111 protein-coding genes and 2 tRNA genes (1 of these 113 running past the window's edge) are annotated in these 115,343 nt (G+C 36.5%); 64 read left to right on the forward strand and 49 right to left on the reverse strand.

Translation table 11 applies throughout. The features are described 5' to 3' along the window. The 8 genes from ABJH90_RS00035 to ABJH90_RS00070 all read left to right on the forward strand — a co-directional run. On the forward strand, nucleotides 1-2,266 hold a 2,266-nt coding region (locus tag ABJH90_RS00035; protein WP_348338020.1), incomplete at its 5' end, for a hypothetical protein. Nucleotides 2,267-2,291: 25 nt separating this feature from the next. Beyond that, nucleotides 2,292-4,304 (forward strand): gliding motility-associated C-terminal domain-containing protein, encoded by a 2,013-nt coding sequence (locus tag ABJH90_RS00040; protein ID WP_348139391.1) that lies wholly within the window; start codon nucleotides 2,292-2,294, stop codon nucleotides 4,302-4,304. A gap of 4 nt (nucleotides 4,305-4,308) precedes the next feature. Beyond that, the gene (locus tag ABJH90_RS00045; RefSeq protein ID WP_348139393.1) at nucleotides 4,309-5,277 is read left to right on the forward strand and encodes a type IX secretion system membrane protein PorP/SprF; all 969 of its coding nucleotides are present in this window, start codon (nucleotides 4,309-4,311) and stop codon (nucleotides 5,275-5,277) included. An 85-nt stretch (nucleotides 5,278-5,362) separates the two neighbouring features. Next, the gene (gene idi, locus ABJH90_RS00050; protein WP_348139395.1) at nucleotides 5,363-5,905 is read left to right on the forward strand and encodes an isopentenyl-diphosphate Delta-isomerase; all 543 of its coding nucleotides are present in this window, start codon (nucleotides 5,363-5,365) and stop codon (nucleotides 5,903-5,905) included. After that, nucleotides 5,902-6,309, forward strand: a complete 408-nt coding sequence (locus ABJH90_RS00055) for a 6-carboxytetrahydropterin synthase (RefSeq protein WP_348139397.1) — start codon at nucleotides 5,902-5,904, stop codon at nucleotides 6,307-6,309. Before idi ends, ABJH90_RS00055 begins: the two co-directional genes overlap by 4 nt. A gap of 3 nt (nucleotides 6,310-6,312) precedes the next feature. Further along, nucleotides 6,313-6,774, forward strand: a complete 462-nt coding sequence (locus ABJH90_RS00060; protein ID WP_348139400.1) for a peroxiredoxin — start codon at nucleotides 6,313-6,315, stop codon at nucleotides 6,772-6,774. Then, entirely contained in the window at nucleotides 6,771-7,739 is a 969-nt protein-coding gene (locus tag ABJH90_RS00065) for a type I phosphomannose isomerase catalytic subunit (protein WP_348139402.1), read from the forward strand. The genes ABJH90_RS00060 and ABJH90_RS00065 overlap by 4 nt, the downstream gene beginning before the upstream one ends. Nucleotides 7,740-7,771: 32 nt before the next feature. After that, a complete protein-coding gene (locus ABJH90_RS00070) occupies nucleotides 7,772-8,041 on the forward strand; it encodes a hypothetical protein (protein WP_348139404.1) in 270 nt (89 codons plus the stop codon). Nucleotides 8,042-8,057: 16 nt separating this feature from the next. On the opposite strand, the gene ABJH90_RS00075 is transcribed toward ABJH90_RS00070, so the two are convergent. The 6 genes from ABJH90_RS00075 to ABJH90_RS00100 form a co-directional block, all read right to left on the reverse strand. After that, nucleotides 8,058-8,765 carry a DUF4369 domain-containing protein gene (locus ABJH90_RS00075; protein WP_348139406.1) on the reverse strand — a complete coding sequence of 236 codons (708 nt, stop codon included), beginning with the start codon at nucleotides 8,763-8,765 and terminating at the stop codon, nucleotides 8,058-8,060. Between the two features lie 45 nt (nucleotides 8,766-8,810). Continuing rightward, a complete protein-coding gene (locus ABJH90_RS00080) occupies nucleotides 8,811-10,073 on the reverse strand; it encodes a DUF819 family protein (protein ID WP_348139408.1) in 1,263 nt (420 codons plus the stop codon). A 73-nt stretch (nucleotides 10,074-10,146) separates the two neighbouring features. Continuing rightward, entirely contained in the window at nucleotides 10,147-12,378 is a 2,232-nt protein-coding gene (locus ABJH90_RS00085; protein WP_348139410.1) for a DUF5916 domain-containing protein, read from the reverse strand. 278 nt (nucleotides 12,379-12,656) lie between these two features. Then, nucleotides 12,657-14,900, reverse strand: a complete 2,244-nt coding sequence (locus ABJH90_RS00090; protein ID WP_348139412.1) for a transglycosylase domain-containing protein — start codon at nucleotides 14,898-14,900, stop codon at nucleotides 12,657-12,659. A 546-nt stretch (nucleotides 14,901-15,446) separates the two neighbouring features. After that, the gene (locus ABJH90_RS00095; RefSeq protein WP_348139711.1) at nucleotides 15,447-16,022 is read right to left on the reverse strand and encodes an alpha-ketoglutarate-dependent dioxygenase AlkB; all 576 of its coding nucleotides are present in this window, start codon (nucleotides 16,020-16,022) and stop codon (nucleotides 15,447-15,449) included. 23 nt (nucleotides 16,023-16,045) lie between these two features. Beyond that, nucleotides 16,046-16,918, reverse strand: a complete 873-nt coding sequence (locus ABJH90_RS00100; RefSeq protein WP_348139414.1) for an AraC family transcriptional regulator — start codon at nucleotides 16,916-16,918, stop codon at nucleotides 16,046-16,048. A gap of 217 nt (nucleotides 16,919-17,135) precedes the next feature. Here ABJH90_RS00100 and ABJH90_RS00105 point away from each other — a divergent pair, with 217 nt between their 5' ends. After that, complete coding sequence (locus ABJH90_RS00105) at nucleotides 17,136-17,720, forward strand: hypothetical protein (RefSeq protein ID WP_348139416.1); 585 nt, start codon at nucleotides 17,136-17,138, stop codon at nucleotides 17,718-17,720. A gap of 49 nt (nucleotides 17,721-17,769) precedes the next feature. Here the strand turns inward: ABJH90_RS00105 and ABJH90_RS00110 are convergent, their stop codons facing one another. The 4 genes from ABJH90_RS00110 to ABJH90_RS00125 all read right to left on the reverse strand — a co-directional run bounded on the left by ABJH90_RS00110 (nucleotide 17,770) and on the right by ABJH90_RS00125 (nucleotide 20,769). Then, nucleotides 17,770-18,402: an MOSC domain-containing protein gene (locus tag ABJH90_RS00110; RefSeq protein ID WP_348139418.1), complete on the reverse strand. Its 633-nt coding sequence runs from the start codon at nucleotides 18,400-18,402 to the stop codon at nucleotides 17,770-17,772. A gap of 119 nt (nucleotides 18,403-18,521) precedes the next feature. Further along, entirely contained in the window at nucleotides 18,522-18,908 is a 387-nt protein-coding gene (locus ABJH90_RS00115) for a hypothetical protein (RefSeq protein WP_348139420.1), read from the reverse strand. 287 nt (nucleotides 18,909-19,195) lie between these two features. Then, complete coding sequence (locus ABJH90_RS00120) at nucleotides 19,196-20,287, reverse strand: helix-turn-helix transcriptional regulator (RefSeq protein WP_348139422.1); 1,092 nt, start codon at nucleotides 20,285-20,287, stop codon at nucleotides 19,196-19,198. A 131-nt stretch (nucleotides 20,288-20,418) separates the two neighbouring features. Then, complete coding sequence (locus tag ABJH90_RS00125) at nucleotides 20,419-20,769, reverse strand: DUF6249 domain-containing protein (RefSeq protein ID WP_348139424.1); 351 nt, start codon at nucleotides 20,767-20,769, stop codon at nucleotides 20,419-20,421. 135 nt (nucleotides 20,770-20,904) lie between these two features. On the opposite strand from ABJH90_RS00125, the gene ABJH90_RS00130 reads away from it, so the two are divergent. Both ABJH90_RS00130 and ABJH90_RS00135 read left to right on the forward strand, forming a co-directional pair. Next, entirely contained in the window at nucleotides 20,905-21,489 is a 585-nt protein-coding gene (locus ABJH90_RS00130; protein ID WP_348139426.1) for a sigma-70 family RNA polymerase sigma factor, read from the forward strand. After that, nucleotides 21,476-21,895 carry a hypothetical protein gene (locus tag ABJH90_RS00135; RefSeq protein ID WP_348139429.1) on the forward strand — a complete coding sequence of 140 codons (420 nt, stop codon included), beginning with the start codon at nucleotides 21,476-21,478 and terminating at the stop codon, nucleotides 21,893-21,895. The genes ABJH90_RS00130 and ABJH90_RS00135 overlap by 14 nt, the downstream gene beginning before the upstream one ends. Nucleotides 21,896-22,081: 186 nt before the next feature. Here ABJH90_RS00135 and htpG read toward each other — a convergent pair whose 3' ends face one another. Then, nucleotides 22,082-23,971 carry a molecular chaperone HtpG gene (htpG, locus tag ABJH90_RS00140; RefSeq protein ID WP_348139431.1) on the reverse strand — a complete coding sequence of 630 codons (1,890 nt, stop codon included), beginning with the start codon at nucleotides 23,969-23,971 and terminating at the stop codon, nucleotides 22,082-22,084. Nucleotides 23,972-24,638: 667 nt separating this feature from the next. On the opposite strand from htpG, the gene ABJH90_RS00145 reads away from it, so the two are divergent. Then, nucleotides 24,639-25,646: a beta-ketoacyl-ACP synthase III gene (locus tag ABJH90_RS00145; RefSeq protein ID WP_348139433.1), complete on the forward strand. Its 1,008-nt coding sequence runs from the start codon at nucleotides 24,639-24,641 to the stop codon at nucleotides 25,644-25,646. 19 nt (nucleotides 25,647-25,665) lie between these two features. Continuing rightward, complete coding sequence (locus ABJH90_RS00150) at nucleotides 25,666-26,217, forward strand: pyridoxamine 5'-phosphate oxidase family protein (protein ID WP_348139435.1); 552 nt, start codon at nucleotides 25,666-25,668, stop codon at nucleotides 26,215-26,217. Between the two features lie 94 nt (nucleotides 26,218-26,311). On the opposite strand, the gene ABJH90_RS00155 is transcribed toward ABJH90_RS00150, so the two are convergent. Next, nucleotides 26,312-28,762 (reverse strand): TonB-dependent receptor, encoded by a 2,451-nt coding sequence (locus tag ABJH90_RS00155; protein WP_348139437.1) that lies wholly within the window; start codon nucleotides 28,760-28,762, stop codon nucleotides 26,312-26,314. 388 nt (nucleotides 28,763-29,150) lie between these two features. Here ABJH90_RS00155 and ABJH90_RS00160 point away from each other — a divergent pair, with 388 nt between their 5' ends. After that, nucleotides 29,151-29,510: a CoA-binding protein gene (locus ABJH90_RS00160; RefSeq protein ID WP_348139440.1), complete on the forward strand. Its 360-nt coding sequence runs from the start codon at nucleotides 29,151-29,153 to the stop codon at nucleotides 29,508-29,510. Here ABJH90_RS00160 and ABJH90_RS00165 read toward each other — a convergent pair. Further along, nucleotides 29,507-30,970 (reverse strand): sodium:solute symporter, encoded by a 1,464-nt coding sequence (locus ABJH90_RS00165; RefSeq protein WP_348139442.1) that lies wholly within the window; start codon nucleotides 30,968-30,970, stop codon nucleotides 29,507-29,509. The genes ABJH90_RS00160 and ABJH90_RS00165 overlap by 4 nt on opposite strands. A gap of 58 nt (nucleotides 30,971-31,028) precedes the next feature. On the opposite strand from ABJH90_RS00165, the gene recR reads away from it, so the two are divergent. The 13 genes from recR to ABJH90_RS00230 all read left to right on the forward strand — a co-directional run bounded on the left by recR (nucleotide 31,029) and on the right by ABJH90_RS00230 (nucleotide 41,648). Continuing rightward, a complete protein-coding gene (recR, locus tag ABJH90_RS00170) occupies nucleotides 31,029-31,649 on the forward strand; it encodes a recombination mediator RecR (RefSeq protein ID WP_348139444.1) in 621 nt (206 codons plus the stop codon). 89 nt (nucleotides 31,650-31,738) lie between these two features. Beyond that, nucleotides 31,739-33,094, forward strand: coding sequence for a dihydrolipoamide acetyltransferase family protein (locus ABJH90_RS00175; RefSeq protein WP_348139446.1), 1,356 nt, complete (start codon nucleotides 31,739-31,741; stop codon nucleotides 33,092-33,094). 181 nt (nucleotides 33,095-33,275) lie between these two features. Continuing rightward, a complete protein-coding gene (locus ABJH90_RS00180) occupies nucleotides 33,276-34,052 on the forward strand; it encodes an exonuclease domain-containing protein (protein WP_348139448.1) in 777 nt (258 codons plus the stop codon). Nucleotides 34,053-34,071: 19 nt separating this feature from the next. Then, nucleotides 34,072-34,683 carry a fumarylacetoacetate hydrolase family protein gene (locus ABJH90_RS00185; protein ID WP_348139450.1) on the forward strand — a complete coding sequence of 204 codons (612 nt, stop codon included), beginning with the start codon at nucleotides 34,072-34,074 and terminating at the stop codon, nucleotides 34,681-34,683. Next, complete coding sequence (locus ABJH90_RS00190; RefSeq protein ID WP_348139452.1) at nucleotides 34,684-35,022, forward strand: Hpt domain-containing protein; 339 nt, start codon at nucleotides 34,684-34,686, stop codon at nucleotides 35,020-35,022. Beyond that, the gene (locus tag ABJH90_RS00195) at nucleotides 35,022-36,269 is read left to right on the forward strand and encodes a competence/damage-inducible protein A (RefSeq protein ID WP_348139454.1); all 1,248 of its coding nucleotides are present in this window, start codon (nucleotides 35,022-35,024) and stop codon (nucleotides 36,267-36,269) included. The genes ABJH90_RS00190 and ABJH90_RS00195 overlap by 1 nt, the downstream gene beginning before the upstream one ends. Before the next feature lie 73 nt (nucleotides 36,270-36,342). Beyond that, nucleotides 36,343-36,579 carry a 50S ribosomal protein L28 gene (rpmB, locus tag ABJH90_RS00200; RefSeq protein WP_019670388.1) on the forward strand — a complete coding sequence of 79 codons (237 nt, stop codon included), beginning with the start codon at nucleotides 36,343-36,345 and terminating at the stop codon, nucleotides 36,577-36,579. A gap of 21 nt (nucleotides 36,580-36,600) precedes the next feature. Then, nucleotides 36,601-36,783, forward strand: coding sequence for a 50S ribosomal protein L33 (rpmG, locus tag ABJH90_RS00205; protein WP_297704838.1), 183 nt, complete (start codon nucleotides 36,601-36,603; stop codon nucleotides 36,781-36,783). Between the two features lie 6 nt (nucleotides 36,784-36,789). Beyond that, entirely contained in the window at nucleotides 36,790-36,942 is a 153-nt protein-coding gene (locus ABJH90_RS00210) for a DUF4295 domain-containing protein (protein WP_299163915.1), read from the forward strand. 90 nt (nucleotides 36,943-37,032) lie between these two features. Further along, nucleotides 37,033-37,995, forward strand: coding sequence for a signal recognition particle-docking protein FtsY (ftsY, locus tag ABJH90_RS00215; protein WP_348139458.1), 963 nt, complete (start codon nucleotides 37,033-37,035; stop codon nucleotides 37,993-37,995). Next, complete coding sequence (locus ABJH90_RS00220; protein WP_348139460.1) at nucleotides 37,992-38,855, forward strand: DUF2911 domain-containing protein; 864 nt, start codon at nucleotides 37,992-37,994, stop codon at nucleotides 38,853-38,855. The genes ftsY and ABJH90_RS00220 overlap by 4 nt, the downstream gene beginning before the upstream one ends. Then, on the forward strand, nucleotides 38,852-40,513 hold the full coding sequence (locus tag ABJH90_RS00225; protein ID WP_348139463.1) for an amidase family protein: 1,662 nt from the start codon (nucleotides 38,852-38,854) through the stop codon (nucleotides 40,511-40,513). The genes ABJH90_RS00220 and ABJH90_RS00225 overlap by 4 nt, the downstream gene beginning before the upstream one ends. A gap of 91 nt (nucleotides 40,514-40,604) precedes the next feature. Next, nucleotides 40,605-41,648, forward strand: coding sequence for a DUF481 domain-containing protein (locus ABJH90_RS00230; RefSeq protein WP_348139465.1), 1,044 nt, complete (start codon nucleotides 40,605-40,607; stop codon nucleotides 41,646-41,648). A 44-nt stretch (nucleotides 41,649-41,692) separates the two neighbouring features. Here ABJH90_RS00230 and ABJH90_RS00235 read toward each other — a convergent pair whose 3' ends face one another. Then, entirely contained in the window at nucleotides 41,693-42,808 is a 1,116-nt protein-coding gene (locus tag ABJH90_RS00235) for a serine hydrolase (RefSeq protein ID WP_348139467.1), read from the reverse strand. A gap of 124 nt (nucleotides 42,809-42,932) precedes the next feature. Here ABJH90_RS00235 and rimO point away from each other — a divergent pair, with 124 nt between their 5' ends. After that, nucleotides 42,933-44,240 (forward strand): 30S ribosomal protein S12 methylthiotransferase RimO, encoded by a 1,308-nt coding sequence (rimO, locus tag ABJH90_RS00240; RefSeq protein ID WP_348139469.1) that lies wholly within the window; start codon nucleotides 42,933-42,935, stop codon nucleotides 44,238-44,240. A 31-nt stretch (nucleotides 44,241-44,271) separates the two neighbouring features. Here rimO and ABJH90_RS00245 read toward each other — a convergent pair whose 3' ends face one another. From ABJH90_RS00245 to ABJH90_RS00255, 3 genes are read right to left on the reverse strand one after another with little or no spacing between them, the layout of a single operon-like run. Then, nucleotides 44,272-45,408 (reverse strand): serine hydrolase, encoded by a 1,137-nt coding sequence (locus ABJH90_RS00245; protein ID WP_348139471.1) that lies wholly within the window; start codon nucleotides 45,406-45,408, stop codon nucleotides 44,272-44,274. 21 nt (nucleotides 45,409-45,429) lie between these two features. Then, on the reverse strand, nucleotides 45,430-45,669 hold the full coding sequence (locus tag ABJH90_RS00250) for a hypothetical protein (protein ID WP_348139473.1): 240 nt from the start codon (nucleotides 45,667-45,669) through the stop codon (nucleotides 45,430-45,432). 16 nt (nucleotides 45,670-45,685) lie between these two features. Beyond that, a complete protein-coding gene (locus tag ABJH90_RS00255) occupies nucleotides 45,686-46,138 on the reverse strand; it encodes an SRPBCC family protein (protein ID WP_348139476.1) in 453 nt (150 codons plus the stop codon). 116 nt (nucleotides 46,139-46,254) lie between these two features. Here ABJH90_RS00255 and ABJH90_RS00260 point away from each other — a divergent pair, with 116 nt between their 5' ends. The 7 genes from ABJH90_RS00260 to ABJH90_RS00290 all read left to right on the forward strand — a co-directional run bounded on the left by ABJH90_RS00260 (nucleotide 46,255) and on the right by ABJH90_RS00290 (nucleotide 53,884). Beyond that, nucleotides 46,255-47,148: a peptidyl-prolyl cis-trans isomerase gene (locus ABJH90_RS00260; RefSeq protein WP_348139478.1), complete on the forward strand. Its 894-nt coding sequence runs from the start codon at nucleotides 46,255-46,257 to the stop codon at nucleotides 47,146-47,148. Beyond that, nucleotides 47,099-48,583, forward strand: coding sequence for a peptidylprolyl isomerase (locus ABJH90_RS00265; protein ID WP_348139480.1), 1,485 nt, complete (start codon nucleotides 47,099-47,101; stop codon nucleotides 48,581-48,583). Before ABJH90_RS00260 ends, ABJH90_RS00265 begins: the two co-directional genes overlap by 50 nt. 4 nt (nucleotides 48,584-48,587) lie before the next feature. Beyond that, a complete protein-coding gene (locus ABJH90_RS00270) occupies nucleotides 48,588-49,541 on the forward strand; it encodes a MoxR family ATPase (RefSeq protein ID WP_348139483.1) in 954 nt (317 codons plus the stop codon). A 20-nt stretch (nucleotides 49,542-49,561) separates the two neighbouring features. Continuing rightward, complete coding sequence (locus tag ABJH90_RS00275; RefSeq protein ID WP_348139486.1) at nucleotides 49,562-50,317, forward strand: class I SAM-dependent methyltransferase; 756 nt, start codon at nucleotides 49,562-49,564, stop codon at nucleotides 50,315-50,317. A 108-nt stretch (nucleotides 50,318-50,425) separates the two neighbouring features. Further along, nucleotides 50,426-52,693, forward strand: coding sequence for an aconitate hydratase (locus ABJH90_RS00280; protein WP_348139488.1), 2,268 nt, complete (start codon nucleotides 50,426-50,428; stop codon nucleotides 52,691-52,693). A gap of 73 nt (nucleotides 52,694-52,766) precedes the next feature. Further along, nucleotides 52,767-53,324 carry a TlpA disulfide reductase family protein gene (locus ABJH90_RS00285; protein ID WP_348139490.1) on the forward strand — a complete coding sequence of 186 codons (558 nt, stop codon included), beginning with the start codon at nucleotides 52,767-52,769 and terminating at the stop codon, nucleotides 53,322-53,324. A gap of 2 nt (nucleotides 53,325-53,326) precedes the next feature. After that, nucleotides 53,327-53,884 carry a TlpA disulfide reductase family protein gene (locus ABJH90_RS00290; protein ID WP_348139493.1) on the forward strand — a complete coding sequence of 186 codons (558 nt, stop codon included), beginning with the start codon at nucleotides 53,327-53,329 and terminating at the stop codon, nucleotides 53,882-53,884. A gap of 59 nt (nucleotides 53,885-53,943) precedes the next feature. Here the strand turns inward: ABJH90_RS00290 and ABJH90_RS00295 are convergent, their stop codons facing one another. From ABJH90_RS00295 to ABJH90_RS00310, 4 genes are read right to left on the reverse strand one after another with little or no spacing between them, the layout of a single operon-like run. Beyond that, complete coding sequence (locus ABJH90_RS00295; RefSeq protein WP_348139495.1) at nucleotides 53,944-54,393, reverse strand: beta-carotene hydroxylase; 450 nt, start codon at nucleotides 54,391-54,393, stop codon at nucleotides 53,944-53,946. A gap of 1 nt (nucleotide 54,394) precedes the next feature. After that, nucleotides 54,395-55,234, reverse strand: coding sequence for a phytoene/squalene synthase family protein (locus tag ABJH90_RS00300; RefSeq protein ID WP_348139498.1), 840 nt, complete (start codon nucleotides 55,232-55,234; stop codon nucleotides 54,395-54,397). Between the two features lie 10 nt (nucleotides 55,235-55,244). Further along, the gene (crtI, locus tag ABJH90_RS00305; protein WP_348139500.1) at nucleotides 55,245-56,711 is read right to left on the reverse strand and encodes a phytoene desaturase family protein; all 1,467 of its coding nucleotides are present in this window, start codon (nucleotides 56,709-56,711) and stop codon (nucleotides 55,245-55,247) included. 39 nt (nucleotides 56,712-56,750) lie between these two features. Next, on the reverse strand, nucleotides 56,751-57,647 hold the full coding sequence (locus tag ABJH90_RS00310; protein ID WP_348139502.1) for a MerR family transcriptional regulator: 897 nt from the start codon (nucleotides 57,645-57,647) through the stop codon (nucleotides 56,751-56,753). 175 nt (nucleotides 57,648-57,822) lie between these two features. Between ABJH90_RS00310 and ABJH90_RS00315 the strand changes: the two genes are divergently transcribed. Both ABJH90_RS00315 and ABJH90_RS00320 read left to right on the forward strand, forming a co-directional pair. After that, entirely contained in the window at nucleotides 57,823-59,178 is a 1,356-nt protein-coding gene (locus ABJH90_RS00315; protein WP_348139504.1) for a Gfo/Idh/MocA family oxidoreductase, read from the forward strand. 11 nt (nucleotides 59,179-59,189) lie between these two features. Continuing rightward, nucleotides 59,190-59,906, forward strand: a complete 717-nt coding sequence (locus tag ABJH90_RS00320; RefSeq protein WP_348139506.1) for a DUF1080 domain-containing protein — start codon at nucleotides 59,190-59,192, stop codon at nucleotides 59,904-59,906. 58 nt (nucleotides 59,907-59,964) lie between these two features. Here the strand turns inward: ABJH90_RS00320 and ABJH90_RS00325 are convergent. Together ABJH90_RS00325 and ABJH90_RS00330 are read right to left on the reverse strand one after the other, a co-directional pair. After that, nucleotides 59,965-60,048 (reverse strand) — tRNA-Leu (locus ABJH90_RS00325). Between the two features lie 133 nt (nucleotides 60,049-60,181). After that, nucleotides 60,182-60,631: a hypothetical protein gene (locus tag ABJH90_RS00330; protein WP_348139508.1), complete on the reverse strand. Its 450-nt coding sequence runs from the start codon at nucleotides 60,629-60,631 to the stop codon at nucleotides 60,182-60,184. A gap of 145 nt (nucleotides 60,632-60,776) precedes the next feature. On the opposite strand from ABJH90_RS00330, the gene ABJH90_RS00335 reads away from it, so the two are divergent. After that, complete coding sequence (locus ABJH90_RS00335) at nucleotides 60,777-61,610, forward strand: universal stress protein (RefSeq protein WP_348139510.1); 834 nt, start codon at nucleotides 60,777-60,779, stop codon at nucleotides 61,608-61,610. Between the two features lie 23 nt (nucleotides 61,611-61,633). Here the strand turns inward: ABJH90_RS00335 and ABJH90_RS00340 are convergent, their stop codons facing one another. From ABJH90_RS00340 to ABJH90_RS00355, 4 genes are read right to left on the reverse strand one after another with little or no spacing between them, the layout of a single operon-like run. Further along, nucleotides 61,634-62,308 (reverse strand): ABC transporter ATP-binding protein, encoded by a 675-nt coding sequence (locus tag ABJH90_RS00340; RefSeq protein ID WP_348139512.1) that lies wholly within the window; start codon nucleotides 62,306-62,308, stop codon nucleotides 61,634-61,636. A gap of 9 nt (nucleotides 62,309-62,317) precedes the next feature. Beyond that, complete coding sequence (locus ABJH90_RS00345; RefSeq protein ID WP_348139514.1) at nucleotides 62,318-63,580, reverse strand: FtsX-like permease family protein; 1,263 nt, start codon at nucleotides 63,578-63,580, stop codon at nucleotides 62,318-62,320. Beyond that, nucleotides 63,577-64,680, reverse strand: a complete 1,104-nt coding sequence (locus ABJH90_RS00350) for an efflux RND transporter periplasmic adaptor subunit (RefSeq protein WP_348139517.1) — start codon at nucleotides 64,678-64,680, stop codon at nucleotides 63,577-63,579. The genes ABJH90_RS00345 and ABJH90_RS00350 overlap by 4 nt, the downstream gene beginning before the upstream one ends. Before the next feature lie 44 nt (nucleotides 64,681-64,724). Then, nucleotides 64,725-65,429 carry a LytTR family DNA-binding domain-containing protein gene (locus tag ABJH90_RS00355; RefSeq protein ID WP_348139519.1) on the reverse strand — a complete coding sequence of 235 codons (705 nt, stop codon included), beginning with the start codon at nucleotides 65,427-65,429 and terminating at the stop codon, nucleotides 64,725-64,727. A 383-nt stretch (nucleotides 65,430-65,812) separates the two neighbouring features. On the opposite strand from ABJH90_RS00355, the gene ABJH90_RS00360 reads away from it, so the two are divergent. From ABJH90_RS00360 to ABJH90_RS00385, 6 genes are all read left to right on the forward strand, one after another. Further along, nucleotides 65,813-66,250, forward strand: coding sequence for a doxx family protein (locus tag ABJH90_RS00360; protein ID WP_348139521.1), 438 nt, complete (start codon nucleotides 65,813-65,815; stop codon nucleotides 66,248-66,250). Between the two features lie 158 nt (nucleotides 66,251-66,408). Further along, nucleotides 66,409-66,708 carry an HPF/RaiA family ribosome-associated protein gene (locus ABJH90_RS00365; RefSeq protein WP_348139524.1) on the forward strand — a complete coding sequence of 100 codons (300 nt, stop codon included), beginning with the start codon at nucleotides 66,409-66,411 and terminating at the stop codon, nucleotides 66,706-66,708. A gap of 24 nt (nucleotides 66,709-66,732) precedes the next feature. Continuing rightward, complete coding sequence (locus ABJH90_RS00370) at nucleotides 66,733-67,569, forward strand: universal stress protein (protein ID WP_348139526.1); 837 nt, start codon at nucleotides 66,733-66,735, stop codon at nucleotides 67,567-67,569. Between the two features lie 48 nt (nucleotides 67,570-67,617). After that, a complete protein-coding gene (locus ABJH90_RS00375) occupies nucleotides 67,618-69,513 on the forward strand; it encodes a PAS domain S-box protein (RefSeq protein WP_348139529.1) in 1,896 nt (631 codons plus the stop codon). 56 nt (nucleotides 69,514-69,569) lie between these two features. Beyond that, nucleotides 69,570-70,625, forward strand: coding sequence for a response regulator (locus ABJH90_RS00380; RefSeq protein WP_348139713.1), 1,056 nt, complete (start codon nucleotides 69,570-69,572; stop codon nucleotides 70,623-70,625). 93 nt (nucleotides 70,626-70,718) lie between these two features. Then, on the forward strand, nucleotides 70,719-71,558 hold the full coding sequence (locus ABJH90_RS00385; RefSeq protein ID WP_348139532.1) for a universal stress protein: 840 nt from the start codon (nucleotides 70,719-70,721) through the stop codon (nucleotides 71,556-71,558). An 88-nt stretch (nucleotides 71,559-71,646) separates the two neighbouring features. Here ABJH90_RS00385 and trxA read toward each other — a convergent pair whose 3' ends face one another. Then, entirely contained in the window at nucleotides 71,647-71,946 is a 300-nt protein-coding gene (trxA, locus tag ABJH90_RS00390; protein WP_348139534.1) for a thioredoxin, read from the reverse strand. A 119-nt stretch (nucleotides 71,947-72,065) separates the two neighbouring features. Between trxA and ABJH90_RS00395 the strand changes: the two genes are divergently transcribed. From ABJH90_RS00395 to ABJH90_RS00455, 13 genes are all read left to right on the forward strand, one after another. Beyond that, nucleotides 72,066-72,911 (forward strand): universal stress protein, encoded by an 846-nt coding sequence (locus tag ABJH90_RS00395; RefSeq protein WP_348139536.1) that lies wholly within the window; start codon nucleotides 72,066-72,068, stop codon nucleotides 72,909-72,911. Between the two features lie 18 nt (nucleotides 72,912-72,929). After that, nucleotides 72,930-73,763 (forward strand): universal stress protein, encoded by an 834-nt coding sequence (locus ABJH90_RS00400; RefSeq protein WP_348139538.1) that lies wholly within the window; start codon nucleotides 72,930-72,932, stop codon nucleotides 73,761-73,763. 18 nt (nucleotides 73,764-73,781) lie between these two features. Then, nucleotides 73,782-74,630 carry a universal stress protein gene (locus tag ABJH90_RS00405; protein ID WP_348139540.1) on the forward strand — a complete coding sequence of 283 codons (849 nt, stop codon included), beginning with the start codon at nucleotides 73,782-73,784 and terminating at the stop codon, nucleotides 74,628-74,630. Between the two features lie 96 nt (nucleotides 74,631-74,726). Then, a complete protein-coding gene (locus ABJH90_RS00410; RefSeq protein WP_348139542.1) occupies nucleotides 74,727-75,143 on the forward strand; it encodes a hypothetical protein in 417 nt (138 codons plus the stop codon). 43 nt (nucleotides 75,144-75,186) lie between these two features. Then, nucleotides 75,187-76,029 carry an ATP cone domain-containing protein gene (locus tag ABJH90_RS00415; protein WP_348139545.1) on the forward strand — a complete coding sequence of 281 codons (843 nt, stop codon included), beginning with the start codon at nucleotides 75,187-75,189 and terminating at the stop codon, nucleotides 76,027-76,029. 18 nt (nucleotides 76,030-76,047) lie between these two features. Next, nucleotides 76,048-77,412, forward strand: a complete 1,365-nt coding sequence (locus ABJH90_RS00420; protein WP_348139547.1) for an MBL fold metallo-hydrolase — start codon at nucleotides 76,048-76,050, stop codon at nucleotides 77,410-77,412. A 69-nt stretch (nucleotides 77,413-77,481) separates the two neighbouring features. Next, nucleotides 77,482-77,901 (forward strand): hypothetical protein, encoded by a 420-nt coding sequence (locus tag ABJH90_RS00425; RefSeq protein WP_348139549.1) that lies wholly within the window; start codon nucleotides 77,482-77,484, stop codon nucleotides 77,899-77,901. A 173-nt stretch (nucleotides 77,902-78,074) separates the two neighbouring features. Beyond that, nucleotides 78,075-78,518 (forward strand): hypothetical protein, encoded by a 444-nt coding sequence (locus ABJH90_RS00430; protein WP_348139551.1) that lies wholly within the window; start codon nucleotides 78,075-78,077, stop codon nucleotides 78,516-78,518. A 9-nt stretch (nucleotides 78,519-78,527) separates the two neighbouring features. Further along, nucleotides 78,528-79,187 carry a hypothetical protein gene (locus tag ABJH90_RS00435; RefSeq protein ID WP_348139553.1) on the forward strand — a complete coding sequence of 220 codons (660 nt, stop codon included), beginning with the start codon at nucleotides 78,528-78,530 and terminating at the stop codon, nucleotides 79,185-79,187. A gap of 197 nt (nucleotides 79,188-79,384) precedes the next feature. After that, entirely contained in the window at nucleotides 79,385-81,595 is a 2,211-nt protein-coding gene (locus tag ABJH90_RS00440) for an alpha-glucuronidase family glycosyl hydrolase (protein ID WP_348139555.1), read from the forward strand. A 127-nt stretch (nucleotides 81,596-81,722) separates the two neighbouring features. Next, nucleotides 81,723-82,832 (forward strand): glycoside hydrolase family 43 protein, encoded by a 1,110-nt coding sequence (locus ABJH90_RS00445; RefSeq protein ID WP_348139557.1) that lies wholly within the window; start codon nucleotides 81,723-81,725, stop codon nucleotides 82,830-82,832. Nucleotides 82,833-82,934: 102 nt separating this feature from the next. Further along, nucleotides 82,935-84,494 carry an alpha-L-arabinofuranosidase C-terminal domain-containing protein gene (locus tag ABJH90_RS00450; RefSeq protein WP_348139559.1) on the forward strand — a complete coding sequence of 520 codons (1,560 nt, stop codon included), beginning with the start codon at nucleotides 82,935-82,937 and terminating at the stop codon, nucleotides 84,492-84,494. 108 nt (nucleotides 84,495-84,602) lie between these two features. Beyond that, the gene (locus tag ABJH90_RS00455) at nucleotides 84,603-86,111 is read left to right on the forward strand and encodes a biopolymer transporter TolR (RefSeq protein WP_348139561.1); all 1,509 of its coding nucleotides are present in this window, start codon (nucleotides 84,603-84,605) and stop codon (nucleotides 86,109-86,111) included. A 69-nt stretch (nucleotides 86,112-86,180) separates the two neighbouring features. Here the strand turns inward: ABJH90_RS00455 and ABJH90_RS00460 are convergent, their stop codons facing one another. From ABJH90_RS00460 to ABJH90_RS00480, 5 genes are all read right to left on the reverse strand, one after another. After that, nucleotides 86,181-86,678, reverse strand: coding sequence for a heme-binding domain-containing protein (locus ABJH90_RS00460; RefSeq protein ID WP_348139564.1), 498 nt, complete (start codon nucleotides 86,676-86,678; stop codon nucleotides 86,181-86,183). A gap of 78 nt (nucleotides 86,679-86,756) precedes the next feature. Next, nucleotides 86,757-89,069 carry a glycoside hydrolase family 3 N-terminal domain-containing protein gene (locus tag ABJH90_RS00465; protein WP_348139566.1) on the reverse strand — a complete coding sequence of 771 codons (2,313 nt, stop codon included), beginning with the start codon at nucleotides 89,067-89,069 and terminating at the stop codon, nucleotides 86,757-86,759. 25 nt (nucleotides 89,070-89,094) lie between these two features. After that, on the reverse strand, nucleotides 89,095-90,717 hold the full coding sequence (locus ABJH90_RS00470) for a carboxylesterase family protein (protein ID WP_348139568.1): 1,623 nt from the start codon (nucleotides 90,715-90,717) through the stop codon (nucleotides 89,095-89,097). 33 nt (nucleotides 90,718-90,750) lie between these two features. After that, nucleotides 90,751-91,629 carry a sugar phosphate isomerase/epimerase gene (locus ABJH90_RS00475; protein WP_348139570.1) on the reverse strand — a complete coding sequence of 293 codons (879 nt, stop codon included), beginning with the start codon at nucleotides 91,627-91,629 and terminating at the stop codon, nucleotides 90,751-90,753. 45 nt (nucleotides 91,630-91,674) lie between these two features. Next, nucleotides 91,675-92,391 (reverse strand): NUDIX domain-containing protein, encoded by a 717-nt coding sequence (locus ABJH90_RS00480; protein WP_348139573.1) that lies wholly within the window; start codon nucleotides 92,389-92,391, stop codon nucleotides 91,675-91,677. Nucleotides 92,392-92,487: 96 nt separating this feature from the next. On the opposite strand from ABJH90_RS00480, the gene ABJH90_RS00485 reads away from it, so the two are divergent. Further along, nucleotides 92,488-94,119 (forward strand): carboxylesterase family protein, encoded by a 1,632-nt coding sequence (locus ABJH90_RS00485; protein WP_348139575.1) that lies wholly within the window; start codon nucleotides 92,488-92,490, stop codon nucleotides 94,117-94,119. A gap of 124 nt (nucleotides 94,120-94,243) precedes the next feature. Here ABJH90_RS00485 and ABJH90_RS00490 read toward each other — a convergent pair whose 3' ends face one another. From ABJH90_RS00490 to ABJH90_RS00500, 3 genes are read right to left on the reverse strand one after another with little or no spacing between them, the layout of a single operon-like run. Further along, nucleotides 94,244-95,128 (reverse strand): dienelactone hydrolase family protein, encoded by an 885-nt coding sequence (locus ABJH90_RS00490; RefSeq protein WP_348139577.1) that lies wholly within the window; start codon nucleotides 95,126-95,128, stop codon nucleotides 94,244-94,246. A 14-nt stretch (nucleotides 95,129-95,142) separates the two neighbouring features. Further along, nucleotides 95,143-95,847 (reverse strand): LytTR family DNA-binding domain-containing protein, encoded by a 705-nt coding sequence (locus ABJH90_RS00495; protein WP_348139579.1) that lies wholly within the window; start codon nucleotides 95,845-95,847, stop codon nucleotides 95,143-95,145. Further along, nucleotides 95,844-96,866, reverse strand: a complete 1,023-nt coding sequence (locus tag ABJH90_RS00500) for a histidine kinase (protein WP_348139581.1) — start codon at nucleotides 96,864-96,866, stop codon at nucleotides 95,844-95,846. The genes ABJH90_RS00495 and ABJH90_RS00500 overlap by 4 nt, the downstream gene beginning before the upstream one ends. Nucleotides 96,867-97,101: 235 nt before the next feature. Here ABJH90_RS00500 and ABJH90_RS00505 point away from each other — a divergent pair, with 235 nt between their 5' ends. After that, the gene (locus tag ABJH90_RS00505) at nucleotides 97,102-97,611 is read left to right on the forward strand and encodes a PepSY-associated TM helix domain-containing protein (RefSeq protein ID WP_348139583.1); all 510 of its coding nucleotides are present in this window, start codon (nucleotides 97,102-97,104) and stop codon (nucleotides 97,609-97,611) included. Between the two features lie 199 nt (nucleotides 97,612-97,810). Further along, on the forward strand, nucleotides 97,811-98,476 hold the full coding sequence (locus ABJH90_RS00510) for a class I SAM-dependent methyltransferase (protein WP_348139585.1): 666 nt from the start codon (nucleotides 97,811-97,813) through the stop codon (nucleotides 98,474-98,476). A gap of 374 nt (nucleotides 98,477-98,850) precedes the next feature. Here ABJH90_RS00510 and ABJH90_RS00515 read toward each other — a convergent pair whose 3' ends face one another. The 6 genes from ABJH90_RS00515 to ABJH90_RS00540 all read right to left on the reverse strand — a co-directional run bounded on the left by ABJH90_RS00515 (nucleotide 98,851) and on the right by ABJH90_RS00540 (nucleotide 105,933). Next, the gene (locus ABJH90_RS00515) at nucleotides 98,851-102,822 is read right to left on the reverse strand and encodes an AsmA-like C-terminal region-containing protein (RefSeq protein ID WP_348139587.1); all 3,972 of its coding nucleotides are present in this window, start codon (nucleotides 102,820-102,822) and stop codon (nucleotides 98,851-98,853) included. A gap of 284 nt (nucleotides 102,823-103,106) precedes the next feature. Next, the gene (locus tag ABJH90_RS00520) at nucleotides 103,107-103,379 is read right to left on the reverse strand and encodes a hypothetical protein (RefSeq protein WP_348139589.1); all 273 of its coding nucleotides are present in this window, start codon (nucleotides 103,377-103,379) and stop codon (nucleotides 103,107-103,109) included. A 52-nt stretch (nucleotides 103,380-103,431) separates the two neighbouring features. Further along, nucleotides 103,432-103,854 (reverse strand): PH domain-containing protein, encoded by a 423-nt coding sequence (locus ABJH90_RS00525; RefSeq protein WP_348139591.1) that lies wholly within the window; start codon nucleotides 103,852-103,854, stop codon nucleotides 103,432-103,434. 94 nt (nucleotides 103,855-103,948) lie between these two features. Beyond that, nucleotides 103,949-104,089 carry an adenylate/guanylate cyclase domain-containing protein gene (locus ABJH90_RS00530; RefSeq protein ID WP_348139714.1) on the reverse strand — a complete coding sequence of 47 codons (141 nt, stop codon included), beginning with the start codon at nucleotides 104,087-104,089 and terminating at the stop codon, nucleotides 103,949-103,951. 86 nt (nucleotides 104,090-104,175) lie between these two features. Then, nucleotides 104,176-105,615 carry a hypothetical protein gene (locus ABJH90_RS00535; RefSeq protein ID WP_348139593.1) on the reverse strand — a complete coding sequence of 480 codons (1,440 nt, stop codon included), beginning with the start codon at nucleotides 105,613-105,615 and terminating at the stop codon, nucleotides 104,176-104,178. 99 nt (nucleotides 105,616-105,714) lie between these two features. Next, a complete protein-coding gene (locus ABJH90_RS00540) occupies nucleotides 105,715-105,933 on the reverse strand; it encodes a hypothetical protein (RefSeq protein WP_348338023.1) in 219 nt (72 codons plus the stop codon). 1,250 nt (nucleotides 105,934-107,183) lie between these two features. Between ABJH90_RS00540 and ABJH90_RS00545 the strand changes: the two genes are divergently transcribed. Continuing rightward, nucleotides 107,184-107,843, forward strand: a complete 660-nt coding sequence (locus ABJH90_RS00545) for a TonB-dependent receptor plug domain-containing protein (protein WP_348139597.1) — start codon at nucleotides 107,184-107,186, stop codon at nucleotides 107,841-107,843. Nucleotides 107,844-107,897: 54 nt separating this feature from the next. Further along, nucleotides 107,898-109,493, forward strand: coding sequence for a carboxypeptidase-like regulatory domain-containing protein (locus ABJH90_RS00550; RefSeq protein WP_348139599.1), 1,596 nt, complete (start codon nucleotides 107,898-107,900; stop codon nucleotides 109,491-109,493). Nucleotides 109,494-110,044: 551 nt separating this feature from the next. Here ABJH90_RS00550 and ABJH90_RS00555 read toward each other — a convergent pair. Beyond that, nucleotides 110,045-110,117, reverse strand: a tRNA-Lys gene (locus ABJH90_RS00555). Between the two features lie 154 nt (nucleotides 110,118-110,271). Here ABJH90_RS00555 and ABJH90_RS00560 point away from each other — a divergent pair. Next, nucleotides 110,272-110,787, forward strand: a complete 516-nt coding sequence (locus tag ABJH90_RS00560) for a shikimate kinase (protein WP_348139601.1) — start codon at nucleotides 110,272-110,274, stop codon at nucleotides 110,785-110,787. Here ABJH90_RS00560 and ABJH90_RS00565 read toward each other — a convergent pair. Genes ABJH90_RS00565 through ABJH90_RS00575 form a run of 3 tightly spaced genes read right to left on the reverse strand, consistent with a single transcriptional unit; the run spans nucleotide 110,776 to nucleotide 112,228 of the window. Continuing rightward, nucleotides 110,776-111,276: a phosphoribosyltransferase family protein gene (locus ABJH90_RS00565; RefSeq protein WP_348139603.1), complete on the reverse strand. Its 501-nt coding sequence runs from the start codon at nucleotides 111,274-111,276 to the stop codon at nucleotides 110,776-110,778. The two genes, ABJH90_RS00560 and ABJH90_RS00565, sit on opposite strands and share 12 nt — an antisense overlap. A 12-nt stretch (nucleotides 111,277-111,288) precedes the next feature. Then, entirely contained in the window at nucleotides 111,289-111,870 is a 582-nt protein-coding gene (locus ABJH90_RS00570; RefSeq protein ID WP_348139606.1) for a methyltransferase domain-containing protein, read from the reverse strand. After that, the gene (locus ABJH90_RS00575; protein ID WP_348139608.1) at nucleotides 111,857-112,228 is read right to left on the reverse strand and encodes a S4 domain-containing protein; all 372 of its coding nucleotides are present in this window, start codon (nucleotides 112,226-112,228) and stop codon (nucleotides 111,857-111,859) included. The genes ABJH90_RS00570 and ABJH90_RS00575 overlap by 14 nt, the downstream gene beginning before the upstream one ends. 78 nt (nucleotides 112,229-112,306) lie before the next feature. Here ABJH90_RS00575 and ABJH90_RS00580 point away from each other — a divergent pair, with 78 nt between their 5' ends. Then, nucleotides 112,307-113,257 carry a hypothetical protein gene (locus ABJH90_RS00580; protein WP_348139610.1) on the forward strand — a complete coding sequence of 317 codons (951 nt, stop codon included), beginning with the start codon at nucleotides 112,307-112,309 and terminating at the stop codon, nucleotides 113,255-113,257. 69 nt (nucleotides 113,258-113,326) lie between these two features. On the opposite strand, the gene ABJH90_RS00585 is transcribed toward ABJH90_RS00580, so the two are convergent. The 3 genes in view from ABJH90_RS00585 to ABJH90_RS00595 are tightly spaced (at most 51 nt apart) and all read right to left on the reverse strand, a layout consistent with a single transcriptional unit that may run on beyond the window. Then, nucleotides 113,327-113,914 carry a porin family protein gene (locus ABJH90_RS00585; RefSeq protein ID WP_348139613.1) on the reverse strand — a complete coding sequence of 196 codons (588 nt, stop codon included), beginning with the start codon at nucleotides 113,912-113,914 and terminating at the stop codon, nucleotides 113,327-113,329. A 51-nt stretch (nucleotides 113,915-113,965) separates the two neighbouring features. Continuing rightward, a complete protein-coding gene (locus ABJH90_RS00590) occupies nucleotides 113,966-114,922 on the reverse strand; it encodes a transketolase C-terminal domain-containing protein (RefSeq protein ID WP_348139615.1) in 957 nt (318 codons plus the stop codon). A 24-nt stretch (nucleotides 114,923-114,946) separates the two neighbouring features. Then, nucleotides 114,947-115,343 carry the final stretch of a transketolase gene (locus tag ABJH90_RS00595; RefSeq protein WP_348139617.1) on the reverse strand. It continues 449 nt past the right edge of the window, so the window shows 397 of its 846 coding nt (coding positions 450-846); the start codon falls outside the window, past its right edge; the stop codon is at nucleotides 114,947-114,949.

Raw genomic sequence — 115,343 nt, forward strand, 5'->3', positions numbered from 1 at the left:
CAATAATGTTATCACCACCCTGGTAGACAACGGGGATGGCAGTTTTACCTATACTTCAGAGGATGGTACAATTACCACCTTTACAGAAACCCTGAGCGGGTTAGTAGATAATGGTAACGGTACTTTTACCTATACGAACGAAGATGGGATAGCTACTACCTTTGATGCGAAGATCGCAACAGTAGTAGACAACCTTGATGGAACGTATACCATTACAGACGACTTTGGCACTTCGGTGACCATCGATACCAATAATGTTATCACCACCCTGGTAGACAACGGGGATGGCAGTTTTACCTATACCTCAGAGGATGGTACAATTACCACCTTTACAGAAACCCTGAGCGGGTTAGTAGATAATGGTAACGGTACTTTTACCTATACGAATGAAGATGGGATAGCTACTATCTTTGATGCAAAGATCGCCACGGTTGTAGACAATCTTGATGGAACGTACACAATTACAGACGACTTTGGCACTTCGGTGACCATCGATACCAATAATGTTATCACCACCCTGGTAGACAACGGGGATGGCAGCTTTACCTACACTTCGGAGGATGGTACGATTACCACTTTTACAGAAACCATGAGCGGGTTGGTAGATAATGGTAATGGCACCTATACTTATACTAATGAAGATGGGGCTACCCAGACAATTGATACCAATGCCGGAAGTAACCCCTATGATAATACAGCTTCAAGCTTAACAGCCACAGACGTACAGGCAGCTATTGACGAGTTGTCTGCTGGCAGTAGTGACGATCAAAATCTTACCGGAGCTACTCTCGATGGGGCTAACCAATTGCAAATAGATATTGAGAATGGAAGTTCTACAACGGTAGATCTTTCTTCACTTGCTGAGACAGTTGTGGCTGGAACAGGTGCAATTACAGTTACTGATGATGGTAATGGTAATTATACTGTAAATTCAACAGATTCCGACGAGGACTTGACAAATGAGCTTACTTTAATTGGAACAGGAGCACCTGCTGTTGTCCCAAGTAATAGTGGAGTTACCTATGTAGATGATGTAGCCGGACAATTATATGTTTATGACGGTGCAGCATGGCAAGCAGTTGGAGGCAGCTCCAGCCCGGATTTGGATGGTGATCCTACTAACGAACAGAATACAGTTTTTGCCGTAAATGGAGGAAACCTGGAGATCACCGATAGTGGTGGTACCTTATCCGTACCCCTTGCGAGTTTAGGCACAGACGATCAGAATATCGACGTATTAACGCTCAATGGAGCAACCAACATATTAACGGTAGGTATTGAGAATGGTAGTGACCTTACGGTTGACTTATCAGGATTGGTAGCTGACGGCTCAGAAACAATTGTCACTGGTGCAGGGATCAATGTGGTAACCGGCACAGGAACCACGGCAGATCCTTATGTGATCACAGCCACCGAAGTAGATGGTAGTGTAACCAATGAGGTGAACACAGTCTTTGCTGTAAACGCAGGGAACCTGGAGATTACCGATAGCGATGGTACCTTATCAGTACCCCTTGCATCACTTGGTACAGACGATCAGAATATCGACGTATTAACGCTCAATGGAGCGACCAACATATTAACGGTAGGTATTGAGAATGGTAGTGACCTTACGGTTGACTTATCAGGATTGGTAGCTGATGGCTCAGAAACGGTAGTCACCGGCGCAGGGATCAATGTGGTAACCGGCACAGGGACCACGGCAGATCCTTATGTGATCACCGCTACGGAAGTAGATGGTAGTGTAACCAATGAGGTGAACACGGTCTTTGCTGTAAACGCAGGCAATCTTGATATTACCGATAGTAATGGAACATTGTCTGTCCCTCTTACAAGTTTAGGCACGGATGACCAAACGGCTTCGGAAGTAAATTCTGATGTACCTGTAGATGTGGATGGCGACGGAAATACGGAAGCAACAGTAGAGGATGTAATACAGGATATAGCACCCATTACCTCTAAAGCTGCCAGGATATTCTATCCGCCTTCAATAGCGGTGGATGCTTCTACAAATGGAGTAGGATATACGGAAGACCTTTACGCACAGTATATAGCCCAGTTTGGAACGCCAACTGTAGCAAGTGCTGGTGCACCTGCGGCAGTTCCCACTTATGCAGCAGCAGATTTATATTATTATGTAACCTATGCGGATCCTGCAGTTTTTGCTAACATGAGCATTAATGCCAGTGGAGTCCTGACGTACGATATTATAGGACAACCCACAAGTTACAATTCTTTAATAAACGTTGTATTTGTTGTTAAATAATAAGACATAAAAGCTCACAATAGGTTTGAAGACTAATAACAGATATCATCTTCTAGTCCTCAGTATTGTTTTTACATTACTGGGGATTAGTGCATCCAATGCCCAATTTTTGCTTCAGGCACCTAACAGCGGAGATGAAAGTAATTATAGATGGTATGAAGCTTCAGATACTTCAACAGTTTTAAGTACAGATTTCTTTTATGAGACCAGTACACCAGGGGTTTACTTTGCCACTTATGATGGTACTTTGTGTGGTTCAAATGCCACAGGATACTTTATATTAACAGATTGTACAGCTCCTGATAACCAGGTTACTCTGGACATTACCGCAAATGTCAGTGGCAGTGCCACTGTAAGCTGGAACCCTGCTGTTGCGGGTAATCAGTTACAACCGGTTGTTACATCAACAACTTCGGTGGTTCGTTATGTAGCTACAATAAATAAAGCCGGTAATTCAATTGATCTCCCTGGTTTCACAGTGGTTTGTCTGCAGCAAGCAGCCACTTTGGTAGATGATCTTATTACGCTCGATGAAGATACTTCCATCGTGGTCCCAATTTATGTCAATGATAGCGATCTACCTACAATAGGAACTTTGACAGCTACGAATCCTGCTAATGGTTCTGTTAGTATTAATAATAACGGGACTCCGAATGATCCAACAGATGATATTGTTACATATACACCAGATCCGGATTATAATGGGCCCGATTCATTCGATTACACGGTCTGCAATACCACTGGAGATTGCAGTACAGCAACAGTTACGGTAGATGTGTTGCCTATAGTAGACACATTGCCTGATTCTATTGCCACAATAGAAGATATTGCCGTTGATATAGATATATTAGCTAATGACAACGATATTCCTACAATAGGTACTCTCACCAATACAAATCCGTCTGATGGCACAGCCGTAATCAATAATAACGGTACTCCGGGAGATCCTTCTGATGATAATATTACATATACTCCAAGTCCAGGTTTTATAGGAACAGATTCATTTACTTATACCCTATGTGATAGTTTATCGAACTGCAGTACTGCTACAGTCACTATTCTGGTAAACCCAATTGGTGTGGACCTTGATACAGACAATGATGGTATAGTTGACAGTTTTGAAGATTTAAATTTAGACGGTGATAATGACCCTTCAACAAATCCAACAGATACAGATAGTGACGGTATAGCAGATTATCTGGATATAGATAGTGATGATGACGGTATTCCGGATAATGTAGAAGCGCAATCAACTGCCGATTATACAGCTCCGAGTGGGATAGATGCCAATAATAATGGTCTCGATGATGTATATGAGAATGGCGGTGGATTAGGAATTCTTCCTGTGGATACAGATGGTGATAGTCTCCCGGATTATGTTGATACCGATAGTGATGATGACAATGTTCCAGATAATATTGAGGGGCATGATATGGATAATGATGGCATTCCAGATTATGTCTTTATAGGATCTGATAAGGATAATGATGGTCTTGATGACGGTTATGAAGGTTATACAGCTATTGATGACGATGTAAACGACGAAATTGATGACCCTTTTGATATGTTGCCAAATACAGATAGTGATTCCGAATCTGATTACAGGGATACAGATGATGACGATGACCTTATACTTACTGCAATGGAGGATACCAATGGGGACGGAGATTTTACCAATGATGATATGGATGCAGACGGTATACCAGATTATTTAGAACCTAATGCAAGTGAAGAGGACATTGAGGTATTCAACGTAGTAACTCCCAATGGAGACGGAGTTCATGATGTTTTAAGCATTAGAGGGCTTGAAGATTTCCCAAATAATACCATTCGAATTTATAATAGATGGGGTGTACAAGTTTATACGACCAATGCCTATAATACCCAGGGTAATGTCTTTGACGGTACATCTCAGGGTAGAGCAACTGTAGACGTAGACAATAAACTACCAGTAGGTACATATTTCTATATCCTTGATTATGTAAATGATGATGATATACAGAAATCGTTATCAGGATACATATACATAAATAGATAAACCAATGCTAAAATTGACACATAAAATTTATTTGCAAAGAAGCCTGACAACATTGTCTTTTCTTCTGGTTGTTCTATTGACGGAAATTCTTTATGCTCAGCAGGATGCACAGTATACTCAATATATGTACAATACGGTGAGTGTTAATCCGGCATATGCCGGTTCCAGGGGCCATATGAGCATAGCAGCATTATATCGGTCTCAATGGGTAGGTTTGGATGGAGCACCAACAACGCAAACTTTCAATATGCATACACCTTTGGGCTATAGGGGTGTTGGTCTTGGATTATCGATTGTAAACGACCAAATAGGACCTACCTCAGAAACATTTTTTGATCTGGACTTTTCGTACAGCATACAACTGGCTAAGGAATCGCGATTAAGTTTTGGGTTAAAGGCAAGTGCAAGTTTATTAGATATCAGGTTTTCTGAGTTAAACCAGGATGTAACAAACCCCGGCGGACCGGACCCAACATTACAGGAGGATATTACCAATAGGTTTACACCCAATATAGGAGGTGGAGTCTATTACCATACAGATAGGTTTTATGTTGGATTATCCGTTCCCAGAATTTTGGAAACCTCTCATTTTGATGAGAGCTCTCTTTCAACGGCAAAGGAGCAAATGAATTTTTATCTCATTACAGGTTATGTTTTTGACATGAGTGCATTTTGGAAGTTTAAACCTGCGCTGTTGCTCAAAGCAGTACAAGGTGCGCCTTTGGGGCTGGATTTATCGGCAAATTTTATGTACAATGATAAACTCATCATGGGGCTCGCTTACAGGTGGGATGCTGCGTTTAGTGCACTTATAGGATTTCAGTTGTCCCCTTCATTTTTAATAGGCGTAGCGTATGACAGGGAAATTACTGAATTGGGACAGGCCACTTTTAATAATGGTTCCTTCGAAATAATTTTGAGATATGAATTTATTAAAGTCAAAGGAAACTTAAAGTCTCCACGCTTCTTCTAGAATTATCTCATATATAGTTCACTCACTTAATCAACTTTTGTCACTCTTAACCCGGAATATTGCGTAAAGATGCTACTTTTGCAAGATGGGAAATAAAAAAGAGGAAAATGTTGTTCTCGTAAATCAATTAGACGAAGAGATTGGTTTAATGCCTAAAATGGAGGCTCATGAAAAGGCCGTACTTCATAGAGCTTTTTCGGTTTTTATTATGAATAAAAACGGTGAGACTATGTTACAGCAAAGGGCTCAGCATAAATATCATTCTCCTTCATTGTGGACAAATACCTGTTGTAGTCATCAACGTCAGGGCGAGACCAATTTAGAAGCAGGTAAAAGGAGACTGCAGGAAGAAATGGGTTTTAAAACAGATTTAAAGGAACTTTTCTGGTTTATTTATAAAGCACCTTTTGACAATGGTTTAACCGAACATGAGCTTGACCACGTAATGATTGGATATTATGATGACCTACCTGTTATAAATAAAGACGAAGTGGCAGATTGGAAATGGATGAGTCCCGCAAAAATTAAAAAAGATATTATGGATAACCCCCAAACATACACGGTGTGGTTCAAAATAATATTTGAAAAGTTTTACGATCATCTTGTTCAAAACTATGAGACAATATGAAAGTAAAAGTTAGCCGTAAGGCGCATTTTAATGCTGCCCACCGCTTATACCGTAAAGATTGGGATGATAATAAAAATAATGCAGTTTTTGGTAAATGTAATAATCCCAATTATCATGGACATAACTATGAATTAGTAGTTAGTGTGACAGGAGAAATTGATCCGGAGACCGGTTTTGTCATAGATATGAAAATTCTGAAAGATTTGATAAAGTCTGAGGTAGAAGATGCCTTGGACCATAAGAATTTAAATGTTGAAGTTCCGGAGTTTAGGACATTAAATCCAACTGCAGAGAATATAGTCATTTTTATCTACAATAAATTACGTCCCCATATAGAATCAAACAATGAGCTGGAAGTTATTCTTTTTGAAACAGCTCGTAATTTTGTCACCTACAATGGCTAAATCATGGGCCTGAAAGTTGGGCAGGTAATACCGGAATTTGCGCTACCCGATCAGGATGGCAAGTTATTCAACAGCAAAGAGATAGTAGGCAAAAAACCATTTGTGATTTTCTTTTATCCAAAGGATTACACCCCTGGTTGCACTATAGAAGTATGTTCTTTCAGAGACAATTATGAGGAGTTCACCGAACTTGGGGCACTAGTCATTGGCATCAGTACCGATTCTGAGAATACACATCGTAAATTTGCATCAAAATATCGCTTACCATTCAAACTTTTGGCCGATAAACATAAGAAAGTACGTGCTTTGTTTAAAGTAGAGAGTAAGTTGTTTAATTTACTTCCGGGCAGAGAAACTTATGTTGTAAGCAAGGAAGGAGTGATATTGATGGTATTTAATAGTCTAAATGCCTCGCAGCATATGAAAAAGGCCTTAAATGCGCTTAAGAAATTGAAATCGAAATGAACTTATATCCATTTAAATTTTACCCTATACTTAAAGAACGACTTTGGGGAGGCACAAACCTGGGAACCTTATTAGGTAAAGAATTGGAAAGTGATCTCATAGGAGAAAGCTGGGAATTATCTGGAGTAGCCGGAGATGTATCAATTGTTGCCAATGGTTCTTTTAAAGGAACTACACTGACGGATTTGATTAATAAATTTCCTGAAGAGATACTTGGAAAAAGTGTTTTGGAACGATTTGGAAAAGAATTCCCAATCCTTATTAAATTCATTGATGCCCAAAAAGATCTTTCCATTCAGTTGCATCCTGATGATGAACTTGCAAGAAAACGTCATAATTCTTTTGGCAAAACCGAAATGTGGTATATAATGGATGCCGAAAATGATGCGGAGTTAATAATTGGGTTTAAAGAAGATATTTCTAAGGAAACATATATAGAAAGCCTGAAGAATGATACCTTAACAGACCTATTAAATTATGAAAATGTAAGTGAAGGTGATGCTTATTTTATAAATGCAGGCAAAATTCACGCCATAGGCGCAGGGATATTAATAGCAGAAATACAGCAAACATCTGACCAAACCTATAGGGTGTACGATTATAATAGAAAGGATGCTCAGGGAAATCTAAGGGAATTACATACAGAATTGTCGGTTGACGCTATTAGTTATGACAGGCAAGACGACTTTAAAGTTATCTATGGTAAGGAAACAAACGTTTCTAACCCAATGGTAAATTGTCCCTATTTTAAAACCAACTTTATCAGTTTAAATAAAAATATCCAATTCGATGTTTCCAATCAGGATTCTTTTACTATATACATGTGTATTGACGGCGAAGTTTTAATAGAGAACGAATTTGGATCAATCTTGATTAAAAAAGGCGAAACAGTTTTAGTATCGGCTATTACCAGCCATGTACTTTTGAGTGCTGAACAAGCCAAACTTCTGGAAATTACTATTTGAAAAAGTGTACTTTTACACAAAATTATTGAGCAATGGCAAATATTAGAGAATTAAAAAAAGATATAAATTACGTATTAGGAGATATTATTGAAGCAGTTTATATTGTTGAGGCTTCCAATGATAAACCAGGTTCTAAAGAAGGGTCAGAGATTATTGATGGTGCGATTGCTACTTTTGATGATTTAATTACAAAAGTAAATGCAAAAGGTGTGGACAATAAAAAGCAACACCTAAAAAACGTACGCAAAGAACTGGAAGAAAAAGCCAGAGGGCTAGTAGATAAACTTAATAAATTACCCTAGGTCTATACCACTTGTATTATTGATTCTTTTTCTCTTCAAGATATTCTTGAAGAGCCCTCCCGTATTTACCATTGGCTACTTCCGGACTTAATGAATTATTAATAGAATCCAGGTAAATAACATTTGCATCCGGCACTTCTTTTAAGGCTATATAAGGAGCAATATGATATTCTTTGTTATTAAGAGCAAAATTTAGAGCAAAGAGGTAACCCCTTTTGATATTCATGTCACTAGCTTTTTGAATGGAATCCTGAGTTAGAGAATCTTTAGGGGTCTCGGGGTCATAAACTGCCCTGATAATTTCCAGATTTTTAGTGTTAAAACGGGACATGACTTTCCCGTATTCTTCAAGTTTTTTCTGGTTTTCAGAACCTTCAATTTTGGCCTTGGTATCGAATGTGTTCCAATTGGTGTTAATAGTTATTGTACCGGGTTCGCCAAAAAAAGTAATCCTGTCATTTATATCATTATTGTCCTTTTTATCGAGGTATAAATAAAAAATCTCCGGACTTTCCAGCTCAGTTTTAAACAGGAAATTCCCATCACCAGCAACTTTAAGTGAATCTATTACAACGAGAGAAGTGTCCGGTATATGTTGAAGATAAAGAGTGCCTTTTTTTAATCCTTTTACCTTACCGGTAACTGTCATGGTATTTTCGGTATCCTTAGTTCCGCAAGATCCTAATATGGCACAGCTTAGTACAATAATTATTACGCTCCTCATAGTATTTTATTTCTGTCGCAAATATCATTAAAGTTTATTGGAAATTTAAACTTTTGATGCAATTTCCATAAGTAGGCCACATATATAAGCACCGGCGGTCCCAACTACATAACCCAGGACAGCGAGTAGAATGCCTACAGAGGTAAGCGATGGATGAAACTCTGCGGCCACGATTGGTGCAGATGCCGCTCCACCTACATTTGCCTGACTTCCCACGGCCAGGAAAAAGTAAGGAGCTCTGATAATTTTAGCCACAAGTATTAATAATCCTGCATGAATGGAAATCCAGATTAGACCTACTGCAATTAAACCTGGTTTGTCCAAAAAACTTCCTAAATCCATTTTCATTCCAATGGTAGCCACAAGAATATAGATAAATAACCCTCCTATTTTACTTGCTCCGGCTCCTTCGTAACTTTTGGCCTTTGTGAAGGACAGGATTATACCAATGGTCGTAGCAAAAACAACCATCCATAAAAATTCTGAACCCAGGGAAGAAAGGGCTTTTTGCTTATTCCGGATAACTTCAAAATTTTCCTGTAAGAATTCTGAAAAATGGAAGCCACTAAAATGAGCAATACCAACTGCTGTAAACGCCAAACTCAACATAATTATATAGTCGTGAAGTGTTGTAACCCGGGTTATTTTTGCAGTATATTCAGAAACTTTTGTTTTAAGGGTTTCAATGGAAGAAGTATCAGCTTTTAACCACTTATCAATTTTATCAGACTTCCCAATACCCAGAAGAATTATGGCCATCCAAATATTAGCTACAACAATATCTATCAAGACCATATCACCAAACTTTTTGGGGTTATAAGCAAAAACTTCAAGCATTGCAGCCTGGTTTGCCCCGCCACCAATCCAGCTTCCCGCAATTGTCGATAAGCCCCTCCATACCGCATCAAAATCATTTCCGCCCACCGTTTCGGGGGAAAAAGTGGAAACTATTAAAATAGCTATGGGACCTCCTATGATAATACCGGCAGTTCCTGTTAAGAACATAATAAGCGCTTTGGAACCAAGGTTCACTATAGCTTTAAGATCTATACTTAATGTCATTAGGACCAATGCCGCTGGAAGTAAATACCTGCTGGCAATATAATACAGCTTTGAATTTTCTTCAGAGATGAGTCCCGAACTGGTTAAAATTGCAGGTAGCATATAACACATTAGAAGTGTCGGAACTATGGCATAGAATTTTTTCCAAAATCCGGTTTTAATAGAAGAGGTGTAAAATACGAATCCAAGACAGAGACATAACAATCCAAAAATTACGGTATCCTCAGTTATTGGTAAATGGTTCATGGAAGATTATTTAATGGTGAAAAGCCTTCAAATATAATGAAATTAGATGGGGCTATTTACTATAAAAATGAGCCTAAATATTCAACCAATAAGTTATTTTTAGATTAATAGATCTTGTCTTTGGAGCAAAACCATCCACAAAATAATTATCATTATAAACAAGAAAAAGATCAGAAAGGGGAGCAAAACGCCATTGTAATCTGGAATTAATACCAAAATTGTCTCGCTGATTACTATATTGAATTAAGGTTGACCAAAAAACTGATTTGCTAAAGGTGACTTCAATCTTTGGACTTATCAGCCAAATGTCTGCACTGGGGTAGGGGTCTGGCAATTCAATTTTATCGTACCTCATTATCATGGAGAGAAATACTTTAGGTTGGAAACGAAAAGTCATTCCGCCTTGAACAGTAAAGCGGTTTCCATTAAAAAATCGGCCAATAGAAGGTTCAAGAGAATAGGAGAAAATTTTTCTACGATCAGAGTTGAACTCAGCTTTAACACTGTTGTAATAATATCCCTGATTCCCTGGTAATGGTATCCCACCATCGGTATCCGTTGGGTCGAATTCATCGATTAAAAAAGTAAACTTATGGGAGAATTCTGCACTGAATCTGGATTGGTCTTTAAATCTTGCTTCCCACTGACCTCTTAAGTCATAGTCGGTATTTTTTAAATCCATGCTAGGACTCCAAAGGGCTATGGGCAAGAACTGGAAGGCATGATTTTGGATAAAACTATTTTTGGGCCAGAAAACTCGTTCGAATTGAGCAAAGCTTTTAAGAATATCGGTACGGCGAACAAATCCCAAATCTGATCTGAAATCTTCGCCCACATAAACTAATTTACCAGAAATATTATAATTTCTGGAATTGTATTCCAGGCGTGCACCCGTGGCTAAATCTTTTCCGTTACTCTCTGGTTGAAATGACTTTTGAAAAAAGAACTTCCCATTCCACAGATTATCCCTTGAAATTAAATTGTAATCCAGCCCCAGGACCCGATTGTATTTATCCTCTGGTAAGAGAAAATCGTAATCTTTAATAGATTGCCTGTTTATAAAGAAGACACCAATATTTGACCTTGCAAAAACCTTCTGCTGTAAAGCCAGCATCATATTGTTATTAGATGGAATTTCATTCTCTTCATCTGAAGCAGTTTGAAGATTAAGAAAACCCAAACGTAAGTCTTTTGTTAATTTTCCACTTAATCGGACACCACCTATAATCTTATTTTCAATGGTATTATCTGCAGTATCCTTTGCAATACCTATCCTTCTTGAAAAAAAGGGGTTAGCATCTCTTGAATCACCAAAACTACCAAACAGATCATTATTATCTATAAAGAACTGCCTTTTTTCGGGAAGAGAAACTTCAAAACGTGTGAGATTTGTAACCTGGTCATCTACTTCAACCTGAGAAAAATCCGGGTTTACTGTAATATCGAGATTCATACTATTGCCAATAGAAACTTTTGCATCTCCTCCAACCGATAACTTATTAGTAGTATTGTCTTCTTCAAAATCCTTAAGAATACTACTGTTTACATAGGGTATGAGAGCTAGTGGGGTTTTGGACTTACCAAGGGGTTTTTCAAAAACCATATCCCCCATAAATGTCAAACCTGCCATGCTTTGATTTTGTGGAATATTCATCCAGGTACTGGTTTCGTTAGATTGACTGTCGAACCGGTAACTGTTAAACCTCCATTTTGTTTCTCCTTCTTTAAACTTAAATGAAGTGAGTGGAATAACCATTTCAGCCGTGTACCAGGAATGATAAATCTTTGAATCTCCTTTCCACTTTACATCCCAGGTTGTTGTGAAATTCCTGAAGTCTTGGCCTCCCCCTGAAACAAGGCCCTCTCTCCGCACCCCATAAGGGTTGATACCAAATAAAAAGGCGTTTGTAGCATCACTAAATGTGTCAAAAAGCAAGGTGATGTTATCGCTGTTTCCGGCCCGATAATCTCTTTTCAACGATTGAATGGCATAATCCTTGCCCAAGGCATATACCGTAATTCCTATATAAAGGTTATTATCGTCATATAACATTTTAATATCAGTCTGCTGTCTGGCCTGAATGGAATCCAGAGGAAAATATTCCCAAAAATTATTGGCACTATTGGCTGTTTCCCAAATAGGTTCATCCAAAACCCCATCGGGGACAATAATCTTATTAACATGTTTAACAATAAACGATTTGGTTTTATTCTGACCGTAGTAAATAGAGGATTTAATATTACTCTGTCCGTAAAATACTATAGAAGTAAAAAATAAGGCTAAAAAAGTAAGTGTTTTTACCATTTATATGGATCAGACATTAAAGGAAGTCTAGACAAATTTTAAAATCGTTTTTAATAAAAACCAGATACAAATATCCTCCGTTTTTATTTAGGGAACAATGCCTTTTCTGCAAACGACCGGAGTTTTATTGTGAACGACATATTCCCAAGTATTTAATTGAACTATTTTTGGATAACTGACAAACTTTTTAAGTGTTATAAAAGTGTAAAATTAAGGCAATATTCTTTAAAATTTTATTAAACTACAAATTACCATGATCTACAGGTGTGATGTTAACTTTACTGCTTGAATTTTTTAGTTTTCTTCTTTTTGGGATTTTTAAAAAGTCTTTTAAAGAAGCCGTCCCGTTTTACAGGTTCGCATTCAAGCATGGAAAGTACCGCAGCATCAGGTTTAATAAACCTGGCCCGGGTTATGTAATTATAGGACGCATCTCTATTTAATTTTTGCATCCAAATCGCAAAAATAGGCAATGCTGCACTGGCACCCTGCCCAAGTGATGTGTTCTTAAAACCTATTTCATGATTATCCAAACCTACCCAGGTTACATGAACTAATTTAGGGGTAAGTGCTACAAACCACGCATCTTTATTATTCTGTGTTGTTCCGGTTTTACCAGCAATATCATTTTTTAATCCATAGATATTTCTTATTCTGCTTCCCGTTCCTTCATTAATCGTGGCTTTCATAAATTCGAGCATAATCTGCCGGTTTTCTTCACTATAAGCCTGAACTTTTGAAATAGTTGGAGTAAAAGTATCAAGTATGGAATCTTTGTTGTTATTTATGCTACTTATCAATATGGGTTCAACTGGTTTCCCATGATTTACATAACTGGCATACGCTCCTGCCAATTCTTCAACACCAATTTCCCCTGTACCGAGAGCTATAGAGGGTAATTTTGGTAAATCTTCTGTAATACCCATTTTTATAGCCTGATCCAGGACATTCTCTATACCTGTTCTTTCCAAAACTTTTACCGCCACAGTATTCACAGAATTACTCAATGCCTGTTTCATAGAATAATTCATAAAGGTTTCTTCTTTATTCCCAGAATTTGAAGGAGACCAACCCTCTAAATTTTTATAGGCTACTTCTTCTGCGGAAAAATAGGTGCAGGGTTCAATTCCGGTTTCCAATGCTGCCGTATAAACTATTGGTTTAAATGTAGACCCCACCTGTCTTCTGCTCTGAGAAATATGATCATATTTAAAAACTTTATAATCAATTCCACCTATCCAGGTTTTAACAGCGCCAGTACCCGGATCTATTGAGATAGAACCGGTATTTAGAAATTTCATATAATGCTTAACGCTGTCAATTGAACTTTTTTCGAGTTCTTTTTCCCCTTCCCATGAAGTAAGCGTCATTATTTTCTTCTGTCCTAAGGTATCCAGGGCTTGTTCCTCATTCAACCCCTGTTTAATTAGATTTTTATAGGCTATTGATTTCTTAACCGTTTTAAGAATTAATTCTTTATTTGTGAGCCAGGGGGCAGAATTACCATAACTTTTCTCAAAACTTTTTTGAAGTGATTTCATATGAGTCTTCATAGCTTCTTCTGCTAAAATCTGCATTTTATAATTCAGAGTAGTATAAATTTTGAGCCCCGAAGTATAAATATTATAGGAATTTCCATGTTCATTTTGTTTTTTACACCAATTGAGAACTTGTTTTCGTACTTCTTCCCTGAAATATGGAGCCAATCCATGATTATGATCATAATCTCTATAATTAATAATTAACGGCAGAGCTTTTAAACTATCATTTTCTCCTGCTTTGACAGAGCCTCGGTCTGCCATTGAATTCAGCACCAGATTTCTTCGTTGAATACTATTTTTAGGGAAAACTCTCGGATTATAAGTGTAGGTAGCTTTTAACATTCCTATCAGAACTGCAGCTTCTTCAATCTTTAGTTTGTTGGAGCCTTTGCTAAAAAATTTTAAGGAGGCACTTTCTATGCCAAAAGTATTATCACCAAAAGAAACTGTGTTTAAATAGTGCATTAACAACTCTTCCTTGCTATAAATTTCTTCAAGTCTCGAGGCAACTATCATTTCTTTAATTTTATCAACGGTCAAATAAAATTTTCCCGTTCTTGATCTGGGATATAGATTTTTGGCCAACTGCTGACTAATGGTACTGCCCCCGCCAGAGGCCTTATTTTGCAATAAAACTGTTTTTACAGCAACTCTTAACAAGCTTTTGTAGTCTACTCCGGAATGCTCATAAAATCGCTCATCTTCAACAGCTATAAGGGCATTTATTAATTGTTTTGGGATGTTATGGTACGATATAGGTTGTCTATCAGTCAGGTAATATTTTCCAATTAGCACACTATCTGCGGTATATATTTCTGAAGCTTGTGGGTGTTGATATTCTGCCAATGATTTCTTGTCGGGAACTTTTCCCCAGACACCAAAATAAACACTTAGCACAAATATTGTGGCTATAGTGATAAGCAGGGCAATAACTATCAGAGTATACCTAAGAAGTGGAGGTTTTATCCTTTTAAAAATCACTTTTATTTATTTATTGGTGCAAGATGAAATTAATTAATTAAAATATTACATGCCTTAACAATACATTAATGCCCTAATTTTTAATTTTGAAGAAAATTTGGGAATGAGAAGTCTTGTTTTATTGTGTCTTTTGAGCGTCCATTTAGCAATGGGTAATTCTAATTTCTGATCCAAAACGGGGCACAGGGTAATTGGTAATGTGGTTCAGGAACATTTGAACAGATAAACGAAACGGGCTGTTTCAAAATTACTGAACGGACAAAGTCTGGCAGCAGTTGCTAATTATGCTGACAAAATTAAGTCGGATAGGACCTTTAAAAATTTCTTGACATTTTTTAGTTAAGTAATTTAAAATTAGACCATTAAAAGTGTTTTTTACCTAATAAACAAGGAACTTAGCGATATCTTATATTTCTCCTTTGTTTTATACGTTAACTTATTAAGGTTGTGTATGTGGAAATTAGCATAGTCTACCAAAGTGTTAAAGATAGTATTCAACTCTGCAAAAAACGGTATAAGAAAATCGACTAATAATAGTCGATTTTTTTATGGGATAACTCTAAAGGTCAGGTTAATTCTTTCCCCAATTGGCTTCGTTGTTTTGGCGATTTGATGTTGCCAAAAATGTTGCGTTGAACCCCTCATTAAAAGAAGACTCCCATGCTCAAGAAGAATTTTATATTTTAAATCCTTTAATTTTTTGTGTTTTAGATGGAAATAACGCTCCTGGCCCAGAGATAATGAAGCTATTACCGGATTCTTCCCTAATTCCTTTTCATCATCTGAATGCCAGCCATTACTGTCTTTCCCATCTCTATAAAAATTTAAAAGACAACTTGTAAAATTGGCAGGAGTTAACACGGATATTTTCGCCTTAAGGTCTGATAATGTCTCACTAAATGGTAGTGGTTGCATAGTAATACCAGAATAGGAATAAGATCGATTATTAGTTCCATACAGTGCCGTTAACCTGGGCTGAGCATATAATTTACCGTAAACTCTTATTTCATCCTGACGCCATGAAACTGAAGATTTAAGCAGTTCGAAATAAGTATTGGCATTTTCACAATTCAGAAAATTGGAGAAATAAGTGATATCACTATCGGGTAGTTGTAATTTCAGTTGTTTCAAAACTTTGTTATCTATTATTGAACCACCTTTTTTAACCTGTTTCGGTATTCAGAAGGGTTTTGGCCTGTAAATGCCTTAAAAGATTTATTAAAGTGTGAAAAATTATTAAAACCACTTTCAAAACAAATGTCTGTTATGCTCATGGGCTGTTCAGCAAGTAATTTTGACGCGTGGACCAGACGATATTCATTCACAAATTGAATAAAAGTTTTGTTGGTTATCTTTTTGAAATATCTGCAAAAAGAAGGTACTGTCATACCGGCCCTATCTGCAATTTCTGAAAGGGTTACTTCTTCTTTGAAATTATTTCTCACATGATTAAAAACGATATTTATTCGGTCGTTATCCTCTATATCTGTTTTAAATGAGAAGCCTTCTGCATTCAACACTTTAAAATCCTGAGAATTTCCCAGATCATTCAATATGGACAAAATGGATAACAACTGTTCAAAATCTGATTCATTTTCAAGATTTTCCAGTTTTTCGCCAACAATATTTTTGGTTTCACCACTAAAAGCAACACCTCCCCTCGCAATTTCAAACAAAGTCTGGGTTTGTTTCATTTCTGGAATATTGAAAAAAGAATTACCCAAAAAGTCCACTTTCATTTGTATAACAATTTCACTTTTATTCCCCGTAAATTTATCCGTAAATCCACAATGAGGTAAATTACTTCCAATTAAGATTAAGTCGCCATCGGTATAACATGAAATATGACTTCCAATCTGTCGTTTGCCTGCTCCTCCGTTAACATAAACTAATTCTATTTCAGGATGATAGTGCCACAAATTGTCTTTGTTATTCTTTGTGGAATCAAATTTTTGATACGTATATGAATGCCCAAAATTGGGTTCAATAGCTTCAAAAGCCGGTTTATACTTTTTCATTTTTTTTTGATGATTGATGATGTAAAATTACTCAACACTGTATTAGTCTATAGTTACGAAATTACCAATTATATGTGCAATATTAACCTATAAATTAAAAAGCTGTTAACAATCGGTTAAAATAGGATATAAATTAGAAAACTTGGTTGTATTTCCTGAAATGCTTTGGTGGTAGGTTTGTCCTGTAAATTATTCATTAACTCTAAAACGAAATGTTATGAAAACAAATTTGAAATTCACCGCAATGATCGCCTTTATGTTTGCTACAGTAGTGGGCTTGGCAAAAGAACCTAAACTAAGTTTGTTGACGGAAGGTCAATCTAAAAGCTTAATTGTAGAATTAGATTCAGAAAACAGCAAGACCCTTCTCAAGATAATTGATGAAAATCAGAACATCATATTTTCAGAGAAAATTTCGGCATCAACCTATACCAAAAAGTTTGACCTGAATGAACTAGAGAATGGTTCTTACTATATCAGACTAGACGATTCTTTAAGGACGCTCATTTATCCAATAAGTGTTGAAAACAAGGAGGTGAAAATTCTAAAGAGAATTGAAAATACCAAGCCGGTATTTAGAAAAAAGGGTTCGATGCTCTTTCTTAACTTACTTAACCTGGATGGTACAGATGTAAAAATTAAAGTTTTGGACGGCAATAACCGTACATTATTTAGTGAAGTAATTGAGAACGAAAGCATTGTAACAAAGGCTTTTAATTTTGAAACCGCCCATGAAGATCGCTATACGGTAGTGGTAAAGGATGGTGAAAATACCTACTATGAAAATATTGTAGTTAACTAGTATGTTGTTTAGTTAAGTTTTAAAAAGGGGCCTATTAGGCCCCTTTTTTTTACAAATATTTTTTTAGACGTTCTCTTTTATATTCAGGGAGTGCAAGATTTTCTATCGCCAGCTTCAAGATTTTTTCATCTTTTTCCTTCGCATATAGTAATTGAAAGAATTGATGTACAGTTAATAAATTATCAGAAGGTTCAATTAGGGTAACTTTATCTCCTGATGAAACCTGGCCTTCTTCAAGTATTTTCACATAAGTGCCCGGGAATCCATACTCTATAAACTCTTTCAAAATCAGCTGAGTACCAAACCGAATTCCTAATTTAAAACAAGGTTCCCTGGGTTGTGATATTTGCACCAAAGCGGTACCAATTTTGTATATATCACCTATTCTGAGTTGTGTTTCATCCATATCACTCACACTGAGGTTTTCTCCAAACATTCCCCAATTCCAGTCTAAATTCGGATATCGGTTTTTCCAATAAGGATAATGCTTGGCAGAAAAGAGATAGCAAGCCTTATACACACCTCCGTGTACTTTTCGGTCTGCAATGGAATCATTCACTACTTTTTCTGTTTCTAAAACCAATGGAGAACTAGTTGGGTGTTTAAAGATACCTGTATTAAGCTCTTTTCCATTCCAATTAATTTTGGTTAAATTCCCAATATTAGTAGATAATACCTGCATACTTTAAAGATATCAAGCCTTTGTATTAAATACAAATCAAAGAGTTTGATTTCTAAACAGGAATCCAGAATTTAGACAAAACAAAGAGCTAGTAAGAAACTAGTGAAATTGAAGAAGGGTTAAGATTTTAGTTTAAGTTCAAACACCATGAATTTTAAATCCTCAAGACTAATATTTTCAATATCTATAATAATTTCTCCGTGCTTTTTTACACTATAATGGAAAACATCACCTAGTTTGAATTGTCCAAAATTTATCTTTCCATCGCCTTGATGAAAAATCCCACAACCTTCGGTTAGAAAAGTATAACTAAAGTCATTGGTAATTTTCCGAAAAGGAAGCCTTTCCTTTGGTTTTAAAGTAATATCCCATAATCTGAATTCGTCATTTTCGTATATAGGAGACTGGCCCAATGTTTCAACGAATTGTTCAGATCTCAATTCGTTCAATCTGGTGATTTCCCAACTTTCAAAATTTCCTTCAGGGCTTAATTCTATTAAATTCATGAACACTTTTTTTAATTTGGGTAACATTGATAAATCAAAAAAATAGGGCCATATATATGGCCCTAAGGGGAACTATTCAGATTCAACTTTCATAAACTACTTCCCATATATGGGATTCATTAAACATGTAACACATTAGTCAAATCGAATGCAAATATTATCAAAAGGATTGTTTTGAGCTTATGAATTCAATCTTAAGAAGTTTTAATTTCAGAATTAAATACTCAAAAAGGGTTGAATTCCATTAAATAGAATAAGAAGTGTGCTTTAAACTGCTCTTTATTGTTCTAGTTTTCTAAAACCTCAGTATGATAATTCATCGGCGTGGTACCGGTAGCTTTTTTAAATGCTGTGTAAAATGAAGCCTTGCTATGAAAACCCACTTCACGACTCAGCCCTTCTATACTTAAATTAGTAAGAATATCAGTTTTAAGTAGTTCCTGAGCCTTCTTTATCCTGAACTCATTAATGTATGTATTGAAGTTCTTATTGTAATGTTTATTGATTGCTATAGATACATCTCTGGGATGAACTTTAAGAGCCGTTGAAATATCTACTACGGTCAGATCCTGTTTTGTATAAACAGCGGAATCCCTAACATATTGGTCTATTCGGTTAATAAGTTCAAGAACTTTCTCTTTTGGATCCTCTGTATCCAAAGAAGGCTCTTTTACTGGTAGATCTGCCCGATGAGCAACGGAAATCACATTATATTGAATAATTCCACTGATAGCAATAGTAAAAACAAGAATTAGGTTGGAACAGGCTATGAGCAATTCGAATACAGGGGCGACCTCAACGAATAATGTCCCGATATGCACGGCAATAAGTACAAAACAAAAAGCTATAAAAAACCTGGTCCATTGTAGTTGTTTGTTTTTGACTGAGGCGAACTGATTTTTTACTTCTTCAGTGTGATTATTAAGATATTTGTTTATTCGGACAATAATGAATAAAGAATACATAAGGCCAAGCGCGAATAATATTTCGAAAAGATATGTCCCGCGTAAGTATTCTTTTGCTCCTTCAGGAAGTAAAAATAAAAGAAACAGAAAAAGTATAGAAATCACTCCTGGATACAATATCCGGTAAGTTACTCTCTCATGGGCAAAGATGGAGATCTTTTGCACGTACAGAAAAAAGATGGGAAAAATGATCCATGAAAAGCTAATGGGAAGAAGGAGTAATCCAGGATGATTTTCAAGGATTTTAAAATCCTCTAAGATAACGGGCAAAAATTCAATGGCAAATCCTATAAGAAATAAACCCAAAAAGAACGTCGACTTATTCTTCTTACTAATAAAAATAAGTATTACCCCTAAAATTAATCCTTGAAAAACCCCTAAGGCATGGACTAAGGAAATAACATCACCATCCATTTAGCAACCATTTTGAACTATTAAAGTTCTATAAAGTATGGCTTTAAAACAAATTATGCAGCAGACAAATAAAAAACCATTGTAAATATTTACAATGGTTTTGGTTCTCTTAATGTGGACAATCTTGGTTATTACTCTTTCTCTAATTTTTTTGTCAGGGTAAAACCGGCAAAAAGACCAAGACCCGCCATTATTAAAATAGTTCCAGGATAAGCTACATCCCCATCCATTCCCATTGCGTTTGTAAGTATGGAGGCTATAAATATGGCCAATCCAACCCCAACTAGCAATAAGGATAGATTAAGAATTAATACTTTCCAGAAAGGGGCAGTATGCTCCCTTTTTCCTTTTACAAATATGCTGGCATCAGCACCTTTTTCAATTAATGCTAGTCGCTCCTTATTTCGCGTCGAAAAATATAAATAAAAAACGCCAAAAATTGCTCCGAATACGAGTGCAACTATAATAATTTCTCCTCCCATGATATTTAGTTTTTAATGGATTAAACAATTTGTTCATAGGGTATGACGAACAAATTTCAAAGATGGTTACAGGAAATGAGTTTTTTTTATTATTTTATGTAACCAGGACGTTATTATATGCGTCTGATATAACAAATGAGCCAAAAACCGGATGAGGACCTTATTGATAAGGTTATAAAAGGGGAAAATAATGCCTATGCTATATTGGTAGATAGGTATAAGCATATGGTATACACTCTGGCATTAAAAATTGTAAAAAATAGGGAGGATGCAGAGGAAGTAGCTCAGGATTCTTTTATAAAAGCATATAATGCATTAAATGATTTTAAGGGTGAATCTAAATTTTCTACATGGTTGTATAAGATTGCATATTATAGGAGTTTAGACTATTTGAAAAAGAATAAAAGACAAGTTGAGACAACCGCAATAGATATTTCTGAAGAATATAATATAGCATCAATGGATGATGCCTTAGATAGGATGGAAGTAAAGGAGCGAGCAGAAATAATAAAACATGCAATTGAGAAACTACCTGCTGCTGATGCTGTTTTAATTACTTTATATTATTTTGAAACACTTTCAATGAATGAAATATCAAAGGTTATGGAGATTCCTGCTAATACTATTAAAGTGAGACTGTTTAGGGGTAGGAAACGTTTAGCAAAAATTTTGGAGAATAATTTGGAATTTGAAAATATACAAAGTTATGGAAGAGAATAAAGATAAACAGCTTAATGATTTTGTAAAAAAAATTGTAAGAAGTGCAGGGCTTGAGACACCCTCTGATGGTTTTACACAAAACATTATGTCCAAAATAGTAGCACAAGAAGAAAAAACAACGGCAATTAAGTATAAGCCTTTGATTTCCAAAAGAAGCTGGTTGATTTTGGCTGCCATTACTGTAATATTATTTACCTATATAATTTTTGGAAAACTGGACCTTTCTATTAGTTGGTTGCCTAATATTAATTCAGTGACTTTAAATAAAATTGGATTTATGGAAGTTCTTTCACAAATACATCTGCCTAATACCGCCGTCTACGCATTAATAGGTATAATGTTGTTCTTCTATGTGCAGATAATTTATATGAAAAGACATCTGGATAACAGATTGGGATTAAGTTGATTGTTGGGAATGAAATTCCCTGTTGATTAAACCGTTATTCAGGATAATTTACGATTAAATACTTTCAGTAATATAAAAATGCTTCACGGCAGAACCTAAATTATCTTAATGATAGTTTAAATTAAACCCGTGAAGCATTTAATGAGCATGAACTTATTGCTCATTGATTATTCAAAAACTAAGAACTTATTTAATCATCTCGTAACTGCGGCTAATAAACTTAGTCAGTTCTTCACCTTTGAGCAAGCCTTTGGATAATCGGGCAAGATCTAAAGATTGATTTATTAATCGATCTCTTTTTTTAGCCGTTTTTGTTCCAAGAATCTCACTAACTAATGGATGATTTATATTTACAATTAAATTATACATTTCGGGCATATTTCCCATGCCAAACATTCCACCTCCGCCTCCGGTTTGCTGCATTTCCTTCATTCGCCTCATAAACTCTGGTTCAGTGATGATAAAAGGAGAAGCTTCACTATCCATGGCTTCCAATTGTACAGTGTAACCTTTATCTGTAGTTACCTCTTCTATATTTGCTTTTAGCTTTTCCTTCTCTTCATCAGACAATTTGCTTATTTGTGTGTCTTCTTTTTTGATCAGATTATCTAAATGATCGGCATCTACCCTGGCAAAAGATAATTTCTCATTTGAAGTTTCCAATTTTTGCATCAGATGCGGCACAATAGGTGAATCAAGAAGTAACACTTCAAAACCTTTAGCTTTGGCCGCTTCAATATAACTATGCTGTGACTCCTTATCCGATGCATATAGTACTACCAATTTGTCATCTTTATCTGTTTGAAGAGCTTTAATTTTTTCTTTCAACTCCTCAAACGTAAAATAAGTGCCATCTACAGTGGGGTACAATGCAAATTTGTCAGCTTTTTCAAAGAATTTTTCCTCGGACAACATTCCGTATTCAATGACTATTTTAATATCATTCCATTTTTTCTCAAAATCCTCGCGATTATGTTTGAATAGAGATGTAAGCTTATCTGCAACCTTTCTTGTTATATATGAGGAAATCTTTTTAACTGCACCATCTGCTTGCAGGTATGATCGGGATACATTCAGGGGAATGTCCGGCGAATCAATTACACCTCTCAGCATAGTCAGGAATTCTGGAACTATACCTTCAACATTATCAGTTACAAAAACCTGGTTTTGATACAGTTGAATTCTGTCCTTCTGAATACTTAAGTCATTAGTAAGTTTTGGGAAATAAAGTATGCCCGTCAGATTAAAGGGGTAATCCACATTTAAATGAATATGGAACAGGGGCTCTTCAAACTGCATTGGATACAATTCCCGGTAAAAATTCTTGTAGTCCTCTTGTTTTAAATCTGCTGGCTTCTTAGTCCAGGCAGGGTTGGGATTATTTATTATGTTATCTACTTCTATTGTTGGAGCCGGATCATCCTCTTTAGCATCTTCAGGTTTTGGAAGAGTCTCAGTCTTTGTTCCAAATTTAATTGGAATGGGCATAAATTTATTGTATTTCTGCAATAATTCAGTTACCCTGTTCTCCTCTAAAAATTCAGTGGAATCATCTGCAATACTTAAAATTATTTCAGTACCACGCTCTTTCTTGTTCGATTTTTTCAAATTGAATTTTGGTGACCCATCACAGCTCCAATGTACTGCCGGTTCATCGGTATAACTTTTGGTGATAATCTCCACCTTATCAGCAACCATAAAGGAAGAATAAAAGCCCAGGCCAAAATGTCCTATAATGCCAGAGTCTTTGTCCGCATCCTTGTATTTATCAAGGAATTCTTCAGCACCGGAAAATGCTATGTCATTAATATACTTCTTAACTTCTTCTTCACTCATGCCAATACCCTGGTCAATGATATGAAGTTTTTTACCTTCCTTATCTATCTTCACTTCAATCATTGGATTGCCATACTCTAACTTGGCCTCGCCGAGTGAGCTAAGGTGTTTTAATTTGAGTGTGGCATCTGTCGCATTTGAAATTAACTCGCGTAAAAATATCTCGTGATCGCTATAAAGGAATTTTTTAATTAATGGGAAAATGTTTTCAACTGAAACATTAATCTTACCTGTAGCCATATTTATTTGATTTTTTAAATTATAACTTAACTCATGTCAAAAAAAGTACCATACTGTATGCAGGTGACAAACTGACACTTTAACATCTTCTAGAATCTAGAAAGCTAAACTTTAACATATTTTATGTTTAAATTATATGTATAATAATTAAACATTATGTATTTTTGTATTGTGATTGCGAAATATGAATTGCTATGAAAAAGATTTGATTTTGTAATCAGAATGTTGATTAATTGGTTAGGTTGTTTGAAAGTGTGCTTTCCCTCGAAAGCACACTTTTTTTATAATACTCTTTAATTCGGTTTAATAAAATTAAAGATAAATTCAACATAAAATATAGTCATCTGAATTCGAAAAAACTCGTGATAGGCCTTCACACAGAATATAAAATTATTTTGTTTTAACCATTTTTTGCATAATCTTAAAGTTTAGCTCAAATCGTATATTATTAATTATAAAAACTATCTTTTTAAACTAACGTAAGGGCTAAGAATACGTCACAGCTGCCAAAAAAAATATCTTTAAGAATTATCTTATGTTCTCTGGACTTCCCAATTCATCAATTATTTTTTAGCTATCTTAGATTGTTGATATTATATCTCTTTTGATGATTAGTTCCCGATTTACAGGCAATTCTTTTCAGATTAACTAACACACATACAAAATAATGTATAATTCAAAAATTAGTGGACTGGGTTATTTTGTACCCGATAATGTAGTAACTAATGACGACCTGTCAAAAGTCATGGATACCAATGATGAATGGATTCAGGAGCGGACTGGTATAAAAGAACGGCGACACGTCGTAAAAGGAGAGGATACCACTTCCACTATGGGTGTTAAGGCGGCAAAAATAGCTATTGAACGAGCGGGGATAGATAAAGATGACATAGATTTTATTGTGTTTGCAACTTTGAGCCCGGACTATTACTTTCCTGGACCGGGAGTATTGGTACAACGAGATCTGGGTATTAAAACAGTTGGCGCAATAGATATAAGAAATCAATGTTCCGGCTTTGTTTATGCCATTTCCCTAGCAGATCAGTTTATAAAGACCGGCATGTATAAGAATGTACTGGTAATAGGTTCTGAGTTACATTCTGGCGGTCTTGATATGACAACTCGAGGCAGGGGGGTATCGGTAATTTTCGGAGACGGTGCTGGCGCTGCCATTTTGACCAGAGAGGAGGATAATTCTAAAGGGATATTGTCTACCCATTTGCATTCAGAGGGCGCCCATGCGGAAGAACTTTCCTTAATAGCTCCTGGTATGGGAAAACGATGGGTCCTGGATATATTAGAAGACAATGATCCCAATGACGAATCCTACTTTCCTTATATGAATGGCCAGTTTGTTTTTAAGAATGCCGTGGTTCGTTTTAGCGAGGTAATTATGGAAGGATTAAAAGCAAATAATCTTGAGGTGACAGAAATTGACTTGCTAATTCCGCACCAGGCCAATTTGAGAATTTCACAGTTTATACAGGGAAAGCTCAGGTTAAAAGATGACCAGATATATAACAACATTATGAAATATGGGAATACCACAGCTGCTTCAATACCCATAGCACTCACCGAAGTGTGGGAACAGGGTAAGATTAAAGAAGGAGATCTTGTAGTATTGGCCGCATTTGGGAGTGGATTTACCTGGGGCAGTGCCATTATCCGATGGTAAAAATTTAAATCTAATTTGGATGGGGAAACGTTATGAAAGTCTGGATTCTACTCACGTAGATTTTATTTCTAATCAAAAGCTATTTTTTGTTGCAACTGCCATGAAAGATGGATCAATTAATCTATCTCCAAAAGGAATGGATTCTTTCAGAATTATTGATACCACTAAAATTCTTTGGTTAAATCTTACCGGTAGCGGGAATGAAACTGCTACCCATCTGCAATACAACAAAAGAATGACTATCATGTTTTGTGCATTCGAAGGGAAGCCAATGATTTTGCGTCTATATGGTGAAGCGCGAGCATTCCACGAGCGAGATTCCTTTTGGAAAGAGCATATTGGAAAATTTCCTGAAATAGCTGGTAGCAGGCAATTAATTGAAATGAGAATAAAACTAGTACAGACCTCCTGTGGGATGGGTATACCGCTTTTGGACTATAAAGCCGAGCGTAACATGCTCAATATATGGGCAGAAAATAAAGGTGCAAAAGGCCTTATGGAATACATGGGCAAGAAGAATACAAATAGTCTGGATGGCTTGCCAACCGGAATTTTGGATGATTCTGTTTAAATTAAACCCCGACTATTTAGTCGGGGTTTATTAAATTGACAAATTCAACAAGAGATAACCAACCAATACCCTTGCATGGTTTATCAATCATTTTTTATAGAATGCCGCCGCCACCTTGCTTAGTATTATTATCCCTTCTTTTTCGTTTTGCAGCTTTGTTTTTTCCACTTCCAAACCGATACGAAATTCCTGCAAAAACAGTTTGACTCTCCCAATTAAACTCACCAACCTGGGAGAAAGGCTTATCGCCTGTAAAAGCAAATTTCATGGTGTTGAATACATCATTGAAATTAATGCTGAATGTGCCTCTACCTTGTGCAAAATTATAGCGGGCACCTAGATTTACAAAATACATGGGATCTACTTCAAACTGAATGGTTCTGTTTTGTCCTCTGTAGAATCCAAATAGTTGAAAAGTTAAATTTTTGGTGGCCTTAAAACTATTATTCATTCTAAAATTCCACGCCGTATTTTTTACCTCAACCTCCTCAGTAATTATATCATCTTGTGTAGCGGTATTATTATCAGTTTGCAAGCTCTCAGTAATTCCGCGCTGCGTTTGGGAATAAAGGTCAAAACTGGCATTAATACTCCACCATTTGGTTAGTTTATAGTTACCTGATACTTCGATTCCATATGCCGAGGTATTGTCAAAATTGTCGAAGGTTAATATAATCTTGTTCAGATCCAATCGGTCTAAATAAACCGCTCTGTTAATTTCATCCTTAATACTCCTGTAAAATAAACCTGAGGTTATGCTTCCATTTTTCATACGCCTTGTATAATTTACTTCAAAAGAATTGGTGAACTGAGGTACAAGAGTTGGATTGCCAAAGGAGGATATTAAAGGAGTGGACCATTCCCTGATAGGATTTACCTGTGTTAATCCCGGGCGGTCTACACGTCTGCTGTAACTTAATTGAAACTGATTTTTGTCTGAAGGGCTATAAGTAACAAAACCAGAGGGATAAAGCTCTGTATAGTTATCTGTAAATGCCCTAACCTGGTTGGTGTCTGCCTTAACTTCAACATCTTCCACCCGAAGTCCTACCTGATATCCCCACTTCTCATAGTTCTGACTAAAACTTGCATATGCTGAGTAAATATCCATGCCATAAACAAAATCTGTATCCGGGGTTGGTATTAAATTTCCATCTGGCGCATAGGAAAGTCCGGTAGAAGAATAATCCACATTGGTTTCAAAAATTCTGGCTTCAAGACCAGCTTCAAGATTGGAAATAGAATCCAAAGGATTAACATAGTCCAGGTTTACTATAGTCTGATCTCTTTTGGTATCTACAAAATCTTGATAATCTGGGAATAGTGTTGTCCCTGTCGATTTAAATTCGGCATTTTCTTCATCTGTAAACCTGTTATAATCTACTTCTAACTCAATATTATGACCCTCTTTTTTAAATTCCAATTTATAGTCAAAATTATATTGTTGGCTATGATTATCATTCTTATTATTAAAGATTTGATTGGTATTGAGTAGCGGATCTTCAAAATAAGTTACTTGTGTCTGGCCGTTTGTTTTCCCATCAAAATAATTTTGGTTGGTAAAAAAAGATAATGTGTTCTTGTCATTTAGATAAAAATCAATTCCTACTTTAAATAGATTAGATTTCCTGTTGTCAAAAAAATCGAATAATTGTTCAGAATTCTCGTCGATCCTGTATATAAATCCATTATTTACATAATTGCCAATATTGTTACCTAAATTCGCATATACATTTACTTTTCCCTGTCTGTAGTTAAGGTCAATTGAACTGTTGAATTTGGCTTCTTCACCAACGGTCAGACCTGTATTTAAACTTCCGTTAAATCCAATATTTGAACTTTTATGAAGAATAATATTTATTAGGCCGCTCATTCCATCTGGATTATACTTTGCAGAGGGATTGGTGATTAGTTCAATAGATTTTATGGAAGTAGAAGGTATCTGTCTTAATAATTGCGCAACCGGCACATTAGATAGTTTGCCATCTATCATAACCCTTACGTTTGAGTTTCCCCTCATGCTAAGTTGCCCGGTTTGCTGATCTACATTTACCGAAGGAATATTATTCATAATTTCCGAAGCTGTGGCCCCTGCAGTGGTAAGGTCTTTGCCCACATTTACTACTTTACGATCTATTCGTTGTTCAATAGTGGTGCGCTCAGCAACTACCTCGACACCGGTTAGTTCTTCTGCTTCTTCATCTAAAGTAATAATTCCTAAATCGGCATTCCGTTTCTCCTTGGATAATGTAAGTTGAAGACTATAAGTCTGATAACCTATAAACTGAACTTCTACTATAAAAGAACCATCTGGTAATTTTTTTATTTCAAATGAACCATCTTCATTGGTGATCGCTCCGGTAATAGTAGTGTTATCAGTAGCAGATTTGATTACAATGGCAGCATATGCAACCGGTTTTTTTTGAGCATTGTCTATTACCTTACCACTTATACTACCCAATAAGTTGTCTGAATTTAAATATGCTGCCCGGGTTAAGAATACCCCGCTAAAAAGTAGGATACCAGCTAGAATTAATTTATTCATGAACTGCTCGATTATGATTGATTGATGATACTTACTTGACGATGGCCCTCAGTTTATGTTACGAGAATTAGTGATTTTAACATATTTTAAAAAAATATTATCGACCTTTTTTATCCCAATTGATTTTATGAGAAAGAAGAAAAATGAAGCAGTATCTTTGTGTATTAATGGTTAGAAAGTGCTTTCAATTAGCCTGATGTAAGAATAAATTAAAACCCCGACAGATCTGTCGGGGTTTCTTTCGTTGATGGGCCATACTAAACACTAACCATTAACTATAAAAATATAGCACCACAACGAATTAATTTTTGGGTGTACTATGAAAAGACGAATTATAATTTGAATAGTTACAGTAATTAACACACTTTAACGAAAAGAGCAATACATTATGAAAACTACACTTGTTTTTGGGGCTTCATTAAACCCTTATCGCTACAGTTATTTGGCAATAAATAAATTATTGGCAAAGCAAATTGAAACCGTAGCTTTTGGGCCAAAGATTGGTGATATATCAGGTGTGAAGATCAGTTCAAACCTTAAAGACTTTCAAAATATTCATACCATTACTTTATATCTAAATGAAAAACGACAAAAGGAGTATTACGAACAAATTATTCAAATGAAACCTAAACGGGTGATTTTTAACCCTGGTACGGAAAATCCTGAGTTTTATAAAATATTAAGCGACAATGTTATTGAAGTAGAAGTGGCCTGTACTTTGGTGCTATTGGCTACGGATCAATATTAATTAGTCTTTCTTCTAATAATATATAATCCAATAAAAGTAAATAATCCATTGACAGGTAAAAGCTCATATCCCACTGCATATCCTCCCAGATAGGCAGGAGGTATATTCGCAATTCCAATGACAAGCAGTACCGATGTTATTGCAACAACCCAAACATAGTTGTCCTGTATCTTATAAGTTGTAAATATCCCAAATGCAAACAGACCCAATAGTGGGCCATAAGTATAGGTAGCTACAGTCAAAAGGCCATCGATAACATTCCTGTCTAAAACGTATTTGAATAGTATGACTATTAGAATCAGGAGCAAGCTCATCCAGATATGTGTTTTTTTCCTTATTATTTTTTGACTGTTTTTCGGCTTCTGTTCAATTCCGAGAAAATCTACACAAAAAGAAGTTGTCAAAGAGGTAAGGGCGCTATCTGCACTGCTGTAGGCTGCCGCAATTAGTCCAAGCATAAAAGTTATTGCCACGGTAACACCCAAACCACTGTTTAGTGCAATTTCGGGAAACAGGAGATCAGATTTTGGCTCCCCGTCCATTAGTGGGGTAGCAATATTAAATTTATCAGCATAAATAAAAAGCAAAGCCCCCAAAAGGAGAAAAACAAAATTTACCACAATCAGAATAAGACTGAAGGAAACCATATTCTTCTGGGCGTCTTTTAAATTTTTGCAGGTCAAGTTCTTCTGCATCATATCCTGATCGAGTCCGGTCATGCAAATAGTGATAAACAAACCACCAATAAAAGATTTTATAAAGTGGTTTTTGGCGTAAAAATCATCGATAAATAAGACCTTGCTGTATTCCTTTAATTCTTCCGAATTAATAAACTCCGTAAAGCTCCAGTCCAATTTTAAATTAATAAAGTATATTGATAACCCTACAGACAATAGCATAAACAAGGTCTGCAAGGTGTCTGTCCAAACTATCGTTTTAATACCCCCTCGAAAGGTATATATCCATATTAAGAGAATGGATAAGACCACGGTAAGTTCAAAGGGTACATTCCAGGCGTCAAATACAAACTGTTGTAGAACTATGGCGACTAAAAACAGCCGGAAAGAGGCTCCTAACACCCTGGAAATAAAGAAAGATAAAGCACCTACTTTGTAACTGACAATTCCAAAGCGTTCTTTGAGGTACTCATAAATGGAGATAACATTCAGGCGGTAATAGATAGGCATCAGAATAAAAGCAACAACAAAATATCCTACGAGGTACCCGAAAACAACCTGCATATAACTAAACTGGGAACTTTCTACCCAGCCGGGAACGGATATAAAAGTGACACCGGATAATGAAGCGCCAATCATACCAAAAGCTACCAAATACCACGGCGACTGTTTTCCTGCTTTAAAAAAATCAGCATTGGAATCGTTTTTTCCGGTGAAGTAAGAGATTAGCAATAGCAAGAAGAAATAACCGCCAATAAGAAGCAGAATATGCGATGCTGTCATAAAAATAAATTACTAGCGCAAAGTACAAAAACTTAAAACATTATGTAATTTTGCCTTTATGGAATTTTCATCTAAACTCTTAGAAAATGCGGTTTACCATATGTCTCAGTTACCGGGAATTGGTAAACGTACTGCTTTGCGGTTAGTACTTCACCTATTAAACCAGCCCGGAGAACAAACTTCAGATTTATCTAGTTCACTTATGGCGCTTAGAGAGGAAATTAAATTTTGCTCAAATTGCCATAATATATCAGATGTTGCACTATGTCAAATCTGTGCAAACCCTAAAAGGGAGCAAGACATGGTTTGTGTAGTTGAGGATATTAGAGATGTAATGGCCATTGAAAACACAGGTCAATACATAGGGTTATACCATGTGCTTGGGGGCAAAATATCCCCGATGGAGGGTGTTGGGCCTCAGGATTTGACCATTTCCTCTTTGATCTCAAAAGTAAGCCAACATCAGATAAAGGAACTGATTTTTGCACTGAGTTCTACCATGGAAGGTGATACCACTAACTTTTATATATTTAAACAATTAAAGCCTTTTGATATAAAAATCTCTACAATAGCCAGAGGTATTTCGGTAGGAGATGAATTGGAATATGCAGATGAAGTGACATTGGGAAGAAGCATTCTTAACAGAATTCCATTTGAAGGTTCCTTGAAGGCTACATGAGGATAATTCATACAATAAATTTAAATATAGGGGCGTTTTTTTAGTATTTTTGCAAAATATTTATTCAAAAAAGCACTTTAAATAATAATATGGCAAAGTTTGAATTGAAATTGCCGCAAATGGGTGAAAGTGTTGCAGAAGCAACCTTAACTGCTTGGTTAAAGGAGGTAGGCGATACAATAGAAATGGATGAGGCAGTTTTTGAAATTGCAACAGATAAAGTAGACTCTGAGGTACCCAGCGAAGTTGAGGGTGTGTTGCTGGAAAAACTTTTTAATATAGACGATATCATCAAAGTAGGACAGACGGTGGCAGTTATAGAAATGGAAGGAGGATCGGAGTCTGCAGCAGCCACCTATGAAGGCCAAAAAGAAGAATCAACTGAAATTCTTCCAGAGGAAGTGGCCGTTATAGAAGAAAAAGTGGCCAATGTTCAGGAACTTGTTGGTAGTACTGCTCAAAGTATAGCCGACACCACTCGCTTCTATTCTCCCCTTGTTAAAAATATTGCCAGAGAGGAAGGTATAACCACAGCAGAACTGGATGGCATAGAAGGTACTGGCAAAGAAGGCCGGGTTACCAAAAATGATATTTTGGACTATATAAAGAACGGCAAGCCTGAAATCACTCCGGTTGCAAAGCCTGTTGTAACCCCGGTTAAGCCACCTGAGCCTTTAAAGCAGGAAACGGATGTTAGTACAGAACCGCATCAGGTTACCAGAGTACAGTCTAATGGTGAAGATGAGATTATTCCATTGACAAGGATGGGTAAACTTATTGCCCACCATATGATAGAGAGTATCTCAACTTCAGCGCATGTGCAAAGTTTTATTGAAGTAGACGTTACCAAGGTGGTTGCATGGAGGAATAAGGTTAAGGAAGCTTTCCAGAAAAGTGAAGGAGAAAAGTTAACATTTACGCCTATTTTTATGGAGGCTGTTGCGAAGGCCTTAAAGAAATATCCAATGGTTAATATTTCAGTTGAAGGGGAAACAGTGATAAGGAAAAAGAATATTAATATTGGAATGGCTGCTGCATTGCCCGATGGAAATCTGATTGTACCTGTAATAAAAAATGCAGATCAGCTAAATTTGGTTGGAATGGCCAAAGTAGTTAATGATCTTGCGAACAGGGCAAGAAACAATGCACTAAAACCAGATGAGATAAAAGAAGGCACCTATACAGTCACAAACGTGGGCTCTTTTGGAAGTGTTTTTGGAACTCCTATTATTAACCAGCCACAAGTGGCTATATTGGCCTTGGGGGCCATTAGAAAGATGCCGGCTGTTATAGAAACAGCAGAGGGCGACTTCATTGGTATCCGCAGCAAAATGTTTCTTTCACATAGTTATGATCATAGGGTAGTGAATGGGGCTCTTGGCGGCATGTTCGTTAAAACCGTTGCAGACTATCTTGAGGCCTGGGATATCGATAGGGAGATTTAGTCTTTTTTTAGAGGTTTTTGAATACGAAATATTTAGCTTTTCATTTCAATAATACCACCTTTAATACTTTTAGACGATATGTTAATTGGATTACCTTTATTTGAAATCTCTTAAAAGATAGGTTTTTAAGTCCTGTTTAACTTTATTTTAAAAACTATCTTTACTTAAATATCCCACAAAAATGGAACTAAAACTCAGCAAACCCATATGTTTTTTTGATCTGGAAACCACGGGGACCAATGTGGCTAAGGACCGGATCGTTGAAATTTCCATTCTGAAAGTATATCCTAATGGCAATAAAGAAAGTAAGACCTGGTTAGTTAATCCTGAAATGACCATTCCTGATGAGGTAGTTGCTATTCATGGTATTTCTAATGAAAAAGTTGCCAACGAACCTACATTTAAGGAATTGTCCAGAGAAGTTTACAACATAATAAAAGACTGCGACCTGGCCGGGTTTAATTCGGATCGCTTTGATATCCCTCTGCTGGCTGAAGAAATGCTTCGTTCAGAAATTGATTTTGATCTTAAAAACATGTTATCCGTAGATGTTCAAACCATTTTTCATAAGATGGAAAAACGTACCCTGGAGGCTGCATATAAATTTTATTGCGATAAGGATCTTAATAATGCTCATAGTGCTGAAGCCGATACCATGGCTACGTACGAAGTCCTGCTATCTCAGTTAAAACGTTATCCAGAGCTTGAAAACAACATAAAAAAGCTATCTGATTTTTCAAGACGAAAACAGTCTGTGGATTTTGCTGGTTTTATTGTTTTGGATGAAAATGAGGATGAAGTTTTTTCATTTGGGAAACATAAGGGTAAAAAAGTGCTGGAAGTACTGGACCAGGAACCAGGATATTTTGGATGGATTTTGAATGCTGATTTTCCACTTTATACAAAAAAGGTACTTACTCAGATAAAACTAAGTCAGCTGAATAATAAATTAAGCTAAAATATTTAAGAAATTATAGATGAAGATCATTTGTATTGGTCGTAATTATGTGGATCATATAGAGGAACTGGCCAATGAAAGGCCCAAGGATCCGGTGGTATTTATCAAGCCCGATTCTGCAGTTCTTCCAAAGGAACAAGATTTTTATATCCCGGAATTCTCAAATGAAATTCATTATGAAATAGAAGTTTTGGTAAAAATTAAAAAAGTTGGTAAACATATTAATGAGAAATTTGCCCATACCTATTATGATGAGATTGGGCTTGGGTTAGATTTTACAGCCAGGGATCTGCAATCCAGGTTAAAAGAAAAAGGTCTTCCCTGGGAAATTTCTAAAGGTTTTGATGGTTCGGCTGTTATTGGAAAATGGGTAGATAAGAAAAAATTTAAAGACTTGAATAAACTGAATTTTTCACTTTCCAAAAATGGGGCTATTGTCCAAAAGGGGAATACAGCTTTAATGCTATGGAACATAGATTCACTCATCTCATATGTCTCTAAATTCTTTATGTTAAAAAAGGGAGATATAATTTTTACCGGAACTCCCGCGGGTGTTGGTAAAATAAGAGCAAATGATTACCTTTCGGCTATGCTTGAAGATGAAGAATTACTTACCGTAAAAATTAAATAAATGATATACAGTTTGGATAAAATAAATGAGATGGCTGAAGGAGATGAGGATTTCATCAATTCTGTCATTTCTGTATTTCTTGAGGAAGTGCCCCAGGATCTTGAAGATCTAGAGAAGGCAATTGAAAATGGTGATTACGAAAATGTCTATAAACTGGCGCATAAAATTAAACCGAATGTAGATTTGTTGGGCATGGAACAGAGCAGAGTAATTGCCCTGAATATTGAAACATTAGGTAAAAATCCCGATAATAAGGAAGAAATTGAGAAAAAGTTTCCGCTTCTAAAGAAAGATATTCATCAGGTAATTTCTGAACTTAAAAACGATTTTAGTTTCTGATGCTTGCAGAAATTATTACAATTGGCGATGAAATTCTAATAGGACAGATTGTAGATACCAACTCTGCCTTTATTGCCGGTGAATTAAATAAGATTGGAGTTTCAGTCTTCCAGATAACTTCTGCTCAGGACGATAGAGCTCATATTCTAAAGGCTTTGTCAGATGCCGAAAAGCGGGCAAAAATTATTATCATTACTGGCGGTTTAGGACCAACCAAGGATGATATAACAAAGCATACGCTCTGTGAGTTTTTGGATGATAATCTGGTTGAAAACAAGCAGGTATTGACTCATATAGAAGAGTTGTTTAAGAATTATATTGCCACACCTATTTCCAATGTCAACAGGCAACAGGCTTTCGTTCCCTCTAAAGCTCAGGTATTACACAATGCCTATGGTACTGCTCCGGGGATGTGGATTACAACTGAAAAAGCCACTTTTATTTCTCTTCCGGGAGTGCCTTTTGAGATGAAAAATCTTATAAACAATGAAGTTATCCCAAAGATTGTGGCAACTTTTGATCGTCCGCATATTTACCATAAGACAATAATGACCTATGGCATGGGGGAAAGCGCCATTGCGGCAAGAATAGAGGATTGGGAGGAAAATTTACCTTCTTTTGTTAAACTGGCCTACCTCCCTAATTTGGGTAAAGTTCGGTTGCGATTAACTGCGAAAGGAGCAGACAAGGATGTCATAGAAGATGCTGTCAAAAAAGAATCAGCAAAATTATATTCCATAATCGGGGATATCATATATGGTGAAGAAGAAGATGGGTCTATAGAATCTGGAGTTGCTAAATTGCTAACTTCAAAGAAAATGACCCTGGCCACAGCTGAAAGTTTTACCGGAGGCAAAATTGCAGAACAAATTACAGCTATTCCAGGTGCCTCAGCTTATTTTTTAGGGAGTGTGGTAAGTTATGCCACTCAGGTCAAAATAGATGTTCTTAATGTGCCTGAGGAGTTGGTAAAAAAGAATTCTGTAGTTAGCGCTGAAGTTGCAAAAGCAATGGCTGTCAATGTCAGGGAATTATTGAAGGCAGACTTTGCTATGGCAACAACGGGCAATGCGGGCCCTGCAAAAGGTGATTCTGATGCTGACATAGGGACTGTTTATATTGCAATTGCTGCGCCGAATAATGTTTTAGTGGAAAAATTTAAAATGGGAAATCACCGTACAAAAATCGTTCAAAAAGCAGTACATAAGGCTTTTCAGATGCTGCAAAAAGAAATTTTAAAATTCTAGAAGAGAATTTTGTCCATCACACAAAAATGAATTAAATTTGCACCCTGTTTAAAATCAAGTAAAAAATAGCGTAATGTCAAAAGTTTGTGAACTTACCGGAAAGAGAGCTATGTTTGGGAATAATGTATCATTCTCTATCAATAAAACAAGGAGAAGATTTGATGTAAATCTTTCCAAGAAACGTTTTTATATTCCGGAAGAAGATAGATGGATCACTTTGAAGGTTTCTACAAGGGCTCTTAAATCGATAAACAAAAAAGGCATATCTGCTGTTTTAAAGGAAGCTAGAGCTAAAGGATTGATTAAATAATCCTTCAATATATAGAATACGATGGCAAAAAGAGGAAACAGAGTTCAGGTGATATTGGAGTGTACAGAGCATAAAAACTCTGGTATGCCGGGAACATCCAGATATATTACAACCAAGAACAAGAAGAATAGCCCTGATAGGTTAGAGGTTAAAAAATTTAATCCTATTCTCAAGAAAATGACTGTTCACAAAGAGATAAAATAAGAAAGCATGGCAAAGAAGACGGTAGCAAGTTTACAATCTAGTTCTAAAAGACTTACCAAAGCTATAAAAATGGTAAAATCACCTAAAACAGGTGCCTATACTTTTGTAGAATCTGTTATGCCACCAGAAATGGTGAACGAATGGTTGAATAAGAAGTAACAAACTAACTAAAATTGAGTTCTGAGCCGCTTTCTATTGAGAGCGGCTTTTTTAATTTCATATATTTGTCTAACGACTTTTTGAGGTAACATGAGCTTATTTAAAAAAATATTTACATCCCAGAAAAAAGAAACATTAGACAAAGGATTAGAGAAAACTAAAACCAGTTTTTTATCCAAACTAAGCAAGGCAGTAGCGGGTAAATCCAAAGTAGATGATGACGTTTTGGATAATCTCGAAGAAGTTTTAGTGACCTCTGATGTAGGAGTGGCTACTACGCTCAAAATTATTGAACGAATAGAAGCCAGGGTTTCCAGGGATAAATACATGGGTACAGATGAACTTAATAGTATTCTGCGTGAAGAAATAGCTGGCTTATTGTCAGAAACTCATGTGGGTGAAGAGGAAGAATTTAGTGTGCCCAAAGACAAAAAACCATATGTGATTATGGTTGTTGGAGTTAACGGGGTAGGTAAAACAACCACAATTGGAAAACTGGCCTATCAGTTTAAAAAACAAGGATTAGAAGTAGTAGTTGGTGCTGCCGATACTTTTAGGGCGGCTGCAATAGATCAGTTGCAGGTATGGGCAGATCGTGTGGACGTCCCTTTAGTGAAACAAAAAATGGGTAGCGACCCTGCCTCCGTGGCTTTTGATACTTTGAGCTCAGCCCTTACCCAGGGTGCAGATGTTGTTTTAATTGATACCGCCGGCAGATTGCATAATAAAGTCAACTTAATGAATGAACTTGGCAAGGTAAAACGCGTTATGCAAAAAGTCATTGATGATGCGCCACATGAAGTACTTTTGGTACTCGACGGATCCACCGGTCAAAACGCATTTGAACAGGCCAAGGAATTTACAAAGGCTACGGAAGTAACCTCGTTAGCTGTAACAAAATTAGATGGTACGGCCAAAGGAGGAGTAGTAATTGGTATATCAGATCAGTTTCAAATTCCGGTTAAATATATTGGTGTGGGCGAAGGAATAGAAGATCTTCAGGTATTTAATAAATTTGAATTTGTGGATTCATTCTTTAGTATAGCCAATTGAAATGTTTAATCTTCATATTTTTTACATTCTTACCAACAGTACTTGTTGCACAAATTGAGGCTCCTAAAGCTAGTCCGTTTGCAAAACTGGAACAGGATGTTGGACTAACCAGAATCACGGTTGCCTATTCCAGGCCCGGAGCAAAAGGAAGAAAAGTAATTGGCGGTCTTATTCCTTATGGGCGTATTTGGCGTGTTGGCGCGAATGAGTCGACCAAATTTACTGCAGATACTGACCTAACTATTATGGGTAATAATTTACCTAAAGGCACTTATGCGCTTTATGCCTTTCCCTACAAAGATTACTGGGACGTAGTTTTTCACAAAAATACGGAGCATTGGGGTGATGGAAGAAAAGCTTATGACCCAAATGAAGATGCTTTCAGGATAATGATAAAACCACAAGAAATTCCTAATTATCAGGAAAATTTCCTGATTACTTTTGATCAAATTGACCACAATGCCATCAATATGCTTTGGATTTGGGAGCATACACTTATAAAAATCCCCATATCCGTGGATACTGATACCAAAATGAGGCAGGTAATTACCTTGAGTATCGCAAAAGACCCCTCTGCTCAAACCTATTATGAGGCGGCACGCTATCTGCAGGAACAGGGAAAATCATATAAGGAGGCACTTTCATACCTGGATAAAGCGATTGAAATAGGAGGGGATACCTATTATTTTTATAGGGTTAAATCTTTGGTTGAAGCTGCTTTAGAAGATTATTCAAGCGCCATAAATTCTGCAAAAAAATCAATGGAATTAGCACAGAAGGAAGGGAAAGATGAATTTGTTCGTATGAATGAACAAAACATCTCTATTTGGAGCACCAAACAAGTAAATATAAAACAATGAAAAAGCTAATTTTCCTACTTGGGCTACTATTAATCAGCTCTTGCAAGGAAACTAAGAAAATAGATTATTCCTCTGTAGTACTTTGGGAACCCTATAATGATTCCTCTGAAGTGGCCGCAAGCCAGACAAATGAGAAAGCCCGTATGCGTTTTAAGCTAATACAATCCAGGGTATCTGATAAAAATGAAATCTTCAGACCACTATATCACGAAGTAGTTAAAATGTCCAATAGTGAATATGAACAATTAAAACCTTTAATTCTTGAACAGGATATACCCACTATTCAAGCACATATAAAGGAGGGAAAATTGACCTATGAAAAATTAGTTCTGTTTTATCTTTATAGAATTTATCGTTTTGAGCTGGATAGCAGCACTACATTAAATACTATAATCGCATTAAATGAAAATGTAGTAGAAGAAGCCAGGGAGCTGGACAATTTAATTTCGGAAGACCGTCATCAAATTTTTGGTATGCCCATTCTTCTTAAAGATAATATTGGCACAGCCGGGATGAATACAACGGCAGGATCAATTGCTCTGAAGGATAATGAAACTGAAGATGCTTTTATTGTTAGGCAATTAAAGAAAAACAAGGCTTTGATATTGGGTAAAGTTAATCTTAGTGAATGGGCCTATTATATGTGTAATGGCTGTCCTTTAGGTTACAGCGCTATTGGTGGTCAAACACTAAATCCGTATGGCAGGCGAGTTTTTGAAACAGGAGGTTCCAGTGCAGGAAGCGGAACTGCAATTGCCGCGAACTACGCAGTGGCGGCTGTTGGCACGGAGACTTCCGGATCTATTCTTTCTCCATCGAGTCAGAATTCCGTCGTTGGGTTAAAACCAACAATTGGACTTTTAAGCAGGACGGGCATTGTGCCAATTTCCAGTACACTTGATACTCCCGGACCAATGACTAAGAATGTTGTGGATAATGCGATCTTATTATCAGCAATGACGGGCAAGGATGCAGCTGATGAAAAGTCAGTTAGTACCACTGAAGATTTTGTTGAGGCTGTTGAGGATTCAGGAAGCCTGAAGGGAAAACGTTTAGGGGTATTCAAAGATTTGCTGGAAACGGATTCTATTTATTTGAATACGGCTAATAATCTGAGAGACCTGGGGGCTGAAATAATTGAGTATACTGCACCAGAAGTATCCATGGATGGGTTTCTAACGCTTCTCAATATTGATATGAAAAATGATCTTCCGAAATACCTTAAAGAAAACGCCCAAAATAAAGAGTTAATTCCTATGAGAAACCTTAAGGATATTGTTGAATTTAATTTAGCTGATTCCTTATTACGTATTCCTTACGGGCAATCCATTTTTGATAGCATTCTTAAAGATTCTACAACATTAGAAGAACTGGAAGTTATTAAAAGTAGATTGGAGAAAAATGGAAGACTATTTTTCGATACCGCTATGGATCATGAAAATTTGGATGCTATTTTATCCATTAACAATTACCATGCTGGCTATGCTGCTGTGGCAAAATATCCGGCATTAACAATTCCCATGGGATATAAGGAAAGCCTGGAACCCATAAGCCTTACATTTATTGCAAAGCCTTTTCATGAGCGTAACTTACTTCAACTAGGTCGCGTATTTGAAGCAGCTATAAAAATTAGAAAACTGCCAAAGGGATATAATTAAATCTGGAATTTCTTATCTTTTCCAAAAAGAATGTAAACCAGACGTAATTGACGCTTCAAATCTTAAGAAGTACAATTGCAAAACCAAAAATTTGAATAAGACTACAGTACATATTATTCTTTTTCTAGTAGTAGCGATGACTACACAGCTGGAAAGTCTCGCCCAAAAAACAGACACTATTGTTCATGTTAACGGTAATGTGCTTAAAGGAGATTTAAAAAAAATGGAATACGGCATCATTACATGGAAAATGGACGGTATGGGAACAATAAATGTTGAAGAACCTTTTGTGAGTTCTATTATTTCTAAAAAACAGTTTGAAATAGTACTGAAAAATGGACTCATTTATTTTTCTTCTTTTGAAGCTTCTGATAGTACTGGGGAAGTAATTATTACAAATGGAAGCGAGAAAGTATCAATAAAAATTGATGATATTGTTGAAATTCATCCCATTAAAGGGAGTTTTTGGATGAGATTTAGTGGAAATGTGAGCCTCGGCGCCAACTATGCAAAAAGCAGCAATTTAACTACAGTAGCCTTTTCTGGAGATTTAGATTTCAGAAAAAAGAAAAATGATTTAATTTTAACCTGGAATCTAAATTTGTCTTTTCAGAATGATAGCACAATTACCAGGAACTCGGAAACTTTTCTAGCGTGGCAGCGTTTATTTAATAATCATTGGTCTTCTCTTGTAAGCCTTGGGACCAGCCAGAATTTGCAATTGGGAATAAAACGCAGATATACTTTAAGCTTGGGGGCATTGAAGGATATTACCTATAACACATGGAGTAGACTCTATCTGGCCGGGGCTTTGAGTACTGTTAGTGAAACTTCTTTTGATGCCAATAAACAAGCAATTCAAGATCTTGCAGGAACAATACGTTTGGCTTATGATATATTTAAATATACTAGGCCAAAAATCTCTTTAAGGTCCAATATAAATTACATACCATATTTTACCGGTGACTCAAGAACTAGAGCAAGCCTTAACCTGACCCCAAGCATTAGTTTAATGGATAGTAATTTTAAGGTGGGTGTTAATTTTTACTACACTTATGATAGTAATCCTCCTGAAAGTTCTTTATCTAATGAAGACATTGGAATTAATCTCCAGTTAACCTATACAATAAATTGATAGAATAGTTAAAAAAAATATGCTAATTCTGAAAGAAAGTATTTTTAGTTTATAAGGTTCATAATCTTTTCCCAAAGGGCATTATCAAAACTAGATGGCCCAAGCAAGTTCTCCCCCGTATTATCGCCCATTCTGACTATTACAAGACCCTTACTGGGAACTATATATAATTTTTGATCATTTTTACCCAGGCCAGAATAAGTATCTGCTGGTGCATTGGAAATTAGCGGTTCGTCAATTACTACTTGCAATGAGGGCGCCATATAGCTCTCTTTCCCGTTGAGCCACCATAGATATCCATAAGATTTGTTTAGCCCTTGAGACGTATTTTTCATTTCTGAAATATAATCCGGATCCCCTAAAATGGTATCTCCATCCCAAATACCATTATTCAAATTAAGCAAACCGAACCGAGCCATACTTCTGGCCGAACTAAAATATACATTGTTCAAACCATTCGTGGATAACCAGAAGCCATTCATTCCAATTCTGTTTCTCAAGTTAGTATTGAAGAAATTACTAAATGAAGTGTTTGCTGCTACACTTACCACATTTTGTAATAGTGTATAAGGCCCGTTTTGATAGGCCCAACGGCTACCCGCATCGGCTTCATATTCCAGGCAATCAGCAGTAACACAATCAAAGGCCGTATCCTTTAAGCCGCTCGTCATGGACAATTGATTCTTTATAGTAATCATATTTTCTTTATCCATAGGCGCTGAGGTCCAGCCTTCACCAAGATAGGTGGAACTTTTTTCATTTATATCCAGCAACTCCATCTCCTGGGCAATCCCAACTGTAAATGCAGTGAGTGTTTTTCCCGCTGAAGCCCAATACCAGAGACTGTCCTTGGTAAAAGTCCCAAAGTATTCCTCTAAGGCAATTTTGCCGTCTTTTAATATGATAAATGCTTTGGTATCCTTTTCCTGCAGGAAATCTATTAGTTCCTGTTCCGCAATGGAATTCCAACCCAATTCTTCAAGACTTTCAGTTTCCCAATCATCAGAGTTGGTTCCTGGAAAATATAAGGAAGGGCCGGGGTTTTGATCCGGACCGTTTTCTTCAATTAATATGTCTGAAAAATCATTGGATTTATTGTCGCAGGACAAACAGCCCAGGAGTACTAAAATTAAAAATAGTCCTTGAATTTTAGATTTCATTTGGTTTTAATTTCAAGTTAGACCAATGCTATTATTAATGGTTTAACGAGAAATGAGAAGAATTCTTGTTAAATGGCTGCTCTTCTTCTATTGTATTGTATTTTTGCACGGCTAAAGAAAACCCATGCGAACGAAGTCGGTAAAGAAGAACAGAATAAATGTTGTTACTCTTGGATGTTCAAAAAATGTCTATGACTCTGAGGTTCTTATGGGACAGCTCAGAGCGAATAAAAAAGAGGTGGTTCATGAAGAGGAAGGGAATATAGTTGTTATAAATACCTGCGGGTTTATTGCAAATGCCAAAGAGGAAAGCGTGAATACCATTTTGGAATATGTAGTTAAAAAACAGGCAGGAGAGGTAGATAAAGTTTTTGTTACAGGATGCCTTAGTGAGCGTTATAAACCGGATCTGGAAAAGGAAATTCCTGATGTGGATGAATATTTTGGAACCAGTGACTTGCCAAATTTACTAAAGGCCCTGGGCGCCGATTATAAACACGAATTAATTGGGGAACGCTTAACAACCACACCCAAAAATTATGCCTATTTAAAGATTGCTGAAGGTTGTGACAGACCTTGTTCTTTTTGTGCTATACCTTTAATGCGAGGTAAACACAAGAGTAAGCCCATAGAGGAATTGGTTATGGAATCTCAAAAGCTGGCATCTAATGGGGTCAAAGAATTAATACTAATTGCCCAGGACTTAACTTACTACGGACTTGATCTGTATAAAAAAAGAAACCTGGCCGAATTATTAAAAGAACTTGCTAAGGTGGAAGGAATAGAATGGATTCGCCTTCATTATGCCTTTCCAACAGGTTTTCCTATGGATGTGCTTGAGGTAATGAAGAATGAACCAAAAATCTGCAAGTATCTTGACATACCGTTGCAACATATTTCGGATCCTATCCTTAAGAGCATGCGCAGAGGAACTACCAAAGCCAAAACTACCGCGCTTTTAAAAGATTTTAGGCAAATGGTTCCGGATATGGCCATCAGAACTACACTAATTGTTGGTTATCCTGGTGAGACGGAAGAAGATTTTATGACTTTAAAGAACTGGGTAGAACAAATGCGATTTGAACGACTCGGTTGTTTTACCTATAGCCATGAAGAGAATACGCATGCTTATAAACTGGAAGACGACGTGCCAGAAGAGGTGAAACAAAATAGGGCGAATGAGATTATGGAGCTTCAATCCGGTATTTCATGGCAGTTAAACCAGGAAAAAATAGGTAAAACCTTTCGTTGTATCATTGATCGTAAGGAAGGAAATTATTTTATAGGAAGAACGGAATATGATTCTCCAGATGTGGATAATGAAGTTTTGGTCGATGCAAGGAACTTCTACGTTAAAATAGGTGAATTCGTAGAACTCGAAATTACAGATGCGGCAGATTTCGACCTTTATGGGCAACCCATTAGTTCTTAGTGAATGAATCAAAACTAAGTGTACTCATGACTTATTTTTTTCGTTTTAATTCATAGTTGTAAAATTCCCTTCCAAGGGCCGCTAAAAAGGGAATACCTATCTCATCATATTCATATTTATCGTCGTTGAAAACCCCATCTTTATTGACTAAAATGGTTGCGGTAAGCATAAATTCTACCTTGTTTTTTTTATCTGTTATATAAGCGCAATCGGTTAGGGTACCATAGGCAAATCCTACTTTATTATATATTTTTATATTTTCGGGAATATTTTCTTTTGAATCTCCATACATAAAAAATTTGCAATAACCGTCATAATATTCTGTAGGATCATATCCTACATCTTTAGGTAATGTATGCATCGTCGTTAAAAGAAACTCTCTTTGATCGTTACTTAGATTAAACCTTTCATTTTTGTTAAATAATTCCGGAAATATTATTCTTTTCAATACTCCGTGCTGTGAACCTACTGGATAATAATTCTTATAACTAAGATCGAAAGGTTCATTGAGCAACGAGTCATTTTCGTAATACCCAACGCCCTTTCTTATTCCTACTAAATCAAGGGGCGTAGGTTCTGTATTTATTATAGATGTTGATGTTCCGGTTGTACTGTCATTTATATATAATATAAGCGGCTTGGTAGTTACATCATCGGAATGCACACCTAGTCTGTGCGAAATTCTCACAGGATTTATACCCTTGTTGCTAAGTCTAGTATTAATATCGTCCTGTCCCTGAAATTCAAGTAATCTGTTATTTGCATGATTGTCACTAACAGCAAATATTTTGGAGATGTCTTCTGCAAAAGTATTTTCAACTGAATCTCCTTCAATGTAGTACCGGGTATCTCTATTTAAAGAATCTGTATAATTTAATTTCTCCAGGGCAAGAACGGCAATTGGTAATTTAACAGTACTGGCAGGATAGAAGTATTTCATATCATCCAACTGAAATTCATAATCAGTTAGGATAATACTATCATTACTTCGATCTATTTGGGTATAAAGTATTTGGACTTCATATTGATCAACACGATCAATAACTTTTCGGATTGATGTGTTTTGAGAGGTCAAAACCAATGCCATTGGGTTATTTTCTTTACTCTTGGAATTACATGCCAGTGAGAATAAGAATAGTACAAGAATAGTTAGTTTTAAAGCTTTCAATTCACGGTATATTTAGTTGGGTTATTCTGAATAAACTTCACCCCTATGCGGTATTAGGGCATCACGTACACCTGTCATATTAACTTCTTCGACCACCATGTAGGCAATGCTGTGCATAGAACTTAACTCTGTATTGCCTGTAATATTTGGGCTCAGATTTTCAGCAGCGATATAATCTTTCAAATGCTTTTCGTGATGTCTGGCAACTTCTTTTGCTGTAGGGCCTCTGAAATCCCAGATTAATTTAATTTTTCTACTCACAATTATTCTTGTTATTTTATTTGGTCACCGAGAACCCTTTCTCAGCAAATGCTTTAAAATCGCCTAAATATTTTATTGACTGTTTTTTAAATGCACCAGGCATTATAAAACCCATTATTTTCATCATAAATCCCGAAAATTCAAATTCTGACTCCGAAATCCATTTGGTAGTATGGTCATTAATAACTTCAAAAGTATTTTTTTGAATATTATGAACACCTTTCGCATCATAGGTAGCATGGAATTCATAAGGAAAATTATTCTTTAAGATGGTCTCAACCATCGTCACCTCTCGTTTTCCAATTTTATAATACAATTCCATTTTTGCACCTTCTTTTGTGGGCTCTCCAGATAATTGTTTGTAGCCCAAAAGCCCTTCCTGCCAATGTTTCATATTTTCAGGATTATCCAACTTTTTATGTACCTCGTCAAGGGATAGATCGATGATTATTTCAGTAGTATACTTCATGATAATAAGGTGGTTAGCTCTACTAATGTACTAAATAAAAATATGGAGGTACTAAAAATCTGTTAATCCATAATGTTATTACTTGCCCAGCAGAATTGAATTCTTATTTTTGTCGAATGCGTTTTTTATACCTACTGACAAAAAATATAAGAATATATACAGGAATTGCTATTTTGGTTTTCTTTTTATTTTCGTGTAATTCATTTTTGAAGAATGATGTTAATGAAGAACCATTGGCCAGGGTAGGGGATACTTATTTGTATTGGGATGAGGTTGCAGTTGTTCTTGGTGATAATATTACAAAACAGGATAGTGCATCTATGGTTACCAATTACATAAATAATTGGGCAACAAAGCAGATACTCCTGGAAAAAGCCAAGATTAATTTACCCGATGAAAAGGTTTCGGAATTTGAACAATTAGTCTCTAATTACCGCACAGATCTATATACCAGGGCCTATAAAGAGGCTTTGGTTAATCAGGTAAAGGATACAGTGATCTCTCAAGGAGAATTAAGCAGGTTTTACGAAGAAGAGAAAGAGAATTTTAAGCTCAAGGAAAAAATCATTAAACTCAGGTTTATTGAATTACCCTTACAATTTCTTAATACCAAAGAAGTGACAGAGAGCTTAAAGCGATTTAATGAGGAAGATATTAGATATTTGGATTCAATTGGGGTGCAATTTAAAAAACTAAATTTTAATGACTCACTTTGGGTTCCTGCGTCTCGGGTGATTGAAGAAATACCTCCCTTGAATATTGATAATGAAGACAGATACTTAAAAAAATCACAATTTTTTGAATTAGAGGATGCAATGGGGGTATATTTGACAAAGATAAACGATGTGCTTGGCGTAAATGAAATTGCGCCACTCTCTTACGTCGAACCTACCATAAGACAGGTACTTCTTAATAGAAGAAAATTAGACTACATAAGAAAACTGGAAACAGAAATTATAGATGAAGCAACTAAGGAAAAAGTATTTGAAGTTTATGACAAACAGGAATAGCATACCGTTTGTTTTATGCTTTTTTATTGTTTTGGTCAGTGTACAAGCACAGGAATATGATTCTATCCCTGATACTCAAATAGAACCGCCAGAAACGGTTGTGGTAGCTGATATTGAAGTAAAAAAGGATACTGTAAACACATTTAAGAAAATAAAGCTGGATGGGATTTCGGCGGTAGTAGGGGATTACCTGATTCTGGATTCCGATATTGACAAAACACTGATAGACTTGCGTAGCCAGGGAGCTGCTATGGACGATATTACACACTGTGGTTTATTGGGTAAATTAATGGAAGACCGTTTATATGCCCATCAAGCTGTGCAGGACAGTATTTTGGTGTCTGATGATGAGGTAAATTCTACCAGTGATCGTCAAATGCAACAATTGGTGCAGCAGGTAGGATCTATGGAAAAAGTCCTTAAATTTTACAATAAGGAAAGTGTTGAAGATTTCCGGGAGGAATTGTACAATATTAATAAGTTGAGAATGCTTTCGGAGAAAATGCAGCAAAAAATTATCAGTGAAATTGAAGTGACACCTGAGGAAGTAAGACAATTTTTTAATAAAATTCCCGAGGATGAAAAACCTGTTTTTGGCGCAGAACTTGAAATTTCGCAGATAGTTAAAATACCTGAAATACCTGAAGAGGAAAAACAAAAAACAATTAATAAGTTAAATGAAATAAAAGCGGATTGTGAAGATAATGATGCCAGTTTTAGCGTAAAAGCAATATTATATTCACAGGATCCTGGCTCCAAGTCCAAAGGGGGTTTTTATAGTATGACAAGGGAAACACCTTTTGTAAAAGAATTTAAGGATGTGGCTTTTAGCTTGCGCCAGGGAGAAATTTCTGAACCATTTGAAACTGCTTTTGGGTACCATATTATATATATTGAGAAGATAAGAGGCCAGGAACTGGACTTGCGTCATATTCTGTTGCAACCAGAGATACCTCAATCTTCTATTGATAAAGCAAGAGTTGAATTAGATACCATAAGAAAGCAGTTAATGGATGGTAAATATACATTCGCCGAAGCGGCATTGAATTTTTCAGATGAAAAAGAAACTAAGTTCGACGGAGGGTTATTAAGAAATCCTATTAATTTTGACTCGCATTTTGAACTTACTAAGATGGATCCATCACTATATAATCAGGTAAGGAACTTAAAAGACAACGAAATATCGCAACCTACACTGGAGCAGGATCCAAATGGAGGTCCTCCCAAGTATAAGATTCTGATGGTTTCTAATAGATATGATGAGCACGAGGCAAATTTTGCCCAGGACTATATTAAAATTCAGGAACTTGCATTAAGAGACAAGCAGTTTACTACCATTAGGAAATGGCTTAATGATCATATTTCAGATACTTATGTAAGTGTTGGCGGAGAAAATAGAGATTGTGAATTCGCCAATAAATGGGTAAAGGAATAATCGGATGTCTGACGTTACAGCAATCAACAATTTAGTAGCCAAACATAAGGCTTTAAGAAAAGAAATAGCTAAGATAATTGTAGGCCAGGACTTGGTAATTGACCAAATTCTTTTATCTATATATACAGGGGGTCATTCCTTGCTAATTGGTGTTCCCGGATTAGCCAAAACTTTAATGGTAAATACAATTGCCAGAACTTTAGGGCTCGATTTTAAAAGGATACAGTTTACACCTGATCTGATGCCCAGTGATATTTTAGGAAGTGAGATATTAGATCAGAATAGGAATTTCAAATTTATTAAAGGCCCTATTTTTGCCAATATAATTCTGGCAGACGAGATTAATAGGACACCACCTAAAACACAAGCAGCTCTTTTGGAGGCAATGCAGGAAAGGGCAGTGACAATTACAGGAGTACAACATAAACTTTCCCGGCCATATTTTGTTCTCGCCACACAAAACCCTATTGAACAGGAAGGTACTTATCCCCTTCCAGAAGCGCAGCTCGATCGCTTTATGTTTGCAATAGAGTTAAAATATCCATCTGTTGAGGAGGAAACACAAGTGGTAAAAACAACTACGAATGATGAATTTCCTGAAGTGACTTCCTTATTGAATGCAGAGGAGATATTAGAAGTCCAGCATTTGGTTAGAAGAATACCCGTTCCGGATAATGTTGTGGATTATGCGGTAAAATTGGTAAGCAGCACCCGACCGGGATTAGAGACTTCTTCGGATTTTGTAAAACAATACCTGGATTGGGGTGCCGGACCACGAGCTTCTCAGAACCTTATTTTAGGGGCCAAAGCTCACGCTGCCATTAATGGCAAGTACTCCCCGGATATAGAAGATGTGCAGGCTGTGGCAATGGGAATTCTCAAACATAGAATAATTAAGAATTATAAGGCAGAGGCCGAAGGTATCTCAGAAGAAGATATCATAAATAAACTTCTTTAACATAATATCATGGACATTCTATGAAGAAAGTACATGATCATTTTTCGCATCAGTCTGAATCCTATAAAAAGTATAGACCTTCCTATCCCACGGAACTTTATTCGGAAATTTTACGATTCGTTAATACAAAGGAGAACTGTTGGGACTGTGGCACAGGCAATGGACAGGTAGCCCTTAAACTTTCTAAATATTTCACCCACGTTTATGCAACTGACATAAGCCAGAATCAACTGGATAGCGCAGTAAAGGAAAAAAACATTATTTATAAAAAGGTAAGAGCAGAGCAAAGTGGATTTGAGGATAATCAATTTGATCTAATCACGGTTGCTCAGGCAATACATTGGTTTGATTTCGAAGCATTTCAAAGAGAAATACTAAGAGTAGCTAAAAATGAAGCTGTTTTGGCAGTTTGGGGCTATGGCCTGTGCAAGATAACACCCCCAATAGATGAGCAAATAAATATCTTTTATAAAGAGACTATCGGGTCATATTGGAATGTTGAAAGGAAACATATAGATCTTTCCTACGAAACAATTCCATTTAATTTTAAACAAATTAATGAAGATCGCGAAATGATAATGGCGCATTATTGGGATTTAAATCAATTGAAAGGATATTTAAAGACATGGTCCAGTGTTAAAAACTTTATGAAAGCCAATAATGGTTATAACCCCATTCCAGAATTGATTAACAGCCTGAGAAACGAGTGGAATGAGAATGAAAAAAAGGAAATCCGATTTCCTGTTTTTCTCAAGGTAGGAAGGATTGAAAAATAAAGTGATCTTATAAGCACATTAAATATATAATCCTATTCTAAAAATTTCCTATACCACTCGTATTTTACTAATTTTACGGAATTCAAATAAAAGAAAAAACTCAAACAAATGGCATTTGATATTGACATGATTAAGGGGGTTTACGCCAATATGGCGGAACGTATTGACAAGGCTCGTGATATAGTTGGAAGACCCTTAACACTTTCCGAGAAAATATTATATGCTCATCTTTGGGAAGGTACACCTACAAGTGCTTTTAAACGAGGTAAGGATTACGTAGATTTTGCGCCGGATAGAGTCGCTTGTCAGGATGCCACTGCCCAGATGGCACTTCTGCAATTCATGCAGGCAGGCAAACCTAAGGTTGCAGTTCCCACTACGGTTCATTGCGATCATTTAATCCAGGCTAAGAGCGGGGCGGCTATTGATTTAAGAACTGCCAATAGTACAAGTGCTGAGGTATTCAACTTTTTGGAATCGGTTTCAAATAAGTATGGAATAGGTTTTTGGAAGCCAGGAGCTGGTATTATCCATCAGGTGGTTTTGGAAAACTATGCTTTTCCAGGCGGGATGATGATAGGGACAGATTCACATACTGTTAATGCAGGAGGTTTGGGAATGTTAGCCATTGGTGTTGGAGGAGCAGATGCCGTTGATGTAATGGCAGGAATGGCCTGGGAACTTAAGTTCCCAAAATTAATTGGTGTTAAACTCACAGGTAAGATTTCTGGTTGGACTTCCGCTAAGGATGTGATATTAAAAGTTGCTGGTATTCTGACCGTAAAAGGAGGAACCGGAGCAATTGTAGAATATTTTGGGGAAGGTGCTAAGAATCTCTCCTGCACCGGCAAAGGCACAATATGTAATATGGGTGCAGAAATTGGGGCTACTACCTCCACCTTTGGTTATGATGATTCTATGGAAAGATATCTTCGTGCAACAGACAGAAGTGATATTGCGGATGCTGCAAATGAGGTAAAGGAGTATCTGACTGCAGATTCAGAGGTCTATGCAGAGCCGGAAAAGTACTTCGATGAACTTATAGAAATTAATTTAAATGATCTAAGACCGTATCTTAACGGTCCTTTTACACCAGATTTGGCAACGCCGGTTGGCGAACTAGGCCCTAAAGCCAGGACAAATGATTGGCCTATTCAGGTTGACTGGGGGCTTATTGGGTCATGTACCAATTCTTCCTATGAAGACCTTACACGTGCTGCATCTATTGCACAACAGGCTGTTGACAATAAAATAAAACCTAAGTCTGATTTTGGAATTAACCCAGGATCAGAACAAATCAGATATACGGCTGAACGAGACGGCTTATTACAGATATTTGAAAATCTGGGCGCAACTATATTTACAAATGCTTGCGGGCCTTGTATAGGTCAGTGGGACAGAAGTGATCTCAAAGGAGAGGAGAAAAATACTATTGTACATTCATTTAATCGAAACTTTTCAAAAAGGGCCGATGGAAATCCAAATACACACGCCTTTGTCGGCTCACCGGAAATGGTAGCAGCTATTGCCCTTTCAGGAAGACTTGATTTTGATCCGATGAATGATACATTATTGAATGAAGACGGTGATCAAATCAAATTAAAAGAACCTGAAGGAATTGAATTACCTCCAAAAGGTTTTGAGGTTGATGATGCAGGGTATCTCGCTCCAGATAAAGATGGGAGTGGGGTTGAGGTAAAAGTGGCTATAGATTCCGAAAGATTGCAGGTTTTAGAGCCTTTTGCAGCTATTACCCCAGAGAGTCTTCAAAATATGAAGCTTCTTATCAAAGCATTTGGAAAATGCACCACAGATCATATTTCTATGGCTGGTCCATGGCTAAGATACAGAGGACACCTCGATAATATTGCTAATAATACATTGATAGGCGCTGTAAATGCCTTTAACAAAAAGACCAATTTTGTAAAAAACCAATTAAGTGGAGAATATGGCGGTGTACCAGATACACAGAGAGCGTATAAAGCCAAGGGTATAAAGACCATTGTGGTTGGTGGTCACAATTATGGCGAAGGATCCTCACGTGAACACGCTGCTATGCAACCCAGGCATTTGGGAGTAGCAGCGGTCCTTGTTAAATCTTTTGCCCGTATTCACGAAACCAATCTGAAAAAACAGGGGATGTTAGCATTGACTTTTGCTAATGAACATGATTATGACCTTATCCAGGAAGATGATACCTTTAACTTCATTGATATTAAAGAATTTGCTCCGGATAAACCATTGACTATTGAAGTTGTACATGGGGATGGCACCAAGGATTTAATCCAAACGAAACACACCTATAATCTGCCACAGATTGAATGGTTCCACGAAGGTTCTGCTCTAAATGTGATAAAGAAAGAAAATGCGGCATAATTTGTATCTGAAATCAAATAATATAACTCCCGATATTCCTCGGGAGTTATTTAGTTTTGACAAACTATATTGAATGAAAATAAGTAAGAAAACCATACTCAATATACTATTCATGGCTTTCGTGCTTTCTTTTTTTGTGACCCCATTGGGGTATCATGGTAAAATTTTATTGAACCAAATATTTTCCTTTCGCCCGGAGGTAATTGAAGTTGGTGAACAACATCAAATTGCAGATTATAACTGGAAGTTAAAAAATGCAAAATGGGAATTCTTTAACTTTGAGAAATCAAAAGGGAATGTGGTTTTTATAAATTTCTGGGCCTCCTGGCGACTGCCCTGTGCAGCAGAACTGAAAAGTATCCAGAATCTTTATAATAAATATAAGGATAAGGTTGATTTTTATATAATAACTGATGAGGAGAGGCTTCCAGTAGAGGAATTCATGAAAGAGCATAAACTTACTTTTCCGGTTACTTATCTTATTATTGGTGAAGGAGCACCATTAACTATTCTTGAGCCGCCATCGTCATATATAATTGATAAAAAGGGCTATATTAGGGTAAAGCAAGAAGGTATTGCCGATTGGGATAATAAAACAATCTACAATCTCCTCAATGAACTAATAAATTAGAAGTGAAATTAAAAAAGACACAGCTATTCAATATTGCTATTATACTATTATTGGCGCTTTATTTTTTTACACCGATAGGTTTTCACGCCAAGGTTTATCTTAACAGGTTAATATCTCACAATCCTGTTCCGGTTGAAGAGAGAGCTCAACAGTTTTTAGAGGATTATGATTTTAAACTGGTGAATACAAAAGGTAATACAGTAAATCTGGAAGACCACAAGGGAGAGGTCTTATTTATCAATTTCTGGGCTACCTGGTGTCCACCTTGTGTTGCTGAAATGCCCGATTTACAACTGTTATATGACGCGTATGGGGAAAAGGTTACATTTTTGTTTATTGCCAGAGATAAAAAAGAAAGGGTGTCTAACTTCATATTGAAGAAGAATTATAGTTTACCGGTTTATTTCGAATCTGGCTTTACACCAAAAACCCTATATTCTGCAGCTTTACCAACGACATTTATTATTGATAAAAAAGGGAATATTGTTATGGCAGAGACAGGATCTGCTGATTGGAACGCAGAAAGTGTTCATATTTTATTGGATGATCTTCTAAAATAATTGTAAGATTTCGGAAACGAAGGAACTGACTATTTTATTGGATGATAAATTAGGAACATTTATTTCTTAAAATACTTAAAAGGAACAATCAACATACCAAAACACTCTCCATCTTCTTTGCCTAAATGCTTATGATGCATTTTATGTGCTCTGCGCACACCTTTAGCATACCAGTTATTGGCATTTCTGAACATTTTAAAGCGCTGATGAATGAAAATATCATGAACCATGAAGTACGCAGCACCATATGCCATGATACCGAAGCCTAAAGGCCAACCATACCAAAAGGAAGTATATGTAGCTAAATAAAAGAAGGTCATACTAACAACCGCATAAAAAATAAAAAAAGCATCATTCCGTTCAAACCAGGAATCATGATCTTTTTTATGATGGTCACTGTGTAAACTCCATAAAAAACCATGCATTATGTACTTGTGAGTAAACCAGGCCATAAATTCCATGAAACCAAAAGTAGCCAGGAAAATAAGGATCCAAATTACAATTTTCATTTTAATATAAGTTCAGTTTATAATTTACATAGGACTTGGCAAGAAGTCCGAATTTTTGATAATTAGGCACCCGTATTCTGGCGTTTTTTATTTCCGTTGATGGTGTTTTTTGTAATTTACGCAGCAATTTATAATAATATTTATAGGCCGTATAAACACCAAATTTTGCTTCATTAGGTAGTTGAACTATTCCGTCATAACCTGCTTTAAAATCAGCTTTTATTTCTTCAACAATTCTCAGTTTAGACCTTTCATCTAATTCCAGAAGGTTTGTATTTGGAAAATATGAACGGTTTAAATGTTCGTAATCTGCCTTGAGGTCCCTGAGAAAATTAACCTTTTGAAAGGCAGACCCCAAAGCCATGGCAGAATCTTTAAGGGTTTCATAGCGATCATCGTCCCCTTTTACAAAAACACGAAGACACATTAGACCCACAACGTCGGCAGATCCATAAATATATTCTTTAAATTCTGCTTCCGTACTATACACGCTTTTATTGAGATCCATTCTCATACTTTTCATAAATGAACTAACCAAATGATGTGGAATTTTGTATTTATGGTAAGTATGTTGGAAGGCGTTTAATATGGGATTTAGGCTTATCTTATTTTTTAAGCTTGTCTCAAGATCCTCTTCAAATTTGTTGAACAATGTTTCTTTGTCATAGTCATGGAAGGCATCGACTATTTCGTCCGCACATCTAACAAAACCATATATGTTGTATATGTCTCTCCTTATCGAAGAGGACAACATTTTTGTAGCGAGCGAAAAGGATGTACTGTAAGATTGGGTTACAATTTTGCTGCATTCAAAGGAAATATCATCGAAAATAGCTTTCATTTACTTGCTATTAATTATTTTTCTCCATTAATTCAGAAACTAATTTTCCCGAAATTAAAGAAGGAGGAACTCCTGGCCCCGGTACCGTTAATTGGCCGGTGAAAAATAAATTATTAATTTTTTTGCTCTTCAATCCTGGTCTCAAAAAAGCCGTTTGTAATAATGTATTTGCCATGCCATAAGCATTTCCTTTATAAGAATTATACTGTTCTTTAAAGTCATTTACACAAAACGATTTTTTAAATATAATATTATTTTCTACACTCTGGCCAGTCCGTTCCTGGAATCTTTTCAAAACAATATCAAAGTATTGTTCCCTAAGTTCTGGTGTATCCTCTAATCCCGGAGCTATCGGAATCAGGAAAAAAGCAGTTTCATTGTTACCGGGTGCCATACTTTTATCTGTTACTGAGGGGAAGTTTGCATAAAACAAAGGCCTGGTAGGCCATTTTGGATTGTCATAAATTTCTGAGGCATGCTCACTAAAATCTGTGTCAAAAAATAAATTATGATGTTCAATATTTTCTAATTTTTTGTCAAATCCTATAAAGAAGAGTAAAGAAGAAGGTGCAAAGGTTTTTCTCTGCCAATATTTTTCAGAATATTGCCGATAAGAGCTGTCCAATAAGGTTTCTGTATGATGATAATCTGCACCACTTAATACCATATCAGCATCTATTGTTTCAGAATTCACTAATATCCCCGTTGCCTTACCCTCCCGCACAATGATCTTATCTACTGGACTATCTGTTCGGATTATGACCCCCAGCTCCAGGGCTAAACTTTTCATTCCAAGTATTATCTGGTACATTCCTCCTTTAGGGTGCCAGGTTCCAAGTCCGAAATCTGCAAAATTCATAAAACTATAGAAAGCAGGGGTATTGTTTGGCTTGGCACCAAGAAATAACACCGGGAATTCCAGTGTGGAAATAAGTTTCGGGTTTTTAAAATTTTTTCGGACTTCCTGACTTATTGTTTTAAAGAACTGGTCTACTCTTAGTATAGTATCCTTCGTTACCAACTCCAACGGGGAAAGCCCGGGACGATAGACTATTTCATTGATGGCAATATCATAATTTCTTTGTGCCTTGGCGATAAATTTTTTAAGATGCCTGGAACTGCCCTTTTCAATTCGTTCAAATTCCTCACAAATTTTATCCATGCAGTCCCCAATAGTGATAATATCGTCTTCAAAAAAGATTTTATAAGCAGGGCTTAATTTATCCAATTGATAATAGTCTGAGGTTTGTTTACCGAAATCTGCGAAGAAGCGATCAAAAATATCTGGCATCCAATACCAACTTGGGCCTATATCAAATGTAAATCCTTCTGTAATGAGTTGTCTGGCTCTTCCGCCAACTGTATCGTTCTTTTCAAAAAGGCTAACATTAAAGCCTTTTTTAGCCAGATAGCAGGCTGCAGAAAGGGATGAAAACCCCGATCCAATGATTACAACTTTTTTCTTGTTGATATTCATGGCTTGTTGATATTCATGGGTTGGAGACCTATTAGTAACTTATAATGCTTTAGACAATTGTTCAACAGATTCAAAGGTACGAATGTGCGGTGGAAGTTTTTCTTTATTTATATGTTGAATTTGCCTACCTAGAATCCACAAATTAGAATTTTTCTGGCTTATAATTTTTGTAAAGTCATCAATGTATTTCCCTAATCTGTCTTTGTTTGGTACTACAGTAAAATAGGATAAGTAATGTATATTATTATAATAAGCTTGCAGGTCTACAAGGCTTTCCAAGGGCATAGTCTGTCCCAGATAAATAGTTTTGTAACCACGAAGAAGAATTTCATAATTAATAAATAGAAGGCCAATTTCATGGATTTCATTTTCAGGAAGAAAAAGAACGAATATTTTATCATGTTGAGTAGGTTCCATTAACTGTAATTTCTCCGTACTCGTGTAAATCTTCTGTTTAATCAAATTAGTAATAAAATGTTCATGCGCAGGGCTAATGGTATCTGTCTGCCATAATAACCCAAGTTCACTTAATAAAGGAATAAAGTACTCCCAAAAAATATCCCGAAACGATTTTTCTGAAAGCAGGTTATTATAGGTATTTTGGAATAATGACGGATCAAAGTTAATCATCGACAATTTGAAGGCATTGATTGCATGATTTTTCGTACTGTTTTTGGCCACAATCTCCCTGACGACAACCGGTATATCAATCTCTGGTATTTTTGCGATTTTAGATATTTTATAACCGTTCTTATAGAGCAAGGTAATATTGAGTAGTTTCTGAAGACTTGCCAGGCTATAGGTCCTAATGTTAGTACTGGTTCGTTCAGGCGATAATAACGCGTATCTTTTTTCCCAGATTCGGATAGTATGTGCTTTAATACCGGACAGGTTTTCCAAATCCCGTATACTAAAAGATCTTTTTACATTGTTCATTAATTATAAATAATGTTTAAACAAATTTACAATTTTATAAACGGAAATATTTAATAGTTGAGTTAATTTTTTCAAAAGTAATCGGTAAAGTGATCGTTTTTTTTAGTTTATGACACTAAAACTTAAAAATTTCTATTATAAATGGATATATTTAGCCTCGCTAACGTAAAATATTATGTCAAAAAAAACCACTCAAACCAGAAAGCAGTTCTTAAAGAAAATTGGGGCCGGAACATTGGCTTTGGCAAGTACACCGGCAATCATTGGTGCTGGAACAAGACCTCATATTTCTTATTTAAGTAGAAAAAAATATAGCGCAAGCAGTAATATACAAATCGCTCTAATAGGTGCAGGAGGCATGGGATCAGAGGATACCAATACAGCCTTAAAGCACGACGGTGTAAAATTAGTTGCCGTTTGTGATCTTTATGATGGTCATCTTGAAAGGGCCAAGGAAAGATGGGGTAAAGACCTATTCACAACCAAACAGTATAAGGAAATATTGGCCAGGAAAGATGTAGATGCGGTTATTATCGGAACACCCGATCATTGGCATAAACAAATTTCAATAGACGCCATGCGTGCTGGTAAACATGTTTATTGCGAAAAGCCTATGGTTCATTCTCTAGACGAAGGGCATGATGTTATTAAAGCTCAGAATGAGACGGGAATGGTATTCCAGGTGGGTAGTCAGGGAATGTCTTCTCTTGGAAATGAAAAAGCCAAAGAGTTGTTGGCTCAGGGAGCAATCGGGGATATCAATTATGCAGAAGGTTTTTGGGCCAGAAGAAGCCCAACCGGTGCCTGGCAATATAATATTCCCAAGGATGCATCACCCGAAACAGTAGATTGGGATACATTTTTAATGAACACCAATAAACGACCTTTTGACGCTACGCGTTTTTTCAGATGGAGAAACTATAAAGATTATGGCACAGGGATGTCAGGAGATTTGTTTGTACATCTTTTTTCCAGCCTGCATTTTATTACCAAATCAAAAGGACCAAATCAAATTTATTCATCGGGAGGATTACGCTATTGGAAAGACGGCAGAGAAGTACCAGATGTTCTTCTGGGCGTATTCGATTATCCCGATTCAAAAGAACACCCTGCTTTTAATCTTTCATTGCGTTGTAATTTTGTTGATGGAACATCGGGAACAACTTATCTGAGAATTGTTGGTAGCGAGGGTTCTATGGATGTTCAATGGAGTAAGGTAATTTTAAGAAGAAATAATGAGCAATTTGACAATGACCCATTTTTACAAGCCAAGGCGTCGCAATCTGGAAGTGCCAGTTCAAGGAGAAAGATGCTTCCTCAGGAAGAAATAGTTTTTGAGGCCGAGGAAGGTTATAAAGGAGCCCATTATGATCATTTTTCTAATTGGTTCAATGCTATCAGAGGAGGTAAAGCTGTATCTGAAGACGCTGTTTTTGGTTATCGTGCGGCGGCTCCTGCTTTAGCTTGCAATGACAGTTATTTTTTAGACAAGGCTATAAAATGGGATCCCGTTGGGATGAAACTACTTTAATTTTGAAGATTATGAAACTGAGAATAGTAATTATTGGTTTGGCACTCGTAATTGGGGCCTGTAAGAATACAGAAAAGAAGAAAGCAGAAACACCCGCTTCAAAAGAAGATCATATAGTAGCCGGTGAATGGGTTGAACTTATGGAACCGGCTAACTGGAGAGGATTTAACCAGGATTCTCTTCCATCAAATTGGTCAATTAAGGATGGTGTTATTGAGTGTTTTGGAGAAGCAGGAGATGTTGGAGGAGATATTATTAGTAATGAAACATATGACAACTTTGAATTTGCTTTTGAATGGAAAATATCTAAAGGGGGCAATAGCGGTGCTTTTTACCACGTAGTGGAGGATACGATATATCACTCACCTTATGAAACCGGACCGGAATACCAGATATTGGATGATGTAGGTTTTGAAGAGCCCATTGAAGACTGGCAAAAAACCGGTGCCAATTATGCCATGCATGTAGCCAATGAAAATAAAAGCCTGAAGCCGGTAGGGGAGTGGAACACTAGTAAGATAATTTTTAATAAAGGTAAAGCCGAGCATTGGCTCAATGGTAAAAAAATTGTCGAATTTGATAAAAACTCTCAAGACTGGTTAGAAAAACGCAATAGTGGTAAATGGAATGATTATCCAGATTACGGCAATACTAATGATGGTTATTTAGCTCTGCAGGACCACGGTGCAGGTGTGTGGTTCAGAAATGTAAGGGTAAGGCGTTTATAAATATGAATATTCCTTAAAACGAAAAACTGCTCCTGTTTTAACAGAAGCAGTTTTTTTGTGCCCACGACTGGAGTCGAACCAGCACGTCCTTTCGAACACTACCCCCTCAAGGTAGCGTGTATACCAATTTCACCACGTGGGCATTTTACTAAAATTGCGGTGCAAATATAACGAAGTATTTCTATTTTGAAGATTAATCGTGCTTACATAGTGCATCTAAATTCAACAATCATCAAAACTGTTTTCTGAGGATATGCAGAGATTATTGCACGGAATTAGTTTTTAAGAATATTTGGTAATTCCTCGCTGTCTATGACGTATTCTGTTATCTTAAATATTTCTTTTCGATTGGACCTGAACAGTTTAACGAATTTGGAAATTTTATCTTCCAGGACTTCATGATCTTTCATAAATTGGGGATTTGAAGTCTGAACCGGGTTTTCTACCATAAGTCCCAAATTCCCCTGGTGTGAGGTTACTTCCTTCATTAAGTCCACACTTATATTTCGAATCTCAAAAAGATTTTTCTTTATTTCTTGTACCATATTAAGGTTGTCGTCTTTTGTAATCCAAATAATATATTTATCTATTAGATGATGTAAGAACCTCAGGTCATCTTTATAGAAGTTCAGATCTGACTTCCAATGATCTGTAAGGATATAAAGTTCTTGCCAGTTTACTTCTCCAATTGTATTTTGCTGAGTTGGTTTATTGCTGTTATCCATGATATATTCCCTTTTAGTTTGGATCTTAAATGTAGTTCAGTTAAAGGCTAATTTTTATGATATAAGTCATGTAACTTTTGTGACCAATATCATATTATTCAGATCTAAAATGAGGTAAATTGACTAAATCTTTAAATGAGTTGTTATGGACACTATTCTTTATGCCACGGATTGTAGCAAAAATTCGATCTCAACCTTAAACTACGCAATGAATCTCAGCGAAACTTTAAAAGCCAAACTCGTTGTATTTCACATATTTGATATTCCACCTGTAAGAACATCCAACATAAGGCCTTCCGAACAATTAAATAAATTGGCGATAATTGAGCATAAAGAAATACTGGAAGACTATTGCAACAAAAATCTTAACCAAAATCTAAGCAAAAATCAACTAACATATGAGGTTGCTCAAAATTCTTCAATAAGCAAAGGAATTATTGACAGAATAAGTAAAGCAAATATTGATTTGCTGGTCATAGGGATGAAAGATGAACATTCTGCCCGGGGTTTCTTTAGTGGGAATATTGCTAATAAATTAATAGATAAGAAACTGTGTCCAATACTAATTATTCCGCCTCATTATAATTATAAAAGACTAAAAAAGATTGCTTATGCAAGTGATTTTGAATCTTCTGATATAATTGCAATAGAAAAATTGGCTACTATAGCAGAACGCTATAATGCCGAAATAGAAGTAGTTCATATTCCTACAAGGGATGAATACGCAACTATGCAACAAATGGAATGGTTCAAAGAATTGTTGAGAGTTCAGGTGGCATATAAAAAAATAAGTTTTCACATGGTTCTGGCCAATAGCATTGAACAGGGATTAAGGATGCACATAAGAGATGAGAATGCAGATATTTTAGGTATGTTGGAAAGAGTAAATAAGGGTATCTTTGCTGCTATTTTTAATAAAGACATTGTAAAAAAAATGGAAACCTTAGTCACTATTCCAATACTTTGCTTTAATTCCTGAATTTAGGAACTAACAATTCAAATTTAGTGAAGAATGGTGCCATCTTCCATTTCTATGATCCGATCAGTACGTTTTGCAAAATCTAAATCATGTGTGACAACCAATAAAGAAAGTCCTTCCTCTTCTTTTAACCTCTTAAATATTTGGAAAACGTTTTCGGCATTATAACTGTCGAGATTTCCTGTCGGTTCATCACCCATCAAAATATCTGGATTATTGATAAGCGCTCTGGCAATAGCCACACGTTGTTTTTCTCCGCCAGATACCCTTGAAGCCCTTTTTTTTGCCAAATTTCCGATGTTCAGCATATTTAATTTTTCCATAGCATCATGTTCAATTTCTTTATCGCTTTTGACAGCCAGTTTTTTAGCAGGAAGCATCACATTCTCCAGGACAGTGAATTCCGAAAGCAGATAGTGAAATTGAAATACAAAACCGATATGCCGGTTCCTGATTTGCGACAATTCCTTATTTGGTTTCCCGGTTATGAGTTCCTCATTTAAATATAACTCACCTTCATAGTCTGTATCCATGGTGGAAAGGATATAAAGCAGGGTGGATTTTCCGGAACCAGACTTCCCCATAATGGAGGCAAACTCCCCTTCTTTCACCTTAAAGCTAATATCTTTTAGGACATGAAAATCTACGGGTTTTCTGAAATGCTTATTAATAGTTTTGGTTTCCAGTACCGTTCCCATAATCGTTAATTAGGTTCCGCGTATTATACGCACAGGATCAATTTTTCTAGCCTTATTTGAGGGTAGGTATCCGGCAATAAATGTAGAAATTAGGGCAAATACAATTCCAATAACATAATAGCCCGGGTTATAATTTACCGGGAATGTACTTATTGTAGGTAGTGCTTCGGTTTCGAAAGGTATATTATCAATAACTCTAGATAAAAAAAAACCTATTATTAACCCAATAATTCCTCCGGCTACACCTATTATCATTGCCTGACTCATAAATATTAGTTGCACATCTTTTCCCGAAAACCCTGTTGCCTTCAGGATGGCAATGTCTTTCATTTTTTCATAAATAAGCATATTCAGAATATTATAAATTCCGAAGCCTGCCACAATAAGCAGGGTTATAGAAACGGCGTAGGTAATAATATTGCGAATATTACTTCCCGTTTCGAACTGAGCATTTGCTTCATTTATGTCAGTTGCTTTAATTTTAAACTGTTTTTCCAACTGCCTGGCCATGGGTACAGCTTCTGCGATGTCATAGAGTTTAATATTGATATCTGTAATATAGTTTTCGGCTTCTCCTTGTATTCTTTGCACGGTTTTAAGATTTGCAAAACTTTGAACATTGTCTATTTCCGCAATTCCGCTTTGATAGATCCCAACTATCTTTAAGGGAAAAACAATTCCCTTAACAGTACTGATTTGTATTCGGTTGCCAACGCTCAGTGACATTTTTTTGGCAAGGCCGGAACCGAGTAAAATACCATTGTCTGTATTTTTGAGTGCCTCCGGACTTCCTTCAATAATATTATCCTGAATATTTGATAAGCGCACTTCCTCCATAATATCTATACCTACAAGGTTACCCCCAAGTTCAATGGAGCCGGATAAATAAAATATCTGGGATCGGAGTTGAGGCGTTGCGCCTTTCACATTTTCCTGATCTTTTAAATAATGTAATATGGGTAGGGCGTTATGTATTTTTAGCTGGCCTTGTTTAGGCTTAATGGAGTGAACTACATTTAAGCCTCCATCAAATTTTTTATATAATGAAATTGGCTGTTCCGAGGAAGGTTCAATTTCATTATACATATGGATATGTGGGGTTTGGTTAAGAACCAGATCATCTAACATTCCGTTTAAACCTGTCATAAAGCTTACCAACGTAATATAGGCCCCAATACCAAAAGTAACTCCGAGTGAAGCCGTTACGGTAGACTTCATCTTTGTTAGCAGATGTGTTTTGGCAATACCTAGTATGACTTTCCAATTTGTCATTGTTCTGGTTTAAATACATAAGTATCAGCATCCAGACCTGATCGAACTTCAATGCGTTCCATATCTTGTATGCCGGTTATAATTTCTACAATCCCCTCTTCTGTTTTCACCTGGTTCTCGCCTATAAGATATGCTTTGGGAATGGTCAGGGCATTTTCTTTTTGGGAAACAATAATATTGCCTTCACCCGCCAGACCTGGGTAAAGTATTTCCGGAGGGTCTTTAAATTTGGCTTCGATTTTAAAAGTCTGAGACCGCTCATCCTTTCTTGGATAAATCTTATTAATGGTTGCAGAATATACTTTTGACCCATAAGCATCAAGAGTAATTAGAGCTGTTTGACCAATTTTCAGCTTGACGATATCAACCTCATCAACTAACATTTCAATTATAAAATCATCTGCACTTCCTATAGCTGCAATAGGCTCCATCGTATTAATTATTTCACCCTGATTTTTGTAAAGTGCGTAGAGCTTTCCATTGATTTTACTATGTACTGTAAAATCTTCGGTTGTTATCAAAGAAGTTTGGTAATTGTTTTCTGCCTGCTTTAATTTTGTATTTAATTCTGACTTTGTTCGTTCAAAATTACCTTTAAGTAAGGCCAAATTGTTACCTGACAATTCATAAGCCAGTTTTCGATTTTCGTATTCTACCTTGGATCCTATATTTTGTTCCCAAAGGTTTTGTTGTCTGCAGAAATTTACAGAATCATTCTTATATCTAAGTTCTGCGGCATTAATTTCATCAAGTAACGCCCTTATTATGGCATTACTACCGCTGTAATTCTCTCTTGCCAATTCAAGATTTAGTTTGGCATTTTCAGTGTTTAACTTTGGGGCATTATTAATGATTTGAGCTACAGGTGTTCCTTTGGACACTGAATCGCCCTCGTCAACAAAATTTTTATCCAGAATGCCTCCTACAGCCGCATATACCTGATAAAGGCTATCAGGTTGAATGGTTACCGAGGAATATACAGATTCTGTGATAGTTACTTTTAAAGGCAATATCTTTTCCGGGCCATCATTACAGCCTGCAAAGGCAGAAATTATTATTAAGCTAAAAAGAAATCTAAACGAAAAAGGAACGCATCTCATTAAGCTTATTTTGAGTTGTTGGGTCTGAATTAACTTGCTTACTATTAACTTTTTTCCAAAAGAAATTCAAGTTTAGGTTTTTGCTTTCTGCTCATGGGTATTTGATGTTCATCTATCTCCACAGTTGTACAGCCGAATTTTTCAACCTTGTTTAAATTTACAATATATGATCTATGAATCCTAAGAAACTTGTCATTCGGAAGCTTGTCCGAGATTGATTTCATAGTACTCAGGGCAATAACTTTTTCTTTTTCTGTAATTATCTGTATGTAGTCACCTAAGGCCTCGACCCATTTAATTTCCTTTGTATTAATACTCTTGTTTTTCATATTACTTCGCACCATCAAAAAATCGGGATCATCTTCAATTTTATTTCCTTTCATGTATTGTTTTATTACCACTTTTAGGATGGCATTGTTAAAACGATCAATATTTAAAGGTTTTAACAAAAAGTCTGTTACGCCGTAGTCAAAGGCCTTTAGGGCATAATTAGAATTACCGGATATTATTATGACCTCTATTTTCTGATCCAAAGAATCCAGAAGATGGAAACCATCAATAAAAGGCATTTCAATATCGAGAAGTATTAAATCTATTTTATGGTATTTAATGATTCTATTAGCGTCTATGGCATTACTACAGGCTGCCACCAAATTAAGGTCATCATGATTTTGCACCATCCGTGCTATTATAGTACAATGCACTTTTGAATTTTCTACAATTAATGTGTTTAATGATGAATCTCTCATAACAATTAATAAAGATGATCAAATACAGTTCTCCAGGATGGTTCTTTGATCTCTGATGATTATCTATTGAATAACAAAACTACGTGCATTGTTATTTAACACAAATGATTTTAATCATTGTGACAGCTGCTTTCCTCAAGTGAAGAAAAAAATACTCTTGCGATTAAGATTTGATAATGATGATCAGATTGTATTTGCTGCTTGTTTAATTTTCCCTTCTACTGTCTAATTACAAACAAAAATCAACACTATTTAATAGATTACCTGTCAGAAAACTGTGGTATTAGTAAAATAAAACAATAAATGAAAAAATATTAGAGAAAGATGACATTTGTCACTTTTTAATTCAATGGGGATACTTAGTTTAGCTTTTTTGGAAAAAAATGAAGGAACTAGTAGCACGATTAATAAGCAGGAATAAAAAAATCAACATAATTTCAGTAACTATTGGTATTGTTTATCTATGGTTTGGCATGCTGAAATTCTTCGCTGGTGTAAGTCCGGCTGAGGACCTTGCCAAAGCGACTATTAGCCGGTTGACATATGGATTTCTGGCCCCTGATCTATCAATACTCTTACTTGCAATTTGGGAAACCGTGATAGGGTTGTTACTAATAAGCAACCTTTTTGAAAAATTTGCTCTAAAACTGGCATTGGTCCATATTATCCTGACTTTCCTGCCATTTCTCTATTTCCCCGATCTTGTATTCTCAATGACTCCTTTTGGTCTTAGCCTTTTAGGTCAATACATAGTTAAAAATATAATTATACTTGGAGTCCTTATTGTCTTGCTTAAAGAAAGTAATAAACTTAGGTCTTGATCTCCTCACTTATTGTTTTGCCAGTTTAATAGGTATCTCTAAATTAGTGGATAATATATCGGAATAATTATGACTAGACACCAATCAACAATGATAAATGTCATAGTTTACCAATGTGCTCAGTACGATCTTTATTACAAACTCTAAAAAGTATAATTATGACAATAAATATTCAATATGTTCAAATGCCAACAAGCGAATCTATGACCGCTATTATTACTTCCAAATTGGAAAAACTGGCAAATAAATATGATTGGATCATAAAGGCAGATGTCTTTTTTAAATTAGAGAATGACCCATCTGGTTTAGGTAAAATATGTGAAATACAATTAAGTGCACCCGGCCCCAGATTATTTGCTAAATCCAATCAGGATAATTTTGAAAAGGCCGCTGCCACTACAATAAAGGAATTGCAAAACCAGCTCAAAAAGAGAAAGGAAACCTTTAAAAAGTATTGAATAAGATTTTTTAATTAAACGACCATGAAAAAAATATTAGTCCCGGTAGATTTTTCCGAACATGCAGGATATGCGCTTGAAGTTGCTGCTAAACTGGCAAAGGATTTTAGTGCAGAGATTATTGTACTTCATATGATGGGCCTTTCTGAAGCCTATTTAACCAAAAGTGAATCTGAGGAAGCTGCTGAGGCTCACTTTTATATGAAACTGGCCAAAAAGCGTTATGAAACTTTTTTGAATAAACCTTTTTTAAAAGACCTTAAAGTTACCGAAATGGTTCAAAACTATAAGATCTTCAGTGAGATTAATCAGGTAGCCAAAGAAAACAATATTGACTTGATAATTATGGGCTCACATGGGGCCAGCGGGGTTAGTGAGATTTTCGTAGGTTCCAATACTGAAAAGGTAGTACGCTCTTCTGATATTCCTGTTTTAGTAATAAAAGAACCTTCTCCTTTTTTCAATCCTAAATTAGTAGTTTTTGCATGTGATCTTAATGTTGAGAGTGTAAAAGCTTACAATGATGCACGGGCTCTTTTCGAGAAATGGGACGTTAAGCTTCATCTGGTATATGTGAATTTACCTAATGAAGAATTCATGAGTTCAGGAGAGACTAAAAAGAAAGCTGAGTTATTCCTGAAAGTAGCTCATAATGGAGCCATTCCCGCGAATATTGAAATGATTTATATCTCAGATTATTCAATTGAAAGAGGCATTTTTAATCATGCGAATGATGTACATGCCAATTTAATAGCTATTCCTACTCATGGAAGAAGTGGAATAGCACATTTTTTTAAAGGTAGCATCGGTGAAGATGTAGTTAATCACGCAAATTTACCTGTGATTACTTTTAAGGTATAGTTAAAGCTTACATTTTGCTTTCGGAATATTCATTCCAAATCTTAATAGATGCATGTTTTTGATAAAAATATTAATATTTTCCATTTACTCTCCGAAGCGGTATCAGAGGGAATAATAATAGTAAATCAGGATCAGCAAATTGTCTCTATAAACAAAAAAGCAGCACGTCTCTTTGATTATTCGCTTCATGAACTTTTAGGAAAACCGCTTTCTGAAATAATTCCTGATAAGTATAAAAATGTCCATAAAGAACATCTTAAAAAATACTTCAAAAGCACAAAGAAAGATTCAATGGCTGGTGGACGTTGTGTGCAGGGAAGGAGAAAATCAGGCAAGGAATTTCCCGTGACCATTAAGTTTAATCCTTTTATAATTTATGAAAGGACCTATGTTCTGGCACTAGTCTATGATTTGTCTGAAAGTATGGAAATTGAAAAAAACTTAAATGTAAAAAGTGAAGCTTTGGACGCTACCCAAAACGGTATTGTCATTTCAGATGCATTAAAGGAGGATCATCCAATTATATTTGTGAACAAGGCATTTAGGAAACTTACCGGATATTCAGAATCTGAAGCCCTAAATAAAAATTGCCGGTTTCTCCAGAAAGACGATAATGATCAAAGAGGGGTTCAAATAATGCATAAGGCCATAAGAGCAGGTAAAAAATGCCAGGTACAAGTAAGGAATTATAAAAAGGACGGCACCTTATTCTGGAATGAAGTCTCTATTAATCCAATTCGAAATCAAGATGGCAAGATCACACATTTTGTGGGAATTCAAAATAATATAACCAACCGTGTAAAAGCGGAAGAAGAGATAAGACATTTTCTAAAGATTTTTGATGAATCACTTAACGAGATATATGTTTTTGATGTGGAAACACTCAGGTTTTCACACGTGAATTATGGGGCGCTGAAGAATACGGGATATACAATTAGAGAAATTAAAAAATTAACAATAAAAGAACTTATAACGGGTATTACCGAAAATCGGTTCAGGGAGATTCTGGATCCCATAAAATCAAGTAGTAAAAAGAAAATTACATTTGAAACCCATTTTAGGCGTAAGGATGGAACAACTTATCCTTCGGAAATTCATTTGCAATCCTCCAGCCTTGGTGTTAAAATTTTGATAGTAGCCTTTGTCCTGGATATTTCTGAACGAAAAAATTATACTCAAAAACTGGAAAAAACAGTTTCACTTAGAACACAGGAACTTAAGGAAGCCTTGGTAAAAGAAAAGGAATTGAACAATCTAAAGACCAAATTCCTTTCAATGGTTTCTCACGAGTTTAAAACTCCTTTGAGCACTATTCTTACATCGGCCACCTTAGTTGGTAAATATAAATCTGCTGAACAGCAGAATATTAGGGATAAACATTTAAAATCCATTACAACCGGAGTACATCATCTTACGGGGATATTGAATGATTTCTTATCTATTGAGCGACTTGAAAAAGGAAAAGAAATTTATAGACTTACCGATTTTTCGCTTAGCAAAGTTGTTAATGAAGTGATTTATAATGCGAATATGCTTTTAAAAACAGGACAAAAAATTAATTATCCTCCTAATATAGAGGACGTCATAATAAATCAGGATGAGAAGATTATTTCATTGGTGTTAACCAATTTATTGCATAACGCCATTAAGTATTCTCCAGAAGACACTGAAATAGATTTAAAAATAGATATTAGTAACGATGAGATTGGCTTCCATGTTATAGACAAGGGAATTGGTATTCCAAAAGAGGATCAAAAGCACATATTTAACCTGTACTTCCGGGCAGACAATGTACTACTGACTCAGGGTACCGGTATAGGCCTGAATATTGTCAAATCACATGTTGAGAACCTGGGAGGGAATATTAACTTTAAAAGTGTGGAAAACAAAGGGAGTAAATTCACGGTAGTACTTCCTCTTAATGGCAATCTTGAAGAATACTAGCTAATTTTGTTTAGAGCAAAGGGTGTTCTTTTTAAACCGTAACAACTACTATTATGATCAAAAAGGTTTTATTAATTGAAGATGACAAGCCTTTAAGGGAGAATACGGCAGAATTATTGGAATTATCAAATTACAAAGTCCTTACCGCTCCTGACGGGGAAAAAGGAGTTTTGGTAGCTAAAGCTAGTCACCCGGATGTTATCATATGCGATATAATGATGCCAAAATTAGATGGATATGGTGTTTTAGCCGCCCTGTCCGAAGATAATAATACCAAGTCAATCCCCTTTATTTTTCTCTCTGCTAAAACAGAACGAAAGGATATTAGACTGGGAATGGAAATGGGAGCGGATGACTATCTGACTAAACCATTTGAAGAATCGGAACTTATTGGAGCCATTGAAAGTAGGATAGCCAAGTCTAGCATTCTTAAAGAAGCGGAACAAGAAAGGTTATACAATAATTTAGTAAGTGAAGCTCGTGTTAGGAGTATTCATCAGCTGAAAAATTTTATTGATGATAACGGTGAGGAATTCAGGTTTCATTTGGGTGATTCAATTTACAGGGAAGGCGACAATTCTAATTTGGTGTATTTGGTAATAAAGGGGAATGCCAAAACTCACAAATTGGATGAACAGGGGAAGGAGTTGATCACTGGAATTTACAAGGCAGATGATTTTTTCGGGTTTACCAGTTTTACTAAGAATATACCATACCAGGAATATGCCACTGCCATGGAGGATTCTGTCCTAATTGGCCTTCATAAGGATCAATTAAAAATGGTTTTGGAGCAAAATGGAGAATTGGTAATGGAGTTGTTACAACTTTTGTCCGAAAATCTTTCACAGATCAAAGAGCAGTTGTTGCAGATGGCATACGGTTCTGTGCGCAAAAAAACTGCGTCTACCTTGCTTAAATTTGCCGAAAAATTACAGGAGGATGAAGCCGGAAATATTCACGTCTTAAGGAGTGACCTTGCAAGTGTTGCTGGAATGGCAACTGAAACACTGATTAGAACCTTATCTACTTTCAAGAAAGAGGGTATTATTGAGATTAAGGATAGAGATATTAAAATTTTAGATATGGATCGCTTACAAAGGATTCCTTATTAAATTTTTGAGTATGCAAAAGTGGTGAACATGATGATAATCATTTTATGGTTTATTTAGTGATCGTAGTTTTGTTCTTAAACAAATCAGACTGAAATGCAACGTATTTTAATCCCGACAGATTTTTCCGAAAATGCACGTAATGCAATTAATTACGGGCTTGAATTATTCAAAAAAACCAAATGTATTTTTCACATCATTCACATCAATCCAATCCCTCCATATTCAGGTGCCGGGTCTTCAGTCAGGGGCACCTCGGTACTACTTAAGGAAACCGTTTTAACTGAGAGTAAAAAAGACCTTAAAAAACTTTTAAAGTATATTGAAGAACATCACAATAATGCCTTACATTCTTTTGTTTCCATAGCAAAGTATGACTTTTTTGTAGATGCTATTAAGAGGGAAGTTGAAGACAAAAAGATTGACCTTATAATAATGGGCACTAAAGGGGCAACTGGACTTAAAAAAGTTTCAATGGGCAGCAATACTGGTGATGTGATTACTAAAGTAAAATGCCCCTTATTAGCGGTGCCCGAAAATAGCACTTTTAAAACACCAAAAGAGCTCGCCTTTCCGACAGACTTTCATATTGCCTATGACATAAAAGTCCTGGACAGTCTTATTGAGATGGCAACAATGAACAATTCTGTATTACGAGTTGTTCATATTTCTAAAAAAGGTGAAATGTTGAGTGAAGAACAATTGAGTAATAAAGAGTTTTTACATGATTATCTGAGAGGTATTGACCATAGTTTCCATTCCTTAACCGGTTCCAAATTGGAAACTTCCATTCAGTGTTTCGTTGAAAGCAGGGATATAGATCTTGTGGCCATGGTGGCCAAAAATCTAAACTTTTTTCAAAGAATTCTCTTTAGGCCTGCTGTAGAAGAAATTAGTTACCACACAGATATCCCATTTTTGGTATTACATGAATAATTAATGGCTAAGATTACTGCATTACTTAGTTCTTGACTAATTTCAATAAAAAGCGATAATGGAATGCAATCCTTTAGTTGTGATATAATTACCTAAAGGATTCCACAATATTAATTATTTCATCTTTTGGCAAAACTCCTGATTGCCTCCAAACTTGCTTTTTATCCTTGAAGAGCAGCATTGTTGGAACACCCCTTACCTGATATTTAGAAGCAATAGATTGATTTTTATCCACATCTATCTTTATAATTTTAATATTATCTCCCAATTCTTCTTTAACCTGTTTAAGGATGGGGGCAAGCATTTTGCATGGTCCACACCAATCTGCGAAAAAATCAACAAGAACAGGGATATTGCCGGCGGTTAATTTGCTAAAACTTTGTTTCATTTTCTTAAAATTACATGTTGCTAATTTAGAAAAGTTATAAAGTTCAGTAACTGATTAATGTCATGGTTTCTTGTCTTGCTTAGTATTAATTTTAGTACGGTTATTAAGATAAATTGGTTATGCGGAAAGTTGTAGTGCCCACAGATTTTTCTAAAAACGCATTTAATGCACTCAAATATGCCTGTCAATTATTCAAATATACAAGATGTGACTTTTTTATCTTGCACGCATATGCTGATGAGGTATATCAACAAGACAGAGTAATTGAGCGCAGTAAGTTGGACGAGCTAAAGGAGCTAACCTATAAGAATTCTGAAAAACAACTAAAAAAAATTATAAAAGACATATTTGAGTATTCGCCTAATCCAAGACATAAATTCAAATCAATTTCCGCCTTTGGAACACTTACAGATGAGATCAATGATCTTATAAATATGGAGAATGCGGATATTGTGTTAATGGGTACAAGGGGCGAAACTAATGATAGAACAATAACCTTCGGTAGCAAGACTATTCAGGTTTTGAAATACGTGCAGTGCCCTGTTCTTGCCATACCCGAAAATTACAAATACCATCCGCCAAAACAACTTCTGTTTCCTTCAGATTATTTAGTGCCTCATAAAAGGAGGGAATTAAAACTATTGTGTGAACTAACTGGTTCCTTTAGGTCATCCATTCATATGCTTTATATAGATTCTAACAAGAAACTTTCGCTTCGGCAGGAAGATAATATGCGATTTTTAAAAGAATGTTTGTACAAAGCAAACTTGTTTTTTGAAACAACAGATGGGAAGGATAAAACCATAGCAATCACAAAATATATTGTGCATAAAGAAATAGACCTGTTAATAATGGTCAATTCCAGACATTCACATCTTGAGCAAATGTTGAATCAATCCACAATTGAAAAAATAGGGTTACACATAAAAATACCATTTTTGGTTTTGCAAAATCTGTCACGTTAATATTTAAAATATGTACCGATGAAAAAAATAATTCTTCCTACCGATTTTTCCTATAACGCATATAATGCGATCTCTTATGCCATGAACCTCTTAAAGGATGAGGAGGCAACTTTTTATCTTTTGAATACTTATACCCCGGCAATTTACCAAACTGAATATTTATTACACAGCCCCGGTCAGATTGGTCTGGGAGATATTTACCAATCAGAATCTATAAATCAACTGGAAGAATTGAAAAAACAACTTGAAAAGGAGTTCAAGAATCCAAAGCATACTCTAATACCACATTCTGCTTTCAATATCCTTGTTGATGAGGTATCTGCAATGGTTGCAAGTGAAGAAGCCGATTTGGTTATTATGGGTACTCAGGGAGCAACCGGTGCAAAAGAAATTTTCCTGGGCACACATACGGTACACGTTATTAAAAAAGCTACCTGCCCTGTGATTGCAATTCCCGCGGATTTTCAATATGAAACACCCAAAAAAATGCTTTTTCCAACAGACTATGAAGTTGAATACAGTGAAAAGCAATTAGAAGGTCTTCTTAATTTATCCCAAATACACAACTCCAGTATTGAAGTCATTCATATTTCAAGCGGCTATGATCTTACCGAAATTCAATCGCAAAATAAGGCCAAACTGGAAAAAATAATAGAAAAAATCCCCCATTTGTTCCATAACCTCCCAAATCAGGAAATCATAACAGGAATAAATAATTTCCAATTAGAAAACAAGATGAACATGTTGGCAATGATCCAAAACAAACACACCTTTTTGGAAAGTCTTTTTATAGAGCCAGTTATTAAGAAAATAGGGTTTCATGTTAGCATCCCTTTTATGGTTATTCCGTAATGTAAATCTTAAATTTCAATGAAAAATATTCTTATAGCCACGGATTTTTCCAATAATGCCTACAATGCGCTTTTTTACGCTACGAAATTGTTTGAAAATCACAATTGTTCATTCCATATTCTCAATGCTTATACTGAGCATACCCCACTAAAAAGTAATTGCCAGGCTGCAGGGCGTAACTTAAGTTTATTACAGCAACTGGGGGAGGAGTCTATGGAGGGTTTATATGCTTTTTTGCATAGAATTAATCTTGATACCGCGAATAGTAAACATCATTTTGGTATTCATTCAAAAAATCAAAATCTAGTTGATGCTCTACAGCATGCCATAAAAGAAACAAATGCAGATCTTGTTGTAATGGGTAATAAAGGGAAGACCGGGGCCAAATCCATTTTTTTAGCTAGTAATGTGATCAAATCCATAAACGCTATTAAGGATTGTCCAATATTAACCATACCAGGGGAAAAGGAATTTGTGTTACCTAAAGAGATTGCTTTTGCTACAGACTACAAGAAGAATTACAATGCTAAAGTCCTGCAACCTCTTCGAACATTCGCTTCGTATTGTGATTCGTCTGTATGTATTGTTCATATTAATGAAGAAGAAAGACTGAGCCCGGTTCAGAAATCCAATTTATATACCCTTAGAGAGTATTTGGGACCAATAAAACACTCTATTCATTGGATGCCCGATTTTGCCAATAAGACCAGAGCAATAACAGACTTTATTGATGAATTGGCTATAGATATGCTGGTAATGATTCATTACGAACACGGTTTTTTGGAGAAATTAACCCGCGAACCAGTTCTTGAGAAAGTAAGTTTCAATATCAATATACCCTTTCTTATTCTCCCCTATAGTGACTGATCAACATCATATGACAAGTCATAGTATGGACTTAGTTTTATTTAGTCTTTATAATTTCGATACATACAGTCAATACTAATTAATAAAAATATATCCATGAAGAAAATAGGGATTTGGTTAGATAAAGAAAAGGCACATTTGGTAACCTTAAAAAATGAAGATGTTAGATTCAAGACCATTTATTCAGAAATTGAATTCTTTCATCCAAAGGGCGGAGCACGTTCCAAGACTAGATGGGGTCCTCAGGATGTGGTACAGGATAGCAAATATTTGGAAAGAGAGAAACATCAATTGAAATTGTATTTTAAGGAATTGGCAAAGACAATAGAAGATGCAGAAGCCATAGCAATTTTTGGTCCGGCAGATACCAATGACAAATTTTACAAGGAATTAAAAGAAAACTACAAAACCCTGGCATTAAAAGTTAAGACGGTGGAGAAAGCAGATAGTATGACCGAAAACCAGGTCAAAGCCATGGTCAGGAATTTTTTTAATAAAAAAAGCAGAGCATAGGATTTTACAAATTTATTTGAGACCATCTCAATTATCACTCATAATGGCAAATGAGGATTTTCTTATAGTTAAGGCTTCGGGTGAAAAAGTGTTATTCTCCGAAGAGAAGTTACGCTCTTCACTCAAACGGAGCGGGGCAGACGATAAATTGATTAATCAAATATTAACTCTGGTTAAGGAAGAACTATATGATGGAATTACAACCAAAGAAGTCTACAATAGGGCATATAGTTTCTTAAGACGCAACAAACCTGTATTTGCTTCCAAATATAAACTTAAAAAGGCCATCTATGAGTTGGGGCCTACAGGCTTCCCATTTGAAAGGTTTTTAAGTGCTGTATTAATTTATTCGGGATATAAAACTCAGGTTGGTAAATCAGTTACCGGGAAATGTATTAACCATGAAATAGATGTGGTTGCAGAAAAAAACGGATCGATTATAATTATTGAATGCAAATTTCATGGAGAACAAGGTCGTAATTGCAATGTTAAGATTCCCTTATATATTTATTCCAGATACCAGGATGTAAAAAATGCATGGTACAAAGCTTCTTCAAACATCAAAGAGCCCGACGCATGCTGGGTTGCTACCAATACCCGTTTTACCAAAGACGCTATTGTTTATGGCAATTGTATGGGGCTCTATCTCCTAAGTTGGGATTATCCAAAAGGGGATAGTTTAAAAAATCGTATAGACAGACTTGGTTTATATCCTATAACCGTTTCAACACTTTTAACAAAAAGAGAGAAACAATTTTTGTTAAGCCGTGATGTGGTCTTATGTCGTCAATTATTAAAAGATAGCTTTTATCTGGACCATTTAGGGGTTTCGGATATGAGGAAAACCAAAATTCTCACCGAAGTTGGTAGGCTTTGCAAGATTTGACGCAATAAACTCGAGAATATGGTTAGAATACATTTTTTAGGGGCTTCGGGTACGGTCACAGGATCTAAATTTTGTATTGAAACAGATGAGCAAAACATTCTTATAGATTGTGGGATGTTTCAGGGCAGGAAGGACCTTAGGAGATCTAATTGGGAACCATTGCCTTTTTCGGCCAACTTAATTGATGTTGTTTTATTAACGCATGGTCACCTTGATCATACGGGTTATTTACCCAGATTGGTAAAGGCCGGATTTAAAGGTAATATTATAGGAACCGGCCCTACACTTGCAATAACAAAGATAATATTGCTGGATAGTGCAAAGATAAATGAGGAAGAAGCAGAAATAGCCAATAAGGAGGGATATAGTAAGCATAGGCCGGCGCTACCATTGTATAACATGCAGGATGCAGAAAATGCAATAGCTCTATTTAGAGCCGAAGAGATTAACCAATGGACACAACTTTCTGAAAAAATCCGGTATAGATTCAGGTATAACGGGCATATAATTGGTTCAACTTTTATCGAAATAGAAATTTCCGGTAAGCGTTTTGTTTTTTCCGGAGATGTTGGAAGGCCAAATGATATTTTGTTAGATCCGCCAGTTAAACCTGAGTGGGCAGATTTTCTTTTTATTGAAAGTACCTATGGCAATAAATTACACCCGCAAGATAAGGTAGAGGATAGACTGGTTGCCCTTGTTAATAAAACACTATATGAAAGAGGAAACCTGCTCATTCCTTCTTTTGCGGTAGAACGTCTGCAATCTCTGATGTATTTATTCTGGAAGCTTTATAAGAAGAATAAAATACCAAATATTCCTGTTTTTATTGATAGCCCCATGGGCAACAACGTACTTTCTATTTTTGAACGCTTCCCAAATTGGCATAAGTTATCTCCAAATGAATATAAGGCGATGTGTGCCCACATAAATATTATTGACTCCTACAGACAAACATGGGAAACTATAGACGATCCCAGACCAAAAATTGTTATTGCCGGAAGCGGAATGGTTACAGGTGGAAGAATTCTCACTTATTTGCAACAATTGCTAGATAATCCGAATACTAATGTTTTATTGGTTGGTTACATGGCTGAAGGAACACGTGGAAGAGCACTTTTGGAAGGGGCTCAAGAACTTAAGATTTTTGGAAAATACTATTCAGTGAAAGCCAGTATTCATCACGAAGAAAGTTTATCAGCCCATGCAGATCAAAAAGAGTTGCTAGACTGGATGGATTCTATTAAAAATATTCCGGAACGTGTTTTTTTGATTCATGGAGAGCGGGAAGCCTTATTAGAATTTAAAATTAAAATTGCGGATGTATATAAATGGCATGTGCATATTCCTGAAATATTTGAAACGGTTGATCTTATTTTTTAAAATCACATGATCTATATCATTGCTTATACTTTTGATCAGGAGTAGTTTTAAAATATCAGGCTCAAAAACATGGAAAATAAAACGAAAGATCAAAAACTTGATACCATTCAAAAATTACATTTAGAAACACAGCAATGGAATTCTTCTTTTTTCTTAATGAACGATGAATTATTATTCATAGAACAACTTCTTCACTCCTATGTATTTGAGCCTAATACGCCTAATTTGTTTGAGCGTTTACAAGACTATCTTGAGCGTCTGAAGCATATTAAAAGTGATAAGACTAATATGCAGAAACTTATAGTACATCATGAAAATAATCTTGGAGGATCCATTGAAAGTAAAAACAACAAATTTGATGAAGACGTTCATGTGGAACATGAGAAGCTAAAAGCCCATGTGGCAAATTGTTTACAGAAGTTTCAAATTCTCAAAGCGGAGATATTTAATTACGCCGGCGGCATTTTAAAAAGGCGAAGACCGGACTAACATTAATCCTAACTGGCATAATACCTACCTGATATTTATCATTTCCTTTGGTTTAATAAAAAACTAAATTGGAATCATATAATAAATATTCCTGGGCAATATCTTAAGGGAATAGAATATTAGATATCAATACAATTAGAGTTTAAATATGTGCTATTATAAAATTTAACAAAATGAAAATCAAGGAAAACACGCATCGTTATATTGAATGGATAGATCCGGAAGAGATGCATAGGACAACCTTACTCTGGCTATCGGAATTAAGATTTATGAAAGATGAGCAATTGTTTTTGAACAATCTGATAAAGCATTATACCGTACAATTGGCTGATTCAAAAATTTTTGGGAAAAGTAAAGTAATTGTAACTGGACTAAGTGATCTGGAGAAACAAACCATTTCACTTATGAAAAAGGTTCAGGCTCACGAAAATAAATTGGAAATAATGATTGATGATGTTGATCAAATAGAATTGGAAAGGGCTTACCGCGATTCCCACAGAGTATTGACCAGAAGCATGGATTATTATAAAGAAGAATACAGGGAAATCAAATCGGAGCTTTTTAATTTAGTTTCAAGTGTACTGAAGAAGGAGAAACAAAAGCGATTATTAAATTAATTAAAACATATGAAGAAAGCACTTATTTTAATTGCATTGTTATCATTGGGATGTTCGTCCACGGAATTGGTAGATAATTGGAAAAATCCGGACATTGTAATTTTTGATGCCAGTAATGTACTTATTGTGGGGATGACTTCTAATTATAAAGCTCAGGAGAAATTCGAAACCAAAATGAAAAGAGAATTTTCCAATAGGGGAGTGGAAGCCATGCGCAGTTTGGATGTATTTGATGTTAAATTTACTGATTCTGAAAGGTCTGAAGAAGAACTTGATGACATGGAACAATCCCTCCTGGATAAAGATTTTGATGCCATTTTGTTTACTAAAATTCTTGGCTCAGAAAACAAAGAGAGCTTTAGAAAAGAAATGGCAGATGTAGATAATTACTACGGTAAATTCAAAGACGATTATTTAACACATCAGGATATTTATTATGATGAGAATTATTATGATGAATATAAGGTCTATCATGCAGAGACTTCCCTATACTGTATCTGTGTGGGCAAGGAACGCGAGCTCATTTGGCGTGGTATAATAGATATTACAGACCCTTCAAATATTAAAAATGTGATAGACGATTATATAGAACTTGTTGTTTTGGCCATGGAGGAACAAGATTTGATTTTTCACAAAGAGGCGGATGAAGAAGATTCAACCAATCTCTAGCCGCCATTACATTTTACTTTAAATTTGAAAATTTCATTTTATTTACTGTTCAAAGCCAGGGTGGGCTATAGTTAATATTTAACACTTTAGGTATTAATTAAATTTGTAATTTAAAAAATAAAGAGACCTTAATCATGCGACGCGTAATCGTAGATTTTAAAAAGTTAAATACTACCAGCCTGCACTAAAACTGAACAATGAATTCAAATTTTCATATTGGCCTTCTCTGCCTAAATATCAATATTTCTTTTACTCAAATAAAACTATTTTATATAATTACTTTTCTCACTATTTTCCATGCCAATTCGCAGACACCGGGAGGATATGAATTGTGGTTGGGATATCCTGAAATAGAAGAATCAACGGTAAGATCGGAATATGTAAAGATCACAAATTCCATATTTTTCAACAATAAAACTCCCATTCTGCAAACTGCGAAGAATGAACTCGTCAGAGGTCTTGATGCCATGTTAGGAAGAGCATCCGATGTGCAGGATTCTCCCAATTTATTGAATACCATGTGGGTGGCTAAGAAGGCTGATCTTAACCAGGAGTTACAGAGTGTACTAAAAGGAGATTTTGAAAGGATTGGCAAAGAGGGATTTATTATCAAATCTGTTTTGGTAAATGGAAAAAGTATTCTATTGGTTACAGCGAACGAAGAAGTAGGGATACTTTATGGGGTATTTAAATTGTTGCAATTAATGAAAATGCAAAAAGAATTGGCAGGATTAAATATAATTGAAGCACCAAAACTTGAATTACGAATGCTCAATCATTGGGATAATCTTGACCGCACAGTAGAACGTGGGTATGCCGGATTTTCTCTTTGGAACTGGCAGAAACTACCCAATTATATAGACCAACGCTATACAGACTATGCACGGGCAAATGCTTCCATAGGAATTAATGCCACTGTATTGACTAATGTAAATGCAAATGCCCTGGTATTATCTTCTGCTTATTTAGAAAAGGCAGCTGCCTTAGCTGATGTTTTTAGACCCTATGGGATTAAAGTTTATTTAACGGCCAGGTTTTCTGCTCCCATGGAAATTGGAAAATTAAATACCGCAGACCCTTTGGATAAGGACGTAATTGAATGGTGGAAGAATAAAGTAAAGGAGGTTTATAAATTTATCCCGGACTTTGGTGGTTTTTTGGTAAAAGCCAATTCCGAAGGACAACCCGGCCCGCAGAATTATGGAAGAACCCATGTAGATGGAGCTAATATGCTGGCAACCGCATTACAACCATTTGGTGGAATAATAATATGGAGGGCCTTTGTGTATTCTGAAACAGATGCAACAGACAGGGCAAAGCAAGCCTTTATAGAATTTGTACCCTATGATGGTAATTTCCTGGATAATGTTCTGGTTCAGGTAAAGAACGGGCCAATTGATTTTCAGCCAAGAGAGCCTTTTCATCCAATGTTTGGAGCTATGCCAAATACACCGCTGGTTATGGAGTTCCAAATTACCCAGGAATATCTTGGTTTTAGTTCCCATCTGGTATTTCTTCCTAAACTGTATGAAGAAGTGTTAGACGCTGAGACTTATAGTAAAGGCAAAAATGCCACAGTTGCTAAAGTTATCGATGCATCTTTATTCAATAATAAAATATCCGGAATGGCCGGGGTGGCAAATATTGGTACAGATTTAAATTGGACAGGACATCCTTTTGCACAAGCCAATTGGTATGGTTATGGGCGCTTGGCGTGGGATCCCTATTTAAGTTCCGAAACTATAGCAGATGAGTGGTTGCGATTAACTTATACCAACGACTTAAAGTTTGTAGTAGCCGTTAAAGAAATGATGACCATTTCCAGGGAAGCTGTTGTTAACTATATGACACCCTTGGGGTTACACCATTTAATGGATACAGGTCATCATTATGGCCCGGGTCCATGGGTGAGTGATTTGAGCAGGCCAGAATGGAATCCGACATATTATCACAAGGCCGATAAGGACGGTATTGGATTTGATCGTACCGCTTCAGGGAGTAATGCTACATCTCAGTATGCCCCTGAGATCGCTAAAGTTTTTAATGATCCGGAAACTTGCCCTGAAAAATACCTCCTGTGGTTTCATCATTTACCCTGGGATTATAAATTAAATAATGGAGGAATACTATGGGATGAAATTGCATTAAATTATCAAAAAGGGGTTGACCAGGTGGAAGAAATGATTAGCATCTGGAAGCAAGTAAAAACTTATATTTCTGATGATCCATATAATGAAGTAAGAATGCTTTTAGAAATTCAGCTAAAGGAAGCAAAATGGTGGAGGAATGCATGCCTTCTCTATTTTCAAACCTTTTCAGGAAGAGAACTACCACCTGGAGTGGAGCTACCTGATGAAAGCCTGGAATATTACAAATCTTTAAAATTCCCTTATGCCCCCGGGAATTAGGACGGAATGACTTTAAAAAAGGTTTCTTTTTGATTAACTTTCATCAGTCTTTTAAGAAAATAACTTAAGGGCTTGATAAATAATAGTAATAATTTTTAAGTACAAAATATTTAACCAAAACCACTGTATGGATACTTCGAAATTTAGAATCTTAAGTGTGAATTTGTTGGCTGCATTCCTACTTTTTGGATGCAAGGACAAAACAGTAAACAAAATAACAGAATCTTCCATAAATGAACTTCCCGAAGATACAGTCTCAATTATCAGAGCCAACCCTTTGCCACTAATTTCAGAGATCTTTACAGCTGATCCATCGGCACATGTATATGAGGGGAAATTGTATATCTACCCTTCACATGATTTTGAATCGGGCGTTGCTGAAGATGATTTAGGGAGTCATTTTGATATGAAAGACTATCATGTTTTATCGATGGATAGTATTGGAGGTGATGTTACAGATCATGGCGTGGCTTTGAACATAAAGGATGTTCCATGGGCAGGAAGACAAATGTGGGCACCTGATGCAGCCAAAAAGGAAGACACCTATTATTTATATTTCCCGGTAAAGGATAAATCGGATATATTTAAAATTGGAGTGGCCACAAGTGAAAATCCTTTTGGGCCATTTAAAGCTAAAGAGAAGCCTATAGAAGGTAGTTTTAGCATGGATCCTGCTGTTTTTGAGGATACTGATAGTGTCTATTATATGTATTTTGGTGGTATTTGGGGTGGACAGTTGCAACGATGGTCCAGCGGAATGTATAAAGGCGAGGATACCTACCCGGCTGAAGACCAGGCTGCGTTAACTCCTAAAATCGCAAAACTGACCGATGACATGCTGGGTTTTGCGGAAACTCCAAGAGATGTACTTATACTTGACAAAAACGGAAACCCATTACTGGCAGGTGACAATGAACGACGTTTTTTTGAAGCAGCATGGGTTCATAAGTACAATGGGAAGTATTATTTATCCTATTCAACGGGTGATACTCATAATATAGCATATGGTATTGGTGATAATCCTTACGGTCCTTTTACTTACCAGGGAGTCATTTTGAAGCCCGTATTAGGCTGGACCAACCATCATTCGATAGTTGAACACAATGGAAAGTGGTGGTTGTTTTACCATGACAGTTCCCTTTCGGGAGGGAAAACACATTTGAGAAATGTTAAGGTAACAGAATTGCTATACAATAAAGATGGGACCATTAAAACTATAAATGCCATGGTGGATTAAAGATTTGATCCATTATCGTTTCCCTATGATCCAAAATAGTATTAATACAACACTTGAAGACACAATTAAATGCCAGTTAATTATTAAAACAATTATCAAACAATGCCAAACCATAAAACTCTAACCATTCTCTTCTTAATTTTATTCCTGTCATTGCAAGCCATTATTGGTCAGGAAAATAAAATCACAATACACGTAAATAAAGCAAAAGACACGATAAGCAAACACATTTATGGTCATTTTGCGGAGCATTTAGGAAGGGGTATTTATGATGGTTTTTATGTGGGAAAAACCTCAGAAATTCCCAATATTAATGGGATAAGAAAGGATGTTGTAGAGGCGCTAAGAGAATTGGAAATACCTGTGTTAAGATGGCCCGGAGGGTGTTTTGCCGAACAATACCAATGGAGAGATGGGATTGGACCTGTTAAGGACAGACCACTTGTGGTGAACACTTTTTGGGGTGGTGTTACGGAAGATAATTCCTTTGGGACCCATGAGTTTTTGGAACTATGTGAGTTGTTGCAAACAGAACCCTATATTGCCGTGAACATAGCCAGCGGTACTGTAAAAGACGCCTATCAGTGGGTAGAGTATGTAACCTCTGATAAGGATAGTGAAATTACAAGACTGCGAAGTAAAAATGGCAGGGAACGTCCCTGGGATGTTAAATTTTGGGGTATAGGTAATGAGAACTGGGGTTGTGGTGGAAGTATGAACGCCGAATACTATACTAATGTCTTTAAAAGATTCAGTACCTACTGCAATGCAGAATTTAAAATTGCCAGCGGGGGAATCTATGATGATTTGGAATGGACTAAAACCTTTATGACCGGTATTAAGGGTACTCCCGGATATTTAAATATTGCACATGGATTGTCCTATCACTATTATACGATAGTCAATAATTGGGAGGTTAAAGGCTCTGCAACCGATTTTGTGGAAAACGAGTGGTTTAAAAGCATGCAAAATACTTTGAAGATGGAGGGAAATCTGGAAGATCATATTGCAATAATGGATAAACACGACCCCGATAATACTATAGCTTTGATTGCAGATGAGTGGGGCACCTGGTACGACGTGGAACCAGGCACGAACCCTGGGTTTCTTTATCAGCAGAATACCCTTAGGGATGCTCTGGTGGCTGCCCTAGGCCTGAATATCTTTAATAATCACGCCCGACGCATTAAGATGGCAAATATTGCTCAAACCGTAAATGTATTGCAAGCCATGATACTTACCAGGGGGAATCAAATGGTGAAGACCCCTACTTTCCATGTATTTAAAATGTATAAGGTGCATCAGGATGCACTTCATTTACCTTCTGAAGTAACTATACAAAATTATAAAAATGATAATAGTGAAATTCCGGCTTTGTCCGTTTCTGCCTCCAGAGATAAGAATAAAAATGTAAATATTACTATTGCCAATGTAGATCCCAAAAGGAATTTGCCAACATCTATTGAAATTCCTGGAATAGAAAATTGGGGAACTATCACCGCTAGTATTATTACTTCTGATAAAATGAACGCACTAAATGAATTTGGTAAAGAAGAATTGGTTCAAATTCAGAAGTTTTCGGATTACCGAATGAATACATCGAAGATTGAGTTAAATATACCTTCAAAATCTGTAGTATTACTTAGTATTAGTGACAATTAATTATATCTATTTAAAATAACGCCTATCAGTAATTTGGACAAAATTTGAAGAGCTTGAGGCAAAATGTTCTTAAATTTTTTTAGTCTGTTCATCAAAAACCTATATCAAATGAAAACCTCAAAATTATATTACGTCCTACTAAGCTTTATGATCTTTGCGATTAATGATGTACAAGCCCAGAACCAAATAGGAATTTTTGATAACAACAGCGATATCGGCGATTGTAGGTTAAAGGGATTTTCGGAATATTCTGCAGAAAATCAAACCTATAAAATTGGTGGCTCAGGAACCAATATGTGGTTTGGTAAGGATGACTTCCAGTATCTATGGACAACTATCCAGGGTGATTTTATCCTAAGGGCAGAGGTGAAATTTCTTGGCAAAGGTGTTGACCCTCACAGAAAAGTTGGGTGGATTGTTAAGAATAACTTAGACGCAAATTCACAACATGTAAATGCCACCACTCATGGCGATGGCCTGACTACGCTCCAATATCGCAAAGAAACTGGAGGAAATACAGATGAAGTGATTTCCTCTGATACGTTTCCGAATGTGATTCAGCTCGAAAGAAGAGGCAGTACTTATATCATGTCTTCAGCTAAATTTGGAGAAGAGTTTACGAGCGTGAAATTAAAGAATATGGAACTGGACAACTCTGTTTACATCGGAATTTATGTCTGCTCCCATAACCGGGAGGTAATGGAAACCGCGGAATACAGAAACGTCAGAATTATTAGACCGGTTGATCCTGATTACACGCCTTATCGCGACTATCTTGGCAGCAATCTGGAAATTATGGATGTAAGCAGTGGGCATCGCGAGATCATTTACAGATCTGCACATTCTATTCAGGCGCCCAATTGGACACCAGATGGAAAGAAATTAATATACAATTCAAAAGGGCATTTATATAATTACGAAATTTCTTCCAATGCCATCTCGCCCTTGAATACGGGATTTGCCGTAAATAACAATAATGATCATGTCCTCACTTTTGATGGTACAATATTGGGAATAAGTAATCATAACCAAGATGATAACGGCACATCTGCATTGTTTTATATGTCAGCCGAAGGGGATTCTCTACCCAAAATGGTCACAAAACCGGGAGTAGGGGCATCATATTTGCATGGTTGGTCACCTGATAATAAGAAAATGGTGTTTACCGGTAACCGAAATGGAGCGTATGATATTTACGCCATTGATATAGATTCCGGTAAGGAGCATCAGCTTACTAATCAAACTACTTTAGATGATGGGCCTGAATATAGCCCGGATGGTGAGTATATCTTTTTTAACTCAACGCGCACAGGAAAGATGAAACTGTGGAGAATGAAAGCTGATGGTGAAGATCAAACTCAGTTGACTTTTGATGAATATAATGACTGGTTTCCGCATATCAGCCCGGATAAAAAATGGATTGCGTTTATTTCTTTTCCCAAGGATATAGACCCCGCTGATCATCCGTTTTACAAGCATTGTTTATTGCGTATAATGCCCTATAATGGAGGAACACCAAAGGTGATAGCCTATATTTATGGTGGGCAGGGTTCTATAAATGTTCCAAGTTGGTCTCCGGATAGCAAAAAAATTGCTTTTGTGACCAATACTAAATGATGGTTTTGATTAATATCGTTCAGGTAACATAGCTATTCCTCTGAATTATGATTAACCGGGAACTTAACTTTATTGCCGTCTCTTGGGCATTACAAGACTATCTGCCGGATAGTTTTCTTTTAGATAGGTCATTTGATCTTTTGCCCAAACAATGATCTTTTGCCTTTGATCTTCTGTAAGATTAGCTTCTTTATGTAAACCTAAATTGGTATATGAGGGTAATGGCATTTCTTTCTCTTCTACCATTTCAATAGTTTCTTCAAATTTATGATTCTGAATAGCTATGGGCATTTTGGTAAAAGTTGAGAAATTTAAATGTTTCTTTCCATCTACTACATGGTCATTGAGCCACCATGCTACCGGCTGTACATTAGCGTACCATGGGTATTCTGTTTTATTGGAATGGCAATCATTGCAGGAAACCTGTAATAGATGGCTGACATCATCAGGAACCTCATATTTCGTGGAAACGTCATAAGTTAAGTCGTTGGATTCGTTTTTTTCAGGACGGAAAAATTGTATTATTATCAATAAAATGCCTAATGAGATTAAAACTTTCTTTAACATGATTTATCACTTAAGTTAGGGTCTAAATAAATTCATTTTTAGACATTGATTTTATCCAAGGGTTTAATTCAATAGCAATTATTTATACTTTTTTACACGATCATCAGAAATAACCCCTTTCCAGTTTAATCCAAAGGCAAAATCATATGAATTACCATTAGAATCTATATAAGGTTTCATATCCCTGGGTACATCTTCAAATTGTTCTTCAACCGTTTTCATATTCAAAGGCATTTGAAAAGGCAATAATGCAGATGGTTCTGCTTTTCCAGTAATTATTTCCATCAAGGCTTGATCCTGAACTCCCATATGCACTAATATAGAGGAAGAACTCTTTTCAATTTCCGAAAAAACCATCGGTTTGGAAATATTTACAATTACAATAACAGGTTTGTTTCCCATTTTTGATTTGGTATCATTTACCAAATTCATGTCGGTAGTATTAATTGCTGTCACCGATTTACCCTTATATGAACGGTTGGTAAAATCTTCAAGCGGACTTCCACCGGCAAGACTGATTTCCCGGGCATCATTTGCCGTATAAGGTCCGTATTGGAGACTAATAGGTACATAGCCATTACCACCCTTGGCTAAATCTTCTCTGTTATAACCAACACCGCCATTAGGATTTGCAATGCCTGCCAAAGCAAAATCTGCTTCTTCCGGATTTTCAACTACTTCAAAATACTTTTTAACGACTTCCATATTAAATGGATATTCCAGTTTCTCAGGAGTCTCCATTCCAAACCAATTCCTGCTGGCTGCTATATACCTTTTAGGAACATAGACCTTTTGCCTCGTTTTCAGTGGTAGTGTATTTTTATCGTTTTTCAGCATAACAATTGAACGCAATTGTGCATCAAATCCGGCCTTCATATATTCTGCATTCCCCACAATTTTTTCAGTCTCTTCGATATCCAGATAAGGATTTTCAAAAAGTCCTACCCTAAAAATATTCATCAGTAATCGAACCGCAGAGACCTCAAATCGTTTTCTCATATAGTCTTCCCCATGTTCAGCTACCCCAATTTTATAGGCTTCCAAAATGGGTCCCATATCGTTGTTGCCACCAAATTGGTCTACACCGGCTTCAATTACCTTATAATGACGTTCGGCTTCGGTCATGTTCTCAACTCCCCAACTTTTACCTTCAAATAAATCTACAGCGCTTACGTCACGGGTGATCCCCCAGTCTGTACAAACAACACCATCAAAGCCATATTCGCCTCTTAAAAGATCTGTAATCAGGTACTTGTTAAAACCATTACCTACTTTGTCATCATTCTGAGTATCCTGGCCAAAAGAAATCGTATAGTATGGCATAACAGCTGAAGCCATTTTCGTAGGACCCTCTAAGTTAAAGGCACCTTTAGTAAATGGTTGTAAATGACCTTTTAAATTATTACCCGGATAAACCGCATAGGCCCCATAGCCAAAATGACCGTCCCTGCCACCTTCTTCAGGACCTCCACCGGGCCAATGTTTTACCATAGCATTTACACTTTGGTAGCCCCAGCCGACTCCATTGTCTGAAGACTGAAACCCGTCTACATAGGCCCTGGCCATATCAGTAGCCAAATTGGGGTCTTCACCCATTGTGCCATCAAAACGGTTCCAACGAGGCTCCGTTCCTAAATCTATTTGAGGTGATAAAGAAGTAGCAATACCAAGAGCCCTATATTCTTTTGAACCAATTTCTCCAAACTGAAACATTAATAACGGATCAAAAGAAGCTGCAATTCCTAAAGTCCCGGGCCACATTGATATGTCACCACCTGCACCCGCATTGAACTCCGCATAGGAATCACTGCCATGGCGGGGATCTGAACTGGAATTGATGGGGATTCCTAATCCAATTTTTTCTGCCATGGCCTGGGCATTGTTGTTCCATTTGGCAGCTATAGCAGGAGATTCCACGCTTGTGATGAGTACATGTCTCAGATTGTCAGTCTCCAGAAATTTTAGTTGTGCATCGGAAAGATCACTTGGTGCCGCACCACTTTCGGCAAAAGGCTTCCCGCCATAAGTAGCAGGGCCAAAAAATCTATTGCCACCTGCCGGAATAGATTGATGCCCGCTATACAGCATCAAACCGGCAATTTGTTCTAAGGACATTTTTCCAGCCAGGTCTTGGGCGCGCTTTTCTGCAGGTAATCGCCAATCCTCATATGCATCTAATTTTCCATCCTTGCTCAAATCTTTAAAGGCATAGCGATCAACATTTAATAGCTTTACACCAGTATTTGGGCTATAACCCAATGTTTTTCCGCTTTCATTTTTTACCAGAGTAAAATCACCTTTATCTTCTTCGGTGAATTTTGGGGTACACCCCGATATAAAGACTGCAGATGCAATAGAGATTATTATTGAGGACTTCTTTAAAATGCTCATTATTTTTGTTTTCAGAACTCAGTTTTTATCTCTGGCTATTGGATACAAGCTCAAATAATTCTTTGTCCAATTGAGGTTTTACTTCACAAGTGTTATCTAAGTGCATGGTAGCGGTATTTGTTGGATTATATGCTGGCCATGTGGGTAATCCGGAATGGTTGGGATCCCCATTTTTAGCAAAATTAATCCAGGCATTGCTGACTTTGTCTGCTAAAGCATGCGCGGCTGCCCCGCCACCTGTCATATTTTTACCTCGCTCAATATTGTCAAAAACGAAGGGTAATTCCATACAGTGCAGGGATTTGTATTTGCCATCCCACACGGGGGACTGCCATGTAAAAAGATACATATAAACCGGTGCAGCATTTTGAACGTTCGATTTTGCGTTTGCCTGAACAACTGCTCCGGGTCGGAACATAGTATCCACATCCAGCAGGTCTTTTGGGTCACTATCGTTTGGATAAGCCTTTTTTACGGCCTGTATATATGCATCTGCTTTATCTTTGTATTGCTCCTTAATATGTTCCATTATTTGTTGTTCAGAAGCTTTGACAAAACGCATATTTGCAAAAGGAGCAAATTCATTTTTTGTGGTGCCTAACAATAACGGAATATCTTTGGAAAGCATAAAAGCTTCCTCAGAAAAAAGCTGATAAGGCAGGTCTTCACCATCACGACTGGGACCCCAGTTGAGGCCAAAGCCCATAACAGGTTTTCCTTCTTCCTTCATTTTTTCCTCTATGGTCTTTAATGCGCTAGTGCTCGCAGCACTCAAAATCTCAAAAGGAATTTTCTGCAGGCTGTCCACCTGTTTTTCATTTAATCCAAGATTGGAAAGTACCTCTGCTGCAATGGCCTGTGTTTCGTTTTTTTCCAACATAGCAGCACGGAAAGACCCACTTTGATTTATGGCTTTATGAAAAAGACCTTTTGCCTGTGGCATAGCCATTAGTGTATTTACCTTCGCACCGCCACCGGACTGACCAAAAATGGTTACATTACCTGCGTCACCCCCAAAATTTTTGATATTGGTCTTTACCCATTCGAGTGCCGCTACCATGTCAATAATACTATTATTGGCAGAATGCTTGTATTTCTCTCCATAGGCAGATAGATCTAAAAAACCAAGGACATTCAGACGATGGTTAATAGATACAACCACTACATCCCCTTTTTTACTCAGGTTTTCTCCATCTGTAGATGGTAATTCCTGACTGGAACCAGCTGTAAAACCGCCACCGTGTATCCAAAACAGAACAGGCCTTTTTTTACCATCGTCAATACTTGGGGTCCAAATATTAATTCGCAGGCAGTCTTCATTAGGATAACCCCAGTCATGGTCAAAAACAAATTCCGGTTCATCCATAACCTGTGTTGTAGGTGTCATAAGGGGTGCCACAGGGCCATACATCGTTGAACTTCTAACACCTTCCCAGGAATCGGCTTTTGTTGGAGCCATAAAACGTTCTGCTTTGGCATAAGGGATTCCTTTGTAGATATAAGTGCCATTATGTATATATCCACGCACTTTTCCTGATTCCGTATTAGTTATGGCGATGTTCTCACCCGTAATGACTTCCTGGGCAGAAAGAGTAATGGTCATTAAAAATAGGACCAGGCACATTAGATATAGATTAATTTTTTTCATTGTTCTAATATTAGTATTCTTATCAATATTGTTTTATTTAAATCCAATTTTTCTCAATCCTTCATGGCTTATCTTTATGGCATCGAGTGGTTTCTGGCCGTCGAAGGTCATATCCTGTTCCACCATGTAGTATTTCATGCCAGATAGTTTTTTATTCTCTAGGATACGGGTAAAATCAATTTTTCCCTTACCCACCGGTGCAAACCTGCCTTGCTCATCCATGTCCTTTACATGCCAGATTTTAAAGCGTCCGGGATATTTCTCAAAATAAGCCACAGGATCTGCTCCTGCTTTGGTAACCCAATACAGGTCCATTTGAAAATTTACATATTTGGGGTCGCAATGTTCCAGCAAATAATCTATAGGCACAATACCATCGGAATCTTTTTGAAATTCAAAATCATGGTTATGGTATAGCAATTTAATTCCGGCAGCCTGGCATTTTTCACCAAGGGTGGTGATTATTTCGGCAAGATTGGCAGCACCTCCGGTCATACTCATCTTCATGGTTTTCTGATCAAATTTAAAAAGACCCATCGGAGGTACGGGAATTACGAAATATTGAAATCCGGCAGCTTTGACATCCGCAATCATTTCATCTGCATTCTCCATGGTTACAGATCCCTGATGTGTACTAATTGGGTTTAGACCAAACTCCTGGAGTAATTTTTTAAAATCTGCAGGGGTCATGTTATAGAATTTACCGTCCTTGTATCCCGCTGCTTCTATATTTTTATAGCCCGCTTCGGCTACTGCCAGGAGGGTCGCCTTGGCATTCGTAGTCATGTCATCACGCACAGTATACAGTGCAAGTCCTCCAAATCTTTCTTGTGCATTGACCGTAAATGTACCGGCCAAAACAAACACAAGGAATATGAATTTTAGGGTTGTTTTTGTCATTGAGTTTTTCATTGTATTATTTTTATATTGGTGATATTGATATTATTATATGTCCTGTTAATTGAAACTATATAAAAAGGGTGCTTTATGGGCCTTACCCTGAAATAGTTTTTCGTGCCGTTGCAGAATATCCAATGCCAGTATTTTGCGTTGAAAACTGGTACGCCGTAGTTTTTCTCCTAAAATAGCTTCGTACACCTGTTGCAATTGCTTCATGGTAAATTTAGGAGGCAACAGCTTCATACCCACTAATTTTCTTTCCAGATTATCCCTTAGAACTTGCAGTGCCTTTTCCACGATTTCCTGATGATCCATCATTAAGGGAGGCAGTTCATCAATGGCGTACCAGTTAATGGAATCTGAGAGTTCATCGGGCTGTGGATTTACTTCATCATAATTAATTAAAGCGTAATAAGCCACTGAAATAAAGCGGTCGAACATCCAATAGTTCTCTTTCAAATCAAAATCACTTTCCTTTAAAATCTTTCTCATTATCTTAGGTTCGGACCGTGAAAGCGAACCAAACGTATGAAACTGTTCCAAATAAATATTGTCCAGTCCGGTTCGTTCCCTTAAACCTCTTTTTACGGCATCATCCAAATTTTCATCTCGCTTTACGAAGCCTCCCGGCAGGGCAAAAAAATTAGTATTATGATATTCCAGAACAAGTATCTTTAATTGCGTTCCATTGAATCCAAAGATGACTGAATCATAGGCCAGATGAGGTATATAATCTTTACTATCAAGTAGTTTCTTTTTTTTGTTCTTTGTCAAGAATTAAATTTTCCTCAAATAAATGATAAAAATTCAAGAAAAAAAAGTATTATTGTAACAAAATGAGACAATAATAAAAATTTAACACTTTATTACATGAAAACAGCCGCGGTTTTTTCGACTCTATTAATTCTTTTTGGCTCCATTGGTACTGCTCAGAACAATAATGCTTTTCCTGTTCAGACTAAGGTAGAGAAAGGGATCATTGAAGGTAATTATGATACGCATTCAGGTATTCAAACATATTTTGGAGTTCCTTTTGCCAAACCTCCCATAGGGGATTTAAGGTGGCAAGCTCCACAACCTTTGGACAATTGGGAGGGCATAAAGAAAACCAAGGAATTTGGGCCTCGTCCCATGCAGACGCTGGTATTTGGTGATATGAAATCGCGCTCGAAGGGTCTTAGCGAAGATTGTCTGTATTTAAACATTTGGACTCCTGCTACCCGTAGCATTAAAGATCTCCCTGTTTTGGTCTATTTTTTCGGTGGTGGAAATGTTGCAGGTGATGCCTCAGAATATCGTTATGATGGAGAGAGTATGGCGAAAAAAGGAATGGTTGTGGTTACAACGAATTACCGATTAAATATTTTTGGATTCTTTGCGCACCCAGAACTTAGTGCTGAAGCTCCTTATGGAGCCTCCGGAAACTATGGATTACTAGATCAAAACGCGGCCCTGAAATGGGTGCACCAGAACATTACGGCCTTTGGCGGTGATCCTAAAAAAATTACAATTGCCGGAGAATCTGCCGGTTCCATAGGGGTTAGTCAACAGATGGCCTCGCCCTTATCCAAAAATTTGATTGCTGGAGCTATTGGGGAGAGTGGAGCAGGAATAAACCCCACCATGAAACCGGTATCATTGGAAGAAGCAGAAAATTTAGGGTTAGAATTTTCCAAAAACGCCGGATACCCAAGCCTTGCAGAATTAAGAAAACTAAGTACGCGAGAGGTATATGAAATCTATAATGAATCTAAAAGGTTCGGTTTCCCTGCCGTTATCGATGGCTATTTCTTACCTAAGACTCTACCCAAAATTTTTGAAAGCAAACAACAGGCTATGGTACCCTTATTGTTGGGTTGGAATTCTGCTGAAATTCCCGGGATGGCTTTTATGCAGGGGCAACCTTACACTGAAGAAAATTATTTAGCAAAAGTGAAAGAGGTATACCCTGAAACGCATGAGGAAGTTTTAAAACTTTATCCTCATGGCTCATTGCAGGAAATAGAAAGATCTGCCACAGACCTGGCCTCCGACCGCTTTATTGCTTATAGTACCTGGAAATGGTTCGATCTGCACAGAAAAAACAGCGATCAAGCTGTTTACCGCTATCTATATAGCAAATTACGCCCCCCTTTAAGGGATAAGACCCTTGCTTCAGGCTTAGCAGGGGGTACGGTTAAAAAAAATTCCGAGGCTTCAAAAATGCCGGAACCTATTGGGGCCCCACATGCCTGTGAGATTGAATATTGCATGGGTAACTTACACCTCGTTGACGACTATGCCTGGACCGAAGATGATTTTAAAGTTTCAGAAACCATGCAAAATTATTTTGCCAATTTCATAAAGACTGGTAACCCAAATGGAGAAAACCTGGCAAATTGGCCATCCGCTGCAGTTAATGATACCTCGCCATTTGTAATGATCCTCAATATGGAAAGTGAGGCGAAAAAGGTCACCAACGATGCCCGCTATGAATTTTTAGATAAAGCTTATGGAAATTGAGGATGTAGATTTGAAATCAAATGATAAAAAACAAAAAACCTGCTATCTGGCAGGTTTTTTTGGGTTGTATTAATGACTTTGCTGTGTACTCTTTCAATGGGATTCAGAGATAAAAGTACATCTCTTATTTTAGATTTTTATTAAAAAAGTCAATGGTTCTTTTCCAGGCCAATTCAGCCGCTTCTCTGTCATAACGCGGCGTAGTTGTATTGTGAAAACCGTGATTTACATCAGGATAGGTATAGGCCACATAATCCTTGTTATTTGCTTTCAGAGCCTCTTCATAAGCTGGCCATCCAGCATTAACTCTTGTGTCCAATCCGGCAAATTGCAACATTAAAGGAGCATTTATTTTATCAATATCTTCTTTGGGCTGCCCGCCGTAGAATGGCACTGCGGCTGAAAGCCCCGGAACTTTAACAGCCATCATATTTGATATCCATCCGCCAAAGCAAAAACCAACTACGCCTATTTTACCACTGCATCCCTTGTGTGCTTTTAAATGGTCATAAGCAGCAATAAAATCTTCCAACATTTCATTTCGGTCGCGTTCTCTTTGCATTTCCCGGCCTTTATCGTCATTCCCGGGATATCCACCAAGAGGGGTTAGTGCATCAGGTGCAAGGGTGATAAATCCTTCCAAAGCTGCCATTCTGGCCGTGTCTTCAATATAGGGGTTCAGCCCTCTGTTTTCGTGTACTACCACAATGCCCGGCAATTTTCCTTTAGCATCCTTGGGCTTGGAAAGAAGTCCCTTAATGGTTCCGCCGCCTTTGGAAGATTCATAATTAATATAATCCGAATCCAATCTGGGATCATTGGCTGGTACCAGCATAGTATCCTTGTAATTGGGCATCATAAAGCTCATAAGGGAAGAAATAGTGATACCACCTACTGCATAGAGAGATAGTCTTTCAATAAATTCGCGTCTTTGTAATTTGTTATGCGCATAATCATCATACAGGTCAAAGACTTCCTGTTTAATGTCTTCTTTTTTAAGTTTTTTCATAATAGTGTTTTTATTTACTGCAATAAACTTTTCATAAAACCTTCTTTAAAAGCACGTCCAATAGGAACCTTAATACTTCCATTCAAATAGACCAGGTTTCCGATTATTTTTTCAATTTTTGAAGTATTTATAATAAAGGACTTATGCGTTCTGAAAAAGTGTTGTCGATTTAAATTTTCTTCCCAAAAACGAAGGGGTTCTGAAGATAAATATTTTTTTTCAGAGGTTATGATTTCCGTATAATCCGCATCAGATTTAATATAGATAATATCCTTGACGGCGATTTTTATATGTTCATATCCCGACTTGATAAAGATTTCTTTGCGATTTTCCTGATTATGTGAAAGTGTTTCTTGCGTTTGATTTACAATACTGTTTGCTGGTACTTTGGAGACTGCTTTTACAAAGCGTTGGAACGAAAAAGGTTTAAGTAAATAATCAACCACGTCTAATTCATAACTCTCCAGGGCATAATCTGAAAAGGCGGTTGTTAGTATGACGTAAGGTGGATTTGGCATTGTTTTCAGAAAATCAATCCCTGAAATCTTTGGCAAATGAATATCCAGGAACATTAAATCTACTGATTCAGTTTTTAAAAATTCCATTGCCTGAATGGCATCTGAAAAAACCCCTTTAAGATGCAAAGTGCCTATATCCTCAATAAATTTTTTAAGGATACGCTGGGCCGGCGGCTGATCTTCAATAATTATGCAATTCATTTCAAACTTATTTTCTGCAGCTCCATCTTCAAATCAACTTCAAATTGATCCAGAGATTCTTTAATATTTAATTCATGCGCCTTGGGGTATAACAATTGCAATCGTTTTATTACATTTTCCAAACCAATACCTTTGGTTAGATTTTCGGCAGTGCTTACTGGCTGAAAATTATTTTTGCAATTAAAGAATAAGGTATTTTCCTCCATTTTTATCTCAATATCTATATTGATATTACTGGACTGACCTGATTGACTATGTTTAAAGGCATTTTCGATAAAGACCAGGAGGATTAAGGGCGCTATTTGATAACCAGACTCAATATTTAGTGCTTTAAAATTCACATTACCCCTTTCCTCAATCTGCAGCTGATTGAGTTGTGTGAAATTTTCCAATTGTTCAATTTCCTTAGATAAGGGTACAAATCTTTCTTTACACTCATAGAGCATATAACGCAAGACAGAACTTAACTCCAAAATTATGGCTGGAGTTTTTGGAGAAGATTCTATAGCGTACGAATAAAGATTGTTTAGGTTGTTGAATAAAAAGTGAGGATTTATCTGAGACTTTAAAAATTGAAGTTCACTCTCCTGAATAGATGTTTTCAATTTTTCCACTTCACGTTGTTTGCCTATTGCATCCCAGGCAAATTTAAACCCTGATAAGATTGCGATAATGGGAAGGACGTCAAATATTGCGAAGTATATTCCAGGTACTATAGATGCTCTTCGAGTACCGGGATAAAATACGACTTCCAATAATTCTTCAATCACAATTACGGTTAATAGAACCAATATGACCATACCAAAAAAATGCCAATATTCCTTTTTATATAAGAATTTAGGCATCAAAAAGTAGGTGATAAAAACTGATGCACAGGCATATACTAAAAAGAAAACCACCTGTGAAAGAGTAATACCCGGGTCATTCCTGTCAAAGGAATAGAAAAGAAGTACCAATAGATATAAGACAAATTGAAAAAAGAGTTCTTGCCAACCTATATTTGAGCTTATCTTATTCATAATCACGCTAATTCCACAAATCTACACTAATAGATACATTTCCTAAAATGGTCTGATGTGAACAGCAGAAATATACCTGTTAACGACATTTTACTATCTCTAGAGCGGAAATATGTTGTTCACCGGAAACCTTATGTCGTTTAGGAAAAAATATGTTTTGTTTTGGATATAAATTCACATTTTTATATCAGTAAAAGATGAGATTATTAAGGTGGAAATATAAGTTACTAAAATTATGGGAATAAAAACGGAAAAAAACATGCGTACCTACCATAGGTATCTAGGGTTCTTTTTAGCAGGCATCATGGCGGTTTACGCCATTAGTGGTATAGTCTTGACGTTTAGAAATACCGATTACTTAAAAAAGGAAGTACACATAGAGAAAAAGCTGGGGATTGGCCTGGAAGATGAGGCCCTTGGCTCAGCCCTGGGTAAGAGAGGTTTTAAAATTGATAAGCAGGAAGGTGCCATGGTTTACTTTAAAGGGGGTACTTATAATAAAACTACCGGACAGGCCAGTTATACCGAGATGAAGATGCCTGTTATTTTGGACAATATGAATAATTTGCATAAAATGCACTCGGGCCATCCACTGTATTGGCTGAATATCATTTTCGGAATTGCATTATTGTTCTTCTCAGTTTCTGCATTTTGGATGTTCAAACCCAAAACATCAATATTCAAAAAAGGGCTATACTTTGCATTGGGAGGTATGATACTAACGGTGATTTTACTTTTTGTGTAAGTTTAATTAATATTTGGAAAGAGAACTGTTAGTTTACAATTTGACGGAAATGAAAGGAATATAAAAGATCTGTCAAAGATTCGAGCTGATACGAAACGATAAAGACATGTCGTTCAGCTGGTAAGTTCTGTCGTTTAGAAAAACAACTTTACGATTTCGGCACGAAACATTATATTGTAGTAACACTTAACTTTTGATTATGAAAAGAGCTACATCACCTATCTTTTGGTCAATTTTCATTTTCTTGATCATGGTCATTTTTCCATTGAATTTCACCTTCGCTCAACATTCTACTGTTAATCCGGAGTTGGACAAGAAAGTTGAAGCATTTCTGAAAAGTAAAAAAAATCAATGGCACGATTTAAATGTTCCGGCATCAGACGGAGAGCTGCTCTACGATATCATATTGAAAAATGGTTATACCAAAGGGTTGGAAATTGGCACTTCTACAGGTCGTTCTTCTATTTGGATTGCATGGGCTTTTAGTAAAACAGGCGGAAAGTTAATAACAATTGAAATAAACGAGGACAGGCATAAAGAGGCTCTGGCCAATTTTAAAAATGCCGGTTTGTCTGAATACATTGATGCCAGACTTGCTAATGCCCATGAACTGGTTAAAGAACTACCCGGACCTTTTGATTTTGTTTTTAGTGATGCCGACAAAGGATGGTACACTAACTATTTTAAGGAAGTTGATCCAAAATTGGAATCAGGGGGATGTTTCACCGCACATAATATCAGTCGTCCTGGCAGGAGAGGTATGTCCGGCACTACAGAGTTTCTGGAGTATGTATCAGCCCTAAGTAACTACTCGACTACGGTTGACCATTCTGGCGGTGGACTTTCTATTAGTCACAAAAAATAAAATAACTGAAAACAAACTAAATTAAATGAGAAAAATTGCACTAATTCTGATAATGGTATTTCCGACACTTACTGTTTTAGGATAGGATGTCTGGACTTTAGACCCGGAGCATTCAAGGATCAGATTCACGGTAACACATCACATGATTTCGGAAGTAGATGGATTTTTTAGGGATTTTGAAGCTACAATGACCACACCAATTTCCATTTTGACGGATCACCCGTTATGATTAATGACAATGCTGTATCTATTATGGAATGGTTGTCAGTACAAAGTAATTAGGAATGTGAAAACGGAGAAGAGAAAATTGAAATCTGGAGGTCAATTTCTCAATTTAATTTTGGAATATTTGATCAGGAAAAGCAAGAACTGAATTAATTTATTTTGCTCGTATCTGGTTTTACCAATTTTTCATTCATTCTTGATTCTCGTTTATATTTTCTTCTTAGCAATCTATCTTCCTTTACCATTATTCTGTATTCACTGAGTAATTCTCTTTCTTTGAAATATTGTTTTTCGGATAAATGAAGTTTGTATTTGATTTTATCCTTTTTTCCACTTTTGGCTTCTATATAAATCTTTTTACCAGATTCAGTATATCCAGTTTTATTTGGAATATTAACAAGATCTCTACTTTTAAAATTAGATAGGGGTATTGCAGTCCATAGGTTGGTTGGAACCTCTCCATAACCCAAATGCCCGTCCATAAAAAAATCAAATGCGGTGGATTGTATTTGCATTAGGGGGATTTCAACCGTATTGTTAGCAACATAAAGGATATTTTCAATGCGCCCGAAGCGAATGTCCTCTAATCGTTTTTTCTTGAAAACGATATTCCCAACCTTAATAATAGGATCAAAACCCTTTAGTTGCATTTCCTGGAGATCAAACCCTATGGTTCCTTTTAACGAATTGGATATTATGCCTGTACTATCTATTAAATCTCCTTCTAATCGAGTATTAATACTAACTTTTCCTTCTATTTTATCCGCTTCCTTTATTGAGGGGATATCAAAATAATCAAAGGAAGTCAATAGCTTTTCCAAATCGAGATTATCGGTTGTAAAGCCGATTGAAAATTGAGTTTCATATGGATCAGTTATGTTCAAATGTGCATCCAAAGTTACTTTGCCTTTATAAAAATCAAAAGCGGTATTTTCCAGATAAAGCAGATTTTCATTTTCAAAATAAAAACCGCTTTTGAAATTGTTTATGATGAGTTTATTAAATATGAATTCATCGATATTGATGGATAGTTCTGGCTGGTACTTATTGTAAAAGTCTTTTACCACAGATTTTAAAGCCAGGTTGCGATTTGTGTTTTTTTCTTTCTTCTCTGTATCTACATTGTCGAAAAGATCCATAAAGTCACTATATCGAAGTTTGTTTGAATAGATATTGAGTTTTGAGCTCATTCTTTCGTGATTGGCGCTGATTTCGGGCACAATTGAGGTAATATTTTTTAATTCTCCGAAGAGTTTTATGGTATCTCCTGAAGGCAAATCAATATTCAAAGATTTAAGTATGGCATCATCATTTTCAACGTCTATTTCCAGGACACTAAATGGGACAAGCACCTTACTTGGGTTATGAAGTAAAGCACTATTTTCAATCTTAAACATAACTTTGGAAGAGGATATCAATTCATTCATTTTTTCGATATCACCCGCAACCTTTGCGCTTATTTCAATTTTGCCTCCCTGTAGTACAAAGGTGTCATAGTTTAGTATTTCATTTAACTGTAAGGGATCACCAAAGGCCCTAAAATCAGCATCTATATTCGTACTTGCAGAATCTGAGATATCTAACTGAGCTGCGAATTCTACCTTACTTTTTCTATCGTAATCAAACCCACTTTCTTTTAGAACCAAGCTCTTGGGACCATCAAAATATAAACCTGTGGAAAAATTCTCTAAGATTATCAAATCTTTGTATTCAAATTTATCGATCGTTACGCCTAACTTAGGATTAAATTTAGTATAAATTCCCCTCAGGGTTTCTTTGATATGGTTAGTTGTAGCTACGTCAGTGGCTGTGTTTTCCTTTTTTACACCTTTATGAAAAACATTTACAAAATCGTCCCATTGCAATCTGTCGGAATGAAGATCGATAAACGTATTAACCCGATTTGTGTTCGATGGCGAGAGGAATGCACTAAAATTCTCCAGTCTACCGGTAAAATTTAATTTATCTGTGGTACCTACACCAATTTCTAATGAGTTAAGGATGGCCAAGTTGTTTTTGATTTGTACATCCAATAAATCAATTGGTACCGAAAGGTCAATAGGTTCGTAAACTACACTGCTATTTGCTAATCTTAAGGTGCCATTTAATGCATTTATAAAACCATCTATCTGGAGTACATCCCCATAAACTTGTCCTTGCAGGTTAAAGTCGCCTCCTTTAAAAAAGTATGTATCACTTTCAAAGAGATCGTTTAATATTTCCGGAGTGCCTGTTGCATCAACTTCTGCATCCACTACAATCTGTTCAGGTTTTTCAAAATCAAAAGAAGCATTGAGTTTAACAGCTCCCTCCCTGATTTCAAAAGCCGTGTTGTTTAGATGAAGGTGATTAATATCACTAAAGGTTAAATCTGAAGTAAACTTGGTCAATTGAAAAGATTTATATCCAAATTCCTTAATATCTATCCCAATCGACGGATCAAATTTCAAATAGATTCTTCTTGCTAAGTCTTTTATTGTATGCGCCGGTTGCTTTACTTCATCTTTAGGTCCTTTATTGGGATTCTCAAAAATGTTCACAAAATCTTCCCATCTTAATTTAGTTGATGTCAGACGCAAACTGGTAGTTGCCAGGTGTTCAGTTTCTTTAGTTAAAAGTGCTGAAAAATTGGAAGCCCTCCCATATATATGAAGCTCATCTGAGGAGTTCAACGGAAGTTTCAAAACCTCCAACACTGCTCGGTCTTCTTTGAGATTAATATTTAACTGTTTTACAGGAATAGAGAGCTTGTCTTCTATGTCAAAAATGTCCGTATTTATAACCTTTAATGTGATATTTGACCGCGTTAGCAGATCAGCAGCAGATGTTGCATCGCCATCCAGATTAGCCATTAAATTATAGCGACCTTTTTTAAGCGTAAAAATAGGATCATTAGTAAGTGAAATCAAATTTTCAGGTATACCATCGGCTTTTAACGAACCTTTAATAAGGGCTTTATTTTCCGGAGTGCTTGTTATTACACCATTACTTACCTCAAATTCGGTCTCTTTGTAATTTCCCGTCACAGAGTTGAAACTGAGCTTTATATCTCTTTTGTCTTCCGTTTTGGCTCGCTCATCATCATATATTCTGTTGGTAAAACTTCCAGTGAATGACAAATTATCCAAATCAAAACGGTCATCTATTAGAGCGGAATTTTCAATACTGTTAAATTCTACATGTACCAGAGGGTTAGAAAATGGCGCGAAACTTCCTTGAAGGGTGGTGTGAGTGGAAAAAGCCCGGTCAATCTTATACTTGTTAAGTTTTAATTGTATATGATCGGATAAAAGGCTTACTGTTGGCGCATACTCTGTTTCTTCATTCACAATCTTAAATAAAAAACTACTCTGCCTGGAAGTATCAAAATCGGTGGTTAACTCAAATATTTGATCATTTATGGACAAATCAAATGAAGGGATATGAATTTTGTTGTTAGTCAGGTCTATTTCAGGAAACATGGTCCCTTCAATCTTAGAATCCTTTAGATAACTCCCTTTTTGAAGGTTAAACCCTAATTGTGTTATATAAGCATCCAATTCAAGGGAAGAGGATATTCGATCTGGCCCAATAAGGAAGTTTGATGATATTTCGTTTATTTTAAATTTAAATCCTTTATGACGTGGAATATTTTGTATATCGAAAGTAAAATTTTCAATGTCAAAGGACATATTGTATGGCTTGAAGGTTTCAGAGACTGTACTTTTTTCAGGCAGGGAGTCTTTTTTTGCAAGCAAAGCTGCCAGATCTTCTTTATAAGTGACAGAAATATAATTCGCATTTTCTATACGAACAGTTTTTACCTGAATCTTTTTTTTCAATAAACTCTTTACTGACAGATTTAAATAGATATCCTCGGCTACAAAACGGGTAGTTTTTGATTCGGATGAATCTAAAAGCACCATATTTTTGACATAGAATGCCGGATTGGTAAAATTGCCCCAACTCCTTAAAGTAACATCGTCAAAACTTATCGTGCCATTGTGTTGTTTGGTCACGGTATTTACAATGTAGTTGACAACTTCTTCTTTATGAGAACTGACATAATAGTAGATTACAAGCAGTAATAGTCCCAGAAAGAGAATAATACCAGCAAGAATTTTCAGTGCTTTTTTAAACATGGGACAGCTACCTTGTTTTCGAAGAAGACTATATATATATAAAGTTTAAAATTAGGTATTTTTGGATTGACATCTAACTTATTTATAATATAAATCGCCTTACTTTTCTTAAAATAAAACTGCCGGTTGATGGGAGTTATAATCATAAAAACCTGACAAATCTGTCAGGATTTCAATTTCACTTTGTGACCTTTATTGAACTTATTCAAATATTGTCCATGAGTGAGTCTCAAATGGATTATTAGATCTCACATCGTTTGATCCTTATGTGTTTTCCGAACTTGTTAGGTATATTTTTCTACCAAATCCTCTGCATATACAGCAGGCCAGAACTTATTGGTGACATCTGCGGTTTCTTCAAGCCTTATAAGTTCATAGACAACCCGACTTTGTGTAAAAGTCATGTTTAGCAGACTGGATAAAGGTTTTTCCAAAGTTTTGGCATACCAAAGGGCCCATTCGGGATCTACGCCATCTGATTCTATAAATGCCTGATGATGGGCATGTCCAGTTTTTTCTAACAATGCAGCTAATTCTTGGGTTTTGGTGTTTGCCATTATTTGTAAAGTATATATTTGATCAATCGTTTATTTCAATTTAGCTTTTCTTTCAGATTGTATTGCTTGATATATACCGAACTACTATTTGAGGATTTATACGGGTAATATGATCTATAAATCCGGATTTATCCCTTGGAGAAATCAAGATACTATCAAATTGGTGATACAATATTTCAAGTCTGTCAAATGAAGCGGCTGGGGCACTTATAAGATTATTGGTTTCAGAAATGCTTCTGATTGCTTTGATATCAATTTTTTTGTCGATCAAAAAACCGGATTTGACTATTAAAAGCCCTTCATCGATTACATAATAGGTGGTAAAAAAAAGATGGGCAATAAAAACCGCTACTAGTAAATTAATGATCAGCCCTAACCATATTTGATTTGAAATCATTGGTATTGTACTTCCTACTAATATTGCAAGAATAAATACTACGAGACCGTAACTTATTTTTGATGGGTATTTCTTCATAGTTTATTTGAACTTTTCTAATGTCAGGTATAGGCGGTCGATTCATTGGCGCTTATACTTTATGGAATTTAGAATTTCATGATTCACAACTAATTTACATTGTTTTTTGCTTAATATTATTTACGTAGTACATTTTCATCATTCCTTTATTTTTTACATCAATTTCACCTCTATATTTACAATCAAAAGAATCTTTAATCAGTTCATAAGTTTTTTCTGAGACATAAATTTTTATCCCTCATTTCTTGAGATCTTGGCAAGAAAGCAACGTACAGTTTGAAGTTAAAAATCTTATCTCTGGAAATAGTTTAAGGTATATTCCTACTCGGTACCAGGAACATCGCTTTTTTTGGGTGCGCCGTAAGGTATGGAGAGACCGAGGATGAAGCGCGTTTGATTAAAGCCAATATTAGAGGTGTTACCGCTCTCAAATACGGGATCATCTTCCTCGTCCGGGAAGTTAATTGGCCTCGGGATGTCCTGTTCAGCACTGGTATAAACTAATCCGAGAGTGAGTTCGATCTTTTTGCTCTTTATAGATATACCGCCACCCAGCTTATAGAAGTCAGCACTAAATACAGAATTAGCAGCTTCAGATTCCAACTCAGCGAATCTTGTAATATCCGAAGTAACCCCGGATTTATCCGTAGAATAACTAAGGTAGGCCGTTAAATTGCTTTTGAGATACCATTCCAGACCAATGCCAAAGTTCCAGACCTGATCCATTTCATCGACCAGCGCAAAAGTGGTAGTATCATCGGTACTTTGGCCTGTATAGGGGTTGGTTTCCATCAGTGTATACCGTGGTACTTTATCATACCATTCAGTGCTTAGGTGAAAGACCCCTTTTTTAAATGGGATTCCTACTCCAAAACCTACGGCCCAGGGTGTTCTATAGTTTACTTTCATACCCTGCTGAGCATAGGAAATGAATACATCATCCGTTTCACCATCTCCATCCCGATCCACATTTATAAGAAAATCACGGATAAGGGCGGATCCTTGCCCTCCAAAATTAACTCTCGGAGTGGTAACAGTAAGCCCCATGCTTATGGCTCCCAGATCGACTGAACTTCCCAACTTCCAGAGTACACCGGAGGAGTTGTATTTAATGGAACGGCTTCGCTCAAGACCGGCAACTTTGTTGTTTTCGTCCAGTGCATTCATATTGAGCCCAATTACCGAACCCTTGTTTATAAAGGAAAAAAAACTGGAGAGGCCAATACCAAATTTCTCGGAAAAGGGATAGGACCAGGTAAGTCCCAGCCAATCATCCTTGAAACCAATCGCATAATTTAGGTCCGCATTGACCAGTTCTTCTCCGGGAATCGCATCAACCAAATCGCCCTGGTCCTGGGCAGCAATAAAAAAGTCGGCATTGGTTTTTTGCCTGGTCAAAAAGGATACGGCAAATATATGGTCTTTGAGGAAAGGTAAGGTGAAAGAACCGGCAGCCAGACTGGGTGCATTACCTAACTTATTTTCTTTGAGATCCGAATTTTCTGAAATACCGTCTTCAACAGTAACCGAACTCCATTCGTATACCCGCGCGCTTATCACGAAACCTCGCGACTCCAGCCAGGATAGTCTGGCCGGGTTGTAGAACACAGCCCCGAGATCGGATACACTCCCGTTCACAGATCCATTCAGAAGCACTGACTGGTTACCGAAACTTTCGGACCAATACCGGCCATCCTGCCCGTACAAAGAGCTTGCTAGCACAAAAAAAAATAAACCAAACAGTAGAGTAGTTCTAGTCATCGATGATCTAATTAAAAAAAAATACCACAATTAAGGTAATATATTTTTGTTAAATACATTTAGAAAAATCGATTTTTTCATTACCTGAAATTCGAAATTTCAAATGCCCTCTTCCATTCTTTTTTTGTAAAATTCCTGATACCATTCTTTAGGCGTACTCTTCTTGAAGTTCTTCTTGACAAGCTCTTCGAGATGAGCTTTTCTCCTCTTATCAAAGTCCTTTCTGATCTCATTATATTCTGCCATATCGGCCTCTAATGTTTTCTTGCGGTTTTTGTCCGCTACGTGTTCTTTGATCCCTTTTTCAAGATTGTCCAAATAGAAGACCTCCGCACTTCCATTTCCCTAAAGCGACATGATCATGGATAAGATTCCTACTATCACAGTATTGGTTTTAAATTTTTTTTGGCAAATTAAGCGGTTATCCCGGTTATATTATGTTTCTAATATGTTATCAGAAAGCCAATATGAACATTGTGTGGGATGCTCTGCAAGTTCAAGATCATTTGCAGAATACGCAATGATAAATATCAGTTCTTTATTGTTTCAATACATAAGAGCTGGTCATTCTTCAAGATGATATTAACAGCCCTGTATGCTATACCTAGATATAGATTGTCTATAAAATCCCTTACACATGAGTAGGTAATTCAAGGCATATAATATGGAATCCCTCCCCCCTCCCTTTTTTAATCTCTGAAAGGTTTGACCGGTTGTTTGAAAAAGTGATCGAAATTATGCTAACCACTATTATGTCAAATCCTTCGAGATGTCTTATTTAGTGGTGGATTCCATAATTATACAAATGTTATAAATATATCATAAAAAGTCTGTAAATAGGTGGTTCTTAACTACTTCATCATGAAAAACTGGACACAAAAGCTATATGTGCTATGCTTCATTTTCTCAATCTGCTTTACCTAAGGCCAGGGCCCTGGACTATAGTTCATCTATATAATGATTTAATACTTGAATTTTTTGGCTCGAACCTTGAACCTCGGAGCTGGGGCTGGCTCCCTCCCAACTTCGACTCCGCTTTGTTAAAGCTATGTTGGGCAAGTCGGTCGCCTGATGCTGATGCTTCAGTCAATATCTCTGACTAAGTTAATTACTTGTCAGTGCCCAACCGTCCCAGGTTGCAAATGCAAAATCAAGTGAGGTCAGTTTTCCACTTTCAACTTTGAACTTTCAACTAATATTGCTGGGGTTAACTTCGCTTCCACCTCCGCCAAGGCTTCGGTGGACAAGTCGCTTGTTTGACCCAGCAGTCCCAAGGTCAAAAAATAAAAGTATTATAGCTTTGCCATTCTCAACTGAGACAACTGACTTCTAATTTTAGGCAGAGCTGGGGTTGACTCCCGTTGGTCGTCTGACCCAGCGATCCCAAGGTCAAAAAGCAAATCCTGGAAATCAATAGATCCCCAAGCTAGCAGCCTGCATGTGAAATACGTTACTACTTCTGAAATCCATGAAATATTGCTCGATTATCAGAAGATAATGGTATAATTATTGCGGTAAATTCTTACAAATTAGCTATTTTAATTGATTATTCCACTAAACCATTTTATATGAAAAACAGATTTTTAACAATCACCTTAATTATGTCCCTTGCGCTACCTTCATTACAAGCCCAAAACAGCAATATAAAAATGGGAAAAATAAGTGGAACCGTCACCGACGCACAAGGAATGCCGATTCTGAAAGGTCAAATTTTTGCAGATTCTCTAATAACCGGGATTCGTACCAATAAAAAGGGCGTATATAAACTACGAATACCGATTGAGACTGACATTGTTAGTGTCTATTCCGAACAGCATGGTTTACAAAGTGAAGTCTATGATGGGCAGAAGGAAATTAATTTCAAGTTTTCCAAGAATAATGTAATACTGAAGAAGTCCGATCTTTTGAAATTCGGATATATTTTCGATCAGGAGGTATTTCGGAGTATTGGTAGAAAGGATTACGCTGTATATCAGAATATCTATCAGTTAATAAAACAAGAATTTGCGGGCGTAATTGTAAATGAGCGCAGTGGTACTATAATAGTAAGAGGATATATAGGCGGAGATCAAACACCTTTGTTTATTGTCGATGGGAGCTATATTAGTAATGTCGGGAGTATTAATCCGATTGAGTTGAAGTCCGTCGAATTACTAAAGGGAGCAGATACTGCAATATATGGAGCAAGAGGCGCTCCAGGAGTATTTATTTTCACTACGAAAAAATAGGTATTAACTAATTTACTCCTATTGCAATAGGAGAAAGAGCATTTCTATAATAGCATGAAAAATTATATATGTTTTATAGGACTTTATAGTATCTTCTTGTTATGGTCATGTCCCCTATGGTCCCAAAATGAGGATTTCATAGAAGGTAAGCTCCTCGATGCCCAGACTAATGAACCTGTTGTGTTTGCAAGTATTAGGATCAAAGGGAGAGCTTTAGGTGTTATTACCAATGCCGATGGAGGATTTAGAATTCCTCTAAGCTTAAAGCAGTATGGGGATATCATTGAAATATCATCTATGGGCTATCAGACCAAAGAAATTTCCATTACCGAGTTGGGAGAGGACCAACTCAATTTAATTCTGATATCTGCAGGGGCTATAGATTTGCAAGAAGCTACTGTTACGGGAAAATACAAAAGGCGAAGAAAACTGAATGCATCACGGATTGTTCAGAAAGCTATTGATGCAATTCCTAATAATTATCCTTCAACGCCCTTCTCAACGATAGGATATTATCGCGATTATCAATTTAAAGATCAAGAATATATCAACCTTAACGAGGCCATTCTGGAAGTATTTGATCAAGGTATTGACCAATTAGACGATTCTACCTCTGCAATCAGACTATTTAATTTCGATTTGAACAAAGATTTTGAAATAGATTCTATGGCCCGGAAAGCCTATGATTATAAATCTTATCGAAAAATTATAAATAAAGCCTTTTTGGATATTTCTGGAGGCAATGAATTTCGAATTTTACGAATCCACGATGCCATTAGGAATTACGATGTAGATTCCTATGATTTTATTGGTACGTTAAAGACTAATTTTATTGAAAATCATTTTTTCCAGAGAAGTAGTGACACTAGCAAGGATAATGAAGAACTCTATACCATAAAATTTACAAAATTGTACCCAAACTATAGAGCAAATGGCACCATTTATATATCAAAATGGGATTATTCTATTCATAAACTGGAGTACACCATGTACGACGAAAAATGGGATAAGAACCGCAAGAAAAACAAACAGGGGCAAGGACAGAAAGTAATTTTTGATATCACGACAGATTATCGGAGAATTAGTGATAAGATGTATTTAAACTATATTTCTTTTAATAATAGTTTTATACTGAACATTCCACCTGTTTTCACAACCGATTCTATTACAGTTGATCCAAAATGCATGTGCTTCGTGATAGAATATAATAATCTTCCAGAATCCCAGTCGGCCAGATACCTCCCCAATTATACAGTAAAATTCAAAAAACGGCTAGTGAAATTTAGAGATGCTGAAAAACTACGATCCAAAGTCTTTTTATATCCAAATATGGAGGAAGTAGATTTTACGAAGATGTTGGGTGAAATAATAGAAGCAGATAAAAATGGTCTGAACCTAAATACATTAGTAGACGTTAGAATTGAAAATGTTAGAGATACTGTGGGAAATTTAATTAATCAGTGGACGGAGGAAGAGTTTTTTCAATTTCGAGAGTTTTTTGTGCAACGAGTCAAGCCAAATTCAAGAGCTCCTATTGATAATCCTTTTATGGATAAAACCATACCCTTATTCGCAGATCAACCCATTATCAAACCAAAAGATTACGAAGAGTATTGGATGAATACCCCACTGCAAAATGTGAAAGAGTAAGAGCTGTTTCAGCGATACCAACTAAATCATGGGTTCATTTTTTGCTTCTTTTTCTCTTTTCTAGTCATGCTCTTAACCAAATACTGTGCGAAGGAATCAAGTGGATCTTTTATAGTGAGGAGCCACCTGGTGCGCTGGCCTTCACTCCGTCTGGGGTTGGCTCCCTTTGGTCGCCTGACCCAGCGATCCCAAGGTCAAAAAGCAAAAGTATTATAGCTTTGCCATTCTCAACTGAGACAACTGACTTCTAATTTTAGGCAGAGCTGGGGTTGACTCGTTACACTCGTCTGACCCAGCGATCCCAAGGTCAAAAAGCAAAACCACACAAGCTGACGCTTGCCGTTTTTTATTTCTTCCGAAATCTCAAGCAAGCTTGGATTTCCTCCAAAATAAAAAACCCACCTTATCGGTGGGTTTTACTTTCTCTGGTGACCTGGCTGGGGCTTACCGTAGTATGTCGCTTAAGCGCCAAATACGGCATAGACTTCTCGCCCCAGTTTATTTCATAAAAAAAATCCTGACGTTGTTGTCAGGATTTCCATATCACTTTGTGACCTGGCTGGGGCTCGAACCCAGGACCCTCTCCTTAAAAGGGAGATGCTCTACCAACTGAGCTACCAGGTCATTTTGTAATTATTCTTTGCAAACCGCTCTCAAAAACGGCATTAGCGGGTGCAAATATACTATCATTAATTAATTTTTCAAGTTCATTTAAAGATTAATTTAGGTTTTCTTTGAAATCCCTTATAATTAATACATTTTTACCAAAAGTTTGAAAATGAAGGTAGTCCTGATAGGGTATATGGGTAGTGGGAAAACCACTGTGGGGAAGCTACTTGCTCAGGAACTGGGTTTTGAGTTCATAGACCTGGATGATTATATTGAGACCAGTATAAATGAGAAGATAGCGCACATATTTAAGACTAAAGGAGAGCTGTACTTTAGGAAAAAAGAGAGTGAATTGCTGAATGAGATACTTGATGACAATCGAGATTTGGTAATAGCATTAGGAGGAGGAACACCTTGTTATGGTATCAATATGGATACAATTCTTCAAAAAACAAACATGGTTTTTTATCTTAAATTATCTATTGCTTCATTGATAGAAAGGCTTTATAAGGAGAAGGAGCACAGGCCCTTAATTTCTCACCTTAAAGACAAGGATTTACCTGAGTTTATAGGGAAACATCTTTTCGAGAGGGGCGTTTATTATTCACGTGCTAATTACACGGTCACTGCAGACCATAAGGATTCAGAATTGGTAAAAGAGGAAATAATAGCTCTACTCCCCTAAATAAATCGCGTCATTTTTTGCCTTGAATTCTACTTTGACATGTTCCTGCAAAGAGGTAGAAAGAGAAATCCCTTTAAAATCTGCTTTAACAGGATATTTTTTATGGTTTCTGTTTACCAGGACCGCAGTCTTTAATTGTTTTAACGGGGTTTTGAGAAAATGGTGTACCCCATAAATAAGGGTAGTTCCCGAATTTAAAACATCGTCAACAAGAACAACAGATTTATTTTTGTATTCACTTTCCGGAATAGACATTGTAACCCCGCTTTTTATGGGATCTTTTTTGTCCATCATCACCTTACACAATACAATTTCTGCTGTAGTTATGTCTTTCAGAACAGCTTGTAATTTTTTTGCAAAATTTAAGCCTCCGCCCACAATTCCTGCGATTATAATTTTTTTCTCAGATACATTGCTCTCATAGATTTGATAAGCAATCCTTCTGATCTTATGTTGAATCTGTACGTGGGAAAGTATTTTATTTTGCATAATGGTACCAAATTATTTTTCAAAGATAAAAAACAGTTCCTTATCTTTTCTTGGTGGTATAGAGTTGTTGGCCCGAGCCAGGACATTTATGGTAAAAGTAAGATGAAACAATTCTTGGTATTCTTTTAGACTACCGCCAAATGGAGGGCCGTTAAGGGTTAATGGAAAGTCAAATAAAAGTCCTGCCAGCCTACCCCCAGGTTTTAAAAGCTGAAACATTTTTTGCACATAGTTTTTCCGCAGTTCCGGATTTAAGGCACAAAAAAAAGTTTGTTCCAGGATCAAATCAAAATCCTGTATCTCCAGATTAAAAAAATCTCCATAAATTAATTGACTGTCCGGAAATTCCGGAATTTCTTCCTTTATTTTATCCAAAGGCTGCCTGGCAAGATCTATGACATGAACATTCTTAAAACCCGAATTGTAGAGATAAACTACTTCATAACCATAACCGGCTCCGGGAACTAATATTTTCAATTTTTTATTTTCAAGTTGATCGATATATTCTTTGAGAGGAGTGGACACAGAACCTATATCCCAACCCAAGTTATTACTGGCGTAGCGCTCTTCCCAATAGTCTTTATTCAGATTCATCCAGATAATCATCTATATCCCGCCTTTCTTTTTTGGTAGGTCGGCCTTCACCTTTTTGTCTGGTAAGTTTTTTATTTAATTGCATTAGCTCGTGGTTTTGAAATGCTTCTTTCGGAGTGGTATCCTTTCTATAAATATCCACCAGTTTAGCACTTACCCGGCTCGAGGGCACATCCAGGACACTAAGTTCATAATTAATTTGATTTTTACGTATAATAATTTCATCCAGCTTATAGACTTCTCTTGAAGGTTTAACCGTTTTGCCATTTATACGCACATGCCCTTTTTTACAAGCCTCAGTAGCCATATTACGGGTCTTATAATAGCGGGTACTCCATAAATACTTATCTATACGCATTTACAAATAAAAATCTTTGTTAAGGACTTCAACAAAAATAGTGGAAAATTGTATCTTGCGGGCTTCAAAAGAAGATCTATGAAAGAAAAAGGAGTTCTGCTCTTTATTGCTGTCTTGGCTATTTTATCCTCATGTAGTAGTGATGATAGTTCGGATGTACAGGTTGTACCTCCAAGGCCCCTAGCTGAGGTTGAAGCAGAGAATGACGCGGATATTATAGAATACTTAAAAACGCACTATTATAACTATGAAGAATTTGAGAACCCAGTTGCGGATTTCAATTACAAGATAGTTTTGGATACGATAACTAGTCTAACCGGAGATAAAATTCCTCTAATAGATCAGGTATCAACCATGACCATTCCTGTTTCGTCTGAAACTTTTAACCTGGATGAGGATGTAACTGTAGATCATACGCTATATTATCTTGCTGCACGCGAGGGAATAGGGGAAAGTCCTACTGTGGGAGATTCAACTTTTGTCGCTTACGAAGGCCAATTGCTTTCAGGCGATGTTTTTGACAGTAACATTACCTATACCTGGCAATACCTGCCCTTTTTTCTTCGGGGATATGCTGCGGGAGTTTCAAAATTTAATGTAGGGGGAGAAGTTACTTCTAATCTTGATGGCACTATAGATATTAATGGAAGTGGTATAGGATTAATGTTCCTTCCTTCCGGTTTGGCGTATTATAATAATCCGCCATTAGGTAGTGGTATCTTAAATTATGATATACTTGTTTTTCAGGTAAATACTGGTTTATTTATAGAATCTACGGATTACGATAATGATGGAATTCCTTCCATAATGGAAGATTTGAACAATAATGGAAATCTTTCTGATGATAACACAGATGAAAGTACGGAACTGACCTCTGGATTTGGGTTGTTTCCCAATCATTTGGATCGTGATGATGATCAGGATGGAACGCCTACCAGAGATGAAATTATTATTGACAATGAAGGAAATATTACATTTCCTGATTCTGACGGAGACGGAACTCCAGATTATATTGATGCGGATAGTTAATTGAAAAAATAATATCAAATAAAAAAGCCCGCTTTTTTGCGGGCTTTTTTATTTATGTTGATTAATGAGCTAGAATTTATAAGATAAGCCAAATATAACCTGTTGAGCCCTGGTGTCTACCCTGCTTTCAGGTAAAGAGGCAATGTTTGTGTTAACAAAAGTGGCTATATTTTCACCAAAACCCGTTTCATACCTTATCTCCAGACCAATTTTTCCCAGATTAACGCCTGCTCCCACATTCAATCCTACAGTAAAATCGTTTTCTATTTCTTCTATGGAGATATCACTGAACTTTGAGTTAAAAATGTATTGAAAAGAAGGTCCAATAAAGATATTTAAAGGTCCAATTATTCTCCAACCTCCCAAAACAGGAATATCCAATTTGTCTATTTTAAGGTCACCATCACTATAGCCGGAATTGGTATGGGTATAGACCACTTCTGGTCTCAGATAATATCTATCTCCTAACTTTCCAAACAATCCAATGTGATAACCGACATTTGCATCCGGATTTTGTATCGCTTCCCCAACAGCTTCAAGATAATCTCCGTTGGAACTATAGTTTAGTCCTGCTTTAATACCGAAACCTGATTTTTTTTGTGCAAATGTGGATAAACAGCCTAATAGCAAAAAGGCAATTAAGAATGATTTTTTCATTGTGTTCTTGTTTTAGTGGCTTATTTGAGACCTAAAACCTTGCCAACCGTTTTACGCCTTTCTTTTTAACACCCCTAAAACGGCCTTTTCTATTGCTTTATTATCTAAACCGTATTTTTCCATTAATTGATCTGGGGTGCCACTTTCACCAAAAGTATCCTGTGTGGCAATAAATTCCTGAGGTACAGGATAACTGCTGGTTAAAGTTCTGGCTACACTTTCTCCAAGTCCACCCAGATAATTATGCTCTTCTGCAGTTACTATGGCACCTGTTTTTTTTACAGATTTGATTAAAGCTTCCTCATCTAATGGCTTAATGGTATGTATATTAATTACCTCAGCAGAAATACCTTTACTTTCCAGGTTTTCAGCAGCAATTAATGATTGCCATACCAAATGTCCTGTGGCCACTATGGTAACATCTGTACCTTCATTTAAGAGAACAGCTTTTCCTATCTCAAAATTCTGATCTGCAGGAGTAAAATTAGCTACGGCAGGCCTTCCAAATCTCAAATATACCGGCCCTTCATGTTCTGCAATGGCAATTGTGGCAGCTTTAGTCTGATTGAAATCGCAGGGGTTAATAACCGTCATACCGGGTAACATTTTCATTAACCCAATATCTTCCAGAATCTGGTGTGTTGCTCCATCTTCGCCGAGGGTTATACCCGCATGAGAAGCACATATTTTTACATTCTTACCGGAGTAAGCTATTGACTGTCTTATCTGATCATAAACCCTACCTGTAGAAAAGTTCGCAAAAGTTCCGGTAAAAGGGATATATCCCCCAATAGTAAGTCCGGCTGCAATACCCATCATATTTGCCTCTGCGATTCCAACCTGAAAAAAACGTTCAGGATTTTCATTTATGAATTCCTGAATCTTAAGAGAACCTACCAAATCAGCACAAAGGGCTACTACTTTTGGATTTGTACGACCGAGCACCGTCATACCGGCTCCGTATCCACTTCTTGTGTCCTTCTTACCTTGATCTATATACTTTTTCATTAATTCGATTTTTCGTGTTGAGGATTAATAGTCCCCGAGTGTTTCCGGATTCTGACTTAAGGCAATTTCTAATTGTTCATCATTAGGTGCTTTACCATGCCATGCATGTGTATACATCATAAAATCTACTCCATGACCCATTACAGTATCCATGATTACACAAACAGGTTTACCTTTACCCGTTCTTTGCTTAGCTTCTTTAAGCCCCTGGATAATTTCATCCAGATTATTCCCATTTTTAATTTCCAGGGTATCCCATCCAAAAGCTTCAAACTTTTTCTTTAAGTCACCCATAGGTAATACATCAGAGGTGGCACCATCAATTTGTTGACCATTATGATCAATTGTGGCTATTAAGTTGTCAACTTTATTTCCAGCAGCATACATAATCGCCTCCCAGTTCTGGCCTTCTTGTAATTCA

This window comes from Eudoraea sp. (assembly GCF_039969275.1).
GTDB lineage: Bacteria > Bacteroidota > Bacteroidia > Flavobacteriales > Flavobacteriaceae > Eudoraea.

Excerpts from the sequence above, each read along its gene's own strand:
- ABJH90_RS00045 (WP_348139393.1), top strand. The coding sequence starts at position 4,309 with ATGCTAAAATTGACACATAAAATTTATTTGCAAAGAAGCCTGACAACA.
- idi (WP_348139395.1), top strand. The coding sequence starts at position 5,363 with ATGGGAAATAAAAAAGAGGAAAATGTTGTTCTCGTAAATCAATTAGAC.
- ABJH90_RS00055 (WP_348139397.1), top strand. The coding sequence starts at position 5,902 with ATGAAAGTAAAAGTTAGCCGTAAGGCGCATTTTAATGCTGCCCACCGC.
- ABJH90_RS00060 (WP_348139400.1), top strand. The coding sequence starts at position 6,313 with ATGGGCCTGAAAGTTGGGCAGGTAATACCGGAATTTGCGCTACCCGAT.
- ABJH90_RS00065 (WP_348139402.1), top strand. The coding sequence starts at position 6,771 with ATGAACTTATATCCATTTAAATTTTACCCTATACTTAAAGAACGACTT.
- ABJH90_RS00070 (WP_348139404.1), top strand. The coding sequence starts at position 7,772 with ATGGCAAATATTAGAGAATTAAAAAAAGATATAAATTACGTATTAGGA.
- ABJH90_RS00075 (WP_348139406.1), bottom strand. The coding sequence starts at position 8,765 with ATGAGGAGCGTAATAATTATTGTACTAAGCTGTGCCATATTAGGATCT.
- ABJH90_RS00080 (WP_348139408.1), bottom strand. The coding sequence starts at position 10,073 with ATGAACCATTTACCAATAACTGAGGATACCGTAATTTTTGGATTGTTA.
- ABJH90_RS00085 (WP_348139410.1), bottom strand. The coding sequence starts at position 12,378 with ATGGTAAAAACACTTACTTTTTTAGCCTTATTTTTTACTTCTATAGTA.
- ABJH90_RS00100 (WP_348139414.1), bottom strand. The coding sequence starts at position 16,918 with ATGAAAAAGTATAAACCGGCTTTTGAAGCTATTGAACCCAATTTTGGG.
- ABJH90_RS00105 (WP_348139416.1), top strand. The coding sequence starts at position 17,136 with ATGAAAACAAATTTGAAATTCACCGCAATGATCGCCTTTATGTTTGCT.
- ABJH90_RS00110 (WP_348139418.1), bottom strand. The coding sequence starts at position 18,402 with ATGCAGGTATTATCTACTAATATTGGGAATTTAACCAAAATTAATTGG.
- ABJH90_RS00115 (WP_348139420.1), bottom strand. The coding sequence starts at position 18,908 with ATGAATTTAATAGAATTAAGCCCTGAAGGAAATTTTGAAAGTTGGGAA.
- ABJH90_RS00120 (WP_348139422.1), bottom strand. The coding sequence starts at position 20,287 with ATGGATGGTGATGTTATTTCCTTAGTCCATGCCTTAGGGGTTTTTCAA.
- ABJH90_RS00125 (WP_348139424.1), bottom strand. The coding sequence starts at position 20,769 with ATGGGAGGAGAAATTATTATAGTTGCACTCGTATTCGGAGCAATTTTT.
- ABJH90_RS00130 (WP_348139426.1), top strand. The coding sequence starts at position 20,905 with ATGAGCCAAAAACCGGATGAGGACCTTATTGATAAGGTTATAAAAGGG.
- ABJH90_RS00135 (WP_348139429.1), top strand. The coding sequence starts at position 21,476 with ATGGAAGAGAATAAAGATAAACAGCTTAATGATTTTGTAAAAAAAATT.
- htpG (WP_348139431.1), bottom strand. The coding sequence starts at position 23,971 with ATGGCTACAGGTAAGATTAATGTTTCAGTTGAAAACATTTTCCCATTA.
- ABJH90_RS00145 (WP_348139433.1), top strand. The coding sequence starts at position 24,639 with ATGTATAATTCAAAAATTAGTGGACTGGGTTATTTTGTACCCGATAAT.
- ABJH90_RS00150 (WP_348139435.1), top strand. The coding sequence starts at position 25,666 with ATGGGGAAACGTTATGAAAGTCTGGATTCTACTCACGTAGATTTTATT.
- ABJH90_RS00155 (WP_348139437.1), bottom strand. The coding sequence starts at position 28,762 with ATGAATAAATTAATTCTAGCTGGTATCCTACTTTTTAGCGGGGTATTC.
- ABJH90_RS00160 (WP_348139440.1), top strand. The coding sequence starts at position 29,151 with ATGAAAACTACACTTGTTTTTGGGGCTTCATTAAACCCTTATCGCTAC.
- ABJH90_RS00165 (WP_348139442.1), bottom strand. The coding sequence starts at position 30,970 with ATGACAGCATCGCATATTCTGCTTCTTATTGGCGGTTATTTCTTCTTG.
- recR (WP_348139444.1), top strand. The coding sequence starts at position 31,029 with ATGGAATTTTCATCTAAACTCTTAGAAAATGCGGTTTACCATATGTCT.
- ABJH90_RS00175 (WP_348139446.1), top strand. The coding sequence starts at position 31,739 with ATGGCAAAGTTTGAATTGAAATTGCCGCAAATGGGTGAAAGTGTTGCA.
- ABJH90_RS00180 (WP_348139448.1), top strand. The coding sequence starts at position 33,276 with ATGGAACTAAAACTCAGCAAACCCATATGTTTTTTTGATCTGGAAACC.
- ABJH90_RS00185 (WP_348139450.1), top strand. The coding sequence starts at position 34,072 with ATGAAGATCATTTGTATTGGTCGTAATTATGTGGATCATATAGAGGAA.
- ABJH90_RS00190 (WP_348139452.1), top strand. The coding sequence starts at position 34,684 with ATGATATACAGTTTGGATAAAATAAATGAGATGGCTGAAGGAGATGAG.
- ABJH90_RS00195 (WP_348139454.1), top strand. The coding sequence starts at position 35,022 with ATGCTTGCAGAAATTATTACAATTGGCGATGAAATTCTAATAGGACAG.
- rpmB (WP_019670388.1), top strand. The coding sequence starts at position 36,343 with ATGTCAAAAGTTTGTGAACTTACCGGAAAGAGAGCTATGTTTGGGAAT.
- rpmG (WP_297704838.1), top strand. The coding sequence starts at position 36,601 with ATGGCAAAAAGAGGAAACAGAGTTCAGGTGATATTGGAGTGTACAGAG.
- ABJH90_RS00210 (WP_299163915.1), top strand. The coding sequence starts at position 36,790 with ATGGCAAAGAAGACGGTAGCAAGTTTACAATCTAGTTCTAAAAGACTT.
- ftsY (WP_348139458.1), top strand. The coding sequence starts at position 37,033 with ATGAGCTTATTTAAAAAAATATTTACATCCCAGAAAAAAGAAACATTA.
- ABJH90_RS00225 (WP_348139463.1), top strand. The coding sequence starts at position 38,852 with ATGAAAAAGCTAATTTTCCTACTTGGGCTACTATTAATCAGCTCTTGC.
- ABJH90_RS00235 (WP_348139467.1), bottom strand. The coding sequence starts at position 42,808 with ATGAAATCTAAAATTCAAGGACTATTTTTAATTTTAGTACTCCTGGGC.
- rimO (WP_348139469.1), top strand. The coding sequence starts at position 42,933 with ATGCGAACGAAGTCGGTAAAGAAGAACAGAATAAATGTTGTTACTCTT.
- ABJH90_RS00255 (WP_348139476.1), bottom strand. The coding sequence starts at position 46,138 with ATGAAGTATACTACTGAAATAATCATCGATCTATCCCTTGACGAGGTA.
- ABJH90_RS00260 (WP_348139478.1), top strand. The coding sequence starts at position 46,255 with ATGCGTTTTTTATACCTACTGACAAAAAATATAAGAATATATACAGGA.
- ABJH90_RS00265 (WP_348139480.1), top strand. The coding sequence starts at position 47,099 with ATGAAGCAACTAAGGAAAAAGTATTTGAAGTTTATGACAAACAGGAAT.
- ABJH90_RS00270 (WP_348139483.1), top strand. The coding sequence starts at position 48,588 with ATGTCTGACGTTACAGCAATCAACAATTTAGTAGCCAAACATAAGGCT.
- ABJH90_RS00275 (WP_348139486.1), top strand. The coding sequence starts at position 49,562 with ATGAAGAAAGTACATGATCATTTTTCGCATCAGTCTGAATCCTATAAA.
- ABJH90_RS00280 (WP_348139488.1), top strand. The coding sequence starts at position 50,426 with ATGGCATTTGATATTGACATGATTAAGGGGGTTTACGCCAATATGGCG.
- ABJH90_RS00285 (WP_348139490.1), top strand. The coding sequence starts at position 52,767 with ATGAAAATAAGTAAGAAAACCATACTCAATATACTATTCATGGCTTTC.
- ABJH90_RS00295 (WP_348139495.1), bottom strand. The coding sequence starts at position 54,393 with ATGAAAATTGTAATTTGGATCCTTATTTTCCTGGCTACTTTTGGTTTC.
- ABJH90_RS00300 (WP_348139498.1), bottom strand. The coding sequence starts at position 55,234 with ATGAAAGCTATTTTCGATGATATTTCCTTTGAATGCAGCAAAATTGTA.
- crtI (WP_348139500.1), bottom strand. The coding sequence starts at position 56,711 with ATGAATATCAACAAGAAAAAAGTTGTAATCATTGGATCGGGGTTTTCA.
- ABJH90_RS00310 (WP_348139502.1), bottom strand. The coding sequence starts at position 57,647 with ATGAACAATGTAAAAAGATCTTTTAGTATACGGGATTTGGAAAACCTG.
- ABJH90_RS00315 (WP_348139504.1), top strand. The coding sequence starts at position 57,823 with ATGTCAAAAAAAACCACTCAAACCAGAAAGCAGTTCTTAAAGAAAATT.
- ABJH90_RS00320 (WP_348139506.1), top strand. The coding sequence starts at position 59,190 with ATGAAACTGAGAATAGTAATTATTGGTTTGGCACTCGTAATTGGGGCC.
- ABJH90_RS00330 (WP_348139508.1), bottom strand. The coding sequence starts at position 60,631 with ATGGATAACAGCAATAAACCAACTCAGCAAAATACAATTGGAGAAGTA.
- ABJH90_RS00335 (WP_348139510.1), top strand. The coding sequence starts at position 60,777 with ATGGACACTATTCTTTATGCCACGGATTGTAGCAAAAATTCGATCTCA.
- ABJH90_RS00340 (WP_348139512.1), bottom strand. The coding sequence starts at position 62,308 with ATGGGAACGGTACTGGAAACCAAAACTATTAATAAGCATTTCAGAAAA.
- ABJH90_RS00345 (WP_348139514.1), bottom strand. The coding sequence starts at position 63,580 with ATGACAAATTGGAAAGTCATACTAGGTATTGCCAAAACACATCTGCTA.
- ABJH90_RS00350 (WP_348139517.1), bottom strand. The coding sequence starts at position 64,680 with ATGAGATGCGTTCCTTTTTCGTTTAGATTTCTTTTTAGCTTAATAATA.
- ABJH90_RS00355 (WP_348139519.1), bottom strand. The coding sequence starts at position 65,429 with ATGAGAGATTCATCATTAAACACATTAATTGTAGAAAATTCAAAAGTG.
- ABJH90_RS00360 (WP_348139521.1), top strand. The coding sequence starts at position 65,813 with ATGAAGGAACTAGTAGCACGATTAATAAGCAGGAATAAAAAAATCAAC.
- ABJH90_RS00365 (WP_348139524.1), top strand. The coding sequence starts at position 66,409 with ATGACAATAAATATTCAATATGTTCAAATGCCAACAAGCGAATCTATG.
- ABJH90_RS00370 (WP_348139526.1), top strand. The coding sequence starts at position 66,733 with ATGAAAAAAATATTAGTCCCGGTAGATTTTTCCGAACATGCAGGATAT.
- ABJH90_RS00375 (WP_348139529.1), top strand. The coding sequence starts at position 67,618 with ATGCATGTTTTTGATAAAAATATTAATATTTTCCATTTACTCTCCGAA.
- ABJH90_RS00385 (WP_348139532.1), top strand. The coding sequence starts at position 70,719 with ATGCAACGTATTTTAATCCCGACAGATTTTTCCGAAAATGCACGTAAT.
- trxA (WP_348139534.1), bottom strand. The coding sequence starts at position 71,946 with ATGAAACAAAGTTTTAGCAAATTAACCGCCGGCAATATCCCTGTTCTT.
- ABJH90_RS00395 (WP_348139536.1), top strand. The coding sequence starts at position 72,066 with ATGCGGAAAGTTGTAGTGCCCACAGATTTTTCTAAAAACGCATTTAAT.
- ABJH90_RS00400 (WP_348139538.1), top strand. The coding sequence starts at position 72,930 with ATGAAAAAAATAATTCTTCCTACCGATTTTTCCTATAACGCATATAAT.
- ABJH90_RS00405 (WP_348139540.1), top strand. The coding sequence starts at position 73,782 with ATGAAAAATATTCTTATAGCCACGGATTTTTCCAATAATGCCTACAAT.
- ABJH90_RS00410 (WP_348139542.1), top strand. The coding sequence starts at position 74,727 with ATGAAGAAAATAGGGATTTGGTTAGATAAAGAAAAGGCACATTTGGTA.
- ABJH90_RS00415 (WP_348139545.1), top strand. The coding sequence starts at position 75,187 with ATGGCAAATGAGGATTTTCTTATAGTTAAGGCTTCGGGTGAAAAAGTG.
- ABJH90_RS00420 (WP_348139547.1), top strand. The coding sequence starts at position 76,048 with ATGGTTAGAATACATTTTTTAGGGGCTTCGGGTACGGTCACAGGATCT.
- ABJH90_RS00425 (WP_348139549.1), top strand. The coding sequence starts at position 77,482 with ATGGAAAATAAAACGAAAGATCAAAAACTTGATACCATTCAAAAATTA.
- ABJH90_RS00430 (WP_348139551.1), top strand. The coding sequence starts at position 78,075 with ATGAAAATCAAGGAAAACACGCATCGTTATATTGAATGGATAGATCCG.
- ABJH90_RS00435 (WP_348139553.1), top strand. The coding sequence starts at position 78,528 with ATGAAGAAAGCACTTATTTTAATTGCATTGTTATCATTGGGATGTTCG.
- ABJH90_RS00440 (WP_348139555.1), top strand. The coding sequence starts at position 79,385 with ATGAATTCAAATTTTCATATTGGCCTTCTCTGCCTAAATATCAATATT.
- ABJH90_RS00445 (WP_348139557.1), top strand. The coding sequence starts at position 81,723 with ATGGATACTTCGAAATTTAGAATCTTAAGTGTGAATTTGTTGGCTGCA.
- ABJH90_RS00450 (WP_348139559.1), top strand. The coding sequence starts at position 82,935 with ATGCCAAACCATAAAACTCTAACCATTCTCTTCTTAATTTTATTCCTG.
- ABJH90_RS00455 (WP_348139561.1), top strand. The coding sequence starts at position 84,603 with ATGAAAACCTCAAAATTATATTACGTCCTACTAAGCTTTATGATCTTT.
- ABJH90_RS00460 (WP_348139564.1), bottom strand. The coding sequence starts at position 86,678 with ATGTTAAAGAAAGTTTTAATCTCATTAGGCATTTTATTGATAATAATA.
- ABJH90_RS00465 (WP_348139566.1), bottom strand. The coding sequence starts at position 89,069 with ATGAGCATTTTAAAGAAGTCCTCAATAATAATCTCTATTGCATCTGCA.
- ABJH90_RS00470 (WP_348139568.1), bottom strand. The coding sequence starts at position 90,717 with ATGAAAAAAATTAATCTATATCTAATGTGCCTGGTCCTATTTTTAATG.
- ABJH90_RS00475 (WP_348139570.1), bottom strand. The coding sequence starts at position 91,629 with ATGAAAAACTCAATGACAAAAACAACCCTAAAATTCATATTCCTTGTG.
- ABJH90_RS00485 (WP_348139575.1), top strand. The coding sequence starts at position 92,488 with ATGAAAACAGCCGCGGTTTTTTCGACTCTATTAATTCTTTTTGGCTCC.
- ABJH90_RS00490 (WP_348139577.1), bottom strand. The coding sequence starts at position 95,128 with ATGAAAAAACTTAAAAAAGAAGACATTAAACAGGAAGTCTTTGACCTG.
- ABJH90_RS00495 (WP_348139579.1), bottom strand. The coding sequence starts at position 95,847 with ATGAATTGCATAATTATTGAAGATCAGCCGCCGGCCCAGCGTATCCTT.
- ABJH90_RS00500 (WP_348139581.1), bottom strand. The coding sequence starts at position 96,866 with ATGAATAAGATAAGCTCAAATATAGGTTGGCAAGAACTCTTTTTTCAA.
- ABJH90_RS00505 (WP_348139583.1), top strand. The coding sequence starts at position 97,102 with ATGGGAATAAAAACGGAAAAAAACATGCGTACCTACCATAGGTATCTA.
- ABJH90_RS00510 (WP_348139585.1), top strand. The coding sequence starts at position 97,811 with ATGAAAAGAGCTACATCACCTATCTTTTGGTCAATTTTCATTTTCTTG.
- ABJH90_RS00515 (WP_348139587.1), bottom strand. The coding sequence starts at position 102,822 with ATGTTTAAAAAAGCACTGAAAATTCTTGCTGGTATTATTCTCTTTCTG.
- ABJH90_RS00520 (WP_348139589.1), bottom strand. The coding sequence starts at position 103,379 with ATGGCAAACACCAAAACCCAAGAATTAGCTGCATTGTTAGAAAAAACT.
- ABJH90_RS00525 (WP_348139591.1), bottom strand. The coding sequence starts at position 103,854 with ATGAAGAAATACCCATCAAAAATAAGTTACGGTCTCGTAGTATTTATT.
- ABJH90_RS00535 (WP_348139593.1), bottom strand. The coding sequence starts at position 105,615 with ATGACTAGAACTACTCTACTGTTTGGTTTATTTTTTTTTGTGCTAGCA.
- ABJH90_RS00545 (WP_348139597.1), top strand. The coding sequence starts at position 107,184 with ATGAAAAACAGATTTTTAACAATCACCTTAATTATGTCCCTTGCGCTA.
- ABJH90_RS00550 (WP_348139599.1), top strand. The coding sequence starts at position 107,898 with ATGAAAAATTATATATGTTTTATAGGACTTTATAGTATCTTCTTGTTA.
- ABJH90_RS00560 (WP_348139601.1), top strand. The coding sequence starts at position 110,272 with ATGAAGGTAGTCCTGATAGGGTATATGGGTAGTGGGAAAACCACTGTG.
- ABJH90_RS00565 (WP_348139603.1), bottom strand. The coding sequence starts at position 111,276 with ATGCAAAATAAAATACTTTCCCACGTACAGATTCAACATAAGATCAGA.
- ABJH90_RS00570 (WP_348139606.1), bottom strand. The coding sequence starts at position 111,870 with ATGAATCTGAATAAAGACTATTGGGAAGAGCGCTACGCCAGTAATAAC.
- ABJH90_RS00575 (WP_348139608.1), bottom strand. The coding sequence starts at position 112,228 with ATGCGTATAGATAAGTATTTATGGAGTACCCGCTATTATAAGACCCGT.
- ABJH90_RS00580 (WP_348139610.1), top strand. The coding sequence starts at position 112,307 with ATGAAAGAAAAAGGAGTTCTGCTCTTTATTGCTGTCTTGGCTATTTTA.
- ABJH90_RS00585 (WP_348139613.1), bottom strand. The coding sequence starts at position 113,914 with ATGAAAAAATCATTCTTAATTGCCTTTTTGCTATTAGGCTGTTTATCC.
- ABJH90_RS00590 (WP_348139615.1), bottom strand. The coding sequence starts at position 114,922 with ATGAAAAAGTATATAGATCAAGGTAAGAAGGACACAAGAAGTGGATAC.